This window comes from Phytobacter massiliensis JC163 (assembly GCF_000321045.1).
GTDB classification, from domain to species: Bacteria; Pseudomonadota; Gammaproteobacteria; order Enterobacterales; family Enterobacteriaceae; genus Phytobacter_A; species Phytobacter_A massiliensis.
This window is the reverse complement of the sequence record NZ_HE578945.1, coordinates 628,179-741,386: the sequence shown is the minus strand read 5'-3', so window position 1 is coordinate 741,386 and position 113,208 is coordinate 628,179. Positions and strand designations below refer to the sequence as shown.

General features: G+C 51.9%; 109 protein-coding genes, 6 tRNA genes and 7 pseudogenes (1 of these 122 cut by a window edge). 53 read left to right on the top strand and 69 right to left on the bottom strand.

Annotated elements, in window-relative coordinates:
- Window positions 1–206 carry the 5' end (the start) of a flagellar transcriptional regulator FlhC gene (gene flhC, locus ENTHG_RS03770; protein WP_044173598.1) on the bottom strand. The gene continues 373 nt to the left of window position 1, outside the view, so only the first 206 of its 579 coding nucleotides appear in the window; it begins with the start codon at window positions 204–206; its stop codon lies beyond the left edge, outside the window.
- A gap of 2 nt (window positions 207–208) precedes the next feature.
- Complete coding sequence (flhD, locus tag ENTHG_RS03765) at window positions 209–553, bottom strand: flagellar transcriptional regulator FlhD (RefSeq protein WP_044173595.1); 345 nt, start codon at window positions 551–553, stop codon at window positions 209–211.
- Window positions 554–1,329: 776 nt separating this feature from the next.
- Here flhD and uspC point away from each other — a divergent pair.
- On the top strand, window positions 1,330–1,755 hold the full coding sequence (uspC, locus tag ENTHG_RS03760; RefSeq protein WP_044173592.1) for a universal stress protein UspC: 426 nt from the start codon (window positions 1,330–1,332) through the stop codon (window positions 1,753–1,755).
- A 31-nt stretch (window positions 1,756–1,786) separates the two neighbouring features.
- Here uspC and otsA read toward each other — a convergent pair whose 3' ends face one another.
- The 8 genes from otsA to ENTHG_RS03725 form a co-directional block, all read right to left on the bottom strand.
- Window positions 1,787–3,211 (bottom strand): alpha,alpha-trehalose-phosphate synthase, encoded by a 1,425-nt coding sequence (otsA, locus tag ENTHG_RS03755; RefSeq protein ID WP_044173590.1) that lies wholly within the window; start codon window positions 3,209–3,211, stop codon window positions 1,787–1,789.
- The gene (otsB, locus tag ENTHG_RS03750; RefSeq protein ID WP_044173587.1) at window positions 3,186–3,989 is read right to left on the bottom strand and encodes a trehalose-phosphatase; all 804 of its coding nucleotides are present in this window, start codon (window positions 3,987–3,989) and stop codon (window positions 3,186–3,188) included. Before otsB ends, otsA begins: the two co-directional genes overlap by 26 nt.
- A gap of 249 nt (window positions 3,990–4,238) precedes the next feature.
- The gene (gene araH / locus ENTHG_RS03745; RefSeq protein ID WP_044173584.1) at window positions 4,239–5,225 is read right to left on the bottom strand and encodes an L-arabinose ABC transporter permease AraH; all 987 of its coding nucleotides are present in this window, start codon (window positions 5,223–5,225) and stop codon (window positions 4,239–4,241) included.
- Window positions 5,226–5,240: 15 nt separating this feature from the next.
- Window positions 5,241–6,755, bottom strand: coding sequence for an L-arabinose ABC transporter ATP-binding protein AraG (gene araG, locus ENTHG_RS03740; RefSeq protein ID WP_044173582.1), 1,515 nt, complete (start codon window positions 6,753–6,755; stop codon window positions 5,241–5,243).
- 70 nt (window positions 6,756–6,825) lie between these two features.
- Window positions 6,826–7,815, bottom strand: a complete 990-nt coding sequence (locus tag ENTHG_RS03735) for an arabinose ABC transporter substrate-binding protein (RefSeq protein WP_044173580.1) — start codon at window positions 7,813–7,815, stop codon at window positions 6,826–6,828.
- Window positions 7,816–8,131: 316 nt separating this feature from the next.
- Window positions 8,132–8,689 (bottom strand): DJ-1/PfpI family protein, encoded by a 558-nt coding sequence (locus ENTHG_RS03730; protein WP_044173577.1) that lies wholly within the window; start codon window positions 8,687–8,689, stop codon window positions 8,132–8,134.
- A gap of 186 nt (window positions 8,690–8,875) precedes the next feature.
- Entirely contained in the window at window positions 8,876–8,959 is an 84-nt protein-coding gene (azuC, locus tag ENTHG_RS24975) for a stress response protein AzuC (protein ID WP_088218881.1), read from the bottom strand.
- 271 nt (window positions 8,960–9,230) lie between these two features.
- A complete protein-coding gene (locus tag ENTHG_RS03725) occupies window positions 9,231–9,869 on the bottom strand; it encodes an RpiB/LacA/LacB family sugar-phosphate isomerase (protein WP_044173574.1) in 639 nt (212 codons plus the stop codon).
- A 253-nt stretch (window positions 9,870–10,122) separates the two neighbouring features.
- Here ENTHG_RS03725 and yecR point away from each other — a divergent pair, with 253 nt between their 5' ends.
- Both yecR and tyrP read left to right on the top strand, forming a co-directional pair.
- The gene (gene yecR, locus ENTHG_RS03720; RefSeq protein WP_044173572.1) at window positions 10,123–10,461 is read left to right on the top strand and encodes a YecR family lipoprotein; all 339 of its coding nucleotides are present in this window, start codon (window positions 10,123–10,125) and stop codon (window positions 10,459–10,461) included.
- A gap of 173 nt (window positions 10,462–10,634) precedes the next feature.
- A complete protein-coding gene (gene tyrP / locus ENTHG_RS03715; RefSeq protein ID WP_044173569.1) occupies window positions 10,635–11,846 on the top strand; it encodes a tyrosine transporter TyrP in 1,212 nt (403 codons plus the stop codon).
- A 27-nt stretch (window positions 11,847–11,873) separates the two neighbouring features.
- On the opposite strand, the gene ENTHG_RS03710 is transcribed toward tyrP, so the two are convergent.
- The 7 genes from ENTHG_RS03710 to uvrY all read right to left on the bottom strand — a co-directional run bounded on the left by ENTHG_RS03710 (window position 11,874) and on the right by uvrY (window position 16,204).
- Window positions 11,874–12,542 (bottom strand): YecA/YgfB family protein, encoded by a 669-nt coding sequence (locus tag ENTHG_RS03710; RefSeq protein ID WP_044173565.1) that lies wholly within the window; start codon window positions 12,540–12,542, stop codon window positions 11,874–11,876.
- A gap of 125 nt (window positions 12,543–12,667) precedes the next feature.
- Window positions 12,668–12,754 (bottom strand) — tRNA-Leu (locus tag ENTHG_RS03705).
- 12 nt (window positions 12,755–12,766) lie between these two features.
- Window positions 12,767–12,840, bottom strand: a tRNA-Cys gene (locus ENTHG_RS03700).
- A 47-nt stretch (window positions 12,841–12,887) separates the two neighbouring features.
- Window positions 12,888–12,963, bottom strand: a tRNA-Gly gene (locus ENTHG_RS03695).
- 149 nt (window positions 12,964–13,112) lie between these two features.
- Entirely contained in the window at window positions 13,113–13,661 is a 549-nt protein-coding gene (pgsA, locus tag ENTHG_RS03690; RefSeq protein ID WP_044173563.1) for a CDP-diacylglycerol--glycerol-3-phosphate 3-phosphatidyltransferase, read from the bottom strand.
- 57 nt (window positions 13,662–13,718) lie between these two features.
- Window positions 13,719–15,551, bottom strand: coding sequence for an excinuclease ABC subunit UvrC (gene uvrC, locus ENTHG_RS03685; RefSeq protein ID WP_044173561.1), 1,833 nt, complete (start codon window positions 15,549–15,551; stop codon window positions 13,719–13,721).
- The gene (uvrY, locus tag ENTHG_RS03680; protein WP_044173559.1) at window positions 15,548–16,204 is read right to left on the bottom strand and encodes a UvrY/SirA/GacA family response regulator transcription factor; all 657 of its coding nucleotides are present in this window, start codon (window positions 16,202–16,204) and stop codon (window positions 15,548–15,550) included. The genes uvrC and uvrY overlap by 4 nt, the downstream gene beginning before the upstream one ends.
- Window positions 16,205–16,664: 460 nt before the next feature.
- On the opposite strand from uvrY, the gene ENTHG_RS03675 reads away from it, so the two are divergent.
- The gene (locus ENTHG_RS03675; RefSeq protein WP_044173556.1) at window positions 16,665–16,889 is read left to right on the top strand and encodes a DUF2594 family protein; all 225 of its coding nucleotides are present in this window, start codon (window positions 16,665–16,667) and stop codon (window positions 16,887–16,889) included.
- A gap of 72 nt (window positions 16,890–16,961) precedes the next feature.
- Here ENTHG_RS03675 and sdiA read toward each other — a convergent pair whose 3' ends face one another.
- The 14 genes from sdiA to ENTHG_RS03605 all read right to left on the bottom strand — a co-directional run bounded on the left by sdiA (window position 16,962) and on the right by ENTHG_RS03605 (window position 32,832).
- Window positions 16,962–17,684: a quorum-sensing transcriptional regulator SdiA gene (gene sdiA / locus ENTHG_RS03670; RefSeq protein WP_044173552.1), complete on the bottom strand. Its 723-nt coding sequence runs from the start codon at window positions 17,682–17,684 to the stop codon at window positions 16,962–16,964.
- 292 nt (window positions 17,685–17,976) lie between these two features.
- Window positions 17,977–18,729, bottom strand: a complete 753-nt coding sequence (gene tcyN, locus ENTHG_RS03665) for an L-cystine ABC transporter ATP-binding protein TcyN (protein WP_044173550.1) — start codon at window positions 18,727–18,729, stop codon at window positions 17,977–17,979.
- Complete coding sequence (gene tcyL / locus ENTHG_RS03660; RefSeq protein ID WP_044173547.1) at window positions 18,726–19,394, bottom strand: cystine ABC transporter permease; 669 nt, start codon at window positions 19,392–19,394, stop codon at window positions 18,726–18,728. The genes tcyN and tcyL overlap by 4 nt, the downstream gene beginning before the upstream one ends.
- Window positions 19,395–19,411: 17 nt before the next feature.
- The gene (gene dcyD / locus ENTHG_RS03655) at window positions 19,412–20,398 is read right to left on the bottom strand and encodes a D-cysteine desulfhydrase (protein ID WP_044173545.1); all 987 of its coding nucleotides are present in this window, start codon (window positions 20,396–20,398) and stop codon (window positions 19,412–19,414) included.
- Between the two features lie 96 nt (window positions 20,399–20,494).
- Window positions 20,495–21,295: a cystine ABC transporter substrate-binding protein gene (gene tcyJ / locus ENTHG_RS03650; protein WP_044173542.1), complete on the bottom strand. Its 801-nt coding sequence runs from the start codon at window positions 21,293–21,295 to the stop codon at window positions 20,495–20,497.
- 85 nt (window positions 21,296–21,380) lie between these two features.
- Window positions 21,381–21,932, bottom strand: coding sequence for a flagella biosynthesis regulatory protein FliZ (fliZ, locus tag ENTHG_RS03645; protein ID WP_044173538.1), 552 nt, complete (start codon window positions 21,930–21,932; stop codon window positions 21,381–21,383).
- Window positions 21,933–21,990: 58 nt separating this feature from the next.
- Entirely contained in the window at window positions 21,991–22,710 is a 720-nt protein-coding gene (locus ENTHG_RS03640) for an RNA polymerase sigma factor FliA (RefSeq protein ID WP_044173536.1), read from the bottom strand.
- A gap of 349 nt (window positions 22,711–23,059) precedes the next feature.
- On the bottom strand, window positions 23,060–24,121 hold the full coding sequence (locus tag ENTHG_RS03635) for an FkbM family methyltransferase (protein WP_044173534.1): 1,062 nt from the start codon (window positions 24,119–24,121) through the stop codon (window positions 23,060–23,062).
- Window positions 24,122–24,133: 12 nt separating this feature from the next.
- Window positions 24,134–25,411: an ATP-grasp domain-containing protein gene (locus ENTHG_RS03630; protein WP_044173531.1), complete on the bottom strand. Its 1,278-nt coding sequence runs from the start codon at window positions 25,409–25,411 to the stop codon at window positions 24,134–24,136.
- Window positions 25,412–25,424: 13 nt separating this feature from the next.
- Window positions 25,425–26,402 (bottom strand): hypothetical protein, encoded by a 978-nt coding sequence (locus ENTHG_RS03625; RefSeq protein ID WP_044173528.1) that lies wholly within the window; start codon window positions 26,400–26,402, stop codon window positions 25,425–25,427.
- A gap of 7 nt (window positions 26,403–26,409) precedes the next feature.
- Window positions 26,410–27,102 (bottom strand): WbqC family protein, encoded by a 693-nt coding sequence (locus tag ENTHG_RS03620; RefSeq protein WP_044173525.1) that lies wholly within the window; start codon window positions 27,100–27,102, stop codon window positions 26,410–26,412.
- Window positions 27,103–27,125: 23 nt separating this feature from the next.
- The gene (locus tag ENTHG_RS03615; RefSeq protein WP_044173523.1) at window positions 27,126–28,265 is read right to left on the bottom strand and encodes a DegT/DnrJ/EryC1/StrS family aminotransferase; all 1,140 of its coding nucleotides are present in this window, start codon (window positions 28,263–28,265) and stop codon (window positions 27,126–27,128) included.
- Window positions 28,266–28,331: 66 nt separating this feature from the next.
- Window positions 28,332–31,685: a bifunctional class I SAM-dependent methyltransferase/glycosyltransferase gene (locus ENTHG_RS03610; RefSeq protein WP_237567470.1), complete on the bottom strand. Its 3,354-nt coding sequence runs from the start codon at window positions 31,683–31,685 to the stop codon at window positions 28,332–28,334.
- A gap of 286 nt (window positions 31,686–31,971) precedes the next feature.
- The gene (locus ENTHG_RS03605) at window positions 31,972–32,832 is read right to left on the bottom strand and encodes a flagellin N-terminal helical domain-containing protein (RefSeq protein ID WP_044173518.1); all 861 of its coding nucleotides are present in this window, start codon (window positions 32,830–32,832) and stop codon (window positions 31,972–31,974) included.
- 333 nt (window positions 32,833–33,165) lie between these two features.
- On the opposite strand from ENTHG_RS03605, the gene fliD reads away from it, so the two are divergent.
- The 4 genes from fliD (at window position 33,166) to amyA (ending at window position 36,937) form a co-directional block, all read left to right on the top strand.
- On the top strand, window positions 33,166–34,602 hold the full coding sequence (fliD, locus tag ENTHG_RS03600) for a flagellar filament capping protein FliD (RefSeq protein WP_044173515.1): 1,437 nt from the start codon (window positions 33,166–33,168) through the stop codon (window positions 34,600–34,602).
- Between the two features lie 9 nt (window positions 34,603–34,611).
- Window positions 34,612–35,022: a flagellar export chaperone FliS gene (gene fliS, locus ENTHG_RS03595; RefSeq protein ID WP_044173513.1), complete on the top strand. Its 411-nt coding sequence runs from the start codon at window positions 34,612–34,614 to the stop codon at window positions 35,020–35,022.
- Window positions 35,022–35,384 carry a flagella biosynthesis regulatory protein FliT gene (gene fliT / locus ENTHG_RS03590; RefSeq protein ID WP_044173511.1) on the top strand — a complete coding sequence of 121 codons (363 nt, stop codon included), beginning with the start codon at window positions 35,022–35,024 and terminating at the stop codon, window positions 35,382–35,384. Before fliS ends, fliT begins: the two co-directional genes overlap by 1 nt.
- A 65-nt stretch (window positions 35,385–35,449) precedes the next feature.
- Window positions 35,450–36,937, top strand: coding sequence for an alpha-amylase (gene amyA, locus ENTHG_RS03585; protein ID WP_044173501.1), 1,488 nt, complete (start codon window positions 35,450–35,452; stop codon window positions 36,935–36,937).
- Window positions 36,938–36,970: 33 nt separating this feature from the next.
- On the opposite strand, the gene yedD is transcribed toward amyA, so the two are convergent.
- Entirely contained in the window at window positions 36,971–37,384 is a 414-nt protein-coding gene (yedD, locus tag ENTHG_RS03580) for a lipoprotein YedD (protein ID WP_044173498.1), read from the bottom strand.
- A 138-nt stretch (window positions 37,385–37,522) separates the two neighbouring features.
- Entirely contained in the window at window positions 37,523–37,834 is a 312-nt protein-coding gene (gene fliE / locus ENTHG_RS03575) for a flagellar hook-basal body complex protein FliE (RefSeq protein WP_044173496.1), read from the bottom strand.
- A gap of 228 nt (window positions 37,835–38,062) precedes the next feature.
- Here fliE and fliF point away from each other — a divergent pair, with 228 nt between their 5' ends.
- The 14 genes and pseudogenes from fliF (at window position 38,063) to rcsA (ending at window position 49,585) form a co-directional block, all read left to right on the top strand.
- On the top strand, window positions 38,063–39,751 hold the full coding sequence (gene fliF, locus ENTHG_RS03570; protein WP_044173491.1) for a flagellar basal-body MS-ring/collar protein FliF: 1,689 nt from the start codon (window positions 38,063–38,065) through the stop codon (window positions 39,749–39,751).
- A complete protein-coding gene (gene fliG, locus ENTHG_RS03565; protein WP_044173488.1) occupies window positions 39,741–40,745 on the top strand; it encodes a flagellar motor switch protein FliG in 1,005 nt (334 codons plus the stop codon). Before fliF ends, fliG begins: the two co-directional genes overlap by 11 nt.
- Window positions 40,738–41,448 carry a flagellar assembly protein FliH gene (gene fliH / locus ENTHG_RS03560; RefSeq protein ID WP_044173486.1) on the top strand — a complete coding sequence of 237 codons (711 nt, stop codon included), beginning with the start codon at window positions 40,738–40,740 and terminating at the stop codon, window positions 41,446–41,448. The genes fliG and fliH overlap by 8 nt, the downstream gene beginning before the upstream one ends.
- Complete coding sequence (gene fliI, locus ENTHG_RS03555; RefSeq protein WP_044173479.1) at window positions 41,448–42,818, top strand: flagellar protein export ATPase FliI; 1,371 nt, start codon at window positions 41,448–41,450, stop codon at window positions 42,816–42,818. The genes fliH and fliI overlap by 1 nt, the downstream gene beginning before the upstream one ends.
- A 20-nt stretch (window positions 42,819–42,838) precedes the next feature.
- Window positions 42,839–43,282: a flagellar export protein FliJ gene (gene fliJ / locus ENTHG_RS03550; protein ID WP_044173476.1), complete on the top strand. Its 444-nt coding sequence runs from the start codon at window positions 42,839–42,841 to the stop codon at window positions 43,280–43,282.
- A pseudogene (gene fliK / locus ENTHG_RS03545) lies at window positions 43,279–44,488 on the top strand (flagellar hook length control protein FliK). The gene fliJ and the pseudogene fliK overlap by 4 nt, the downstream one beginning before the upstream one ends.
- Before the next feature lie 104 nt (window positions 44,489–44,592).
- Window positions 44,593–45,069, top strand: a complete 477-nt coding sequence (fliL, locus tag ENTHG_RS03540; protein ID WP_044173474.1) for a flagellar basal body-associated protein FliL — start codon at window positions 44,593–44,595, stop codon at window positions 45,067–45,069.
- A gap of 4 nt (window positions 45,070–45,073) precedes the next feature.
- Complete coding sequence (gene fliM, locus ENTHG_RS03535; RefSeq protein ID WP_044173472.1) at window positions 45,074–46,078, top strand: flagellar motor switch protein FliM; 1,005 nt, start codon at window positions 45,074–45,076, stop codon at window positions 46,076–46,078.
- A complete protein-coding gene (fliN, locus tag ENTHG_RS03530; protein WP_044173470.1) occupies window positions 46,075–46,488 on the top strand; it encodes a flagellar motor switch protein FliN in 414 nt (137 codons plus the stop codon). The genes fliM and fliN overlap by 4 nt, the downstream gene beginning before the upstream one ends.
- Before the next feature lie 8 nt (window positions 46,489–46,496).
- Complete coding sequence (gene fliO / locus ENTHG_RS03525; RefSeq protein ID WP_044173468.1) at window positions 46,497–46,871, top strand: flagellar biosynthetic protein FliO; 375 nt, start codon at window positions 46,497–46,499, stop codon at window positions 46,869–46,871.
- On the top strand, window positions 46,871–47,608 hold the full coding sequence (gene fliP / locus ENTHG_RS03520) for a flagellar type III secretion system pore protein FliP (RefSeq protein ID WP_044173465.1): 738 nt from the start codon (window positions 46,871–46,873) through the stop codon (window positions 47,606–47,608). Before fliO ends, fliP begins: the two co-directional genes overlap by 1 nt.
- 9 nt (window positions 47,609–47,617) lie before the next feature.
- A complete protein-coding gene (fliQ, locus tag ENTHG_RS03515; protein WP_044173462.1) occupies window positions 47,618–47,887 on the top strand; it encodes a flagellar biosynthesis protein FliQ in 270 nt (89 codons plus the stop codon).
- A 5-nt stretch (window positions 47,888–47,892) separates the two neighbouring features.
- A pseudogene (gene fliR / locus ENTHG_RS03510) lies at window positions 47,893–48,685 on the top strand (flagellar biosynthetic protein FliR); the annotation flags it as partial.
- A gap of 276 nt (window positions 48,686–48,961) precedes the next feature.
- Complete coding sequence (rcsA, locus tag ENTHG_RS03505) at window positions 48,962–49,585, top strand: transcriptional regulator RcsA (RefSeq protein ID WP_044173458.1); 624 nt, start codon at window positions 48,962–48,964, stop codon at window positions 49,583–49,585.
- Window positions 49,586–49,622: 37 nt separating this feature from the next.
- Here rcsA and dsrB read toward each other — a convergent pair whose 3' ends face one another.
- Window positions 49,623–49,811 carry a protein DsrB gene (gene dsrB / locus ENTHG_RS03500; protein ID WP_044173456.1) on the bottom strand — a complete coding sequence of 63 codons (189 nt, stop codon included), beginning with the start codon at window positions 49,809–49,811 and terminating at the stop codon, window positions 49,623–49,625.
- A gap of 129 nt (window positions 49,812–49,940) precedes the next feature.
- Here dsrB and yodD point away from each other — a divergent pair, with 129 nt between their 5' ends.
- Both yodD and ENTHG_RS03490 read left to right on the top strand, forming a co-directional pair.
- Window positions 49,941–50,171 carry a YodD family peroxide/acid resistance protein gene (gene yodD, locus ENTHG_RS03495; protein WP_044178959.1) on the top strand — a complete coding sequence of 77 codons (231 nt, stop codon included), beginning with the start codon at window positions 49,941–49,943 and terminating at the stop codon, window positions 50,169–50,171.
- A 293-nt stretch (window positions 50,172–50,464) separates the two neighbouring features.
- Entirely contained in the window at window positions 50,465–51,301 is an 837-nt protein-coding gene (locus ENTHG_RS03490) for a mannosyl-3-phosphoglycerate phosphatase-related protein (protein WP_044173454.1), read from the top strand.
- Here the strand turns inward: ENTHG_RS03490 and dgcQ are convergent.
- From dgcQ to ENTHG_RS03475, 3 genes are all read right to left on the bottom strand, one after another.
- On the bottom strand, window positions 51,259–52,956 hold the full coding sequence (gene dgcQ / locus ENTHG_RS03485; protein ID WP_044173452.1) for a cellulose biosynthesis regulator diguanylate cyclase DgcQ: 1,698 nt from the start codon (window positions 52,954–52,956) through the stop codon (window positions 51,259–51,261). The two genes, ENTHG_RS03490 and dgcQ, sit on opposite strands and share 43 nt — an antisense overlap.
- 94 nt (window positions 52,957–53,050) lie before the next feature.
- Window positions 53,051–53,233 carry a YodC family protein gene (locus ENTHG_RS03480; RefSeq protein WP_044173450.1) on the bottom strand — a complete coding sequence of 61 codons (183 nt, stop codon included), beginning with the start codon at window positions 53,231–53,233 and terminating at the stop codon, window positions 53,051–53,053.
- Window positions 53,234–53,311: 78 nt separating this feature from the next.
- Complete coding sequence (locus tag ENTHG_RS03475) at window positions 53,312–54,223, bottom strand: DUF808 domain-containing protein (protein ID WP_044173448.1); 912 nt, start codon at window positions 54,221–54,223, stop codon at window positions 53,312–53,314.
- 188 nt (window positions 54,224–54,411) lie between these two features.
- Here ENTHG_RS03475 and yedA point away from each other — a divergent pair, with 188 nt between their 5' ends.
- On the top strand, window positions 54,412–55,329 hold the full coding sequence (yedA, locus tag ENTHG_RS03470; RefSeq protein ID WP_044173446.1) for a drug/metabolite exporter YedA: 918 nt from the start codon (window positions 54,412–54,414) through the stop codon (window positions 55,327–55,329).
- Here the strand turns inward: yedA and ENTHG_RS03465 are convergent.
- Entirely contained in the window at window positions 55,298–55,792 is a 495-nt protein-coding gene (locus tag ENTHG_RS03465; protein WP_044173443.1) for a very short patch repair endonuclease, read from the bottom strand. The genes yedA and ENTHG_RS03465 overlap by 32 nt on opposite strands.
- Window positions 55,793–55,803: 11 nt before the next feature.
- Window positions 55,804–56,508, bottom strand: a complete 705-nt coding sequence (locus tag ENTHG_RS03460) for a phosphohydrolase (protein WP_044173441.1) — start codon at window positions 56,506–56,508, stop codon at window positions 55,804–55,806.
- A 587-nt stretch (window positions 56,509–57,095) separates the two neighbouring features.
- Between ENTHG_RS03460 and ompC the strand changes: the two genes are divergently transcribed.
- Window positions 57,096–58,313 (top strand): porin OmpC, encoded by a 1,218-nt coding sequence (gene ompC / locus ENTHG_RS03450; RefSeq protein WP_044173437.1) that lies wholly within the window; start codon window positions 57,096–57,098, stop codon window positions 58,311–58,313.
- A 58-nt stretch (window positions 58,314–58,371) separates the two neighbouring features.
- Here ompC and ENTHG_RS03445 read toward each other — a convergent pair whose 3' ends face one another.
- The 7 genes and pseudogenes from ENTHG_RS03445 to ENTHG_RS03420 form a co-directional block, all read right to left on the bottom strand.
- On the bottom strand, window positions 58,372–59,097 hold the full coding sequence (locus ENTHG_RS03445) for a fimbrial biogenesis chaperone (protein ID WP_106403184.1): 726 nt from the start codon (window positions 59,095–59,097) through the stop codon (window positions 58,372–58,374).
- Entirely contained in the window at window positions 59,094–60,434 is a 1,341-nt protein-coding gene (locus tag ENTHG_RS03440) for a fimbrial protein (RefSeq protein ID WP_044173435.1), read from the bottom strand. Before ENTHG_RS03440 ends, ENTHG_RS03445 begins: the two co-directional genes overlap by 4 nt.
- Window positions 60,435–60,471: 37 nt before the next feature.
- Window positions 60,472–60,801, bottom strand: a complete 330-nt coding sequence (locus ENTHG_RS25950; RefSeq protein WP_237567468.1) for a FimD/PapC C-terminal domain-containing protein — start codon at window positions 60,799–60,801, stop codon at window positions 60,472–60,474.
- Window positions 60,790–62,810 (bottom strand): annotated as a pseudogene (locus ENTHG_RS03435) (fimbria/pilus outer membrane usher protein); the annotation flags it as partial. The gene ENTHG_RS25950 and the pseudogene ENTHG_RS03435, both read right to left, overlap by 12 nt.
- Before the next feature lie 203 nt (window positions 62,811–63,013).
- Window positions 63,014–63,724: a fimbrial biogenesis chaperone gene (locus ENTHG_RS03430; RefSeq protein WP_044173433.1), complete on the bottom strand. Its 711-nt coding sequence runs from the start codon at window positions 63,722–63,724 to the stop codon at window positions 63,014–63,016.
- Between the two features lie 159 nt (window positions 63,725–63,883).
- Window positions 63,884–64,438 carry a fimbrial protein gene (locus tag ENTHG_RS03425; protein WP_044173431.1) on the bottom strand — a complete coding sequence of 185 codons (555 nt, stop codon included), beginning with the start codon at window positions 64,436–64,438 and terminating at the stop codon, window positions 63,884–63,886.
- A 742-nt stretch (window positions 64,439–65,180) separates the two neighbouring features.
- Window positions 65,181–65,270, bottom strand: a tRNA-Ser gene (locus ENTHG_RS03420).
- 93 nt (window positions 65,271–65,363) lie between these two features.
- Here ENTHG_RS03420 and mtfA point away from each other — a divergent pair.
- Entirely contained in the window at window positions 65,364–66,161 is a 798-nt protein-coding gene (gene mtfA / locus ENTHG_RS03415; RefSeq protein WP_044173429.1) for a DgsA anti-repressor MtfA, read from the top strand.
- Between the two features lie 100 nt (window positions 66,162–66,261).
- Window positions 66,262–66,337: transfer RNA gene (locus tag ENTHG_RS03410), tRNA-Asn, on the top strand.
- 38 nt (window positions 66,338–66,375) lie between these two features.
- Here the strand turns inward: ENTHG_RS03410 and cbl are convergent.
- Both cbl and nac read right to left on the bottom strand, forming a co-directional pair.
- On the bottom strand, window positions 66,376–67,326 hold the full coding sequence (cbl, locus tag ENTHG_RS03405) for an HTH-type transcriptional regulator Cbl (protein WP_044173427.1): 951 nt from the start codon (window positions 67,324–67,326) through the stop codon (window positions 66,376–66,378).
- Window positions 67,327–67,427: 101 nt separating this feature from the next.
- Entirely contained in the window at window positions 67,428–68,345 is a 918-nt protein-coding gene (gene nac / locus ENTHG_RS03400; protein ID WP_044173426.1) for a nitrogen assimilation transcriptional regulator NAC, read from the bottom strand.
- Between the two features lie 334 nt (window positions 68,346–68,679).
- On the opposite strand from nac, the gene ENTHG_RS03395 reads away from it, so the two are divergent.
- The 4 genes from ENTHG_RS03395 to ENTHG_RS03380 all read left to right on the top strand — a co-directional run bounded on the left by ENTHG_RS03395 (window position 68,680) and on the right by ENTHG_RS03380 (window position 75,167).
- A tRNA-Asn gene (locus ENTHG_RS03395) sits at window positions 68,680–68,755 on the top strand.
- A gap of 161 nt (window positions 68,756–68,916) precedes the next feature.
- Entirely contained in the window at window positions 68,917–70,167 is a 1,251-nt protein-coding gene (locus tag ENTHG_RS03390) for a tyrosine-type recombinase/integrase (protein ID WP_044173424.1), read from the top strand.
- A gap of 642 nt (window positions 70,168–70,809) precedes the next feature.
- Window positions 70,810–71,979 (top strand): efflux RND transporter periplasmic adaptor subunit, encoded by a 1,170-nt coding sequence (locus tag ENTHG_RS03385; protein WP_044173422.1) that lies wholly within the window; start codon window positions 70,810–70,812, stop codon window positions 71,977–71,979.
- The gene (locus ENTHG_RS03380; protein ID WP_044173420.1) at window positions 71,976–75,167 is read left to right on the top strand and encodes an efflux RND transporter permease subunit; all 3,192 of its coding nucleotides are present in this window, start codon (window positions 71,976–71,978) and stop codon (window positions 75,165–75,167) included. The genes ENTHG_RS03385 and ENTHG_RS03380 overlap by 4 nt, the downstream gene beginning before the upstream one ends.
- A gap of 54 nt (window positions 75,168–75,221) precedes the next feature.
- Here the strand turns inward: ENTHG_RS03380 and ENTHG_RS03375 are convergent, their stop codons facing one another.
- Complete coding sequence (locus tag ENTHG_RS03375) at window positions 75,222–75,641, bottom strand: Rrf2 family transcriptional regulator (RefSeq protein WP_020078429.1); 420 nt, start codon at window positions 75,639–75,641, stop codon at window positions 75,222–75,224.
- A gap of 111 nt (window positions 75,642–75,752) precedes the next feature.
- On the opposite strand from ENTHG_RS03375, the gene ENTHG_RS03370 reads away from it, so the two are divergent.
- Window positions 75,753–76,127 carry a hypothetical protein gene (locus tag ENTHG_RS03370; RefSeq protein WP_044173415.1) on the top strand — a complete coding sequence of 125 codons (375 nt, stop codon included), beginning with the start codon at window positions 75,753–75,755 and terminating at the stop codon, window positions 76,125–76,127.
- Between the two features lie 327 nt (window positions 76,128–76,454).
- On the opposite strand, the gene ENTHG_RS26390 is transcribed toward ENTHG_RS03370, so the two are convergent.
- Window positions 76,455–76,703 (bottom strand): helix-turn-helix domain-containing protein, encoded by a 249-nt coding sequence (locus tag ENTHG_RS26390; RefSeq protein WP_235611376.1) that lies wholly within the window; start codon window positions 76,701–76,703, stop codon window positions 76,455–76,457.
- A gap of 32 nt (window positions 76,704–76,735) precedes the next feature.
- Entirely contained in the window at window positions 76,736–77,221 is a 486-nt protein-coding gene (locus ENTHG_RS26385; protein WP_425325292.1) for an AraC family transcriptional regulator, read from the bottom strand.
- On the opposite strand from ENTHG_RS26385, the pseudogene ENTHG_RS25945 reads away from it, so the two are divergent.
- The 6 genes and pseudogenes from ENTHG_RS25945 to aztD form a co-directional block, all read left to right on the top strand.
- Window positions 77,134–77,343 (top strand): annotated as a pseudogene (locus ENTHG_RS25945) (integrase); the annotation flags it as partial. The gene ENTHG_RS26385 and the pseudogene ENTHG_RS25945 sit on opposite strands and share 88 nt — an antisense overlap.
- Window positions 77,344–77,527: 184 nt before the next feature.
- Window positions 77,528–79,501, top strand: coding sequence for a PhoX family protein (locus ENTHG_RS03360; protein WP_044173414.1), 1,974 nt, complete (start codon window positions 77,528–77,530; stop codon window positions 79,499–79,501).
- Window positions 79,502–79,779: 278 nt separating this feature from the next.
- A complete protein-coding gene (gene aztA / locus ENTHG_RS03355; protein WP_044173412.1) occupies window positions 79,780–80,517 on the top strand; it encodes a zinc ABC transporter ATP-binding protein AztA in 738 nt (245 codons plus the stop codon).
- Complete coding sequence (aztB, locus tag ENTHG_RS03350) at window positions 80,514–81,488, top strand: zinc ABC transporter permease AztB (RefSeq protein WP_237567447.1); 975 nt, start codon at window positions 80,514–80,516, stop codon at window positions 81,486–81,488. The genes aztA and aztB overlap by 4 nt, the downstream gene beginning before the upstream one ends.
- A gap of 31 nt (window positions 81,489–81,519) precedes the next feature.
- Window positions 81,520–82,350 (top strand): zinc ABC transporter substrate-binding protein AztC, encoded by an 831-nt coding sequence (aztC, locus tag ENTHG_RS03345; RefSeq protein WP_237567446.1) that lies wholly within the window; start codon window positions 81,520–81,522, stop codon window positions 82,348–82,350.
- 38 nt (window positions 82,351–82,388) lie between these two features.
- Window positions 82,389–83,642 carry a zinc metallochaperone AztD gene (gene aztD / locus ENTHG_RS03340; RefSeq protein WP_044173408.1) on the top strand — a complete coding sequence of 418 codons (1,254 nt, stop codon included), beginning with the start codon at window positions 82,389–82,391 and terminating at the stop codon, window positions 83,640–83,642.
- Between the two features lie 223 nt (window positions 83,643–83,865).
- Here the strand turns inward: aztD and ENTHG_RS23975 are convergent, their stop codons facing one another.
- The 5 genes and pseudogenes from ENTHG_RS23975 to ENTHG_RS03320 all read right to left on the bottom strand — a co-directional run bounded on the left by ENTHG_RS23975 (window position 83,866) and on the right by ENTHG_RS03320 (window position 88,164).
- Complete coding sequence (locus ENTHG_RS23975; protein WP_071825797.1) at window positions 83,866–84,120, bottom strand: hypothetical protein; 255 nt, start codon at window positions 84,118–84,120, stop codon at window positions 83,866–83,868.
- A gap of 364 nt (window positions 84,121–84,484) precedes the next feature.
- A pseudogene (locus ENTHG_RS03335) lies at window positions 84,485–85,668 on the bottom strand (NAD(P)/FAD-dependent oxidoreductase).
- Window positions 85,669–85,709: 41 nt separating this feature from the next.
- Complete coding sequence (locus ENTHG_RS03330) at window positions 85,710–86,045, bottom strand: hypothetical protein (RefSeq protein ID WP_044173406.1); 336 nt, start codon at window positions 86,043–86,045, stop codon at window positions 85,710–85,712.
- A gap of 152 nt (window positions 86,046–86,197) precedes the next feature.
- Window positions 86,198–87,220, bottom strand: a complete 1,023-nt coding sequence (gene hemB, locus ENTHG_RS03325) for a porphobilinogen synthase (RefSeq protein WP_044173404.1) — start codon at window positions 87,218–87,220, stop codon at window positions 86,198–86,200.
- Between the two features lie 59 nt (window positions 87,221–87,279).
- On the bottom strand, window positions 87,280–88,164 hold the full coding sequence (locus tag ENTHG_RS03320) for an amidohydrolase family protein (protein WP_237567445.1): 885 nt from the start codon (window positions 88,162–88,164) through the stop codon (window positions 87,280–87,282).
- A gap of 86 nt (window positions 88,165–88,250) precedes the next feature.
- On the opposite strand from ENTHG_RS03320, the gene ENTHG_RS03315 reads away from it, so the two are divergent.
- Entirely contained in the window at window positions 88,251–89,447 is a 1,197-nt protein-coding gene (locus ENTHG_RS03315; RefSeq protein WP_237567444.1) for a nucleoside recognition domain-containing protein, read from the top strand.
- Between the two features lie 266 nt (window positions 89,448–89,713).
- On the opposite strand, the pseudogene zigA reads toward ENTHG_RS03315, so the two are convergent.
- Both zigA and hisI read right to left on the bottom strand, forming a co-directional pair.
- Window positions 89,714–90,936: pseudogene (zigA, locus tag ENTHG_RS03305) on the bottom strand (zinc metallochaperone GTPase ZigA).
- Between the two features lie 36 nt (window positions 90,937–90,972).
- Window positions 90,973–91,374 carry a phosphoribosyl-AMP cyclohydrolase gene (gene hisI, locus ENTHG_RS03300; RefSeq protein WP_044178946.1) on the bottom strand — a complete coding sequence of 134 codons (402 nt, stop codon included), beginning with the start codon at window positions 91,372–91,374 and terminating at the stop codon, window positions 90,973–90,975.
- A 150-nt stretch (window positions 91,375–91,524) separates the two neighbouring features.
- Between hisI and ENTHG_RS23970 the strand changes: the two genes are divergently transcribed.
- Complete coding sequence (locus tag ENTHG_RS23970; protein WP_071825796.1) at window positions 91,525–92,007, top strand: Fur family transcriptional regulator; 483 nt, start codon at window positions 91,525–91,527, stop codon at window positions 92,005–92,007.
- A gap of 205 nt (window positions 92,008–92,212) precedes the next feature.
- On the opposite strand, the gene ENTHG_RS03295 is transcribed toward ENTHG_RS23970, so the two are convergent.
- The 11 genes from ENTHG_RS03295 to ENTHG_RS03245 all read right to left on the bottom strand — a co-directional run bounded on the left by ENTHG_RS03295 (window position 92,213) and on the right by ENTHG_RS03245 (window position 103,584).
- Window positions 92,213–93,232, bottom strand: coding sequence for a FecCD family ABC transporter permease (locus ENTHG_RS03295; protein ID WP_187371629.1), 1,020 nt, complete (start codon window positions 93,230–93,232; stop codon window positions 92,213–92,215).
- On the bottom strand, window positions 93,232–94,188 hold the full coding sequence (locus ENTHG_RS03290) for an ABC transporter substrate-binding protein (protein ID WP_044173402.1): 957 nt from the start codon (window positions 94,186–94,188) through the stop codon (window positions 93,232–93,234). The genes ENTHG_RS03295 and ENTHG_RS03290 overlap by 1 nt, the downstream gene beginning before the upstream one ends.
- Window positions 94,189–94,209: 21 nt before the next feature.
- The gene (locus ENTHG_RS03285; protein ID WP_081653581.1) at window positions 94,210–95,037 is read right to left on the bottom strand and encodes an ABC transporter ATP-binding protein; all 828 of its coding nucleotides are present in this window, start codon (window positions 95,035–95,037) and stop codon (window positions 94,210–94,212) included.
- Window positions 95,038–95,228: 191 nt separating this feature from the next.
- Window positions 95,229–96,266, bottom strand: coding sequence for a WD40 repeat domain-containing protein (locus ENTHG_RS03280; protein WP_044173400.1), 1,038 nt, complete (start codon window positions 96,264–96,266; stop codon window positions 95,229–95,231).
- Window positions 96,254–97,603 (bottom strand): CobW family GTP-binding protein, encoded by a 1,350-nt coding sequence (locus ENTHG_RS03275; protein WP_044173398.1) that lies wholly within the window; start codon window positions 97,601–97,603, stop codon window positions 96,254–96,256. The genes ENTHG_RS03280 and ENTHG_RS03275 overlap by 13 nt, the downstream gene beginning before the upstream one ends.
- 256 nt (window positions 97,604–97,859) lie before the next feature.
- Entirely contained in the window at window positions 97,860–98,495 is a 636-nt protein-coding gene (locus ENTHG_RS03270; RefSeq protein WP_081653580.1) for an ABC transporter ATP-binding protein, read from the bottom strand.
- Window positions 98,483–99,328 carry an ATP-binding cassette domain-containing protein gene (locus ENTHG_RS03265; protein ID WP_202595293.1) on the bottom strand — a complete coding sequence of 282 codons (846 nt, stop codon included), beginning with the start codon at window positions 99,326–99,328 and terminating at the stop codon, window positions 98,483–98,485. Before ENTHG_RS03265 ends, ENTHG_RS03270 begins: the two co-directional genes overlap by 13 nt.
- Before the next feature lie 5 nt (window positions 99,329–99,333).
- Window positions 99,334–100,179 (bottom strand): ABC transporter permease, encoded by an 846-nt coding sequence (locus ENTHG_RS03260; RefSeq protein ID WP_081653579.1) that lies wholly within the window; start codon window positions 100,177–100,179, stop codon window positions 99,334–99,336.
- Window positions 100,172–101,176, bottom strand: a complete 1,005-nt coding sequence (locus tag ENTHG_RS03255) for an ABC transporter permease (protein ID WP_044173394.1) — start codon at window positions 101,174–101,176, stop codon at window positions 100,172–100,174. Before ENTHG_RS03255 ends, ENTHG_RS03260 begins: the two co-directional genes overlap by 8 nt.
- A 3-nt stretch (window positions 101,177–101,179) precedes the next feature.
- Window positions 101,180–102,808 (bottom strand): ABC transporter substrate-binding protein, encoded by a 1,629-nt coding sequence (locus tag ENTHG_RS03250; protein ID WP_202595292.1) that lies wholly within the window; start codon window positions 102,806–102,808, stop codon window positions 101,180–101,182.
- A gap of 59 nt (window positions 102,809–102,867) precedes the next feature.
- Window positions 102,868–103,584, bottom strand: coding sequence for an oligogalacturonate-specific porin KdgM family protein (locus tag ENTHG_RS03245; RefSeq protein WP_044173392.1), 717 nt, complete (start codon window positions 103,582–103,584; stop codon window positions 102,868–102,870).
- Window positions 103,585–104,360: 776 nt separating this feature from the next.
- Between ENTHG_RS03245 and ENTHG_RS03240 the strand changes: the two are divergent.
- The 12 genes and pseudogenes from ENTHG_RS03240 to ENTHG_RS25755 all read left to right on the top strand — a co-directional run bounded on the left by ENTHG_RS03240 (window position 104,361) and on the right by ENTHG_RS25755 (window position 113,168).
- Window positions 104,361–105,286: pseudogene (locus ENTHG_RS03240) on the top strand (hypothetical protein).
- Between the two features lie 146 nt (window positions 105,287–105,432).
- Window positions 105,433–105,618, top strand: coding sequence for an AlpA family transcriptional regulator (locus tag ENTHG_RS03235; protein ID WP_044173390.1), 186 nt, complete (start codon window positions 105,433–105,435; stop codon window positions 105,616–105,618).
- Between the two features lie 25 nt (window positions 105,619–105,643).
- A complete protein-coding gene (locus ENTHG_RS03230; protein ID WP_044173388.1) occupies window positions 105,644–106,231 on the top strand; it encodes a DUF2857 domain-containing protein in 588 nt (195 codons plus the stop codon).
- Window positions 106,221–106,430: a TraR/DksA family transcriptional regulator gene (locus ENTHG_RS23960; RefSeq protein ID WP_044173386.1), complete on the top strand. Its 210-nt coding sequence runs from the start codon at window positions 106,221–106,223 to the stop codon at window positions 106,428–106,430. Before ENTHG_RS03230 ends, ENTHG_RS23960 begins: the two co-directional genes overlap by 11 nt.
- A 394-nt stretch (window positions 106,431–106,824) precedes the next feature.
- Complete coding sequence (locus ENTHG_RS03220; protein ID WP_044173385.1) at window positions 106,825–107,046, top strand: hypothetical protein; 222 nt, start codon at window positions 106,825–106,827, stop codon at window positions 107,044–107,046.
- 72 nt (window positions 107,047–107,118) lie between these two features.
- On the top strand, window positions 107,119–107,760 hold the full coding sequence (locus ENTHG_RS03215; RefSeq protein ID WP_044173382.1) for a lytic transglycosylase domain-containing protein: 642 nt from the start codon (window positions 107,119–107,121) through the stop codon (window positions 107,758–107,760).
- The gene (locus ENTHG_RS03210) at window positions 107,760–108,038 is read left to right on the top strand and encodes a TrbC/VirB2 family protein (protein WP_044173380.1); all 279 of its coding nucleotides are present in this window, start codon (window positions 107,760–107,762) and stop codon (window positions 108,036–108,038) included. Before ENTHG_RS03215 ends, ENTHG_RS03210 begins: the two co-directional genes overlap by 1 nt.
- Window positions 108,039–108,049: 11 nt before the next feature.
- Entirely contained in the window at window positions 108,050–110,797 is a 2,748-nt protein-coding gene (locus tag ENTHG_RS03205) for a VirB4 family type IV secretion/conjugal transfer ATPase (RefSeq protein ID WP_044173378.1), read from the top strand.
- Between the two features lie 22 nt (window positions 110,798–110,819).
- On the top strand, window positions 110,820–111,548 hold the full coding sequence (locus ENTHG_RS03200; protein ID WP_044173377.1) for a TrbJ/VirB5 family protein: 729 nt from the start codon (window positions 110,820–110,822) through the stop codon (window positions 111,546–111,548).
- Window positions 111,549–111,559: 11 nt separating this feature from the next.
- On the top strand, window positions 111,560–111,835 hold the full coding sequence (locus ENTHG_RS03195; RefSeq protein WP_044173375.1) for an EexN family lipoprotein: 276 nt from the start codon (window positions 111,560–111,562) through the stop codon (window positions 111,833–111,835).
- A gap of 71 nt (window positions 111,836–111,906) precedes the next feature.
- Window positions 111,907–112,938 (top strand): TrbL/VirB6 family protein, encoded by a 1,032-nt coding sequence (locus ENTHG_RS03190; RefSeq protein ID WP_044173373.1) that lies wholly within the window; start codon window positions 111,907–111,909, stop codon window positions 112,936–112,938.
- A gap of 89 nt (window positions 112,939–113,027) precedes the next feature.
- Window positions 113,028–113,168 (top strand): hypothetical protein, encoded by a 141-nt coding sequence (locus tag ENTHG_RS25755; RefSeq protein WP_044173371.1) that lies wholly within the window; start codon window positions 113,028–113,030, stop codon window positions 113,166–113,168.
- Window positions 113,169–113,208 lie beyond the last annotated feature (40 nt).

Sequence of the window (113,208 nt, the reverse complement as noted above, 5' to 3'; positions counted from 1 at the left end):
TGCTCCCATGTCATAAACCAGTCGGTAGAGAACGGCAGCATGCCTTTCGGCGGCGGGCTACCGCGCAGTTCTTTATAGAGTTTAATGAGACGGCCACGGCTCAGCTGCGTCTCACTTTCCAACATCTGCAAACGCGCGCCCAGCGTAATCAACTCCATAGCGAGCTGAATGTCGCGGGCTTCCTGAACGATACTTTTCTCGCTCATGATTAAGCCCTTTTCTTACGGGTTGCATCGCCGGTGGATTCATTCAGCAAACGCGTTGAAAGCAGAATGCCGGTGTGAATCTGTTGCAGATCGTCCACGCGGGATTCCTGAGTCAGACGCGTAATCGTCTGCGTGCTGTCAAAGCGGAACTGGCAGATCACCTGATTCGTTTCAGCCAGTTTAACCATCTGCGGAAGGGTCAGCTCTCCCAGGGTGGTCGCCATTTCTTCATTTATGCCTAAGCGGAACATAGCTGATGCTTTGTCCTGGCTAATCAAACGCTGAGCGAGGAGTAAATATGACAGGTTGATGTCATAAATGTGTTTCAGCAACTCGGAAGTATGCATTTTTCCCTTCCCGAATAACCAACTTGTATCTTATGCGGACAAGCCGCACCCCGTGATGTCGCCGGAAAAAACCGGTATAAAAAAGAAATGGCAAAATGCATAACGCGCTTAGGATCGTGCGTGAAAGAATGTCGCTTAAGCGTACTATTCTGACCGCACTCTTAATCATTTCTTACAAAGAACTAAGATTTTTCCTAATTCGACGCAACTGTACTCGCTGGTGCGCATACATACAATGTGACTAACGAAAATTTTTGAAAATTTTGTGATCCACATCACATAATTTAAGCCATTTCTGACAAGAAATCTATCAGTACAACTTCTGTTTTGAGCGTTTTTTGTGCTACCAGCGGCTTTTTCTATTCTTTTTCGGCGAATACCCATTCATAAAAATGATATGTGAAGCCAAACTGGTCCGCTCTGTAACAATATGAAATATCCAGAAAAGGTCATCCATTTCTAATAAAGAGACGAAAATAAATTTGCCTTAAAAACAATAAATTATCTTTTAATGCTTTTTAACTAATAACCTTGAGAAATCATTGTATTTTTGTTAATCAGGTCTATGAATAATTTTTCTGCCAGCATAACGGTTCCTTATACCTCTCTTTAAGTCGTTCATATTCATAAAATTGATAAAAAATCGCCGCTTTGATCGTTTAGCATAATTAATGAATATTTATGATTTACTTCACACTATTGCCATACTTCCCCGTTGCCACATTGGCGCAAAGCGAGTAAAGGTGGTATGTCTTCCCGCTTATAAGGAGCCAGTTATGGGCTACGCTCATCTGTTGGTCGCGGTTTCACCCACCCCTGAAAGCCACGAGCTTGTGGCGCGCGCCGTGTCAATAGCACGTCCGTTTGAGGCCCGGCTAAGTCTGATCACCCTTACTTCCGATCCGGAGATGTATAACCAGTTCGCGGCACCGATGATGGAAAACGTGCGCGAAATTCTCGGTGAAGAGACGAAACAGTTTATGGACGAATTGATTCAGCGCGCGGCCTATCCGGTGGAGCAGGCGATTATCACTTCCGGTGAACTGAGCGAGCATGTGCTGCATATTTGTGAGACGCAGGGCGTCGATCTGGTGGTGTGTGGCAATCATAACCAGAGCTTTTTTGCCCGGGCGGCCTGTTCAGCGAAAGGGATTGTGGCGTCGAGTAAAACAGATGTGCTACTGGTCGCGCTGGGGAAATAGCGCCTTCCCGCCGCAGCGGGAAGGCAGAGCATCAGGCAAGTTTCTGGAAGGTCGCCACTTTATTTTGTAGTTCGCTGTGCGCGCTACGTGGCGTTATGAACTTTAAATCGCTGATAAACCTCTGCTGCCAGTGGTCAATATCGTTACGTTTAATCACGTCCAGCATTTCAGCGTGGCGCGCGATACGTTCGGCCAGCGGCATTGTTAACGCACGGTCCAGCGCAGCGGCGACATCATCCCGATCGTACGGGTTGACGATAAGCGCGGCAGTCAGTTCATTGGCCGCGCCGGCAAACTGCGACAGTACCAGCACGCCCGGGTTTGCCGGATCCTGTGCGGCGACATACTCTTTCGCCACCAGGTTCATACCGTCACGCAGCGGCGTGACCAGCCCCACTTCCGCATAGCGGAAGACTTTCATCAGCACCTTGCGGTCAAAATGCTGGTTCAGATAGTAAAGCGGCGTCCAGCCCAGCTGACCATATTTACCGTTAATCCGCCCCGCTTCTGTCTCCAGCTGATGGCGAATATCCTGATAGGCCTGCACTTCGCCGCGCGAGGTCGGCGCAATCTGGGTATAACGAATCTTACCGTGATGCTGCGGATACTTCTCCAGCAGCGTCTCGTAAGCGAGAAAACGCTCCGGCAGACCTTTCGAGTAGTCCAGACGCTCAACCGAGAAAATGTTTTTCACATTTTTCAGTTCATTTTTCAACTGCGCCAGTTTCGGCGGCAGCGGGCCTGAGGCCTGCTGGGCAATCTCATCCGGCTCAATACCGATGGGATAAACTTCGGTCTGGAAATTTTTGCCCCAGGCGGTGTGCGACTTATCGCTACGGGTCGTCAGGCGGGTCTGGACGGAAATACAGTCAAGGAACGCCAGACGGTCGCTGTCGGTCTGGAAGCCAAGCAGATCGTAATCGCACAGCGCTTCAAGCAGCTCCGCGTTCGGCGGCAGCGCGTTGAAAATTTCCGGCGTCGGGAAAGGAATATGTAAGAAGAAGCCGATGCGATTATTTACGCCGCGTTTGCGCAGTTCTTGTGCGAAAGGCAGCAGGTGGTAGTCATGGATCCAGAGGATATCATCCTCTTCCAGCAGCGGCAGCAGCTTGTCCGCCAGCAGGGAGTTAACGCGCTGATAGCCCTCCCAGGCCTCACGCTGAAACTTCACCAGATCCAGACGGTAGTGGAACGCAGGCCAGAGCACGGCATTAGAGAACTGCGAATAGTACTGGTCGTAATTCTCTTCGCTCAGGTTAAACGAGGCCCAGGTGATATTACCGCGGGACACTTTCTGCAACGGCGCATCTTCATCGCCAATCTCACCGCTCCAGCCGAACCACAGCCCGCCGGTGGATTTGAGCGCCCCAAGGATGCCTACAGCCAGCCCACCCGCGCTGGACTTTTTATCATCGGGTGGAGCAATACGATTAGATACTACGACTAAGCGACTCATAGCCATCTCTCCTGTTTGTTAGCGCATTTTGTTCTTGTTGTTGATGGTCGGTGATACGTTTTAGCCACTGGTGCACATCGTTGACGCTGCCCAGGCGCCATTTCGCCCTGGTGTCACCCGCGCCAACTTTGATGGAAACGCCCGACAGCGCATTAGCCACTTCAAAGCCATGCTCGTCTGTCAGGTCATCCCCTACAAAAACCGGTTTTCTGCCAGCAAAAGGCGACTCCTGTAAAAACGCCTCGATAGCAGCTCCCTTGTTAATGCCTGCCGGTTTAAGTTCTACAACACATTTACCCGGCTGCAGCGAAAGCTGAGGCCAGGTTTTTGCCATCTCGCGCGCCAGCGCGAAGATAGCCGCTTCCTGATGAGGCGCCTGCCGGTAGTGCAGCGCAAAGGCCATGCCTTTCGCCTCCAGTTCGGTTCCGGTCAACGGGGCCATTCCTGCGCGCAGCGCGCGTTCGAGCGGTTCGACAATTTCAGAAGGCAGGGAAACAGCATGCGTTTCACCATTGATGTCGCGGCGCTCCGCTCCGTGTACCCCGGCAAGGGGAAAACGGTAGGGGCTGGCGAGCTTATCGAGCTCGTCCATCGAACGCCCTGAAATCAACGCCAACGCGCCGTTGTTCATCTCAGCAAGCTGCGCAAGCCGCTCAAGGATCTCCGACGGAACGAAGACCTGGTCCGGGTGCGGTTTAATTTCTGCGAGGGTTCCGTCAAGATCGAAGAAAAAAGCAAAATTACCGGAAAATAGAGGCGGTACTGAATGATCATCCACCCTGGTTTCCTCCTTATGGTCTTAGAGAGAGGTCTTTTTCAATAACCTCTCATTATCATTAGCCATGTAAGTATAGACAGTGTGACGCTGCTCGCCATGCCAGGTGCCTTTCAGGCTACCTTGCAGGCCCGACAGCCCGCTGAGATAAGGGCTGTGGATTAGTCCGAATTTTTACGCAGGGAGGAATTTGCAGGCTGAAAGAGGAAAATAAGCTAAGGCGGCGCAGGCTGCTGCCCCGCCGCCAGAGAGTTATACCGTGCGTTTGGCTTTTTGTTTGTAGCGGTCAAAGATGACGGCGGCCAGCAGAATCAGGCCACGCACCACATACTGGGCGAAAGGCGAAATGTTAAGCAGGTTCATGGCGTTTTCCACGGTCCCAAGAATCAATATCCCGGCAATAACATAGGAAATTTTACCAATCCCGCCTTTCAGCGATACCCCGCCCAGCACGCAGGCTGAGATAACAATCAGCTCATAACCGATAGAGGTCATCGGCTGGCCGCTGGTCATACGCGATGCCAGAATAATCCCCGCCGCGGCGGAGACCAGCCCGGAGAGGACAAAGATAATAATTTTGGTGCGCACCACCGGCACGCCTGCCAGACGCGCGGCCTCTTCGTTACCGCCAATCGCCAGCGTATTCCGCCCGAAAGTGGTCTTGTTGAGCAGGAAGCCAAAGATAATCAGGCAAACCACCGTTAACCAGATTGGCGCGGGCAGCCCGAACCAGTTAGCGTAGCCCAGGGTAAAGAAGCTCTCGTCTTCAATCCCGACGGCTTTGCCGTCAGAGATGATATAGGCCAGGCCGCGGACAATCTGCATGGTGGCAAGCGTGGTGATCAGGGCGTTGATTTTGAGCTTCGCAATGACAAAGCCGTTCACAAAACCGCTGACCGCGCCGAGCATCAGCCCGGCGAAGACGCCGATCCACAGGCTTTCCGTCATGTTGATGACCACCGCCGTGGTCACCCCTGCGCAGGCGATAACCGAGGCGACAGAGAGGTCGAAGTCACCCGAGGCCAGGCAAAACAGCATCCCGCAGGCCACCATACCGGACATAGAGATAGCCAGCCCCAGCCCTTTCATGTTCACAAACGAGGCGAAGTTTGGCACAAACACCGCGCAGCCGATAAACAGTACGGCAAAGACCACCAGCATGCCGAACTGGTCCCAGATGCGTCCGGGGCTAAAAGAGGATGGCGACTTAGGCGCGCCGGAAGAGGTTACAGAAGACATCTTTATTCTCCTTACTCAGGCGACAGCCTGGCTAACTTTTGGCATTGCGAGGCTCAGCGCCCGCTGTTCATCTGCCTGACCATGAAGCAGTTCCCCGGCGATTTCGCCTTCGCGCATAACGATGATGCGGTCGGCTACGCCTAACACTTCCGGCAGGTCGCTTGAGGCAAACAGCACCGCCACGCCACGGGCCGCCAGCGCATAGATAACGTTATAAATCTCATGCTTCGCCCCCACGTCGATCCCGCGGGTAGGCTCATCAAGCAGGATGACTTTCATCTCTTCGGATAACCAGCGCCCGAGGATGGCTTTCTGCTGGTTGCCGCCGGAGAGGTTCATAATGAGCTGCTCTGCGCTGGGGGTTTTAATATTCAGACTGCGGATGTGATGGTCGGCGTTTTTCGCCTCCCAGCCGTTATTAATCAGGCAGCCAGCGCGGATAAATTTCCGTCGGGCGCTGATGTTGATATTTTCCTGTACCGAGTGGACGGGAATAATCCCCTCCGCTTTACGATCCTCCGGGCAGAGCATCATTCCTGCGCGGATAGCGTGGGCAGGCTTCTGAATGTTGATAGCCTCACCGTCGATAAATACCTGCCCTTCGGTAATGCGGGTGCCGCCAAAGAGACCTTTCATCAGCTCACTGCGCCCTGCCCCGACCAGACCAAACAGGCCAACAATTTCGCCGCTGCGTACCGTGAGGCTGATTGGCGTGCGCACGCCCGGCGCTTTTACCTGCTCCAGACGCAGCCGTTCTGCGCCATAGTCGCGCGGTTGCCAGCCGTAAATGTCTCCCAGGTCTCTGCCCACCATCGCCTGGACCAGCTTGTCGTGGTTAACCTGCTCCATATCGGTAAAGGTGCGCACGTAGCGCCCATCCTTGAACACGGTAATCGCGTCGCTGAGGGCGAAGATCTCTTCCATGCGGTGTGAAACGTAGAGGATGACGCGGCCTTCTTTACGCAGCTCACGAATGACGCGGAACAGGTTGTCAATTTCGCGGGCGGAGAGCGAACTGGTCGGCTCATCGAAGGCGATAACTTTGGCATTGCGCGCCAGCGCTTTGGCAATCTCCACCATTTGCCACTGGCCGATTGAAAGGTATTTGAGCGGCGTCTGAGGGTCGATATCCAGGCCGAGATGTTTGAGCTGCAGGCCCGCTTCATAATTCAGCAGCGAGCGGTTCACAAAACCACCCTTGTGCGGTAGCTGGCCGAGGTAGATATTCTCCGCCACCGTCATTTCCGGCACCAGGTGTAGCTCCTGATAAATGATAGCCACCCCGGCGTTAAGGGCAGCGGTGGTGTCGCTAAAGCTGACCTCGCGCCCCTGCAGCGCCAGCGTACCGGTGGTGGGGGCATAGTTGCCGCTGAGGATTTTTAACAGCGTTGACTTACCCGCGCCGTTCTCCCCCATCAATGCGTGCACCTGTCCGGCATAGCAGTCAAAGCTGATATCGCTCAGAGCCTTCACCCCAGGGAAGGTTTTGCCGATGCCGCGAAAAGAGAGATAAGGAGTAGAGTCTTGCATAACGTCTCCGTGAATCAGTTCGGTGTACTTCTGGCCCTCCCGCCAGCGGGAGGGCGCAAACAGCAAAGATTTACTTAACGCCTAACCCTTTTTTCGCCAGCTCTTCTTTAAAGTTGTCACGGGTAATCAGCACCACATCGGTAACCGCGGTGAATTTCGGCGGCTCAACGCCTTTTGTGACCCAGTTGTAGAGCATTTCGCTGGTTTTGTAGCCGTGCACGTCCGGGCTCGGCAGCAGGGAGCCGTAGAAGCCGGTAGGCTGCGCTTTGGAAAGTTCGCTCACGGCGTCAACGCCGTTGATGCCGATACCGATAACGTCTGCGGCTTTAAAGCCCTGCCCTTCGGTCGCACGAACGCCGCCAAGAACGGTGTTATCGTTCATGCCGACCACCAGCCAGTGTTTCACTTCCGGGTGCTGAACCAGCAGGGAGTTACCGGCATCGAAAGCGCCGGGGATATCGTTCGCTTTTGTCGGCACCTGGTAGATCTGTTTTTCAGGGAAGCCGGCTTTTTTCAGGGCGTCCATTGAGCCGGTAGTACGGCGGCGGGCGGTGTCCAGTTCGTTAGCGGTGATGGCCATAACCGCCGTCTCTTTCACGTCCCAGCCGCGTTTTTGCATTTCGTTATACAGCTCCTGCCCCTGGCGCGCGCCGATTTCGCTGGCAGCCATCATCACCAGCGGCACGGTGTCCATCGGCTTGCCTTTCGCATTCACGAACTGATCGTCGACGGTAATTACTTTCATATCGTAACCACGCGCTTTGGCGACAATCGCCGAGCCTAGTTTCGGGTCCGGCGTACAGATAACAAAGCCCTTCGCCCCGCTCGCTGCCAGGCTGTCGATGGCGTTCAGCGTTTTTTCGCCGTCCGGCACGGCAATTTTAATTACCTCAAAACCTAAATCTTTACCGGCCTTATCGGCGAATTTCCACTCCGTCTGGAACCAGGGCTCTTCCGGCTGTTTTACCAAAAAACCCAGTTTCATCGATTCAGCAATAGCGGATTGTGACATAACGGCAGCCAGACCGATGGCTGCGAGCGCTTTAGTGAATTTGTGCATGGTTAACTCCAGCTTTAGCTTTCTTTTATGTAGGGAAAATTAACTACCGGTTAATTTAAAAGTTCATAAAACAATGCATTAGGCTCCGCTGTTCCCTGGACACCTTTGCTGGCTGTAGTTTTAGCGAGAAATTGATTCTCCATAGGAGAGCAATATCACATCGCAGAATTACAGTGATTAACTGCATAAATTTAGCGATTTAAGACATAATTTTTAGCGGGTTTGTCCGACAAATGGCGGGGGTGTTAGCAAGATCGTCCATAACATCAGCTCGGTTATCCTTGTCCCCGAATGCGGGCGCATTCGGGGTTAACGTTTACCAGCGGTAATAGATGTGTTCGGCGTGATCGCGAACCGGTGTTTCATCTTCCAGCAGACGCGCCGACAGGGCAAAAGCAAAATCAAAAGCATGGCCGAGCCCTTTACCGCTGAGCAGGTTGCCATCCTCTACGACGGGCGCATCAACATATTCGCCGTTTTTAACCGATTGCCATAAATCCCCGGAACAGACATAGCGCCGGCCGTTCAGCAGATCGTTGCCGCCAAGAACGCGCGCGGCGGCGGAGCAGATGGGGCAAATCAGGCGCTTTTGCGCGTCATGGCGCTTCACGAATTCAATGACTTCTGCGCTGGCCGCCAGATTGGTGCTGCCCTGAGGGCCGCCGGGCAGCACCACCGCGTCATACAGCGTCTCGCGCTTTTCGCTCAGGGTGCTGTCCGCCACCATAGGAATATTGTGGTAGCTCACGACCGCACGGGTCTCGGCGCAGGCCAGCGTGTCGACCTCAATGTGTAACCGACGCAATATGTCGATAGTAATTATCGCTTCCGCTTCTTCAAACCCCGGGGCTAGCAACACCGCCACCTTTTTCATCTGAAACTCCTTTATTTGACTGTAAAGCAGCCACTTTAAATCAAAACGGTGTTTCAAAAACGTAGGCAGTTCACACTCTGACTCTCTGAGGCGCATGTGAAGGGGAAAGAAAATGCGGCGGGAAAGGAGGAAGAAGGTGCTGGCGGCGGGCATAAAAAAACCTGCGCGCGGCAGGTTTTTTTATTATCAGAACATAGCACCAGGCGGTACGTCTTTGAACGTTTTGCAATACGTTTCAAAAATGCTTTTCAGGATCTTACGCAGTTTCATTTGTTACTCCAGCGATTTATTTTGTTATGCAGGTGTTATCACTTGATGGGCATATAATATGAACTTCATCACAAAACACAAGTCCTTTGTGATAGAAATCACGTTTCAAAAAGCAAAAAAGCCGCTGGTAATGTTAAAATATCATTAAAAATCCGATAGTTATTAGTGTAAAAAATTTTTGATATTTACAAAAATAAATTGATGAAGTGAATGAGTCTAAGATGAAGTGCTAACAGGCGAGAGAAGGCCAGCTTGCGCTGGCCCTGAGGTATCAGGCAAGGATTTCACGCACGAAGGCTTCAATCTCTTTATCCTGGCAGTTTTCAAAGAAGCATTGCTGGAAACGCTGGCCGGAGACAGCCGTTTTCACCAGCTCGCGGTCGATGGCGCGCAGGGTGTCCAGGTAGTTGTCTTTCACTACGGCGGCTTTCACCTGGTTGAGGATACCGGCGTTACGTACCTGAGGCTCTTTACGCTCCGGCGGATAACCTTCGCCATTGCGGCCGGTGAACGCTTTTTCAAAGATAAAGCGCACGTTCAGTTCCGCGCCCCAGCCGAAGCCCTTGGCGAAGGGCAGAGAGAGCGCGTTGCCGTTGTTGATCTGCGCAAACAGGAAGGCGTCAGCCGGATCGATGCAATAACCGCATACCACACCCGGGTGGATGTTCAGGGACATCAGCGCGCCCTGGCCGGTACCGCAGCCGGTGACCACGAAATCGACCGCTTTGGCATTCAGCAGAATACTGGCCATAATACCAAGGTGGATATACGTGAGGTGATGGTCATTTTCATCACTCATGCCCACGTTGAAAACCGGAAAGCCCTTCTCATCGGCTACCGCTTTCAGTTCTTTCAGGATGACGGCATTTTTCCCTGCCTGGCTGTTTTCCATCATCAAAGCAATTTTCATCTTCATCTCCCGGTTAATGCAGTAGGTAACAAAAGTCTGTAAACCTTACTACCTGGCAAACATACTTTCAAATTTAATGAAAAAATGTTTTAAAAAAGCAATGTACCTTCACAATTTTGCCTGCATCCGCAGGCGCGGGCCCGATAATCGCCTCGTCAGCGTTAAACAGCCCTCTTCCGCTGGCTATTCCAGCGATTGCCGCCGACGCAAGGCGTTAAGATGCGACAATGCCCAAAAGAACAAGAGCGTACTCATGAAGAAATTAGCTGCTGCCGCCACACTGCTGATGCTTGCCGGATGCACTATTACCAAAGAGCCTCAGGTAAGCCAGGTTGATACTACCAGCGGAATAGTCCGTCTGAGCTTTAATGAAGCGATGATGCAAAACGCCCGCTACGACAGTTACACCACCCAGGCGACAGCCAATAAGCAGTGCCAGCAGATGGGCTATGCGACGGCGGTTGCCTACGGGCAACCGATTTCAACCTGCAGCGTTATCAGCGGCTCTGTTTGTATGAGCACCACGGTAACCATTCAGTACCAGTGCCGGGGAATGGCAATCACCCCGACGCCCGTCGCCAGCGGCTGGTAACGTCAGGCCAGCGTCCCGCTGGCCTTGTACCTGCGCCTTTACCTGTTTCCCCCACCCGGCCACTGTAAATACTACATTACACCCTTTGTAACCCCTGTTTGACGAAGCATGGCTTTTCCCTTACTCTGCGCGGCACATTTATAAATACAATGGGCTTTATTCCAGAGGAAAGTGTGAAGAATCGTACACTTGGCAGTATTTTTATTGTGGCAGGCACCACGATTGGCGCAGGGATGCTGGCAATGCCTCTGGCGGCGGCAGGGGTAGGTTTTGGTGTAACGCTGGTTTTACTGCTCAGCCTGTGGGGCCTGATGTGCTACACCGCGTTACTGCTGCTGGAGGTCTATCAGCATGTGCCCGCCGATACCGGCCTTGGCACTATCGCCCGCCGCTACCTTGGCCGCTACGGGCAGTGGGTGACCGGCTTTAGCATGCTGTTTTTAATGTATGCGCTTACCGCCGCCTACATGACAGGCGCAGGCGAACTGCTGGCCTCAAGCCTGAGCGCCTGGACTGGGATGACCGTGGCCCCTGCCGCCGGGGTACTGCTTTTTACCGCTATCGCGGGCGGCGTCGTCTGCATCGGCACTTCGCTGGTCGATCTCTTTAACCGCTTTCTGTTCAGCGCCAAGATCGTTTTTCTGGTAGTGATGCTGATGCTCTTACTGCCGCATATCCAGCACGTTAATTTACTGACGCTGCCACTGGAGAAGGGACTGGCGCTTTCCGCCATACCGGTCATTTTTACCTCTTTTGGCTTTCACGGCAGCGTGCCGAGCATCGTCAGCTATATGGAAGGCGACGTCGGCAGGCTGCGCCGGGTGTTTATCATTGGCAGCGCCATTCCGCTGGTCGCCTACATCCTCTGGCAGCTGGCGACCCTTGGCAGCATTGATTCAACAACATTTGTTGGCATGCTTGCAGAACAGGCGGGGCTGAACGGTCTGCTGCAGGCGCTGCGTGACGTTGTCGCGTCGCCCCATGTTGAACTGGCCGTTCACCTGTTTGCCGACCTTGCGCTGGCAACCTCGTTCCTGGGCGTCTCGCTGGGGCTGTTTGACTATATTGCCGACCTGTTTGCGCGACGCAACACGCCTGGCGGGCGGCTACAGACCGGCGCTATCACCTTTCTGCCGCCGCTGGCTTTCGCCCTGTTCTACCCGCGGGGTTTTGTCATGGCGCTGGGTTATGCGGGCGTGGCACTGGCGGTGCTGGCGCTGTTAGTGCCCTCTCTGCTGGCCTGGCGCAGCCGTAAGCTGCATCCGCACGGGCAATACCGGGTTGCTGGCGGAGCGCTGGCGCTGTGGCTGGTGATGGGGTGCGGCCTTTTGATCGTGGGGATTCAGTTCGCTATCTCTGCCGGGATTCTGCCGGAAGTGGGATAAGGCGCGGGCTCAAGGAGCCCACGCAGATTAGTGCAGGCAGCAGCTCTTGAATTTTTTGCCGCTGCCGCACGGGCACGGATCGTTTCGCCCTGGTTTTGCCCCGTTAACCTGCGGCTGCTGAACCACGGGCTGTTGCGGATTAGCCGACCAGTACGCATAAAGACGCAGCGCAGCGGGCCTGATGGCCTCAATGCTGGCATCAAACTCTTCTTTGGTGAGTGTATCCAGCCGGTCGAAATTTTCTTCTTTCCCGTGCAGGGTAATGGCGTCAAGGTCGGGCTTATACGCCTGCGGCAGCGACGACCAGTCCGTTAGCGACATGCCGCGCACGTAGCCAAAACACCACTCCTCGACCACCGTATAACTTTCGCCATCGACCTCATTAAAGCCAAACATCGGCTCGAACTGATCGGGGTAATCGCTCAGGCGCTCGGCAATGTCATTCATATGGCGAAAGCAGAGATCGATGAAACGGTTCATCTCACGATCGTTTTTCCAGCGCGGAATATTTTTTTCACCGCCCCAGATGGCCACCAGCCAGCGGTCAGGCTCGACGACGATAGGGCCGGAGAGCACGGCGGTAAGCATGCCATCCAGCTCAGCCACATCCAGAATCGACCCATCATCCTTGCCATAGGTGATGAGTGTCTCTTCCAGCCACTGCAGTTCAGTTTCGTTTAACGGGCCTTCGCTCATGGGCGTCTCCTGAGGAGTAAAATTGAGAAAAAAGGAGGGTAACATAAAAATAGCAGGCACAAAAAAACCACCCGGAGGTGGTTTCACGACACTGCTTATTGCTTTGATTATTCTGCTTTTTCCCATGGTACCCGGAGCGGGACTTGAACCCGCACAGCGCGAACGCCGAGGGATTTTAAATCCCTTGTGTCTACCGATTCCACCATCCGGGCTCGGGAAGAAAGTGGAGGCGCGTTCCGGAGTCGAACCGGACTAGACGGATTTGCAATCCGCTACATAACCGCTTTGCTAACGCGCCTTAAATTTTCTTACTGTCAGCACCCGCTATTGCCGATGCCTGTAATTTGGAGCGGGAAACGAGACTCGAACTCGCGACCCCGACCTTGGCAAGGTCGTGCTCTACCAACTGAGCTATTCCCGCATCATCAAGTAACATGCTAATCACTTGATTTTATTATCTTCTGGCGAGCTACGCCGCCGTCTGATGCGATGCATTCTACTTACCTGACGCACTGAGTCAACGATATTTTTCAAAACCCGGATCGTTTGCTGAAAATTAAGACGAAACGATCACTGTTCAAGCAAATCGCCGCGCGCAGCGTTCAGGTATTGCAGCATCGACCACAGCGTCAGCACCGCCGCGACCAGAAACAGGCCGATTCCGGCCCATTCAACCCACTCGTTCGGACGCCACAGCATCCATACCAGCGCGGTCATCTGGGCGGTGGTTTTGACTTTACCGATCCATGATACCGCCACGCTGCTGCGTTTACCCAGCTCCGCCATCCATTCGCGCAGCGCGGAGATGATAATTTCGCGGGCGATCATCGTGGCGGCAGGCAGCGTAACCCACCAGGTGTGGTAGTGCTCCGCCACCAGCACCATGGCAATCGCGACCATCACCTTATCCGCCACCGGATCGAGGAAGGCGCCAAAGCGGGTGCTCTGGTTCCAGCGGCGCGCCAGATAACCATCAAACCAGTCGGTTACGGCAGCCACCAGAAAGATGAGCGCGCAGGCAAACGGCGCCCAGTGGAACGGCAAATAAAACGCCAGCACGAAAAACGGGATTAAAATCACCCGAAACAGGGTAAGCAACGTAGGGATATTTAAGCGCATATATGACGGTAACTGTTTGTTGTCAGTAAAAATTGACCCTATGTTGCTACAGAGCCCTCAATGTTTCAACGAGTAGTAGATCTTTTCTGCCAGACCCTGCGAGATCCCCGGCACTTTTGCAATTTCTTCGATGCTGGCGTTAAGTAAACCTTGCAGGCCGCCCATGTATTTTAGCAGCATCTGGCGACGCTTCGGTCCAACGCCTTCGATCGTCTCCAGCGTACTGGTATTCTTGACCTTCGCCCGCTTTTTCCGGTGCCCGCTGATAGCATGATCGTGAGATTCATCGCGAATATGCTGGATAACATGAAGCGCGGGTGAATCCGGCGGCAGGCTGAACCCTTCCCCTTCCGGTTCAAAGAAGAGCGTCTCCAGCCCGGCCTTACGGTCGGTCCCTTTCGCCACGCCCAGCAGCAAGGGATGGTTTTTATCCCAGCTCACGTCCAGTTCAGCGAAAACCGTCTTCGCCTGCCCTAACTGCCCTTTCCCGCCGTCAATTAAGATCACGTCCGGGATTTTACTCTCTTCGATGGCTTTACCGTAACGGCGACGCAGCACCTGGTTCATGGCCGCATAATCATCCCCCGGCGTAATGCCGGTAATGTTATAGCGGCGATACTCAGCGCGTAGCGGGCCGTTGGCGTCAAATACCACGCAGGAGGCTACCGTCTGCTCACCCATCGTATGGCTGATATCGAAGCACTCCATCCGCCTGACTTCGGGCAGCTTTAAGAACGTTGCCAGCGCGGTGAGGCGCTGGCTGACGGTCGACTGCTGCGAGAGTTTGGTGCTGAGCGCCGTGGCCGCATTAGTGCGGGCCAGCTTGAGATAACGAGCGCGGTCGCCGCGCGGTTTCGTCTGCACGTTGACCTTGCGCCCCGCCAACTCCGAGAGCGACTCCGCCAGCAGCGTTTTATCATTAAGCTCAAAATCAAGCAGTATTTCACCGGGGAGGGTACGCATCTGGCTCCCCTGCAAATAGAACTGGCCGACAAAGGTTTCCACCACTTCGCCCAGTTCGGTGCCGCCCGGCACTTTCGGGAAATAGCTGCGGCTACCGAGCACTTTACCCTGACGGATAAACAGCACGTGCACGCAGGCCATTCCGGCGTCAAACGCCACGCCGATCACATCCAGATCGTCGCCGTTATTCGACACGAACTGTTTTTCCGTTACGCGGCGCACGGCCTGAATCTGATCGCGGATGCGCCCCGCTTCTTCAAACTCCAGCTGCTGGCTGGCTTTCTCCATGCGCGCGATAAGCTGCGTGAGCACCTGATCGTCTTTACCGGCGAGGAACAGCCGCACGTACTCCACCTGCTGCGCATACTCTTCTTCACTCACCAGCCCTTCCACGCAGGGGCCCAGACAGCGGCCAATCTGATACTGCAAACAGGGGCGGGAGCGGTTGCGATAAACGCTGTTTTCGCACTGGCGAATGGGAAAGATTTTTTGCAGCAGCGCCAGGGTTTCCCTCACCGCGTAGCCATTTGGGAACGGGCCGAAATACTCCCCTTTCGCATGTTTCGCGCCGCGATGGGTCGCCAGCCGCGGATGCGTGTCGCCGCTGAGAAAGATAAAGGGGTAAGATTTGTCGTCACGCAGCAGCACGTTGTAACGCGGCTGATAGAGTTTAATGTAGTTATGTTCCAGCAGCAGCGCTTCGGTTTCCGTATGGGTCACCGTGACGTCGATTTGCTGGATCTGCGCAACCAGCGCCTCCGTTTTCCGCGAGGCAAGATTGCTGCGAAAGTAGCTGGAAAGGCGCTTTTTAAGATCTTTGGCTTTGCCTACGTAGATAACCGTACCACCGGCGTCATACATTCGATAGACACCGGGTTTGCTGGTTACTGTTTTGAGAAAGGCTTTTGAATCGAAAACTTCACTCACTGACTTGCTAACGTCTCCGCATTGCACAGACCGTGGCGTATCGCCAGGTGCGTCAGCTCCACATCGCCATGAATGTTCAATTTACTGAACATACGGTAGCGGTAGCTGTTCACCGTTTTAGGGCTGAGATTTAACTGCTCAGAGATCTCATTGACCTTCTGACCTTTGGTAATCATCAGCATAATCTGCAATTCGCGTTCAGACAAACTCTCAAACGGCGACTCGGTCTTTTCCGGCGCAATCTGGCTGAGCGCCATCTGCTGTGCAATATCGGACGCGATGTAGCGCTGCCCGGCGTGAACGGAGCGAATGGCGTTCACCACCTCTTTCGGCGCGGCCCCTTTACTCAGGTAACCGGATGCGCCAGCCTGCATCACTTTCGCCGGAAGCGGGTTTTCAGTATGGATGGTGAGCATGATGACTTTGGTATCAACATTTGCCCGCGCAATTTTGCGCGTGGCCTCAAGCCCGCCAATGCCAGGCATATTCATATCCATCAGCACCACATCCACCGGGTGGGTACGGCACCATTTCACGGCATCCTCGCCGCAACAGGCTTCACCTGAGATTTTTATGCCCTTAATATCTTCAAGAATGCGTCGTATCCCTGCGCGCACCAGTTCGTGGTCATCAACAAGAAGTACGTTGATCAAAGGAATATCTCCAGAAAAGGGATGACGCTGCTGCTAGCAAATTTGACATATATTAACGGTATTCCCGGCGGTAATGAAAGTTAAAAAATGCCAGCCTTTCGATAGCGCTCTCGTTTCTGTAAATTACGCCGTGTGGCCCATTGCAACATGCCAGCCCTTTCTGACGGCAGGCTTCGCTTATAAAGGGTGATGATTTCTGCCCTGCCCGCTATTCTTTTTTAGCGGCGTGAAAAAATAAATACTAAAAATGTTACAACAATTAACCATCAATATACTTATGTTAAACATATATCCCGAAGGCATTATTTAAATTTTAAACGGCAGTGGCTGTTTATTTTAATAAACTGTTACCGGTGCAGGAGGCGAACAAGGCGTGCTATTTTTCCCGCGGCTTGTGGTATACTCCGCCGCTTTGACATCCACCGTCACACGAAACACGGTAACGTAACGAGGTAAATAAATGAGCACACCTGATTTTTCCACCGCCGAAAATTCCCAGCAGCTGGCGCAGGAAGTCTCGTGCCTGAAGGCTATGATCACGCTGATGTTACAGGCGATGGGCCAGGCGGATGCGGGTCGCGTCATCCTTAAAATGGAAAAACAGATCGCAGCCCTGGAAGATGAAGCTCAGGCCACGGTGTTCGCTAATACGGTGAAGCAGATCAAACAAGCCTATCGGCAGTAGAAGCTTTTTTAGCTGGCAGCAGACAGAGGCTGCCAGCCTTGTGGCGTCTGGCACGCAGAACGGTTCAGAATGTCAGATAATACCCGTCGCCGCCGCATAGCAGGCAATCTGCGTTTTATTGGGCGCGTTGAACTTCTTCTGCATATTCTTCTGGTGAAAATTCACCGTGTTCTCGGAAATAGAGAGAATCATGGCAATTTCCGCCGATGTTTTCCCTTCCGCCGTCCATTGCAAAATTTCCCTCTCACGCTTGCTGAACTTCATTTCCGGCGCGCTAACCATGTCATCACCCAGGCGGATAAGCGTGGCAAGACCCAGTTCAACCAGAATACGCAGCCGCAGTTCGATTTCATCATCCCGTCGCCCCTGCCCGTGAAGCATGCTCCGTGAGACAGACAAAAAGCCCAGCGCGTGATTTGGCAACATTAAACATTGCGTGATGCCTTTACGCAGGCCGTGGTCGCGTGCCGCCTGCCAGAACTCCGGCGCGTCGCGAAATAAATAGTCGCTCCAGGGCAGATGGCCCTGCAGGAAATTCTCCGCTTTGAGTACCGGGTCGATGGCGAAATAGTTTTCAGCCAGATACTGAGCGGTCCATTCTTGCGGATAGGAACTCTGCATACTGATTTTCGGGCGCGTAAACGGCACCGGATGGCGGACGCAAAGTGAGAAATAATCAAATTCCAGCAGCTGAGTTTGCTGCTGCAACATTGAATATACGGCATCCGTGTTAGTCATCTCCTGAAAACGTAGCTGCATCTCCCTGCGCCACGTGAAAAAGTCATTCTCCCACATACTGACTGGTAACACCCCTGGCAATAATAATCATTCTTATGAATACAATAAGCTAACACATAAAACTTATTTATATGTATAAAATATCCGCCTGCAAGAAAATTAACGGGTCGCCAGCCGCTTCGCCAGGAGATAACCGTGTGTTACATCACCGTTTTTATAGAAGGCAGCGGCAATTTTTATGGTACAGAAAGGGGGAAGAAAATAAGCCGATAAATAGTGAGCTAATAAATTTCACTTAAGTAAAGCCTAATAGCGCTTCGGGAAAATGGCCTTTCCCGAAGCAGAGAGATTATTGGGTGAGGAATTTTTCCAAAAACTGCTGGGTTCGCGGCTGCTGCGGATGGGCAAACAGCGACTTCGCCGCCCCCTGCTCAACGATACGCCCCTGGTCCATAAAGATAGCGCGATCGGCCACGTCACGGGCGAAACTCATCTCGTGCGTGACGATAACCATCGTCCGTTTCTCCAGCGCCAGCTGGCGAATAGTACTGAGTACCTCCCCCACCAGCTCCGGGTCCAGCGCTGAGGTTGGCTCGTCAAACAGGATCACATCCGGCCGCATTGCCAGCGCGCGGGCAATCGCCACCCGCTGCTGCTGCCCGCCGGACAGCCTGCGCGGATAGCTGTTCTCTTTACCGCTCAGCCCGACTTTTGCCAGCAGCTCCCGCGCACGGCCTGCGGCCTCCTCTTTCGGCTCGCCTTTTACAATCACCGGCCCTTCAATAATGTTTTCCAGCACCGTGCGGTGTGGAAAAAGATTAAAGTTCTGGAAAACAAAGCCCACATGCTGGCGCAGTTCGCGGATTAACGCCTTTTGCTGGTTGAATGATTTACCGGTGTCGATAGTAATATCACCCACGCGAATGGTGCCGCTCTCCGGCTGCTCGAGCAGGTTGATGCTGCGCAGCAAGGTGGTTTTACCGGAGCCGCTGGGGCCGATAATCGCCACCACCTCCCCCTGCGCCACCTCAAGATCGATACCGTGCAGCACCGTCTGACCGTGAAACTGTTTCACCAGGTTTTTGACTTCGATGGCACTCATTTAGGATCGCGCTCCTGACGGTTAAGCTGATTTTCGAAATAGTTTTGCAGGGCTGACAGCACCGTCGCCATCACCCAGTAAATCAGCGAGGCGGCAAGGTACATGGTGAAAACCTCCAGCGTGCGGGAGGTGATCAGCTGCGCCTGACGAAACAGTTCCGGCACCTGAATCGTGGCGGCAAGGGAGGTATCTTTCACCAGGCTGATGAAACTGTTGCTCAGCGGCGGCAACGCCACCCGCGCCGCCTGGGGCAATACCGCCCGTCGCAGCGTCTGCCAGGGCGTCATACCAATACTGGCCGCCGCTTCCCACTGCCCCTTATCGATAGAAGAGATGGCCGCACGCAGCGTTTCAGCCGCATAGGCCGCCGTATTAAGGGACAAGCCAATCATCGCCGCCGGAATGGGGTCGAGTTCAATGCCAAACTGCGGCAGGCCGTAGTAGATCATAAACAGCTGGGCGATGAGCGGGGTGCCGCGAAATACTGAGATATAAAACCGCGCCAGCCAGCGAACAGGCAGCAGTGGCGACAGGCGCATAAGCGCCAGTACAAAGCCCAGCAGCAGGCCGAAAAACATTCCGCCTATGCTGAGCTGCAGGGTAAACACCGCGCCTTTTAAAAGGTACGGCGCGGAATCAAGCACCAGTTGTATGCTTTCTTGCATTATGATTTGTCTGCCCGTTAAACGTGTGGATGATAGGCGAAAAGCGCCGGCGCGCCGCCCGTATGTACAAACAGTATTGGGCCATCATCCTTAAAGCGCCGCCGTGTAATGCCGTCAATTAAACCCGCCATCGCTTTGCCCGTGTAGACAGGATCGAGCAGAATGCCTTCCAACCGCGCCAGCAGTTTGACCGCCTCCATGCCCTCTTCATTCGGCATCCCGTAGCCGGGGGCAAAATAGTCGTCCCACAGCAGGATCTCCGCCTTCGCCTCAACCTCCAGCGACTGCGCGACCGCCTGCTGCAACGCCAGCACTTTGGGCTGCTGTTCAGCGACGCTGCGGGAAACGGTCACGCCGATAAGCTCAGCCTCCGGCAGGAGCTGTTCAAGCCCGACAGCCAGCCCCGCATGCGTACCGGCACTCCCGGAAGCCACCACGACCGAGGAAATCGCAACCGCCCCTTCGCACTGCTGGGCAATTTCCAGCGCGCTTTCAACATAGCCCAGCGACCCAAGCGCATTCGAGCCCCCCACCGGGATAACATATGGCCGGAATCCCTGCGCTTCGACGCGCGTCGCCAGCTCATCAAGCTGCTGCTGCGGGTCGTTCAGGGCGTCGCACATTTCTATTTGCGCGTTGAACAGATCCAGCAGCAGGCGGTTGCCGTTAGTAAGGTAGTTTTCTGCGGTCGTTCCAATGGGGTTTTCTAACAGCGCCACGCAGTGCAGCCCCAGCTTCGCCGCCACCGCCGCCGTCTGGCGCACATGGTTAGACTGAATCGCCCCGGCGGTGATCAGCGTGTCGGCCCCTTCCCGCAGCGCGTCGGCGGCAAGGAACTCCAGCTTGCGCAGTTTGTTGCCGCCCATCGCGATGGGCGTGACATCATCACGCTTGATAAAAATATCGCGCCCCAGATAGTCCGAGAAACGCGGCAGATACTCAAGGGGGGTAGGCGCGCCAATCAGTTCCAGCCGTGGAAAACGCGTAAGGTTGTGCAGTGACATAAGATCTCCGTAATCACAGTTTTTTTAATTATGCACACACCGGCGAACAAAATAAAAAAGGCGCTGATATGAGCGCCTTTTTTGCTGCCGCGACAGTTACTTCGTTACGTCCGCGCCAAACCATTTTTCCGACAGCGCCTTCATGGTGCCGTCTTTCTGCATCTGGTCAATGGCCTCGTTGATCGCTTTCAGCAAATCATTGTTGCCTTTACGCAGCGCCACGCCAGACTCCTGACGGGAGAACGCATCGCCAGCCACGGCCAGCGTATCGTTCGTTTTCTTCACCAGATCCAGCGCCGCCAGGCGGTCCACCAGAATGGCGTCGATACGGCCTACGCGCAGATCCTGATATTTGGTCGGGTCATCATCGTAGGTACGGATATCTACGCCCTGCACGTTCTTGCGCAGCCACTCTTCATAGTTGGTGCCCAGGCCTACGCCCACTTTTTTGTCTTTCAGATCCGCTGCGGATTTGATGCCGCTTTCATTGCCTTTTTTCACCAGCGCCTGGATACCGGAGACAGTATACGGCGTAGAGAAGTCATATTTTTTCTTACGCTCATCGGAGATGGTGACCTGGTTGATGACCACGTCGATCCGTTTTGAATCCAGCGACGCCAGCATGCCGTCCCATTTGGTCGGTTTCAGGTTCGCCTTAACGCCGAGATGCTTCGCCAGCGCTTCGGCGAACTCCACCTCAAAGCCGGTCAGCTTGCCGTCATCGCCCTGAAAGCTGAACGGCGGGTAAGTGCCTTCCAGGCCGACCAGCAGCGTGCCGCGCTCTTTAACTTTATTGAGCAGGTTTTCAGCGGCGAAGGTTTTTACGCTCATGCCTGCCACCAGCGCAACGGCCATAACACCCATCAGCGCCTGACGTCCTAAAAGTGCGAGTTTCATAGTTACCCCGAATAGTAAATTATGAATGTAGTGTAAGGTGCCGGAAACGAAGTTCAAGCACCTGTTAGCTACATGTTATTCATTTTTAATATATATCAGATCTGGCGCCAACCGCGATTTTTTGCACGACGTTAAAACGGGTTTGCGCCTGGAACTGGGCATATTTACGCAGGGCGATACGGTAGTTATTGGTACTGGTGGTCGGCAGCCAGGGCTCAAGGTTTTCGTCCATAAAGCCTTCGTCCAGCAGGTGACGGGAAATATTCAGCTCGCTCAGATGATTGCCCAGACGGCGCAGTCGCACGACATATTCGCGCACCGTGCCGTGGCTCATTTCGGTCTGGTCGAATAAAAATTGTTTAAAGCCGATAATATCGAAAAAGTCGCTCTGCTCTTTGCAGTGCAGATCGCCGCAGAACCGGCACAGCGCGACCCACTCTTTTTGCTCTTGCTGCCAGGCGGCTTCGTCAAGCAGCATATCGAGGCGTGAAATCGCAATTTTGTTCACTATCTCGCCGCGGCGCACCAGGGTGATGCGATCGAGCAATTTGTGACAATGGGCGCAATGGGTTTGGCTGTGTTTAAAGTCTTTTAAATAGCGGCTTAATGGCCGTCTTTTTGGTTGCTGCACCGTCATGATAACTCCTGGTTGTCAATGCATTGTGCGGCACTCTTCAGGGGCGTTAAACGCCAACCTATAACTTACCCAGCCTGGTGCGTAGGCGCTTAATGGCCTGGCTGTGCAACTGACTGACCCGTGATTCGCCAACGTCCAGGACCGCGCCAATCTCTTTGAGATTAAGCTCCTCCTGATAATAAAGCGTCAGCACCAGCTGTTCGCGCTCCGGTAAGGATTCAATCGCTTCCATTACCCGGTGGCGCAAATTACTTTCCATTAACTGGAATAACGGGTTTTCCTGTTGATTCTCGTCAGTAACTACTTCGATACTGTCGCCGTGCTCTTCCCGCCATTCGTCATAGGAGAAAAGCTGGCTATTATTGGTATCAAGCAGCATTTGACGATACTCTTCAACCGGAACGCCAAGACGCTGCGCGACTTCAGTTTCCGTCGCGTTTCGTCCCAGCTCTTGTTCAAGTTGCCCCAGCACATGCGCCACTTCGCGGGCGTTACGCCGGACGCTGCGCGGCACCCAGTCGCGGCTGCGCAGTTCATCCAGCATGGCCCCACGAATACGTTGCACTGCGTAAGTGGTAAATGCCGTTCCTTGCAGAGCGTCGTATCGGTCAACTGCATTCAGTAACCCGATTCCGCCCGCCTGTAGCAGATCGTCCAGTTCCACACTCGCCGGCAAACGCACCTGCAGGCGCAATGCTTCGTGACGCACTAGCGGTACATAACGCTGCCACAGCGAGTGTTTATCCATTACACCTTCAGCGGTATACAGTGAATTCACGATAAACAGCCCTGCGTTAATTGAGTTATCGGCATGATTATCCGATTCTGTAGCACTTTTAATCGGGTGAATAGTGGGTGAAATGGGGGGTTATTGCAGTAATAAAACCATCACGGGCGACAGCCAACGAAAAATGGCTCATTTTTATCAGGTCTTACGCGTGTTCAGAGCGACGCCTGAACATTCAGACCCATGCAATAAATGCCAGGGCATAACAATTTCTGTGTACTAGCGCGCGTTTTTAACGTAGCGCTAGTGAAAGCGGCGACGGTACAGTGGTATCTGACGAAGCGGTATAATCCACTCGTCAGATCATCAGACCAGATTAATGCGTCACGTCCTGCTTCAATTATTGCGGAATGAAGTAAAAGACTGTCTCCAGAACGCCTTCGGTATAATGTCTCATATAGAGTTTATAATCCGCACGCATTGAAAAAACGAGCTCCGGAAGTTTCCAGAAATCATCTACCCGATGATAGGCGCAAATAGCAAGCGCAGGATGATGGGTCGTAATGGTTTTTCTGGCCCCTTCCAGCGCAGCATATTCATGCCCTTCGATATCCATTTTTATGAAAGTCACCGGCTCATCAACGACACCATCAATTGTGTCGACGTAAATTTGTATGTCGCCGTTTTCATCCAGGTGAGACCAACTGCCAGAAGAGGTAAATGTTAAGGTCTCTTTTTTATTCGATACGCCACAGGCGTGGATTGTCACCCCGACAGTATCCTTAAAGGCGTGACGGATAGCCTCTATTTGCCCGGGTTCAGGCTCAAAAATATGAATGCTGCGATAATCCGGGCAGCAGCGAATGAACTGCCGTGATGTTTCGCCGTCGAAACTGCCTGCGTCAATAAATGTGCTTCCGGGTCTTAATTCGACAAAAGGCTCAAAATAGCTTTCCTGCGGACGGAAGCTGAAATACTCCATCACCGCCAGGTTTTCATTGAGCCTGAAATCGACCAGACGCTTAAATGTCTCGCGGGAAGTCTCATCCGCCAGACGAGCGAAGACCTGATGATACTTATCACTATGAGAGGCGTATTCCTCCCGGAAAGCAGGCGAAGGAACGAAGGCGCACTCCTGCAACGGGAAAGGGACGTTGTTCTTGAACGAGAAAAAATCGATAGTTTGCAGGCCCTTGCCTTGCAGTAAACGGTTGATGGTAACCGGACGACCATCGACAATTGCTGAGACAACAATGGCATTGTCAGGCACCGACGACAGCTTAACGACAGGCACGCCTGAGAATTCTGTAAGCCCGGTAAAATCATCAATCACGCCATCTACTTTAATATTTTCTAAGATGCTGGCAGCGTAAGGCGTGGTGCCAAAGACAAAACGCGGCGAATTTCCGCTCAGAAACGCCTCACAAAGTTGTTGAACTGGCCCGGTGTGCTCACTCGTCATAATCACCTCTGCTTACTTAATATAAAAGTCGACAGCGTCGACATCCAGAACCAGCACATCATCATACTGCGCAACATCGAGCCGCTCTGGAAAGAAATTATCAATAAAAATTGCCGGCCCCGTAACCGACAGGGATTTTTTCTCCCCCGCTTGCAGATGGATGATTTCATCAAATAACCGGCTTGAAATAGCAGCGTTTTCAAGCGAAGCCAGCGGCTCATATTCATGACGTGTCAACAGGAAAATACGTTTCCCCTCACTGCGGCTTTGATAAATAAACGCCATGACGACCGGGTTTGCCTGGCCGTTAATAATCAACGTGTCATCCAGATCGATATAAACGGACCGGTATGGCAACGTAGTATGGGCGCGGGTACGAATCGCCCGGTCAATATAATCCACATGCGGCGTTACCAGCGGCACAATATCTCTGTTCATGAAGTCATGCAGTGCCATAAGCGGTAAATTAACGCCGCGGGCCCGCTGCGCAACCATTGTCCCGGCAATGCGGCAGGATATTTCAAGCAGTTTCCATTCCTGCAAACTGTTCTGCTTTAGCTGGAAAAACCACGGGCCGCGCATTTTTAACCGCTTGTTGATCTGCTCAGCAATCGCCGTAATCTTCTCATCTGCCGTAACGCTTTCTGAGCGCATAGCAATACCCGCTCTGACACGTTCCCGTGTTCGCGGCCCAACCCAAATCAGTTTTCCATGGCGATCGGTAAAACAGTCGACGGTAATTTCTTTGCCGGGTAAGTATTCAACAATAAGCGGCATAGGGGTATTTTTGACCCGCTCTGCCAGCTCTGCCTGATTATGGGCTAACGCGACACCGTTTCCCCCCTGGCCGCAGTCAGGTTTTACAATCACTGGCCACTGTGCAGGCTGTTCGTCTTGCCCGTAACAGCGGGGAGCCCAGCTCTGGTCTTTGAAGAGTTCCCAGGTGAGACTTTTACGACGAGCAATGCGCGTCGTCTGCGCATCGCCATTGACCAGATAACAACCGAAACGCGCGACCAGCGGGGCCAGTTTTTCACACACCGTGTCATGGGTTGCAAAAATAACGTCTATTTGCTGGGTTGCCAGAAAATCGGTAAACCATGCGGCGAAATCGGCAGCGTCGATGTAAGGGGCATCGCCGACGTAATCATTAAAATGAAACCGGCCGTGATCTTCGCAGCTGGACAGGCCAATCAGCCGATTGACATGAACCGAATAGCGCAGCGCCTGAGCGATTTCACCGGCATTTTCAGCGCCACAAGGAAATACAAGTACATTAAGCTTTTTCATTTATTTACCTTGATTATTTATCGGCAATCACGTCCAGCACGCGTTGACACATCACCTTGAGATCGGCGATCTCATAGCGCTGATCGCAGGGCAAGGGGACCATATAGTTCACATAATCAGCTTCCACGCTTTTTTCTGAAACATGACTCAAGACTTCCTGCCAGTAACTGGCGACGAAGATCCCTTGTTCGATAAGACGCGGGCGTAACTTTTTACCCGTGAAATATAATGGGTAGCAAAATGGGCCGGCGATATCATCAGCACAGAAAGGTGATGCATTAATGGATGCCAGTTGTTGGCGTAAAAACATATAGTTCCGCTGCCGTACTGCTTTTATTTTTTGATAATTTACGGACAGCAGGAGCTTTTCAGTAAGCGCTGACATACCACTGGCTTCTATATCCTCTAATGCCGTTTCCGCATGCTGAAAATCCTCGTACCCAGCGCGAGTGCCATATTCATGCTGGAGCAAAAGATGGGTCATACGCGTAAAAGAGTCCCTGTCCTGAGAGGCAGGAAGCGGCATAGCGTCCTGAGTAACAAGCAGTCCACCATCCGCAACGCCAAAAAACTTTCGCGGGGAGTAGACGGTGGCAAAGACCGGCTCGGGAGCGTTATAAAAGGACTGCGAGTGATCGAAAATAATCCTCCCGGCCGGATATAAACGCATAAGCTTTTCTTTTTGCGGCTGGCAATGCCCCATATAGTCGACAAACAGCACGAAATCAGACTCGGCCAGCACCGCAGGCAACTGCGGGAAAAGGGCTTCATCAAGGGTGTACCAGGCAATCTCAACCCTGGCCGCTTTAACCGCCTCGATAACGCTTTGGCAAATTAACCGGGGGAGCCACAGGCGCTGCGGTTTTTTCTCCGTGAGCAGATGGTACAGGGCGCTGCGTGCCGAGCGATAGCCGCGGGCGGTCGGGTAATAATGCTGCTCTGACAGATTCAGCTCAAGGGGAAAGTAACCGCCAAAAGTTCCGGAATGCATGAGGCTCTCAATTAATGTAGGTAAAATGATTTAATGCCTGCTTCACCTGTTCCGGTTCACAAAACATTAAAACGTCAATAATTGATAACCACGGCACAAACTCCTGCTGCCCCTGGTAATACGTCATGTTTTCCGCCTGCAAAAAACGCAGCGTAATGCCCTGTTCAGCAAAGTTAGCGGTACTGTACAGATGCATTCCGCCGCTGGAGTTGACATAAACATCCGCGCCTGTGGCTTTGCAGATACCGATAACTTTGTTTTCCGCATTTTCATCACGGCAATAATCAAGTTGAGATGACCTGACAATTTTCTTTTCACTGTGCAGATAGGTAAAAATGCGGCTAATAGCATACTCACAACACGCGGTTATGCTGCGATCGTCGTGCTCCAGCACATCAGCGATCATCGGCATCACCTGCGCAAAGTAAGGCGCTTTGTTATAACTTTGCGTGAGCGTCTTAAGCAGCTTTTTAACATCGCGGCTGAAGGTAAGCTCGCCAATCCGCTTATGTACAGAAGCACCGGGAACAGGGAGAGTGAAACGTTGCGCAGCCCCGGCGGAAAGGATACTGTTGCGATTAATGTAGCCCTGTTTAATAAAGCAGGCATCGTCGTACAGTACAAAAATATCCGACTGATTTATCAGCTGGAAATAACCGATCCACGGAAAAAGATACGGCTGCATAATTGCAACGTTCATAACCTGTCTCCCCTGTGCATGGCTCAGGAAGCCTCATCCAGACTTACAGCAGAAAATTCCACAGGAGCCTTAATAATGGCGACAATTTTCTCCTGGGTAATAAAATCCAAATCAGGATAGATTGGCAAACAGAGTATCTCTTCGGCTACCTGGTTGGCCTGTGGCAGTGAGGTCAGCGATGAGCTCGGCAACCCCCGGTACATTGGGAAGTTGCTGATTAAAGGGTAGAAATAACGCCGGGTCATAATCCCGTGTTTTTTAAGCGTGTTATAGAGTTCATCGCGGCTTACCGGATAGGTGTTATCCACCCTAATCGGGAAATAAGCGCGGTTCCATTCAGTATCCTCCGGCACGGTAAGGACATGCACCCCAGGGATCTCCGCTAATAACGCCCGATAATGGTTGTCGAGCGCCGCTCTTTTTTCGAAAGCGCTATCAATGTACTGCAGCTGCAATAAGCCGAAAGCGGCCTGAACTTCATTCATCTTGCCGTTAATGCCTGCCGCAACCACGGTCGTCTCGCCAGCGAAGCCGAAGTTTTTCAGGTAATCGATGCGTTGTTTGGTCCGCTCGTTGTGGCATATGATCGCCCCGCCTTCGAACGTGTTGAAGACTTTCGTCGCGTGAAAACTTAATACCGAAAGATCGCCGTGGTTGAGGATACTGCTGCCCTGATGCTTAACACCGAACGCGTGTGCGGCATCATAAATTACCTTCAGGCCATAAATATCGGCGATCTTTTGAATTCGCTCGACATCGCAAGGGATCCCGTAGCAGTGAACCGGCATAATCGCGGTGGTATTGGGGGTAATTAACTCTTCAACGCGATCCGGATTGATGTTGTATGTCAGAGGATCAATATCTGCAAATACCGGTGTCAGACCATTCCACAGCAACGTATGCGAGGTGGCGACAAATGAATACGGTGTGGTAATCACCTCTCCTGTTACCCGCAATGCCTGTAGCGCGGTGAGCAGAGCCAGCGTCCCGTTGGCAAAAAGGCAAACGTGTTTTACGCCAAGGTAGCGCGCCAGTTCAGCCTCCAGCTGCTGGTGAAAACTGCCGCCGTTCGTCAGGTTTTTATTTTGCCAGATTTGCTCAAGGTAAGGGACGAACTCCTCCAGGGGCGGCAGCAATGGGCTGGTAACATAGATATTTTTCATGACGCACTCCTCTGTACACCATTATGAGTCTGGCCCTGCTAACGTATTGAACAGGGCTGACAAACGCTATTTTTCGACAGCAAATGGACGCGGAGCTTCACCGCGACAATAGATTTCCCAGGCCATTCGTAAGCCAGTTTCAAACGTTTCTGCAACGTTAAATCCGGCAGCGTGTTGGGTAGGAATTTTGCTGCGCATGCTGGCGCGAATTTGACTTAATTCCTCAGCGTGCTCAGCCCAGTACACAGCCTTAGCAAAATATTCAGACTCATCAAAAGCGACAAATTGCTCCAGCCCATAGGTATACATAATATCGAGGCCCTGACAGCCAGCGATTGTTTTACCCAGCAGTGATAAAGTCGGCACCCCCATCCACGCAGCATGGTTAGTTGTCGTGCCGCCGGTATAGGGGAATGCGTCGAGCATAATATCCACATGATGATGTTCGGCGAGGTAGTCGGCCATGGGCATTCTGGCACGCAGAATAAGCTGCGAGTCATTAACGCCGTGGCTTGCCATTTCCTCTTTCACCCATGCCATAATATCCGGGTCATCCATAAAACCAATCAGTAGTTTTGCCGAGGGTAAACGGACCAGAATAGAGGCCCAGAGCCTCAGCACCTGATTATTGAGTTTCTTGGGTCGGTTAAAACTGCCGAAGGTTATATAGCCATTTTTAAGCGCAGGCAGTGCGCTAACGTCCGGACTCTCTGCCCACGGCTCAAAGGTTTTCTCCATCGGCACATAAAGAATATTTTCGCTGAACTGCGCCTGAATATTGGGGACATGTTTTATCGTGTCCGGCAGGATACGATAATCTATCGTTTTCATACCGGTTGTGCCCGGATAGCCGATCCAGGTCATTTGTATGGGCGCAGGACGTAAGCCGAACATCGGCAACCGACAGTGGGTGGTATGCCCTGACAAATCGATAAGAATATCAATTTCATCGTCATAGATTTGCTGGGCCAGCTCAGGGTCGCTGATGCTGACAATATCGCGCCACAGGAAAGAAGATTTTTCCAGATAATCGGTGACATCGTCTCGGGTAGGACAAGCATGGTATCCCACGAGGTCAAAACGATCGCGGTTCATCGCATCCCAGAAAGGAATAAAGAAATTGCTAACCGGGTGGCGCACAAAGTCTCCGGAAATAAAGCCAACACGGAGTTTTCGGTTTGCTTCACGACTGCCCTTCCAGGTTTTCCTGACGCCGACTTTTTTCGCCCAGAGATCCACGTTATCGCCATAGATAAGATGTTCGTGATATAACTTTTCCGGTGAGGTCGCAGGGTCGTGCGTCAGTACAAAGAGATAATTACTGAAATAACCAAAATGGTTGTTAGAGAGATCGACCGCTTTTTTCAAATATCTTAACGCTTCGCCCATTTGCTGCTTTTCACTGAGCAGAGTGCCGAGGTTAGTCAGAAAATGACTATTATTGGGCTGCAGGCCAGCCGCTTTTTTTGCGCAGATCAGGCTGAAATCCGTGGTTCCGTAATCGCGATAGAGGCAGGCTAACAGATCCCATGATATTGCATGCGCAGGATCGTTACGGAGAATAGTGCGCACAACACGTCCGGCATAGAATGGGGTATCCGTCTTACTAAATAAATTAGCAACGTAATAATAAAAATCCCAGCTTGCGGCATGACTCGCCAGCAAACGACAAATACTTTGCTGTGCCTCTTTATAGGAGGCGGTGAGCAGATAGGTTTCAGTAATATTCACAAGAATCTGCACGTCATCCGGGCTGGCAGCCAACGCCTCTTCCAGTAAATGACGCACATCATTATTTTTACCATCACGCAATAACTGGTTTGCTTTTTGGGTAAGGGTGGCGATTTTCTCGCGCTGTGCTTTTGAAGGCGTTACCGGTTTCGTATCAACACCATCGTCTGTCAGCAAACCGCCAATTTCGGTGCTGCTTGAAAACAGTAAAAGTGACATGATGAGCTGTTTTAAGAGCGCGACATCACCGTATTTAAGGCACTGCTGAAACGCTTTTTTCCACGCACGCGAGCTACCGCAAAGCGCCCCTTTGTCGCGCAGCGTCAGCACCAGGCCTGCACTCGCGGCATCCGTGACAGTGACTCCGCCTTCAAGAAAAGCGATTTCCTCTGCGGTAAGCGCAATGGCCTCTCCCCAAAGGTTAAAACCGCGCTTTTTCTCATCACGGGCAACCGCAGCAAGCAGCCCGGGCACCGGCATAAGGGTGGCCGAGTTTTGTAGGTTATACGCGCAAGGGCCATAGCTGAACAGCAGCCCCTCCCGACGTCCGGCGAAAAGCGTTTCCAGCGCCGCCTGCACTTTTTCACGATGCGAATCGGGGTCTTCCGGCAGCAGGGTATTTTGAACGATTTGCTCAAAAGAGAGGCTGAACGGCCAGGCATCGCCAATCACATCCATTATGCTTAGGATCAGCGGGTCTTCCGAAGGGTAACACTGCCCTGCCCTGTTGACGTGGGCGTTGGCAATATCGCCACTCTCCGAAATAAAGCGTTTAAAGCAGCCTGCCCACTGCAACGCTTTAACCGCTCCAGCCGTGGGAAGCTCGCTTAGGGTCACCTCGCTGTCCGCGGGAATGAGCAGGCTAAAACGCTCGGCGCGATTAACGGCAAAATCAAGGTACTGTTGAGAAAGCAGTTTCCCCTTACCTGGAATAATCGCACCGTGCGCTTCGGCGACTTTTTCCCCATGCCACGCCGCCAGTTCACTTTGCGCATTCACATCGCCAACGTACTGAAAACCGAGTTCAGTGAGCTGCTGGTTGAAATCCACCAGGTAGACGGCATCGTTAAAGTTATGCACATAACGCAGCATAAATTCATTGTCCGCCGCCCCGGTCGCGGCATTGAGAACCGCGTTCTCTCTCCCTTTCTGGCCGGTAAGCTCCAGGTAAACCAGCATTGCCCGCGCCGAGCTCAGGGTTGCCTCTTCATCCGTCGCTTCTGCGCTATGGAGCGCGATCGCATCCTGCAGCGTTTTCGCGTCGCGGCTGCCGGGTAAACAGTTCCAGCGCAAGGCCACCACGCCCCTGGTCGCAAGGCAGCGTTTCGCAAACGAGAGCAGCGCCGCGCGTTCTGACTCAGGCAGCAGGCTGAAAATCCCGTTGATGATAATGTAATCGAACTCTCCGGGCTCGCTCTCAACGAGAACATCCAGCCCAAGGGCATACAGCGCCACGTTTTCCACGCCCAGCTGCTGGCGGCGCTGTTCGGCGTGCTCAATAGCCTGCGGTTCTAAATCGATCCCTATGCACTCGCTTTCAGGCCAGCTCAACGCATGAGTCAGCAATGTTTCGGCTTGTCCACATCCCAGTTCCAGAATGCGTGCACGGGCTGGCGCCGCGCCAGAAACGCCGTAAGTCGCCGACATAGCGCCGAGATGAGATACCATCCGGCGTGAAGAAATGTACATATCTTTCACAATAGAGATCCATTATCAGGAGATCAGGACACCTCTGGAACCGGGCAAATTGACTGACGCGCTGACCTGCACAGAAGGAGGACGCGTCACTTCACAAGCAAGGCGGAGAGGGATCCGCAACTGTGAGCATCGTAGCAGCGCAAAGGTCAATCGATGGCGGGAAAACCCTGTGGAATGGTGCTTTGTTTAGGTGATTGGCGAAGCAAAAATGGCAGGCTTTTTAAACAAAAAAACTATCGCCCGCGGGCGATAGTTCAGGTAATGGTCTGGCTTAAGATTAACGCAGCAGAGACAGAACGGTCTGCGGAACCTGGTTAGCCTGAGACAGTACAGAAGTACCAGCCTGCTGCAGAATCTGCGCGCGGCTCATGTTGGAAACTTCGGTCGCGTAGTCTGCATCCTGAATACGAGACTGCGCTGCGGACAGGTTAGTCACGGTGTTGTTCAGGTTAGAGATGGTGGATTCGAAACGGTTCTGAATCGCACCCAGGTCGGAACGCTGAGTATCAACAGCTTTCAGTGCAGCATCAACAGATGCCAGAACGCTGCTGGACAGAACGTCGAAACCAGCCTGCTGTACGCTACGAGTAGTCACAACGCTGTTGGTCGCGCCGTTAGAAGCAGTAGTCAGTTTGTTCCAGCCGGTGTTGCCGCTGATGGAGATACCGATGGTCTGGCCATCGTTAGCGCCAACCTGGATAGAGATAGTGGTTGCCGCAGTGCTGCCCAGGATGTTGATGCCGTTGAACTGAGTCTGGCTGGCAACACGGTTGATTTCCTGCAGACGCTGGTTAACTTCAGACTGGATGGAGTCGATGTCAGAACCAGAGTTGGTACCGTTCTGCGCCTGTACGGCCAGTTCACGGATACGCTGCAGGTTGTTGTTGATTTCGTTCAGAGAACCTTCAGCGGTCTGCGCGATGGAGATACCGTCGTTAGCGTTACGCGCAGCCTGAGTCAGGCCTTTGATGTTTGCGGTGAAACGGTTGGAGATTGCCTGACCAGCCGCATCATCTTTTGCGCTGTTGATACGCAGACCGGAGGACAGACGCTCGATAGCAGTGCCCAGGGCAGACTGAGATTTGTTCAGGTTGTTCTGAGTAGTCAGGGACAACAGGTTAGTATTGATAACTGCCATAATAGCTTTCCTTCAAAAATTGATTTAGGTTCGGTGCCTACCACTTACGGCGTCTCTCACCGTCAACAAGGGTATCGGCGCATCTTCAAAGGACTTTAGAAATAATCGTGAAAAAGTTTTAACTTACTGAAATTTAAGATATTAAAATAGTAAACCCCTCGCTACCTTCTATTTTCACCTTTATTTACCGGCAATAAAGCGGTGCGCAATCCGCCTATTTACCGCTAACTGCCTGCGCTTTTCTGTCGATTATTTTTTCGCTCAATGTGTAAACTTTTCTCAACTGGTGCCGATAGAGAGTCAAGTTCTATCCAAGACGCAAGGAATTCAGACATGGCTACTGTTGATACGAGTAATTTAGGGGTCGGCTCTGGCCTGCCATTGGCTTCGCTGTACGCTAACCTCGAAACGGCGGAAAATACCAAGCTGACGGCGATTTCGAACCAGAAAACCACCTATACCGCTCAGTTGAGCGCCTACGGTAAGTTACAAAGCGCGCTGACCAATCTGCAAACCGCGACCGCTGCCCTTGGTAAGACAGCGACATGGAACGCGACATCTGTTAGCAGCACCAATACCGCCTTTTCGGCGACAACATCCAGCGACGCGACCGTCGGCTCTTACACAGTGAATGTTGATCAGGTGGCGAAAGCCCAGGTGCTGATGTCCTCTAGCCTTAGCAGCAGCACAACGCAGCTTGGCGGAACGACGGCAGACGGCACCCGGAAACTGACCATTACCCAGCCCGGCACCAAAGATCCGTTGACCATTACCCTGTCGGATTCAGACACGACGTTAAACGGCATCGCCAGCGCGATTAATAAAGCGGGCGGTAACGTCGCGGCTACGGTTATCAAAGCAGATGATGGCGACTTCCGCCTGCTGTTAACCTCTAAATCCACCGGCACCAGCGGCGATATGACCGTAACGGTTACTGGCGACGACACGCTGCAGCAGAAAATCGGCCACGACAGCACCAGCAGCGCGTTAAGCATACAAACACCGTCACAGAATGCCCGCGTCTCAGTCAATGGCATTATGATTGAGCGCTCAAGCAACACGATTTCGGATGCCCTGACCGGCGTCACGTTGACGCTGAAATCAAAAAGCACCGCCGACGAAGCGTTAGATGTGACCCGCTCTACCGATTCGACGACGCAGGCCGTTAAAAACTGGGTTACCGCCTACAACTCGCTGCAATCCACCATTGCCAGCGTGACCAAATACGTGGCCGTCGACGCGGGCGCAGACAGTCAGTCAAACAGCAACGGCGCGCTGATTGGCGACAGCACCGTGCGCTCCGTGCAGGCGCAGCTTCGCGGGCAGCTGACAGAAGTTCAGTCGGGCGCCTACGCCATCATGGCCCAGTTTGGCATTACGCAAGATCCCGATGTGGGTGCTGATGGCTCCACGGGGAACCTGAAAATAGATGAGACCAAGCTGTCTGACGCGCTGACCAAAAACCCGGAGGCGGTGCAGGCCTATTTCATTGGTGACGGCAAAACCACCGGTCTTGCCACCTCAATGAATAATACGCTGACCAAGATGCTGAGCACCTCCACGGGTAGCGAAGGGGTTATCCAGAATGCGCAGGATGGCATCAACGCGACGATCAAAACGCTGGATAAACGTTATACCGCCATGCAGGCGACCATCGAAGCGACAATGGCGCGTTATAAGGCGCAGTTTACCGCGCTTGATAGTCTGGTGACCAAAATGAACAGTACCTCAACCTATTTAGCGCAACAGTTTAGTTCTTCGAGCAGTTAAGGATTTGATATGTATAGCCAAAGTGGTGCTCTTTCTTACCAAAAAGTTGGGCTGGAAAGCGCAGTGATGAGTGCAAGCCCACATCAGCTTATTGTCATGCTTTTTGACGGGGCACACAGTGCCCTTGTCCGTGCGCGCCTGTTCCTCGAACAAGGGGATCTTGTTGCAAAAGGCGAAGCGCTTTCCCGCGCGATTAGCATTATTGATAACGGACTTAAAGCAGGACTGGATATGGATGTTGAAGGGGATCTTTCCCAAAATCTGGCATCGCTTTATGACTATATGGTGCGCCGTTTGTTACTGGCAAATTTGCATAACGACGTAGAAGGCATCATCGAAGTCGAGGGATTGCTGAATAATATCGCCGACGCGTGGAAACAAATCGGCTCATCGGCTTCTACTCATCAGGACATGCGTTGATGACTAATTTCATCCCATCTCTTACCGACTGGCATGCGCTGCATGCTCTCAGCACTACCATGCTAAATCTCGCCCATTCAGGTAAATGGGATGAACTGATCGAACAGGAGGTGAATTATGTGCAGCTTGTCGAAAGCATCGCCCATAATCCCATCTCCCCTGGTAATAAACAGCAGACTCAGCAGGCGAAAGAACTGTTGAGCCTGGTGCTCTCCAACGAAGCCGAATTAAAGGTGCTGCTACAGCAGCGGATGGAAGAGCTGCGCGGCCTGATTGATCAAACGGGCAAGCAGCACTCGGTCACCGCCGCTTACGGCAATCTCTCCGGCAAGGTATTAATGCCAAATAATTTAAACCGGTAACCTCCATTTTTATGTTTCTCATCCATACTCCAGAAGTCAACGAAACGGCTTCTGGAGCAAGGACGATGAAAAACCCCACCTTATTGCAAGCATTTCACTGGTATTACCCTGACGGCGGAAAACTGTGGCCGGAACTCAGCGAGCGCGCCGCCAGCTTCAACGAGATGGGCATCAATATGGTCTGGCTGCCGCCAGCCAGTAAAGGCGCGTCGGGCGGATACTCGGTCGGCTACGACAGCTACGATCTGTTTGATCTTGGCGAGTTCGATCAAAAAGGATCGGTCGCGACAAAATATGGCGATAAAAGTCAGCTCCTGAGCGCCATCGACGCGCTGCAGAAGGCGGAGATCGCCGTCCTGCTTGACGTGGTGGTTAACCACAAAATGGGTGCCGACGAGAAAGAGGCGATACGCGTCAATCGGGTCGTGGAACATGACCGCACGCAGATTGATGAGGCGGTTATCGACTGCGAGGCCTGGACGCGCTACACCTTCCCTGCCCGTAACGGCCAGTACTCTAAGTTCATCTGGGATTTCAAATGCTTTAGCGGTATCGACCATATTGAAAACCCGGAAGAGGACGGCGTTTTCAAGATCGTTAATGATTACACCGGCGACGGCTGGAACGATCAGGTTGATGACGAGATGGGGAATTTCGATTACCTGATGGGCGCGAATATCGATTTTCGTAACCGGGCGGTGACCGAGGAGATCAAATATTGGGCGCGGTGGGTGATGGAACAAACCCACTGCGACGGCTTCCGGCTTGATGCGGTGAAACATATTCCCGCGTGGTTCTATAAAGCCTGGATTGACCATGTGCAGGAAGTCGCCCCGAAGCCGCTGTTCATCGTTGCGGAATACTGGTCTCACGATGTTGAAAAACTGCAGCAGTATCTGGCGCAGGTAGATGGCAAATCGATGCTGTTCGACGCCCCGCTGCATATGAAATTTCACGAGGCGTCCCAGCAGGGGCGCGACTACGATATGCGGGAAATCTTTACCGGCACGCTGGTAGAAGCCGACCCGTTCCATGCGGTAACGCTGGTGGCCAACCATGATACCCAGCCGCTGCAGGCGCTGGAAGCGCCGGTAGAGCCGTGGTTCAAGCCGCTGGCCTATGCGCTGATTCTGCTGCGGGAGAATGGCGTACCGTCGGTCTTTTACCCGGACCTGTTCGGCGCGAGCTATGAGGATACCGGCGGCGATGGTGAAACGTACCGTATTGATATGCCGGTTATCGATAAGCTGGACCTGCTGTTAATCGCCCGTCAACGCTTCGCCCACGGCGTGCAGACGCTGTGGTTCGATCATCCCAACTGCATTGCCTTTAGCCGCAGCGGCACGGAAGAAAACCCCGGATGCGTGGTGGTGATGTCCAACGGCGATGAGGGTGAAAAGCGGCTGACGCTCGGCGAGAATTACGCCAACAAACGCTGGCGCGATTTTCTGGGCAACCGCGACGAACAGGTGGTGACCGATGAAAACGGCGACGGCACATTCTCTTGCCACGGCGGCAGCGTCAGCGTTTGGGTAATCGAAGAGGCGCTCTGACAGCGCGCCGAGGGGCAGCCCTCAGCGCCTGGGTTAAAGTTTAGTACCGACCTGCTTCTTTTTCGCCAGCGCGTCGGCGCATTCCGCGGTCGGTTTATCCACCCGGCGAAGGGTCATGCCGTCATATTCCAGCGTCTGCCCTTCGCGCTCCAGTTGATAGCTGTCGCGCTGTTCGGTCACATTATAGTAATCATCGCCGCGCAGCGTCAGTTTGCCGGGTACGGCAATAACCCGCTGCCACTGGCGGCAGTCCAGCGTATCTCCTTCCGGCGTCACGATCAGGCTGGCAATAGCCTCCGGGCTGACCAGTTCGCTCTGCGGCCCCACCGACTGCCAGTTGCCCGCCAGAGAGGCCGGCGCCGGATGGCGGACCACTGACGCGTAATTATCAATCTGCGCGCAGCCGCTTAACAGCAGCGCCGCGCCGAAAATCAGTTGTTTTTTCATCATCTTTCCTGCTTAACATGACTCACTGAGTGTGGCACTAATCCCGCGCTGTCTCCAGAAAATCATGTTGTTGCAGAAATAAAAAAGCGCGGCGCGGCATAAAGTCCGCAACCGCGCCAGCGCGTAGTGATCAAATCCCTACACCTGCATATTCATCACGTCCTGATAGGCCGCCACCAGCTTGTTGCGCACCTGAATCCCCATCTGCAACGAGATGGAGGATTTCTGCAGGTCGGTCATCACATCATTTAATGCAACGCCCGGCTCGCCGAGGGTGAATTTTTCCGCCTGCGTGCGTGCCGCGTTTTGCGTATCGCTGATACGATCCAGCGCCGCGTGTAGCTGACCGGCGAAACTTACGCTCTGAGTAGTGTCAACGCTTTGATTTTTCGCCAGTCCTGCCGTTGCCTGCAGCTGGCTGACAACGCTTTCGATGCCCTGAATTGCCATGGATCTGTTCCCGGATGGTTTGATACCCGGAGAAGGTTACCAGTTCGTCAATAAGATAATGGCGGTAAATAACGATAAAAAACCAGGTTATTTGAGGCATAGAAAATTCCGAATCGTCAAATAATGGCAGGGCCATGTTAATGGACAAATGTCGAGTTTGCCGATCCGGGAGTCTGTTTTGCTTCACTACTCATATAACAACATTCACACTGAGTTACGAGGTGCGCAATGAGTGCGACTGCAACTGCTGCACCACAAAACAAATCTCAGGAGTGGATTAACCGCTTACGCGCGAACCCACGGATTCCGTTAATCGTTGCTGCCGCTGCGGCAGTTGCGGTCATCGTTGCCATGGTGCTGTGGGCGAAAAGCCCGGACTACCGCACCCTTTATAGCAACCTTTCCGATCAGGACGGCGGTGCGATTGTCACGCAGCTGACCCAGATGAATATCCCCTACCGCGTCACTGATACCGGCGGCGCGATTGAAGTGCCCGCAGAGAAAGTGCAGGAATTGCGCCTGCGCCTGGCGCAGCTTGGGCTGCCAAAAGGCGGCGCCGTCGGCTTTGAATTACTCGATCAGGAAAAGTTCGGCATCAGCCAGTTCAGCGAGCAGGTTAACTACCAGCGCGCGCTGGAAGGCGAACTGGCGCGCACCATTGAGACGCTCGGTCCGGTAAAAAGCGCCCGCGTGCATCTCGCCATGCCAAAACCGTCCCTGTTCGTGCGTGAACAAAAATCCCCGACCGCGTCGGTAACCGTAAACCTGCAGGCCGGACGGGCAATGGATGACGGCCAGATTGCCGCGGTCGTGCACCTGGTTTCCAGCGCGGTGGCGGGTCTGCCGCCGGGCAACGTCACCATTGTCGATCAGACCGGTCGCCTGCTTACCCAGTCCGGCACCGCCGGGCGCGATCTCAATGATGCGCAGCTGAAATACGCCGCCGACGTCGAAGGCCGCGTGCAGCGCCGTATCGAAGCCATTCTGGCGCCTATCGTCGGCAACGGCAACGTCCATGCCCAGGTCACCGCGCAGATCGATTTTGCCAGCAAAGAACAGACGGATGAGCAGTATCAGCCCAACGGCGACGCCTCCAGGGCGGTGCTGCGTTCGCGCCAGACGAATGAAAGCGAGCAGATTGGCGGCGCTTATCCCGGCGGCGTGCCCGGCGCGCTCTCTAATCAGCCTGCTCCGGCCAACGCGGCGCCGATTACCAACCCGCCTGCCAACCAGCAGAATCAGAATCAAAACCAGAACGCACAGCAGACTACGTCCACGGCGACTACGTCCGGGCCGCGGAATACCACGCGTAACGAAACGGCCAACTACGAAGTAGACCGTACCATCCGCCATACCAAAATGAACGTTGGCGACGTGGAGCGCCTCTCCGTTGCGGTGGTGGTCAATTACCGCACCCTGGCGGATGGCAAAACCGAAGCGCTGTCCGCAGAGCAGATCAAGCAGATTGAGGATCTGACCCGCGAAGCGATGGGCTATTCCGACAAGCGCGGCGACACCCTGAACGTGGTCAACTCCCCGTTCAACATGACCGACGATGTGGGCGGCCAGCTCCCGTTCTGGCAGCAGCAGGCCTTTATCGACCAGCTCATCTCTGCCGGCCGCTGGCTGCTGGTGCTGATTGTCGCCTGGCTCCTGTGGCGTAAAGCGGTGCGTCCGCAGCTGGTACGCCGCCAGGAAGAGGCGAAAGCCGTCAAAGAGGCGCAGGCCGCGCGCGCCGAAATTGAAGAGTCAGTGGAAGTTCGCCTGAGTAAAGACGAGCAGATCCAGCAGCGTCGTAGCAACCAGCGCCTTGGCGCGGAAGTGATGAGCCAGCGTATTCGTGAAATGTCAGACAACGATCCGCGCGTAGTGGCGCTGGTCATTCGCCAGTGGATGAGCAACGAACATGAGCAATAATTCAACCCTTACCGGCACCGATAAAAGCGTCATCCTGCTGATGACCATTGGCGAAGACCGCGCGGCAGAGGTATTTAAACACCTTTCCGCCCGTGAAGTTCAGCACCTGAGTACGGCGATGGCCAGCGTGCGGCAGATCTCCAATAAACAGCTGATGGAAGTGCTGCAGGAGTTCGAATCCGAGGCGGAACAGTTCGCGGCGCTCAATATCAACGCCAACGACTACCTGCGCACGGTGCTGGTCAAAGCGCTGGGCGAAGAGCGCGCCGCCAGCCTGCTGGAAGATATTCTGGAAACCCGCGATACCACCAGCGGCATCGAAACGCTCAACTTTATGGAGCCGCAAAGCGCCGCCGACCTTATCCGCGACGAGCACCCGCAGATCATCGCCACCATTCTTGTGCACCTCAAGCGCTCGCAGGCGGCCGATATTCTCGCCCTGTTCGACGAGCGTATGCGTCACGATGTGATGCTGCGTATCGCCACCTTCGGCGGCGTTCAGCCTGCCGCGCTGGCGGAACTGACCGAAGTGCTCAACAACCTGCTCGACGGCCAGAACCTCAAACGCAGCAAAATGGGCGGCGTAAGAACCGCGGCGGAAATTATCAACCTGATGAAAACGCAGCAGGAAGAGGCGGTCATTACCGCAGTGCGCGAATTCGACGGCGAGCTGGCGCAGAAAATTATCGACGAGATGTTCCTGTTCGAAAACCTGGTCGAAGTGGACGACCGCAGCATCCAGCGCCTGCTGCAGGAAGTGGACTCCGAATCCCTGCTTATCGCCCTCAAAGGGGCCGAAGCGCCGCTGCGCGACAAGTTCCTGCGCAACATGTCCCAGCGTGCGGCGGATATCCTGCGCGACGACCTTGCCAACCGTGGCCCGGTACGTCTGTCTCAGGTGGAGAACGAACAGAAAGCCATCCTGCTTATTGTTCGTCGTCTGGCGGAAACCGGCGAGATGGTAATTGGCAGCGGCGAGGATACCTATGTCTAACGAGCTGCCGTGGAAGGTCTGGAAACCCGATGACCTGGCCGTGCCGGTACCGGAGTTCGCCCCTGCTTTTAGCGCAAGCGCAGGCGAAGAGGACGACGAACAGCCGGAAGAGACCGTTTCCGCCGAGCAGCTGCGCCAGCAGCAGCTCGCGCAGCTACAAATGCAGGCTCACGAGGCTGGCTATAACGCGGGCCTTGCCGAAGGTCGACAGAAAGGCCAGGAGCAGGGTTACCAGGAAGGGCTGGCGCAGGGGCTGGAAAACGGCCTCAACCAGGCCCGTCAGCAGCAGGCGCCGCTGCATGCCCGCATGCAGCAGCTGGTCAGCGAATTTCAATATACCCTTGACGCCCTCGACAGCGTGATCGCCTCCCGCCTGATGCAGATGGCGCTGGAAGCCGCGCGCCAGGTGATCGGCCAGACGCCGTGCGTCGACAACACCGCCCTGATTAAACAGATTCAATTGCTGTTGCAGCAGGAGCCGCTGTTCAGCGGGAAACCGCAGTTGCGCGTTCACCCGGACGACCTGCAGCGGGTGGAAGAGATGCTGGGCGCGACCCTGAGCCTGCACGGCTGGCGGCTGCGCGGCGACCCGACCCTGCATCCGGGAGGCTGTAAAGTCTCCGCCGACGAAGGCGATCTCGACGCCAGCGTGGCGACGCGCTGGCAGGAACTGTGCCGCCTGGCGGCTCCGGGAGTCGTCTGATGACCGCCCGTCTCACCCGCTGGCTTACCTCGCTGGATAATTTTGAAACCCGTATGGCGCAGCTGCCGTCGGTGCGCCGCTATGGCCGCCTGACCCGCGCCACCGGCCTGGTGCTGGAAGCGACGGGCCTGCAACTGCCGCTGGGGGCCACCTGCGTGATTGAGCGTCAGGACGGTCACGAAACCCGCGAAGTAGAGAGCGAAGTGGTGGGCTTTAACGGCCAGCGCCTGTTCCTGATGCCTCTCGAAGAGGTGGAAGGCATTCTCCCCGGCGCGCGGGTGTACGCCAAAAATCTGACGGGAGACGGTTTGCAAAGCGGCAAACAGCTTCCCCTCGGCCCTGCCCTGCTGGGCCGCGTTCTGGACGGGGGCGGCAAACCGCTCGACGGCCTGCCCGCCCCGGATACCGGGGAAACCGGCGCGCTGATAACCCAGCCCTTCAACCCGCTGCAGCGCACGCCGATTGAGCATGTGCTGGACACCGGCGTGCGCGCCATTAACGCTCTGCTTACCGTCGGGCGCGGCCAGCGTATGGGGCTGTTCGCCGGCTCCGGCGTGGGTAAAAGCGTCCTGCTGGGCATGATGGCCCGATACACCCAGGCGGATGTTATCGTCGTCGGGCTTATCGGCGAGCGTGGCCGCGAAGTTAAAGATTTTATCGAGAATATTCTCGGCGCCGACGGACGCGCGCGCTCGGTGGTGATCGCCGCCCCGGCGGACGTCTCGCCGCTGTTGCGTATGCAGGGAGCGGCTTACGCCACGCGCATCGCCGAAGATTTCCGCGATCGCGGCCAGCATGTGCTGCTGATCATGGACTCCCTGACCCGCTACGCCATGGCGCAGCGTGAAATCGCGCTGGCTATCGGCGAGCCGCCCGCCACCAAAGGCTACCCGCCTTCTGTGTTCGCCAAGCTGCCTGCGCTGGTCGAGCGCGCCGGTAATGGCATCAGCGGCGGCGGATCTATCACCGCCTTTTATACGGTGCTTACCGAAGGGGACGACCAGCAGGATCCGATAGCCGACTCGGCGCGAGCGATCCTCGACGGCCATATCGTGCTGTCGCGGCGGCTGGCGGAGGCCGGGCACTATCCGGCTATTGATATTGAAGCCTCTATCAGCCGCGCCATGACGGCGCTGATCACAGAACACCATTACGCCAGAGTCAGAAACTTCAAGCAATTGCTGTCGAGCTTCCAGCGCAACCGCGACCTGGTAAGCGTTGGGGCCTATGCCCGTGGGAGCGACCCGATGCTGGATAAAGCCATCGCGTTGTGGCCGCAGCTTGAAGCCTTTTTACAGCAGGGCATTTTTGAACGCGCCGGATGGGAAGATTCCATGCAGGCGCTCGAACTTATCTTCCCTAACGTCTGAGAAGTGGGAGGGCAACTGCCATGACGCAAAACAGCGCATTAACCACGCTAAAGGATTTGGCAGCGAAAGAGGTAGACGACGCCGCTCTGAAATTAGGCGAGATGCGTCGCGGCTGCCAGCAGGCCGAAGAGCAGTTAAAAATGCTGATGGACTACCAGCATGAATATCGCAATAACCTGAACAGCGATATGAGCCAGGGTATCGGCGCACAACGCTGGCAGAACTACCAGCAGTTTATTCAGACGCTGGAAAAGGCAATCGAACAGCACCGCCAGCAGCTAATGCAGTGGAACCAGAAAGTGGACACCGCGCTTAACTGCTGGCGTGAGAAAAAGCAGCGTCTGCAGGCATGGCAGACCTTGCAGGAGAGACAAAACGCCGCGGCGTTACTGGCGGAAAACCGTCTCGATCAAAAGAAAATGGATGAGTTCGCCCAGCGCGCGTCCCTGAGGAAAACAGAATGATCACCTTGCAAAAATTGCTTACGACGGATGTGGATGCCAGCGCCCCGGCGCAAACGGGCAAAAACCGCCGATTCGGCGCAGGATTTTCTTGCCCTGCTGGCGGGCGCGCTGGGTGAGAATGCCGTCACGGCGAACGGCGAAGCGCCGCTCTCGCTGGCGGATCTGCAGGACGCCAGCGGCAAAGCGCTGAAAAACCTGCGCGCCCTCGCCCCAGACGACGCACAGACGCCAGCGCAAAAGCTGGCTGACCTGCTGGCGCGCCAGTCGGGGGAAAGCGATACTGCCCCAGGCCTGAACAGTACGCCTCTGCAAACCCTGTTATCGGGCCTGACGCCCCTCACCCCGGAAATAAAAAACGGGATGCTGGCGGCGCTGGATAAGCAGGATACCTACGACGAAACCAGCACCGAGAGCGAAGCGCTGGCAGGGCTGAGCGCATTAATGGCCATGCTGCCTCATCAGCAGGCGGCGCAGCTTGCGCCGGGCAACGCCGCGCCCGCCGCCTCTTCTGTTGCCGGTGTGGCAGGGGCTGCCACCCGTGCGCAGACCCCGCACGATATCGCCAGCCTGACGCCCGCGGCCGCGCAAAAAACAGACGCCATGACGCCCGCGTTGAATGACGCCCAGAGCGCGCCGTTCATCAGTCAGCTTGCCGCGCGTCAGGACAGCGACAATGCGGCGCAAACGGTAAACACTACCCTGAGCGCCGCGCCGGTTATCAGCAACGCTTCGGCTGCTCAGGCCAGCGCGCCGGTTGCCGCCGCCGCGATCAGCGCGCCTCTCGGCAGCCAGGAGTGGCAGCAGTCGTTAAGCCAGCACGTCACGCTCTTTACCCGTCAGGGACAGCAGAGCGCGGAGTTGCATCTCCACCCGGAAGATCTGGGCCAGGTGCAAATCTCCCTCAAGATTGACGACAACATGGCGCAGCTGCAGATGGTTTCGCCGCACAGCCACGTTCGTCAGGCGCTGGAAGCGGCGCTGCCGGTACTGCGCAACTCTCTTGCCGAAAGCGGCATTCAGCTTGGCCAGAGCAACATCAGTAGCGAAAGCTTCGCCGGGCAGCAAAACGCCTCCTCCCAGCAGCAGCACGCCTCCCGCTCGGGCGGCAACGGCCAAAACAGCCATGATGACGACGAGCCGCTGCTGGCCCCTGCAAGCCTGCAATCCCTGAGCCGGGGCGATGGCGCGGTCGACATCTTTGCCTAAACGCCAGAGGTAGCATGATTATTCCCGTCTTTTCCGCCCTTTGACGGGCGCAGGACACGGGATAATCAGCCTATAAGTCGTACCTAACAGGAAGACCGTATCAGATGACTGACACCGCCATTACAAAAAAACGCAAGCGCTCTATCTGGATCCCGCTACTGGTGTTAATCACCCTCGCCGCCTGCGCTACCGCGGGTTACAGCTACTGGCGCATGCAGCAGCACCCGGCTGGCGATGCGAAAGCCGAAGCCGAAGCGCCGCCTCCGCCGCCCGCGCCGGTCTTCTTTGCGCTCGATACCTTTACCGTCAACCTGGGCGATGCCGATCGCGTGCTTTATATCGGCATTACGCTGCGCCTGAAAGATGACGCCACGCGTGCCAGACTGAGTGAATACCTGCCGGAAGTGCGCAGCCGTTTACTGCTGCTGTTCTCACGCCAGGATGCCTCTGCGCTCGCAACTGACGAAGGTAAGCAGAAGCTTGCTGCGGCGATCAAAGAGGTTATCGCGACACCGTTAGTGGTCGGCCAGCCGAAGCAGGAAGTCACTGACGTTCTTTATACAGCTTTCATTCTGCGGTAAAGACATGGGCGATAGCATTCTTTCACAAGCCGAAATCGATGCGCTGCTTAACGGCGACAGCGAAACCAGCGACGATCCGAAGCCTGGAACGGGCGGCGACAGCGACATTCGTCCTTATGACCCCAATACCCAGCGCCGCGTGGTTCGCGAGCGTCTGCAGGCGCTGGAGATCATCAATGAGCGTTTTGCCCGCCAGTTTCGTATGGGGCTGTTTAACCTGCTGCGTCGCAGCCCGGACATTACCGTCGGGGCGATTCGCATTCAGCCTTACCATGAATTTGCGCGCAACCTGCCGGTGCCGACTAACTTAAACCTGATCCATCTGAAACCGCTGCGCGGTACAGGGCTGTTCGTCTTCTCGCCAAGCCTGGTATTTATCGCGGTAGACAACCTGTTCGGCGGCGACGGTCGTTTCCCGACCAAAGTGGAAGGCCGCGAGTTCACCCATACCGAACAGCGGGTTATCAACCGGATGCTGAAACTGGCGCTGGAAGGCTACAGCGACGCGTGGAAGGCGATTCATCCGTTGGACGTCGAATATGTGCGTTCGGAGATGCAGGTTAAATTTACCAATATCACCACTTCGCCTAACGACATTGTGGTGAATACGCCGTTTCACGTTGAGATTGGCAACCTGACGGGCGAATTTAATATCTGCCTGCCCTTCAGCATGATTGAGCCGCTGCGCGAAGTGCTGGTTAACCCGCCGCTGGAGAACTCCCGCAGCGAGGACCAGAACTGGCGCGATAACCTGGTACGCCAGGTGCAGCACTCGGAGCTGGAGCTGATTGCTAACTTTGCCGATATTTCCCTGCGCCTGTCGCAGATTCTTAAGCTTAAGCCCGGCGATGTGCTGCCGATCGAAAAACCCGATCGCATCATCGCCCATGTGGACGGAGTGCCTGTACTCACCAGCCAGTATGGCACGCTAAATGGTCAGTACGCCCTGCGTGTCGAGCATTTGATAAACCCGATTTTGAATTCGCTGAATGAGGAACAGCCCAAATGAGTGATATGAACAATCCGTCCGATGAAAACAGTAGCGCAATGGACGATCTGTGGGCTGACGCGTTAAACGAACAGAAAAACACCTCCGGCAAGAGCGCGGCCGACGCCGTGTTCCAGCAGTTAGGCGGTGGTGATGTCAGCGGCAGCCTGCAGGATATCGATCTGATTATGGATATTCCGGTCAAGCTGACGGTTGAGCTGGGGCGTACCCGGATGACCATCAAAGAGCTGCTGCGCCTGACGCAAGGCTCGGTGGTGGCCCTTGACGGCCTGGCGGGCGAACCGCTGGATATCCTGATCAACGGTTATCTTATCGCGCAGGGGGAAGTGGTGGTGGTTGCCGACAAATACGGCGTGCGTATTACCGACATCATCACGCCGTCTGAACGTATGCGTCGCCTGAGCCGCTGAGCCTGATAATGAAAACCCAGGCTACCGTCAGTCAGCCCTCCGCTGTACCAGGTTCGCCGCTGTTACAGGTCAGCGGCGCGCTGGCGCTGATTATCGCGGTGATTTTCATCGCCGCCTGGCTGGCAAAACGAATGGGCTTTGCCGGGAAAAATGCGCAGGCACGGGGCCTGAAAGTCAGCGCCAGCGTCAGCGTTGGCCCGCGCGAGCGGGTGGTGATTGTCGATGTTGACGATGCGCGGCTGGTGGTTGGCGTGACGCCCTCCCAGATTAACCTGCTGCACACGCTTCCTCCGGCGCCTGTCGCCAGTGAAGAAGCGAATGAGAAGACCCCGGACTTCCAGTCCGTGATGAAGACTTTGCTTAAGCGTTCCGGGAGATCCTGATGCGCCGTTTGTTCCCTTTCGCGCTGGCCGCATTATGGCTGGTTGCCCCCGCCGCATTCGCGCAGCTTCCGGGGCTGGTCAGCCAGCCGCTGCCCGGCGGCGGTCAAAACTGGTCGCTGCCGGTACAGACGCTGGTTTTTATCACTTCGCTGACCTTCCTGCCGGCGATTTTGCTGATGATGACCAGCTTTACCCGCATCATCATCGTCTTCGGCCTGTTGCGTAACGCGCTGGGCACGCCCTCCGCGCCGCCAAACCAGGTGCTGCTGGGGCTGGCGCTGTTTCTGACCTTTTTTATTATGTCGCCCACCCTCGATAAAATTTATACCGACGCGTATCAGCCGTTCAGCGAAAACAAAATTTCAATAGACGTGGCGCTGGAGCGCGGCGCGCAGCCGCTGCGGGAATTTATGCTGCGTCAGACCCGTGAAGCCGACCTGGCGCTGTTCGCCCGGCTGGCCAACAGCCCGCCGTTGCAGGGGCCGGAAGCGGTGCCGATGCGCATTTTGCTGCCCGCGTATGTTACCAGCGAGCTGAAAACCGCTTTTCAGATTGGCTTTTCGATTTTCATTCCGTTCTTAATAATCGACCTCGTGATCGCCAGCGTCCTGATGGCGCTCGGGATGATGATGGTGCCCCCGGCGACCATCGCCCTGCCCTTTAAGCTGATGCTGTTTGTGCTGGTAGACGGCTGGCAGCTGCTGGTCGGTTCGCTGGCCCAGAGCTTTTACAGTTAGGAGTGAAAGATGTCACCTGAATCGGTCATGATGATGGGGACAGAGGCGATGAAAGTCGCTCTTGCCCTCGCCGCTCCGCTGCTGCTGGTTGCGCTGATCACCGGTTTAATTATCAGTGTCCTGCAGGCGGCGACCCAGATAAACGAAATGACCCTGTCGTTTATTCCCAAAATTATCGCTGTGTTTGTGACCATTATTATCGCCGGCCCGTGGATGCTCAATCTGCTGCTGGACTATATGCGCACGTTATTTAATAACCTGCCGTATATCATCGGGTAAGTTTGATGCTGCAGGTCACCAGCGATCAATGGCTGCACTGGCTTAGCCTCTATTTCTGGCCGCTTCTGCGGATTATGGCGCTGATTATGACCGCGCCGATCCTCAGCGAGCGGAGCGTGCCGCGTCGGGTACGCGTCGGTCTGGGGGTCCTCATCACTTTCGTGGTCGCCCCTTCTCTACCGGTTACGGAAGCGACCCTGTTTTCCGCAAGCGGCCTGTGGCTGGCACTGCAGCAGATGCTTATTGGCGTGGCCATCGGCTTTACCATGCAGTTTGCGTTTGCCACTATCCGTTACGCGGGCGAATTGATAGGCCTGCAAATGGGCCTCTCTTTCGCCACCTTTGTCGATCCGGGCAGCCACTTAAACATGCCGGTTGTCGCCCGGTTTATGGATATGCTGGCGATGCTGCTGTTCCTCTCATTTAACGGCCATCTGTGGCTTATTTCGCTGCTGGTGGACTCTTTTCATACCTTACCCATCGGCGGCGATCCGGTTAACAGCAATGCGTTTATGGCGCTAACCCGCGCGGCGGGAACAATCTTCCTGAACGGCGTCATGCTGGCGTTACCCATTATGACGCTGCTGCTTACCATCAACCTGGCCATGGGCTTACTGAACCGTATGTCGCCGCAGTTTTCCCTGTTCGTCATAGGTTTTCCGATTACTTTGACAGTAGGTATTTTGTTGATGGTGGCGATGATGCCGTTAATCGCGCCATTTACTGAGCATTTATTTGGTGAAATTTTCAATCTGTTAGCCGAAATTCTTAGCGAAATACCGCAGAAATAATAACCCCTTCGCTTGCTGTGGTTTATGTAAGGATATTCCTAAAAGCTATTTGACGAAACATCTCTCAGCATATAGCCGACGCGGGCTAATTGTTTTTAACCCCCTCACATCTCATAACATTTACTTTACTTTAAGATGATTCCTGGCAAATTATATCTTACTTTACGGGATAGTGGTTTCGCCTGAGGTCGTCATTATGCTCATTGTTTATTACTTTTTGCCTGGTGGTTCGCTGACCTCTGGCGAGGGTGAATTATCGTTATGCATTGAGTGAGGGTATGCCATGTCAACGATTATTATGGATTTATGCAGTTATACCCGCCTGGGATTAACAGGATATCTGGCAAGCAGGGGAGTAAAAAAGCGCGATATCAACGATGTGGAGACTACTGTACAACTTGAGTCAGCCTGCGAAGCATTGCAGCCCACGGTGGTGTTTATTAATGAGGACTGCTTCATCCACGATGCCAGTAGCAGCGAGCATATCAAGCAAATCATTAATCAGCATCCTCAAACGCTTTTCCTGGTATTTATGGCGATAGCAAATATCCATTTTGATGAGTATTTGCTGGTGAGAAAGAATTTACTGATCAGTTCGAAATCGATTACACCAGAGTCTCTCGACGTTATATTAGCAGATTATCTCAGCAAGCAGAAAAAGAGCATTGGACAGATTAACCTCCCAACACTTTCATTAAGCCGTACTGAATCCAGCATGCTTAAAATGTGGATGTCCGGGCAGGATACGATCCAGATTTCCGATCGGATGAAAATTAAAGCCAAAACCGTATCGTCACATAAGGGTAATATTAAAAGGAAAATCAAAACGCATAATAAACAGGTTATTTACCATGTTGTCCGGCTGACCGATAACGTCACCAGCGGCATTTTTGTCAATATGCGCTAAATGGTGTGTATCACCCTCCTTCCCGGAGGGCGACCCATTATTCTACCCGTTCAACAAAAACGCCGTCCGGGTGATCTTTTTCATTAAAGAACCAGATGCCGAGCGGGTAATCATCCAGCGAAACAAGGTACATTGTCCCTTCACTGAACTCCTCTATCGCCAGTACCACACCCGGGCGGCGCGGGCCACCGTCCGTCTTAACTGTCACCCGATCGTTAACATTCATAACCATCCTCCTGTTTCATTTGTGCCAGTGTAGAACAATTCTCAACAACTGGCAGCGTCCTGCCGTTTAGCTGGCTATTTTTTCTACCGACTATACTTACAGGGCGGAACTGGCAATGAGGTAATGGCCATGACAACGGTGAAACAGCACGGCAATGCCGCCCATGATGCGCTCAGCGTTGATGTTGACGCGCTACTGGCGGCCATTAATGAGATTTGTGAAAGCGAGGTCCATCGTCTGCCTGACGGCGACGGCCAGCGCGTCAGCGTAGACGGACGGGATTACCACACCTGGCGGGAGCTGGCGCAGGCGTTCGAACTGGATATTCATGATTTCAGCGCGACGGAAGCGAACCGCTAAAGAAAAATCCCGGCCAGGGAAGGCCGGGATAAACTTGCTAGCGCAAGAAGCACTTGAAAATTCGTTACACCAGGAAATCTGATGCAGGACGGCACTCTATCTGCAAACAAATTGCATGACAAGAAGATATTACTCAACTGAATAATTCAAACTTATAACATTTACAGCATGGATAATTACGTAAGCCTGATGCCATGCGCCCTGAGAGAGAACGTTCCCGAAAACGTCCACACGAAACGGGAAACTATTTGGGAATTGTCTTATCAGTCAATAGCCTGCTAAAAGGAATCGCTATGCCCAATCTTGATGATCCGCTACTGGTTTTTTCCGATGTTGACGGCACCATTCAGGACAGCCACACCGGCGAATGGCAGCCGGTAGAACAGTGGCTCGCCCGGTTGAGACAGCATCATGTCCCGCTGATCCTCTGCAGCAGCAAAACCGCCGCTGAGATGCAGGCGGTACAGAAAGCGCTCGGGCTGGAAGGGCAGCCTTTTATTGCCGAAAACGGCGCGGTCATTCAACTTGATACCCAGTGGCATGACCATCCGAACTTCCCACGCCTCTTTTCCGGCTCACCGCACGCTGAGATCGCCCAGGTCCTCTCGCAGCTGCGCAAGCGGGACGGCTATAAATTCACGACCTTTAGCGAGCTGGATGAGCAGGCGCTTGCCGATATCACCGGCCTTCCCCCGGCTCAGGCGGCGCTGGCACGCCTGCAGGAAGCCTCGGAAACGCTTATCTGGCGCGACAGCGATGAGCAGATGGCCGCTTTCGACGCCACCCTGGCCGGGCTTGGCCTGCGCTTTGTGCAGGGCGCCCGCTTCTGGCATGTGCTGGACGAGCGCGGCGGTAAAGATCAGGCGGTCACCTGGCTTGTTCGTCAGTATCAGCAGTACAGCGGTCATGCGCCGTTTACCGTTGGGCTGGGAGATGGCCCCAACGATGCGCCGCTGCTGGATGCGGTGGATTATGCCATCGTGGTCAAAGGGCTTAATCGTGACGGTATCCGGCTGCGCCAGGACACGCCGGATCGCGTTTATCACAGCACGCAGGAAGGGGCCGCAGGCTGGCGTGAAGGCATGAATCAGCTGTTCGGCATTGATGACGTATCATCCGAACAAACTTGATTACGGCCACGACGCTTAGCGGTATACAGGCGGCCATCGGCAACGGATTGCAGATAGTCGAACGCGTAACTGCCGCTCTCGTCAGAGCAGCTCACCCCCAGCGAGGCGCTGATACGCAGGCTTTTGCCTTTGCGTACCAGAATCTCCTTACCGGCAATGCGCTGGCGCATTTTTTCCGCCACCTGCTCTGCTTCGGCCAGCGTCGCCCCCGGCAGCAGGATGCAAAACTCCTCCCCGCCTACCCGTCCGGCGACATCCTGCGCGCGAATCGATTTGCTAATAAGCCCCGCCGCATGGCCAAGGACGCGATCCCCGGCCTGATGGCCAAAGCGATCGTTAATGCTCTTGAAGTGGTCAAGATCGAGCTGAATCACCGAAAACGGTTCTTTCCGCGCCCCATACTCCGCGGTGAGCAGGCTCGCCCTTTCAAAGAGCGCGCCGCGATTCAACAGCCGGGTTAAAGGGTCGAACCAGGCCTGCCACTGTAATGTCTTTTGCAGGCTGAGCATATTGCTCACCATCCGTCGAATAACGGCCCACGAGACCAGCAGCATCGTGGTAAAGAGCAGCCACAGTATTCCCAGCGCGATACTGATGCTGCCAAAATCGCCGCGTATCCCTTCCCGCAGGGTCTGGATGCGCACCAGCGCCCCGTCAAAGTGGCGCAGCTTTTCCCAGTTGATGTAGCGGGTGCCCATCCGCAGGCCGCCCGCGGCGCTATTGCGGATTGCGCGCTGTAGCGAAGCCTTCTGCTCCGGGGTAAAGGTCTGGCTTTCCACGCCTGGCGGCGTGGAGCGGGTCAGGAGCGCAAAATGCGCGTCATAGAGCTGATATTCGCCGCTGTCGTCCTGTTGGCGCGTCTCGACCAGCCGTTCATACAGCGTATCGACAGCGAAGCTCATGGTCAGTACACCGTACCAGTAGCGTTGATAATCCAGCGGCACGCTTGCCGTGACCAGCGCGTCGCCATTAACGCTTTCACTAAACCAGCGTACGCCCCTGGCACGATTCTGCCGCTCGCTCTGGCTGGTAAACCACGGCCGGGCCAGCATACGGTTATAACGATGAATAATCTCTTCGCTCTCTTGCGCCGCGACCGTGGACATATAAAAGCCAGCGCGTGAGACATAAGCAGCGCGACGGGGTACTACCGCCGAGCTTTCGGAAAGGCGAAACAGATAGCCCAGCTCAAGCGCGGCGGCGAGCTCATTATGCAGAAGGGGGATATCGCGATTGAGGCCGGGCGTGGCGCTGACAAGGGCGTCTGAAACACCATAGAGCGGCAGCGTTCGCCGGGTATCGCGGATAATGCGCCAGTACGGCTGGGCGCGATCGTCTTCAAACTCACCCTGCACGCTATGCAGTACCGCGAGGCCCAGCGGCGTGCGCAGCGCCTCCTGCATGCCGTTACGAAAAAAGAGCAGGCGATCAACGCTGACCTGCAACTGGCGGTCAACCACGTTGGCGACATTGTTCAGCGCGTTGCGCTGGCTGGCGACCCACGCCCCTTCCATCACGCGCACTTCGCGCCATGTAAGCACCGTAGAGCAGATCAACACTACAATAAAACAGAGGTTAACAATCCTGGCCGGATTGAACCTGGTTTTGAAAAATGCACGCCGCAGCGGACTTTTAACGACTTCGTCCTCTCGCACATTTACTCCCTGACGTCATGCAATGCTTTACGCAAAAGAAATCCAATGGCCGCTGGCCTGTAAAAGAAAACGCCCGGCCATGCCGGGCGTTTCGCTATGCTTCGTCGTGAACCCTGCGCCCTTCACCGGGCATCAGTTCATCTTCACGAAAAGCCTCGCGCTTGACGCCGTAGCCGTCGTACCACCGACACTCTATCATGCCACTGGCATAACCGGTCACGATCATACGCGGGCCGCCGCATTTTGGCTTAACTTCATCGCTGACCAAAAAGACCATCGTTGCCTCCGGTATCAGGGTGAAACGTTTTCAACTTAGTCGAAAATTTGACCTTTTGCATAATGGCAGCGCGCTATTTTAGTGGTCAGCGCCCCGCAGACGGGAAATGCCTTTCACGACGGCCAGCACCACCGCGCCAATAATAAAGCCCAGCACCAGATTTGAAAGCATCGGGATTATCGCCTGCAGCAGCGCATTCTGTTCACCGGCGAAATGCTCAATGGCGTGATGGACCGGCGCAATGCCGTGCACAACGATGCCGCCGCCAACCAGAAACATCGCCAGCGTTCCCACCACCGACAGGATTTTCATCAGCCACGGGGCGATAAACAGCAGCCCTTTACCGGCACCCTGCGCCACCGCGCCCTGCTTTTCCGCCAGCCAGTAACCGATGTCGTCAAGCTTGACGATAAGCCCCACCAGACCATAGACGCCGATAGTGACCAGCACCGCGATCCCCGCCAGCACGGCCACCTGGTTAAGCAGCGGCGCTTCGGCGACGATGCCAAGCGTAATGGCGACGATTTCCGCAGACAAAATAAAATCGGTGCGGATAGCGCCTTTAACTTTATCCCGCTCAAGCTGTTTCGGATCTTGGCTGGCGAGCGCCTCCAGACGCTGCTGGCGCGCTTCCGGCGTCTCTTTGTGTTTACGCGCCTGCAGGCTGTGCAGCACCTTCTCAACGCCTTCAAAACACAAAAATGCCCCGCCGACCATCAACAGCGGCGTTACTGCCCAGGGGATAAAGGCGCTAATCAGCAACGCCAGCGGCACCAGGATAACTTTATTGAGCAGCGATCCTTTTGCCACGCTCCAGACTACCGGCAACTCTCTGTTTGCCCTGACGCCGGTCACCTGCTGGGCGTTTAACGAGAGATCGTCTCCCAGCACGCCCGCGGTCTTTTTCGCCGCCAGTTTGCCCATCACAGAGATATCGTCAAGCAGCGTGGCGATATCGTCCAGTAAGGTTAATAAGCTACTTCCTGCCAAAGTCTTCTTCCTTTTATTGTCAAGTTTTTGTTAATGCAGCCGTCTAAGTATGATGTAAAAAATCGCTGGCGAAAATATTCACCTCATAGTCAACAAAAATTTAACATATAAAACAAAATTAACCGCTCGCCAGCCAGAAAGTTTTCCCGTTAACTATGAGCGACCTTTTTATTTCGCAGTGAGGGAGTATGCGTTTCAGGCAAGTTTTACCGCTTATCGGCGCGCTTTTCGCGCTCTATATTATTTGGGGTTCCACCTATTTCGTTATCCGCATCGGAGTTGAGAGCTGGCCGCCACTGCTGATGGCTGGCGTGCGTTTTCTCTCTGCTGGCGTGCTATTGCTGGCTTTTTTACTACTGACGGGACACAAACTCCCCTCGCTTCGCCCGTTGCTTAACGCAGCGCTGATTGGCGTGCTGCTGCTGGCGATAGGCAATGGTTTTGTCACCGTTGCAGAGCATCAGGATGTTCCCTCCGGGATCGCGGCGGTAGTCGTGGCTACCGTGCCGCTGTTTACGCTCTGCTTTAGTCGTCTCTTCGGCATTAAAACGCGCAAGCTGGAGTGGATGGGGATCGCAATTGGCCTTGCGGGCATCGTTTTACTCAACAGCGGCGGCAACCTGAGCGGCAATCCGTGGGGGGCGCTGATCATTATGGTGGGATCGATGAGCTGGGCTTTCGGTTCGGTGTACGGTTCCCGTATTGAGCTGCCCAGCGGGATGATGGCGGGCGCAATCGAGATGCTGGCGGCCGGCATCGTGCTGCTGGTGGCCTCGCTGCTTACCGGTGAACGCCTGACCACCCTGCCAACCCGGGAGGGGTTCATGGCGGTGGCCTATCTGGCGCTGTTTGGCTCCATCATTGCAATTAACGCCTATATGTACCTGATACGCAACGTGAGCCCGGCCGTCGCCACCAGCTACGCCTACGTGAACCCGGTGGTGGCGGTGCTGCTTGGCACCGGCTTCGGTGGGGAACATTTGTCAGGCGTTGAGTGGCTGGCGCTGGGGGTGATTATCCTGGCGGTGGTACTGGTGACGCTGGGCAAGTATCTCTTCCCCGCCCCACCGGTGGTTACCCCTTGTGAGACGAAGAAGCCGCGTTAAGCCGCTTGATGCCTTTTGTGTCGATCTGCGCGGCGGCGTCGCCGTCGCAGATCCACTCTTCCAGCCGCTCGCTCAGCGCTTCGTCAGTGAGTTTCAGACGGCCGCGCAGGGCGCACTCCCAGACAATCAGCACGCGCCACCCTCGCTCGCGCAGCAGGGCGAAATCTCTGGCGTCCCGCTCCACGTTCTTGCCAATTTTCTCCATCCAGAAGTCAGTGCGCGTCGCCGGAACTTTAAACAGGTGGCAATCGTGGTGGTGCCAGAAACACCCGTGGGCGAAGATGACGCAGCGGTATTCGTCAACGACGAAATCCGGGCGGCCCGGTAGCGCGGCATCCTGAGCGCGCCAGGCCAGCCCAAGCGATTCCAGCAGCCCGGCGAGGCGTTTTTCAATTGCCGTGTCCCGGGTTGCGATAGCGCGCATATTTTTGCTGCGCGTCGCCTTATCATGTACATCCGCCATAGCGCCCCTTATTAGCAGACCGTGTCGCGCAGGGTGAACCGTTCGAGCACATCGGCATCCACCCCGTTGAAATCGCCCTGTAGCTCGGCTGCCAGCTTGCCCATAAACTGTACCAGGTAATTGGCATTAGACTGTGCGAGCGCCCGGCCTTTTGCCGTCTGCATGGTGGCAGGCAGCCGCAGCAGTTTACTGCGAAAGTGGTCAAGGGCGTAACGCCTGTCGTCCAGCGCCCGGCGTTGTGCAAAAGGATCGTCGCTATCAAAGAGCGCAATATCCAGCGAGCCTGCAACCGCAAACACCCGCGCAAGGCCGATAGCGCCAAGCGCTTCCAGCCGGTCAGCATCCTGCACTATTTTCGCTTCCAGAGTTTGCGGCGCGATGCCGGCGCTAAAGCTATGGGCCTCGATGGCATGGCGCAGCGGCGCATAGCGGTATTCAGGAAAGTCGGCAAAACAGGTTTTAAGGATCGTTTCGGTTTTGTCTGCCGCCATCTTTGATGCAAGGTGGCGCTGGGGATGGTTTTTCGCCAGCGAGACAATATCGTGGAAATAGCAGGCGGTAAGGATTACCACTTCGTCTACCTGCTCCCCCGCCATCAAATAGCGGGCCGTGCGCCACACCCGGCGGACGTGGGCGGCATCGTGCGCAGCATCAGCCTGACCGCTGTGCTCCGCAAGCCAGAGATCGAAGCGCTGTTGCCACCGGGATACTGTCATACTTCCTCCTTTACAGAAAAAGGTAACCATAGCATTTTTCGCCCGCATGGGCGCAGAATGGCGCTTTAGGTAGCAGTGTCGCAACAATTTATTTTTAATATGAATATATCGTTTAACTACATTGCATAAATGAATAATAAAAACAGCGCGGCCAGTATATAATCAAATACAATTCTGTGGCATTATTACCCCTGCTCTACCAGAGCTGCTTCGAGTATCATCATCACTCTTCTTTCCTTTATTAGGGATCTCCGGCAAACGCGCCGGATTTTTTTACCTTTCGCCAACCTTATTTTTCTCAACTCATTTTGAAAAATCATACTTATTCTTAATTCTATTATTTTGGTGAATACACACCAAAAAACCATAAATCACGAAAATCACTTTAAAATCATCCTCATGAATATCACAAATAAAACCATTCACTCTATTTATACCAACCTATTCTGAAACATTTTGCAATCTTTTAAAGAATTTAGTTACATTTTAACCGTAAAAATAAATGAACTTAATAGAATAGTATTCCACTTGTAATTTCGGATGAATTTACATTATTCATATAAATTATGATCTCAAGGGAATAGATTATGAAAAGAAAAGTTCTGGCAATTCTGGTACCCGCTTTATTAGTCGCAGGCGCGGCCAACGCGGCGGAAATCTACAACAAAAACGGCAATAAAGTAGACTTTTACGGTAAAGTTGATGCGCGTCATACTTTCTCTGACAACCCGGGTGACGACGGCGATGAAACCTATGTACAGATTGGTTTCAAAGGCGAAACCCAGATCAACGATATGCTGATCGGCTACGGTCGCTGGGAATACAAAACCTATGCTAACGATACCGAAGGCGCAGGTGATAAATCCTTCAACCGTCTGGCATTCGCCGGCCTGAAATTCGCAAACGTCGGCTCCTTTGATTACGGCCGTAACTACGGCGTCGTTTACGACGTTGAAGCATGGACCGATATGCTGCCGGTCTTCGGTGGCGACTCCTACACCTACACCGATAACTACATGACCGGCCGTACCAATAACGTGGCCACCTTCCGTACCTCTGACTTCTTCGGTCAGGTTGACGGCTGGGCGCTGGCGCTGCAGTACCAGGGCAACAACGAAGGTGAGAACACGACAGAAGATCAGGAAGGGACCAAAAACGGTCATAAAAATGTCCGCAATCAGAACGGCGACGGTTTTGGTATCTCCACCACCTACGACTTTGGCAGCGCGGTTGCTGAACTGCAGGGCCTGAGCGTGGGTGCCGCTTACTCCTCCTCTGACCGTACCAACTCCCAGGAAGGTGTTGGTGGAACGGTATTCAATCATTATGGTAACCGCTCCCACAATGCTGCCGTCGCTGCTGGCGGTGACAAGGCTGATGCATGGACCGTTGGTGTAAAATATGATGCTAACAACGTCTACCTGGCGATGATGTATGCGGAAACCCGTAACATGACGCCGTTTGGTGGCAGTGATCAAAGCACATCATATGGTATCGCCAACAAAACGCAGAACTTTGAAGTTACCGCGCAGTACCAGTTCGACTTCGGCCTGCGTCCGTCTCTGGCGTGGGTTTACTCTAACGGTATCGACGTTGGCGTACACTACAACGAACATGGCGCTCACCTGACCGACCAGGAGCTGGTGAACTACATTGATGTTGGCGCGACCTACTACTTCAACAAAAACTTCTCCACCTATATTGATTACAAAATCAACCTGCTGGATGAAGACGCTAAATTCTACAAAGCTAACGGCATCGCAACTGACGATGTAGTTGGTATCGGTATGGTTTACCAGTTCTAATCTGGCTAATCGTGACAAGCCCGCCTCGAGCGGGCTTTTTTATGCGCCTGAAAAGGCGCTAGCGGCGAAGAGGCGTTGTCCGCGCCAGCATTCCGCCTTCATCATTAAGGTAATGAAAACGAACCTGCTGTGCTGCCGGGGAAACGCTGTGTAAATCGATGGGGTAACGGCGCTTGCTAAACGCGGGGGTCATCATATCGGTTTGCGCCGTGACATTGCGTTCAGCTTTCCCGTTCAGAAGGGTGATTGAGCTAAAAGAGATATTCAGCGGCGTCGGGTTATCACATTCAACCTCCCAGCGTGTTCCATCAGCAACCAGACGAAACGCCAGTTTTTCAACGGCCTCCTCAGGGGTTAAGGTGATTGCCTTTGGCCGCCAGAAGAGTTTCAACTGGGTGTTCATCGCCACGGTTAAATGTGCAGGCGCAGCGCTATTTTTTGTTACGGGTGGGATCTCGTAGAGGTTGATCCAGAAGACGGATTCACGATCCTGAGGGAGCGGATCGCCGTTATAAATAATACGCAGTCCCTGCCGCGCTCCAGGTAACAGACGAAACACCGCCGGTAATACGACAAAGGGTGCATCGGCTGCATCCGGGTTTCCTTCACCTTTGTCTATCCAGCTCTGCACTATCACAGGGTAGGTATTGGTGTTGGCCAGCATTAAGCTGCGTTCACGATTTTCCGCATGATAAATGACCCGCGTCCCGGCGGGCATAATCCCGGCGTGGAGCGGCGGCGCCATTAAAAAGCTCAACAGCCAGATTAAGTGCTTTTTCTTCATTGCATTTTCACCAGCACGTAGGCCGTGGCATGCACTTTACCCGGTGTGACCGTCTGGCCATTCAGCTTCTTGAGTGTCGCTATGAATGAATAGGTGTAATAGGTGTACCCACTTTTCACACTCCCCGCTTTGGTCGCCCCCAGCAGAACAGGATACCAGCCGGCGTTATTTCCCCCCGGCGTCATGGTCGCTATTCCCGGCTGACCTACCAGAGTGAGCGCCTGGCCGGGATTATCGCTATGCGCCAGCGTAATCCCGACGCCTTTGGCCATATCAGGAGAGTAATAATTGTCCGAGACCAGCGCGCTTACCCCGCCGCTACTGTTAACCAGACCAAGCGATTTCGCCGCGCTGTAGGCCCCCTCGGAAACCTGAATCCCTATGGCAGTTTGCGTATCGCCTACGCCGGATTTAGCCGAGTCGCTACACTCCACCTGAACCGAGAACGTGGAGCTGGCTCCCCCGCCATTTTCCAGTTCAGGTACGGAGATGGTGGGTAACATCACGACCGGGTCCGCGCTACGGGCTACGCAGGTCGGCACGCTATAGATAGCGTTCTGGCTGCGCATCCCATAGCCAAAGCCATTATCCACTCCCCAGAAATCAAAATATCTGGCGCTGTCTTCTCCGGGAAGATCGTGGGCAAAAGCAAAACTGACCGTGGAGTCTCCGGAAAGCTGAATATAGCTATTTGGCTGCGTACAGGTATACGTTTTGCCGGTACTGCTTCCATAGGCAATCCCTGAACCATCATAATTATTGTTACCGCAGTAGTAGGATGCTGCCGCCGTCCCCGGCAGATCGGTTACGCGAAATATCTCAGCCTGTAGCGGCGGAATATCCTGCAAACGAATCTGTATCTTGCCGTCAGACGTTTTATTCCAGCTGGTAACCGGGACTTTTTGCCAGTATCGGGTTAAGGTCACGCCGGCCATGGTCTGGCGGATCCCCACATGAGCAAACCACGTCGCGTAAACGTCTGTTAACCCGTCACTGCCGCCAATATCGTAATACCCGCCTACCCGATCGTCGCCATTGGTGGCAACCAGAAAATAGATGTTACTCAGATCGGCTTCATCACACTCCCAAAGTACGGTAGAACCATTCGCCCCGCCATAGGTGTAGTTAGTGGGCGGAACGACCACACTTCCTAATAGAGAGCCGTAGGGTACGAAATATTCATCCGTTAAGTTAATTTTACCAAAAGGGATAATGGCCGTTCGGCTGTCTTCTGTCTGGGTTGCGCCGGTTCGTTTACAGCTCCCCCAGCCGGGCATAGCGGCAAAAATTAACAGTAGCGCTCCACATATTTTGACAATTAGCGCTTTATTTTTCATTGTTCGCTCCGGTTCATTCTGACTGAACAGACCGCTGCTAATCTGACCATAGGCTGTTCAGATTCAACATCGGTAATATTGAAAGGTAAATAGCAGCGCTCATCCGGGCTCTCGCCCCAGCGAACAATAAAATCGCCTTTATTTTTTCGCTGCGGACGTAGATCTGCCCGTTCTGACCCGTCATTCCGATAACGTTACCGTCGTCGTCGAGCACATCCGCACCCAGTGGCAGCGGTTCGCCGCCAGGGAAGTGCGCCTTGATCAACAGCGCAGTGCCGCTACGGGTTCGAAAAATCACTTTGCTCGCTGAACCTGACAGCGGCGCCACCCGTTTTTCACTTTCGATGAGCTCGGCATTGCCATCCATATTTTGCGGGTCAAGCGTAATGCGGTTATAACGGTAAGGCGTTAAGGAAGGCACAAGCGCGTATCCGTGGCTATCGATCGTCACCTGCTGAGCATTGAGCACATTCGCCCCCTCAGCCCCTTTTGCTTCGACCAGTGCAAAGGTATCGCTTAAATAAGGCCCCAGCGTAATGCCGCCGGAATGAATCGCCAGCGCGCCCTGAGCATTCGCCGACGCCTGCCAGTAATCTTCTCCTTTAGAGGCGTTCATCCCTAAGGTCGTCACAGGAAGTCGCTTCTGCAGGTTTCCACTGAATACCGTATTGTTATATTGCTCGTCGCGGCTAACGTTGATGCCGTAGCTTGCAGTGCCCCGCTCATCGAGGGTACCCGATAAAGCACTCTGGTACTGGTCGCCGCCATCCTTCGTGCGTGTCCATGAGGTACTTAACGTTGGAGCCCGTGCGCCAAAGCGACTAAGCGGTATCGAAAATGAAAGTGCCGTTACCGTCTGCATTTTACTGTCGTCGTCATAGCCGCCATTTCGCTGACGGGCGATAGAGAGGTTGGTGCTCACACCGAAAATACATTGCTGTAACCAAACTGCAGTTGCGTATCTCTTGTGCGACCGTCACGATAATTTTGCGTTGACCCTGATAAAAACAGATTGCCATAGTCCCCCATACTCTGGCTCAGAGAGATATCAAAGCGAGACTGCTGCTGATAAGTGGTGGATTGCCAGTCGCTGCCCGATCTGGCAGCCTCACGGACCCCGAGTACATCGCTCAGATCGCGATAACCGCTGGTAGAGTATCGATAGCCTGCAAGCGAAACAGTGGTGTTGGTAGCCTGGAAAGTTTTACTCCATGACAGATGCGTCATCCACCCTTCGGTATAGCCCGTGTCGGGAAGACTGGCGCGTGACCAGGTGACATCCATTCCCCAGGCGCCGAGCCAGCTTCCATAGACGCCTCCCAACATCGCGGCCTGGTAAGCGTCCGCAATGCGTAACCCGCTATTAACCGTAACCGTATTGCTGAGGCCATGCTGCCAGGTGATATCGCCAAACAGCGACTCATCGCCGCTGTCACGTGTTTTCCCGACCTCCATATTAAAATGGGAGATACCGGGCCTCATCGACTCGGGAACAGCGGAAAAGGGCACGCTAAACTGACTAATCGAACCATCAGCTTCGGTTATGGTGACATCCAGATCGCCGCTAAAGCTTGTCGGGTAAAGATCGGTGATTTCAAAAGCGCCGGGTGAGACGGTAGTTTGATAGATTTCCTGATTATTCTGGCGAACGGATACTTTCGCGTTCGTTGCCGCTACCCCCCTGATAACAGGCGCATATCCGCGCATAGAATCAGGAAGCATCCTGTCATCTGTCTCGAGCGAGACGCCGTTATAATTTAGCCCTGAAAAAAAGCGCCCTGATGTAATCAGTTCGCCCATGCTCATCTGGCTGCCCAGTTTTGGTAACGGTCGCTGGATATAGCTTCGGATGTTCTTCCATTCACTGCCGCTCTCACGCGTCCAGTTCAGGTTAGATAATTGTCGATATTGCCATTTGCCTAAATTGATACCGCCACTAAACGATGCCCAGGACGAGTCCTGGTTCCGTACATTCTCCTCGGAATAAGAGACATGATAATAGTTGGCAATATAGTTTATAAAACCGATGGATGCGCCTGCGTCGAGGTCATCAGGATTGACATATCCCCTCGGAAGATTATTCATGGCAAGCTGCGGTACGCTGAGGTCAAGCCTTAGCTGCGGAAGATTCATATTAACGCTGCCGCCTTTCACCATTTGCGTAAAAAGGAGGCACTCCGCTAACGGTTTCAGGCGGGAATGTAGCTCAGGCGCTAATTTTATACCCGCGCTCTTGTAGATCTCGGGTCGCAGGCAGAGAGAGGTAGTGTCGCCATCTGCCTTCACAAATTCAACATTAACGTCATCAATAAATTTACCGTTAACATATACAGCAACTTTATATTTCCCGGGCGCGACATTATTTTTTTCGCTAATGCTGCGAGTGCGGTCTGGCTAAATCTTCCGCCACGAAAAAGCTCAGGCTCAAAAGTATATTCATCTGTCAATGAAGAGCCGGGAGGTAATCCGCCTTGATCCTCACTCGCATAGGCTACGGATATTGACGCTAAGACTGAACATATAATTATTGTGCTCCTCACCTTTATCCTCCTCAGGCTATATGATGTCTTTTTTTTGCCTTACAGAGTGCGTTCGGTTACGGTATCTATTCCGTAGTCATTGACCAGGATCAGACGCAGGCGCGCGCCTTTTAAGCTGCTCACCGGCGCAGAGGGCGTCCAGTTTACTGATGATTCAGGCGGCACCATGGTAGAGCTGGCAAGGGTAATTTCGCGCCCTTTCGTTAACAGGGTGGCATGCCGTACTACCGCGTAATATCCGCCGCTATTGACCACTTTTACCTGTTTATCACTCAGGCTAAAACTCAGTTTTTGCGGTGTATCAGCAGAGACGCCAGTGAGACCTTTCGGTCGATAAAATATTTTTACCCGGTTGGTAATAGCCAGAACAAGTTGGTTGCCCCCCAAATTCTCCTTGTTCAAAGCAGGTAACTGGGTGAAGCTCAAATAAAAAACTGATTCACGATCTTCAGGAAGCGGCTTGCCAATATACATCAGGCGGATTGATTGCGCGCTACCTGGTTCCATACGGAATATTTGCGGCGTAACAACGAAGTCGTCATTTCCCGACGCAGCCTGATTTGCTTGTGTACCATTATCGGTTTGAATTTGTACAATATAGGGCTGCTTATCCGGATTTTTCAGTTGAACAGTTTTACTATTCATTTTTCCGTCATAGATAACGCGCGTCCCGGTCATAACGACGCTGGCATCAGCGTACTTACACATAATGAGCAATAGCGTTAGTACAGTAGCAAGATATTTGCGCATCCTTCGCCTCTTTCTATTAATGCTCTTTCACAACCGCTTTAATGGATTCGCAACGACAAAAGGCAAGCTGGCCTGAACTTCGTGTCGGTCGGCCTGACGAGATCCTGGGCTAACGTGCTGTAAAGAGACTGGCTGCGCAGTAGCGCAGCCAGAGAATTATTACAAATAGCTAACGGTGTACTCCGCAACGGCAGTAATTTTACCGGCAGTGGCAGTCGCACTCAGAACATAATACTGGGCGCCAAAATCATAGCTGGCCGAGGTTTTACCCTGCTTCAACACCAGCCCGGGTACCGGCGTTATGCCATTAAGAGCAACAGCCGTGCCGCCAGTACCTGACGTGGTCAGCTGAATACCAAAACCGGTTGCTGCATCCGTTGTTGCACGATTGCCTAATACGCCACTGGAAGGATCGACATCGTAACCCAAAAATTGCGTCGTAATGTTAAGATCGCTTGCCGGAGCCGTACAGTCACTTACCGTGATGGTAAAAGGCGTAATGCCTGCTTTCTGGCCGGGCGCTAACGACGAGCCAAATTCGCTCACGGCGACCGTCGGCAACATCACTACGGAGTTAGTTTGACCATTAATGTTTACTGAACAGGTCTGATCGGTCACCTCTCCTTCAAAAGTAACGGTCGGTGCAGCAAAAGCGGCACAGGGTAAGATACTCAAAGCCACTACAGCAGCGATTTTTTTCAATTGCTTACTCATTTTAATATCCTTATAAAATATTAATAAAAACCCTCATTATTATGAGGCGGCCGACGGGAAAGTGATGGCCAGGAGAAAATCCATCCCTCCGCTTCATTTACTAGCTTTATGATTAAAAATAAACTTTTGCCGCTAATATATTATTTTCATGAATAGATTGAAAATAGTTGATAGCTAGCCTTTCTCTGGCCCGAATAATACAATATCCGTGCACAGGTAATACAATCGCATTAGGAATAAACCCCAGGAATAAGCCTGGTAATTTGCATTATTTTTTAATTTTCAGACAAAACCATAGGATAAAGTTAGAAATTTACGTCAAAGAAAAATTAATCCAGAGAAAAAATACCAATAGAATCCAGTTAGGTAGAATCCTAAAGAAATAATATATTTCTTGCTGACCTTATGTTTAAAAAAAGACAGCAAGGGAAATCCTTTTCCCGGACTGATATGGTTGTTGCTGATCAAATATTCACCACCACGATGCGGAATAATGAATAAATTATTCCTGACGCAGCATTTATGACCCAATGGCTTGCGTAATCCGGCGATCCAGCGGATCGGCCGCGCATTTTTTCGCCTTTCCGGCGAGCGCGCCAAAAGTACAGACTCATTACCAACAGGTTACGTTTTATGAGATATAGGCACATGACATATGTGTTGGCGATGTGTAACATCAGGGCGTATAGATATGAGGCGTTCTGACGATGAAGCTTACTTAAAAACAGTAAGTTAGGTGAAGTGGCGGAGAGAGGGGGATTTGAACCCCCGGTAGAGTTGCCCCTACTCCGGTTTTCGAGACCGGTCCGTTCAGCCGCTCCGGCATCTCTCCGTTTCAATGGTTGCAATGATGCCAGGTAATTTGGCATTTTAACAGCCCCTGTTCCGTTAATTTGTTTCAAGTGGCGAGTTTACGAGCAAAGCGATGATTAAATGGCCCTGGAAAGCAAAGGATACAACGCCTGATGCCGATTTCCCGTGGGAAGAAGCGTTGGCGATCCCTGTATTAGCGAATCTTTCATCTGATGAACAGTTAAAACTGATGCAGCTTGCCGATCGTTTTTTGCAGCAAAAAAGGCTGGTCGCCCTGCAGGGGTTTGAACTGGATGCGCTTAAAAATGCGCGCATCGGCTTACTGTTTTGCCTGCCGGTGCTGGAGCTTGGCCTTGAATGGCTCGACGGTTTTCATGAAGTGCTCATCTACCCTGCCCCTTTTGTTGTGGATGATGAGTGGGAAGATGATATCGGGCTGGTGCACAATCAGCGCATGGTACAGTCTGGACAAAGCTGGCAGCAGGGGCCGATCGTCCTGAACTGGCTGGATATTCAGGATTCATTTGATGCTTCCGGCTTCAACCTGATCGTTCATGAAGTGGCGCACAAGCTGGATGCGCGCAATGGCGATCGCGCCAGCGGCATTCCTTTTATTCCGCTGCGTGAAGTTGCAGGCTGGGAGCACGATCTTCACGCCGCCATGGACAACATTCAGGATGAGATTGACCTGGTAGGCGAAAGCGCCGCCAGCATTGACGCCTACGCCGCTACCGACCCCGCAGAGTGCTTTGCGGTATTATCCGAGTACTTTTTCAGCGCGCCTGAGCTGTTCGCGCCACGTTTTCCGGCATTATGGCAGCGGTTTTGCCAGTTCTACCGTCAGGATCCTTTAAACCGCTTGCGTTCGCAGCCTTTTATTGCCGATTCGCAGGCAAAACGCGTACATTAATGCGTCAATCTGAACTTTAATTCGCCATTTGAATCAGCGGCTTAAATTAGGTATTGACACCAAAGAGCGTGGCCAGTAGTATGCGCCCCGTTCACACGATTCCTCTGTAGTTCAGTCGGTAGAACGGCGGACTGTTAATCCGTATGTCACTGGTTCGAGTCCAGTCAGAGGAGCCAGATTTAAAGAAGCCCGCTTTTAGCGGGCTTTTTGCTTTTCAGATTTGGTAATCGATCGCCTCTTCGCCTGCCTCCATAACCTGACGCTTAATTTCATCAACTGAAAGCCCGGCATTGCACAATTCAATAAAGCGCCAGACATAATTGCGCTGCAGCTGGCCACGCTTTAGCCCCAGCCAGACCGTGTTTGCATCAAAGAGATGACGGGTATCCAGCCGCACCAGTTTCCCCTCTTCGTTCTCGCCGCCCGACTGCTCCGCCACCAGCCCGACCCCCAGCCCCAGCGCAACATAGGTTTTGATAACGTCAGAGTCCTGCGCGCTGAGTACAATATCCGGCACCAGTCCCTTACGGCTAAAGGCCTCATCAATGCGCGATCGCCCGGTAATCCCCTGTCGATAGGTGATAAGCGGCCAGCGGCTTATCTCTTCGAGCGTGAGCGTTGAGGCATCCAGCAGCGGATGATCTTTGGGCACCAGTAAACTGTGATGCCAGCGGAACCATGGAAAGGCCACCAGCGCGCTGTCGTTACTTAGCCGTTCGCTGGCGATGCCAATATCTGCGCCGCCATTGTGCAATAGGGATTCAATCTCCTGCGGCGTTCCCTGAATTAACTCCAGGCGAACCTCCGGAAACAGTGCGCGAAATGATTTAATGACCGTCGGCAGGCTATAGCGTGCCTGCGTATGCGTAGTGGCAATGGTCAGCACGCCGGATGTGTCATTAGTGAAAAGGTCGGCGAGGCGGCGGACATTACTCGCCTCATTGAGAATACGCTCGGCAATGACCAGCAGCGCTTTTCCCGGCTCGGTCATCCCTAACAGCCGTTTACCGCGCCGGATAAAAATCTCAATCCCCAGTTCCTCTTCAAGCTCGCGGATATGGCGGCTCACCCCAGACTGGGAGGTATAAAGCATATTGGCGACGTCGGTAAGATTGAAATCCCGTCGCGCCGCTTCCCGGATAATTTTAAGTTGCTGGAAATTCACCCTACCCTCCAGGGCCATCAGACATAACGGTATTGTTAAAGTCTGTGGCCGGGCAGAACAAATAATAAAAACCCGCAACTTATTCCTGGAAGGAATATGGCCTAGCTGACCAGCTGCAATTCCTGGTTCTCCAGCGACGGACGGCTGACCAGAGACATAAGAATCTCTTTTACCGCCTGCGCCTGTGGAGAGAGCGCGCCGCGGGCAGAGACATTCAGCGACAGCGGCAGACTCATTGACGGCGTGGTGATCCTTGCCATCCAGCCATTTGCCGCGCTGCACAGGGATCGCGCGGCGGATTCCGGCAGCACGGTGACACCCATCCCGCTGGCAATAGCCGCGGTCAACGTGGCGAACGATTCAATTTCGCCAATAATTTTCGCCGTCAGACGGCGCAGTGAGAACGCTTCGTCAACGCGCAGGCGCACGGCGCTGTAATCACGAGGCAAAAACAGATTCATTTCCGCTACTGCGGTCAGGTCAATGCTCTGACCCGGGCAATCCCGCGTGCCGACAAGATAAAGATCTTCTTTCAGCAGCGGCACGCTGGTGATCCCGCTGGTTGGCGAGCGCTCGTAAAGCACCGCCATATCAAGCTGGCCGCTCAACAGCTTATCATTGAGTACTGTACCGCTGTTTTCATGCAGATAGACGGTCACCTCAGGCAGTTCATTGCGTACCGCCTGGAGAAGCGGCATGGTTACAGACGATGCCGCCGTCCCCGGCGCCAGCCCGATTGAGACCTGGCCGCGCAGGCACTGGCCAACATTATTCACCGCCAGCTGCGCCTGCTCGCACTGACGCAGGATTGTGCGGGCATGAGCATAGAGGATTTTTCCCGCTTCGGTAGGCGTCACGCCGCGTTTGGTGCGAATCAACAGCTGCTGATCCATCTCGCCTTCCAGGGTTGCAACCTGCTGGCTCAGCGCGGGCTGTGCGATATGCAACACTTCTGCTGCCTGGGTCAGGCTGCCGATATCAACGATTTTTACGAAGTATTTCAGGCGTCTTAAGTTCATTTTTTGCCTCCTGTCAGGAATCGCGGCACCAGTGCTGGCAACCATCATGTCGGAGGAGTTGCAATATGCTTGCCAGATTCGCAAGATTTTTAACATCGCCGCTAACAGGCTGGAATAATAAGAGTTTCTGATAACGAGGCGGTGAACGATTAATGAAATGACGGTTTAGCCTCTGCCCCATAAGAGACTCTTCTGCCTCATTTCGGTGCAGATTGTCTCTGGCTGACTACGGCGCAGGCAGTTTGCTGAAATAGTCAGCAAACAGTATGCGATGCCTTTTACAGGCTTTGACAAGGCCCTGCCAGCCCGATAATATGCGCCCCGTTCACACGATTCCTCTGTAGTTCAGTCGGTAGAACGGCGGACTGTTAATCCGTATGTCACTGGTTCGAGTCCAGTCAGAGGAGCCAATTTGCTGTTTTCATGCATCCTTGCGAATCATTATATGATGTTGGTTCAACAGGTTAGCGTGAAAACTCTTCCCGGTGCATTTTGATTTTACCCTCCGCATCGGGAAAAATTGGTGGTCAAATCTGGGGTCAGGTTAGTTCGATAATGGAGCGACCCCCATATGTCCCTTACCGACGCGAAAATCCGCACTCTCAAGCCTTCTGATAAACCCTTTAAAGTCTCCGATTCCCACGGTCTGTATCTGCTGGTCAAGCCGGGTGGCTCACGTCACTGGTATCTCAAGTACCGTATTAACGGTAAAGAATCGCGCATTGCGCTGGGTGCCTATCCTGCCGTCTCCCTCTCTGATGCGCGACAGCAGCGTGAAGGTGTCCGTAAAATGCTGGCGCTGAATATCAACCCGGTACAGCAGCGGGCTGCTGAACGTGGCTCACGAACACCGGATAAAGTTTTTAAAAACGTGGCGCTGGCGTGGCATAAAAGTAACCGGAAATGGTCGCAGAACACCGCTGACCGTCTGCTTGCCAGCCTGAACAATCACATCTTTCCGGTTATCGGGAACCTGCCTGTATCAGAACTTAAACCCCGTCATTTCATTGACCTGCTGAAAGGGATCGAGGAAAAAGGTCTGCTGGAAGTTGCGTCCCGCACGCGGCAGCACCTGAGTAACATAATGCGCCATGCGGTCCATCAGGGGTTAATCGATACTAACCCGGCAGCAAACCTTGGCGGCGTGACCACACCTCCTGTCAGACGGCACTATCCTGCCCTGCCACTGGAGCGGCTGCCTGAACTGCTTGAACGTATTGAGGCATATCATCAGGGCCGCGAACTTACCCGGCTTGCCGTCCTGCTGATGCTGCATGTGTTCATTCGCTCCAGTGAACTGCGTTTCGCCCGCTGGTCAGAGATTGATTTCACAAACCGGGTCTGGACGATACCCGCGACGCGAGAACCCATTATTGGCGTGCGTTATTCCGGGCGCGGGGCCAAAATGCGAATGCCGCATATCGTCCCCCTCTCAGAACATGTCATCGCCATTCTGAAACAGATTAAAGATATCACCGGTAATAATGAACTGGTCTTCCCCGGCGACCATAACCCGTATAAGCCAATGTGTGAAAACACGGTCAACAAGGCATTGCGGGTGATGGGATACGACACAAAAAAGGATATCTGTGGCCATGGCTTTCGGGCGATGGCATGCAGTGCGCTGATGGAATCGGGTTTATGGTCAAAGGACGCAGTAGAACGCCAGATGAGTCATCAGGAGCGCAATACCGTGCGCATGGCTTATATTCACAAGGCAGAACATCTGGAAGCCCGCAAGGCGATGATGCAGTGGTGGTCCGATTATCTGGATATATGCCGTGAAGCCTACGTTCCACCATATTTCCTTATCAGAAAATAAAGCATTACGCCAGATAGTTCATGAACTATCTGGCGTAATAAATCAACCCCATATCGGCGTCAATTGATATGGTTTTTTTAGTTTAAATCCCATGACTGCGAAGGAGTAATAGCTCCTGTAAGGTATTTGCTTTTGAAAAAGGCTATAGCCTCTTTGCGGATGTTCTCTACAGAACATTCCATAGTCTTAAAACGGCCGACAAAGGAAAACTCTAAGAGATGCAGATCAAGCTCCTGACGTATCGAACACGCTGCTGGTTTAGGGCGAGAAGGTACTCGGCTATTAACTTGACGTGAACATTACTGTGTTTGCTTCCCAGCCCCACTCATTCTCCCGGTAAAACCGGATTGTTATCAAGACTGATTAAATAGCAAATAAAAACAACTTTCTCGTGAAAGATTGCATTCACTTTAACGGAATTGAAAACATCACACGCAAAACATCATGTAACTTTCATGGTTTCATGTGATAAACTGACTCATGTCCCTTGTAAAGTTACATGAGTTTATCTTTCCGATGCCAGTTTGCAACGTCTTATGGTGCGCGCACATCACAAAGTAACTCAGGTAAACGCTGTGACATGTAGGGGCCAACAAACAACTTAACTTTACCTTTATAACCACATGATTTCTGGAATGATTTATGACTGTATCGTTCAAACGTCGCATGTTGTGCTTAACCGTTACACTGGCTGTCATCGGGCTGTTCCTTTCAAAACAGAGCGTCATACCCGGCGCGTATGCACTTGAGACATCAAACTTTAAAACGGTGCGAACTACGTCCGCAGTTGTTCATACGGTAAACGACTGGGTCGAATTCTCGGGAAAACTGGAAGCCACCGATGAGGTCGCTGTACGTTCAAAAGTTACAGGCTCGATTGTGGATGTTAAGTTCAGGGATGGTCAGTTGGTCAGGAAAGGCGATATTTTATTTATTATCGATCCAGCCCCTTATAAGACTGAACTGGCCCGGGCTCGTGCAGCATACGCGCAGGCAAAAGCGAAGCAGGACCTGGCATTGCTGGATCTGTCCCGGGGTAAAAAACTTATCGGGACCCATGCTATCTCACAGCGCGATTATGACGTTATGAACAATGCCGCCCGGGAATCGAAAGCAGCCAGGGAGATTGCCGAAGCTGAGGTCGAGAGCGCCAGGCTCAGCGAAAGCTATACCCGGATCACCGCACCGGTAACTGGCCGTATTTCCAGAGCAGAACTGACAGTCGGTAATCTGGTCGCAGCCGGTATTGACAGTCCAGTTCTTGCATCCATTGTTGCTCTTGATCCCTTGTATGTTGCTTTTAATGCGGATGAACGAACCTATCTTAATTATATCGACAAGCTTTCAAATAAAGACAAACCTGAAGTGCTGGTAGGACTGGCCGATGAAAAAGATTATCCACATAAAGCCATTCTTCATTCTGTGGATAATCATCTTAGTACTGAAACCGGCACTATCAGGATGCGCGCACTTCTTGATAATCCATCATCAAGGTTGCTTCCCGGTTTACAGGCCCGCGTCAGACTCCAGGCAAGCAAATCTTATACAGCTGTAATGATTGACCAGACACTGATCCGCACCGACCAGGACAGACGCTATGTTCTGGTAGTCGGAAGCAATGACAAAGTTGAATATCGCCCCCTCGAACTGGGAAACAGACAGGGGGAACTGATTGTTGTGAAAAAAGGCCTCAATAAGGGTGACAGAGTTATTTCCGGTGGGGCGCAGTTGGTCAGTCCCGGAGAAACAGTCATTGTCAGCAAAGACGAATCCCCTTCTTCAAAATCCCGGGAAGGAAATAAGTCATCATGAAAGTATCAAAATTCTTTATCGACAGGCCGGTTTTTGCTGGAGTACTGTCTGCGTTGTTCATTCTTGCAGGAATTATCGCCATATTTCGTCTGCCGGTATCGGAATACCCACCGGTTGTCCCCCCATCCGTTATCGTTCATGCCCAGTATCCTGGAGCCAATGCCACCACGATTGCACAGACGGTTGCAGCTCCAATAGAGGAAACTGTGAACGGCGTAGAGAATATGCTGTATATGCAGTCACTTTCAAATGAGGATGGCAACCTCTATCTGACAGTGACCTTCAAACTGGGCACAGATCCCGATCAAGCTCAGCAATGGGTGCAGAACCGGGTGTCGCAGGCTCTGCCCCGGTTACCTGAAGATGTCCAGCGACTGGGTGTCACAACGAATAAAAGTTCGCCGAATATCACACTTGCCGTTCATATGATATCGCCTGATGGCAGATATAACGATAATTACATCAGTAATTACGCCATACGTAATATCAAAGACCAGCTCTCGCGTATTGAGGGAGTTGGCCAGGTATCAGTATGGGGCCCGGGTGGTTACGCGATGCGAATCTGGCTTAATCCTGATGCTATGGCTGCTCGCGGATTGACTACATCAGATGTCGCCTCTGCTATCCGTGAACAAAACGCCCAGTCCCCCGTGGGAAGCGTTGGCGCAGCCCCTATAGCAGAAGAAACACCGTTGCAGTTGTCAGTTAATGCCAGCGGTCGGCTTAAAACGGCTGAAGAATTTGGCAACATTGTGCTCCATGCCCGACAGGATACCAGAACGACATTATTGAAAGATGTCGCCCGCATTGAACTGGCCGCTGAAAATTATGCCATGCGTACTTACCTGGATAAAAAGCCTGCGGTAGCGCTGGCCATACAGGAGTCTCCGGGCGCAAATGCTCTGGAAATTGCCTCACAGGTAAGTCGCACAATGAAAGATCTGAAAAAACAGTTCCCTGAAGGACTGGATTACCAAATAGTTTACAATCCAACCAAATCAGTCAGGGCGGGTATAGAAGCTGTGCTTCATACTCTTTTTGAGGCCATACTCCTTGTGGTACTGGTTGTTTTTCTTTTCCTCCAGACCTGGCGCGCCTCAATCATTCCTCTGCTGGCTGTTCCCGTTTCGATAACCGGCACAATGGCATTTCTGTACCTCTTTGGGTTTTCAATCAATGCTCTGAGCCTTTTTGGCCTCGTCCTGGCTATTGGCATTGTCGTTGATGATGCTATTGTTGTTGTTGAAAACGTAGAAAGAAACATTGAAAGAGGCATGACGCCATATCATGCCGCCTGCAAAGCTATGCAGGAAGTCAGTAGTCCCATTATTGCGATCGCGCTGACGCTGAGTGCTGTATTTGTTCCGCTGGCTTTTATGAGTGGCCTGACCGGAAGATTTTATCAGCAGTTTGCAGTGACGATAGCAGTTTCAACGATTATCTCCGCTATTAACTCCCTTACGCTCTCACCGGCTCTCTCTGCCATGCTGCTGAAGCCACGTGATTCAGGCAGCGACTGGCTTACACGCTTTATGCATCGTAGTTGTGGGCGATTCTTCACGGTTTTCAACCGCCTGTTTAACAGTAGTGCAAGGCGATATGAAAAAGGTGTTGGTGCGCTTGGTCAGCGCAAACTCCTCATTATGGTGATTTATGGCATTCTGCTGGCAATTACGCTGTTCTTGGGCAGGTCTGTACCTGGAGGGTTTATTCCTGCTCAGGATAAAGAATACCTTATCAGTTTTGTGCAGCTTCCTGCTGGCGCATCATTGTCCAGAACAGACCGGGTACTGGAAAAAATGAATGAAATAGCACGAAGTGAGCCAGGGGTATCTTCCACATCTTCTTATGCTGGATTGTCTGTAAACGGCACCACCACAAGTCCTGGTTCCGGCCTGACATTTGTCCTGCTCAAGCCTTTTGAGCAACGGCCTGGCATCAGCGCAGATGATGTTGCCGCCTCACTGAATGCCAGATATCAGTCACTACCTGGCGCGGATTTTGCGGCTGTTTTCCCTGCACCACCCGTTATGGGTCTGGGTTCCCTGGGGGGATTCAAATTGCAGCTTGAAGACAGAGGAAATATCGGTTATGACGGAATGGCCGAAGTACTTCGACGCTTTCAGGCAGAAGCAGCTAAATCACCTGTGCTGACGCCACTTTTTTCAACATACCAGAATAATTTTCCACAAATTAATGTCGATATTGACCGTAATCGCGCCAAACAACTTGGGGTGAACATCAGTGATATCACTGAGGCATTACAATCCTATCTTGGCTCATATTATGTAAATGATTTCAATATAATAGGTCGTGTATATCAGGTAAGAATGCAGGCTGACGCAGAGTTCAGGGCGACCCCGGAGGATATACTGAAACTACAGACCCGAAATGCCGATGGCAATATGGTTCCGCTGTCTGCCATAGCCCGTATTGAGCCGACACACGGTCCTGAGCTGGTTACCCGTTATAACGGTTTTACAGCGGTCGATCTCAGTGGCGCTCCTGCTCCAGGCTATTCTTCAAGTCAGGCGATGGAAGAGATTGAACGTATAGCGATGAAAACACTTCCACCCGGCGTAGAATATGAGTGGACAGACCTGACCTACCAGCAAATTCTTGCAGGCAACAGTGCCGTCTGGATTTTTCCACTCTGTGTATTCCTGGTATTCCTGGTACTGGCTGCCCAGTATGAAAGCCTTACGCTCCCTTTGGCTGTCATTATGATCGTCCCAATGAGTATCCTTTCTGCACTTACCGGGGTGTGGCTGACTCATGGGGACAATAATATCTTTACGCAAATTGGATTTATCGTCCTGGTCGGGCTGGCATCTAAAAATGCCATTCTTATCGTTGAATTTGCCCGTGAACTTGAGCTTTCAGGTAAGTCTGCCTGTAACGCAGTGAAGGAAGCATGCCGTCTCAGGCTGCGTCCTATTCTGATGACCTCACTGGCTTTCATCATGGGTGTAATCCCCCTGATGGTATCGCATGGAGCAGGCGCTGAGATGCGTCAGGCTATCGGGATATCGGTATTCTCTGGAATGCTTGGCGTCACCCTTTTTGGCTTGTTTATGACCCCCGTGTTCTACCTGTTAGCCCGACAAATATCAGGGAAACCACTGCACTCGGCCACTTTACCGGACGCGCCTGAGGAACGGCCGGTAACAGAACAGGCTTCAGACTAAAATTTATGATGACCTTTCAACAACCGGACATTATATGATGCCCGGCTGTTGAATTTATTTATGTTTAAGGACTTCCGGCACAAGCTTATCAAGGGTAAGTTCAGCAAAGCGGTTTGTAATCAGACGTCTCGCCTCTTCAAGCGTATCACTTATTTCATTGTTAACTGCATCCTCTATCTGGCATTTGTCATGCTCAGTCGCCCAGCCTATTGAAAAAAGTTCAGTGCTGCCAATAGCGTGGAAAACCTGAAGGAGAGTGATGTCTCCGAGAGGTTTCTGGAGTGTCCAGCCACCTCCATGCCCTTTTTCAGAATGAATGATACCCGCCTGTTTGAGCCCCTGGAAAAGGCGTCTGACCACAACCGGATTCGTATTAATCATCGAGGCTATATCTTCGGAGGTAACGGGATCGCGGATTTTATCCATATGTATCAGCACGTGTAATGCACGGGACAGTCGGTGGTCTTTTCTCATTTTTTATCCTGTTTGCTGCGAAGTTGCTTATGAAACTTTCGTTGTTGCATAAGTGGCGCGATTTCATGTATCTTATACTATTACATGAAATCCATACAGAGAGTATTTTTTATGTCATTCGATAATGTGTCAGAACAGTTATGGGTCTGCCTCGTCATTGCACTGATGTCCAGTTGCATTTCAATCACCGTCACACAGCAGGAAATGTTTCGCCCGTTGCGTGAATGGATGGTCAAAAAAAATGCCATGGCAGGCTACCTGTTCAGTTGTTTTTATTGTTTCAGTCACTGGGTGGTTTTTGCCGGTGTTGCAATTTACAGGCCCGTTCTTGTTCATTCAGGATTCTGGTTAATTGACCTTGCGGTTACGGCATTCTTTACCATTGGTTTAACGGCCATGTTCAGCGGGATCATCCTGAAAGTGATGAGAAACGCTATCGCCAAAGCAATTGAAGAAAAAGAAATGAAAGACAAGCTGGGTTTGTAAATCGAACGGAGCCTGAAAACCTGGTGATGAAAGCAGGACGGTTAGCCCGGTAATCTGCGCATATAAATGGCACGACTGCTTTACGCTTTCGCACCAGGTTTTGCGATGTTTTTACGTTCGTCTTCCACGCAGTTCACAGAGGTACAGGTACATACTGGTTCTGGCTGCCGGTGTTGATGTGCCGGCAGGTGTTGCTGACATTTTTGTTACGAACAAAAATCCCACAGGTTATTCAGATAACCTTCATATCAGCATGAACTGTTAGCGTCCTGGCATCTCAGTCCGGTTTGCAGTGAACGTTTGCGCATGAATACCGACAGTTGCAGATTAGTGTGTCGACGTCGCTGCTTCGAGTTGCGCAGGTTCCATCAGTGCGAATGCTGTGCGCATTTTGCGCGTCTCCTCTCCGGGGCTACGACCAAACAGTCTTTTGAACTCCCGATTGAACTGCGACGCACTTTCGTAGCCGACCCGCGCTGCTGCCCCTGCTGCAGTAACGTTGTCCCGTATCATCATCAGTCGCGCCTGATGAAGACGCACTGACTTGATGTACTGGATGGGAGAAGTCGCCGCCACGGCTTTGAAATGCGCATGAAAAGCCGGAACGCTCAGGCCAGCGCAGCACGTATGGCTCCGCCCTGTTCACCCAGCAGAACACGAAAAATCAGCTTTCGCATAATTCCCGGCCCCAGAACCCGGGCTTCAAGTGGTGAAAATAATACCTTCAAAAAACGAGCTGTCGTATCTGCCAGCGTCTCGTCAAGTGGTGTGGAGACAATGCCAACGGGTGAATCTGATGCAGTTCTAGCATGGTGATCGACGGCCATAACCAGGTCTGCCACAGCTGTCATATCCAAACCAATGGACACAGCAAGCAAAGGCTCTGCCGGACTGGCATCTGTCTCGCTTGAAAATGGCAGAGGTACTGACAGCATCAGGTAGTGCAATGGGTCGTAGTGGTAAACCCTGTCGGCCAGGTAACCTCGTTTGTGCCCCCTGACAGACCAGTACTCTGATGGAATCCGGCTTATGGACGCAGGATGTGGTAGAATGCCAAATGAGTCTCCAGGAACGTAACAATGTGCGTCAAGCATACATTCATAAGGCAGAGCATCTTGATGCCCGCAAGGCGATGATGCAGAGGTGGTCGGACTATCTGGATATATGCAGAAAAGCATATGTGTCGCCTTATATGATGGTTCAGGAGAACCGTTGAATGGTTAATATAATGAAGCCATATCCACTTATGTGGGGACGGCTTTATTTATCAGTAATACAAAAATGCCAGTGAACTTTTTCTCCTGAACCTCCGCTGTTTCTGACGTTATAAATTTGTAACAAATATTTTTTAAACTGTCCTGTATTGCCACGCAAATCTATGGAAATTACAGGAAAAAGATATGAGCAGACCCCTTAAATCGGTGTTTAAAAAGGAACACAGCGATGAAATCAGTAACCATAGCGTGAACCCCGTTTTTTCTGAGGTAGTCAGCGCTTTTATGTCCCGTCGCCGCTTTCTGCAAATGGGAATGGTGGCGGGCGCTGCCGTCTCCTTTCCCTATCTAGTCAAGCCAGAAAACGCCTTCGCGGCGGAGACAAATCCCTCAGCATTATCTAAAGCGGTGTCGCTGGGTTTCACCAGCATTCCCGTTTCGACCGCAGACACTGTCACCGTGCCGGAAGGCTATATAGCCCGTCCGTTTTATCGATGGGGCGATGCTGTGGGCATAAAGGGCAATCTGCCCGAATTTAAATTCGACGCCAGCAACACCACCGACGAACAGGCGGCGCAGGCCGGTATGCACCATGACGGCATGGCCTGGTTTAGCCTGCCGCAGGGCAAAGAGAACCCGGCACACGGTCTGCTGGCGCTCAACCATGAGTACATTGATAACGGCATGCTGTTTAAAGACGGTACCGCCAACTGGGATCTTGATAAGGCCCGTAAGGGCCAGAATGCGATGGGTATATCAGTTATCGAGGTGAAAAAAAATAACGTGAGCTGGCAGGTGGTCCGTCCCTCCAGCTTTGCTCGTCGCATAACCGTTAATACACCCATGCAACTGAGCGGTCCGGCGCGTCATCAGGTGTTGATGAAAACCGCCTCCGATCCGCAAGGCGAAGTGGTACTGGGCACCATGCAAAACTGCGCCAATGGTCAAACCCCGTGGGGAACGTACCTGACCTGTGAAGAGAACTGGTCGGATATTTTTGTTAAAAAAGCGCCGCTTAACGTGCTGGAGAAGCGCTACGGCATTAGCGATAGCGATAAATCCTACCGTTGGAACGAGGTTGACGAACGTTTCAGCGTCGATAAAACGCCCAACGAGCCGAACCGCTTTGGCTGGGTGGTGGAGATTGACCCCTACGATCCGACTTCCACGCCGCGCAAACATACCGCATTAGGTCGCTTTAAGCATGAAGGTGCTGCCGTGACGCTGGCGGAGGATAATCGCGTTGTGGTCTATATGGGTGACGATCAAAAATTTGAATACATCTATAAATTCATCTCCGAGAACAAATATGACCCTGGCGATCGCAAGGCAAATATGCAGTTGCTGGAGTCAGGCACGCTCTATGTCGCCAGATTCAATGACGACGGTTCCGGCGACTGGCTGCCGCTAATCTTCGGTGAAAATGGCCTTGATCAAAGCAGTGGTTTCGACAATCAGGGCGATCTTCTGATCAAAACGCGCCTTGCTGCCGATACGGTGGGCGCAACAAAAATGGACCGCCCGGAATGGATAGCCGTTGATACCCATGCGAAAGGCAGCGTGTATTGCACGCTCACCAACAATTCCGATCGCGGTAAAGAGGGCAAGGCCACGGTAGACGCAGCCAACCCGCGCGCCAACAACCAGTTCGGCCACATCATGCACTGGCGCGAAGAGAGCGCAGACCCCGCCTCAGCGAAATTTACGTGGGATATTCTGGTGCTCGCCGGGCGTACTGACAGTGACGATCCTAAAGCGAAAGGCTCCATGCAGGGGGCAGAATTCGGTAGCCCTGATGGGCTCTCCTTCGATCACCGCGGCGTGCTGTGGATCCAGACCGATGTCTCCTCCAGTACGATTAATAAAAAAGCGTATGAAGGGATGGGAAATAACCAGATGGTGGCGACCCTGCCCGGCACCAATGAGTATCGACGCTTTTTGACAGGGCCACGCGGGTGTGAAATTACCGGTATCGCCTTTACGCCGGACAACCGTACGCTGTTTATTAATATCCAGCATCCCGGCGAAGGCGGCGACGACATTACCGATCCGAGCAACCCTCGGGCTATCTCCAACTGGCCAGATTCAAGATCAGACGGACGACCACGTTCTTCAACAGTCGTTATCACTAAATCGAATGGCGGGATAATCGGTACCTGATACATCTGGTGCCCTTTTGGGCACCATTTTTTATGGCAACAGCTTGATCCTCCCAACATTCCCCAGGTATCAAATATTTAATCTCGCTGTTATCTGAAGGAATTAACCTTAGCCTTTTATGTTTTCTCTTACTCGCTGAAACGATTATCAATTTTAGCGCTACCTTAAGCCTAGCTTCGTACATGCACGTTCCATATCAAAAAATCGATTAAACGTTTACATTGCAATTGTTATGTTATAACGTTCCAAAAAGTAACTAATTATGTGGAATGGATGTCATGCACGACTACTCTTTGCGTTTTGCAAATCTGGCGCTGGGTTATGAGGGTTTACCTGCGATACAAAATATTACCGGGACGTTACAAAAAGGCTCCCTTACAGCCATTATTGGCCCTAACGGTTCTGGTAAGTCAACACTGCTTAAAGGTATCGCAGGGATTCTGGCTCCGTTAAGTGGCTCCTGTACCGTAGAACCAAAGGCGCGCATTGCCTATCTGCCACAAATATCGGAATTGGATCGCACTTTCCCAGCAACTGTTTCAGATTTAGTTGCCCTGGGTTTATGGCCTAAAAGAGGGTTATTCCGTCATCACAGAATTGAGGATCGTAAACGGCTTACTGATGCACTGGAGTCAGTAGGATTAGCAGGGTTTGAAAAAAGACAGCTTAGTGCATTATCCGGCGGGCAGCTTCAACGCGCGCTCTTCGCACGGGTCATTCTTCAACAGGCAAACATCATCTTGCTTGATGAGCCTTTTAATGCCATTGACGCCACTACTATTGATGACTTGCTTGTGCTGATAAACCGCTGGCATGCTCAGAAACGTACTGTCTTAGCTGTCATGCATGATATCGGTCTGGTTAGAAATCATTTTCCACAGGCCATTTTGTTAAACGGTGAATTAGTGGCATGGGACGAAACAGAACAAGTTCTGCGCCATACCTCACTTCTACCGACACAGAATATGGGCACAGCAGGTGCTTTACCTGGGCAACATGAGGCTACACATTCATGAGCTGGCTTCATGAATGGGTTCTAGCACCTTTTGTCGGCTTCGGTTTTATGCGCCGGGCGCTTTATGGTTCATTTCTGCTTTGTTTAAGCGCTTGCCCAGTTGGCGTTTTTTTAACATTACGCCGTATGAGTCTGGTTGGTGATGCCATGTCACATGCTATCTTGCCCGGTGCTGCATTTGGCTTCTTACTCTACGGATTAGATATATTACCGATGACTATTGGTGGGCTTGTCGCAGGGCTGATAGTCGCTATTTTTGCAGGGGCGGTTTCCCGCTTAACAGTGCAAAAAGAAGACGCTTCAATGGCGGCTTTTTATTTAATCTCACTCGCCGTCGGCGTGCTCATTGTATCGCTTCGAGGCTCAAGCGTGGATCTTATGCATGTCCTGTTTGGAACTGTGCTTGCACTCAATCACGAAGCGCTGTTGTTAATTTTCTCTGTCGCGCTGCTCACACTTCTGCTGGTTTCTATATTCTGGCGCGCACTTATTGCTGAGTGCCTTGACCCTTTATTTCTTCGCTCAGTTTCACGATTGGGATCGCCAGTCCATTTTATTTTCCTGGCCCTAGTGGTACTGAATCTTGTCGCTGGTTTTCAGGCGCTCGGCACTTTACTCTCTGTCGGGGTAATGGTCTTGCCAGCTGTGACGGCTCGTTTCTGGACGAGACGTGTAGCAACAATGTGCGTAGCCTCTGTCCTGACAGGAATGCTTGCATGTATAAGCGGTTTGTTATTTTCATTTCATTTTTCACTCCCTTCAGGACCGTCAATCATATTATCTGTGGGAATTATGTATCTTGTCTCTGCTGCGGCCATGATGGTGAAAAACATCCGCTTAAAAAACTTCGTTAATCTTTTCACTACAAATCGAGGAAATTATTTAATGAGAAAACCCGGTTTTATATCTTTATGCATCCTGACGACATCTATGCTTTTTTATTTTTACTTTCCCGGCGAAAGCGAAAATTAATGTCATAGCAAGCTTTTCTGTTATTGGCGATATGGCAAAAAACATCGGTCAGGATCGCATCGAACTGCGTACTATTGTCGGCCCTAATGGCGATGCCCATGTTTATGAGCCCTCTCCTGCTGACGCGATCGCTATGTCTAAAGCGGATGTCATACTTGTAAATGGTTTACAACTTGAAGGCTTTATTTCACGGTTGATCGAGGCAAGTGAAACTTCCGCACCGGTAATTGAAACAACAAAAGGAGCAAATATTCTCCAGGACCCGGCCGGCGGACACTATCACTTTTATGACGGTAAAGCGGTCTTTCATGCTGCACCGTTTGATCCACATGCCTGGCAATCAGTAGGGAATGCCAGAATATATGTGAAAAATATTGCAGGAGCCTTTTGTGCACAAGATAAAAGTAATTGTGATTTTTATCAGGCTAATGCCCGTATTTATGATGAAAAACTTGCGGCTCTGGAAAATAAAATTATTAAGACTGTCGCTACGATCCCACAGGAAAAGCGTACTGTCGTCGTAGGCCATAATGCATTCAAATATTTTGAACAGGCATATGGTATACATTTCCTTTCCCCTCAGGGTATATCCACCGAATCAGAGGCCTCTGCCGCTGACGTTGCCGGCATCCTTAAGAAAATTAAAGAAAATAACGCATCCGCGGTTTTTTCTGAAAATATTTCCAATCCACGTCTGGTTGAACAAATTGCCAGAGAAGCTGGCCTTAACGTGGCTGGCGTGCTTTATACAGATGCCTTGTCAGAGCCAGGAGGACCGGCTTCTACCTACCTGGAAATGATGGAACATAACGTAACGGCGATTGCGACAGCGGCAAGCAATAGCCGTAATACCCAGCCATAAATACCCGCCGATCAGTTTTATATATGATGGAGAACATTATGAAGAAACGCTTATTATCTACTTCAATCTCAACGCTGCTTTTGGGCCTTTCTGTGATGCCTGCTTTCGCAGATGAAGACGTAACCGCATGGCGTCTGTTCGTCGCCGATCATGATAAACCCGTTGTGAATGTTATTGATGCACTGGATGGAGATAAGCTCGCAACATTTAATGTTAAAGGCCCTGCAAATTTATCTCGCAGCGAAAGTGGTGCCACAATTTTCGCTATCCAGGGTAGTGCTGGCGTAGTATCCACAATCGCTTCAGGCATTGCTTTCCATGATCACGGAGATCATGCAGACATTGATATTGACGCTCCAAGACTATTACCGCTGGAACTAACGGGTAAAAAACCTGGTCATTTTGTTGAACGTCAGGGCAAAATTGCCCAGTGGTTTGACGGGGAAGATAGCGCGCAAATCCTGGGTGAAAGCGCCGTTCTTAAAGGTCAGAAGAATATAACTAAAGTAAATGTTGTTGCGCCACATCACGGCGTTGCTGTTCCTTACGATAATTATGCTGTCGTATCCATTCCCAACCCTGATGATGCTTCAAAACGACCTGTCGGCGCTCGCGTGGTGGACCTGCAAGGTAAAAAAGTGGGTGATGATGCCTTATGCCCCGGACTTCACGGCTCAGCCGGCTCGGGTGATACTTTTGCCCTATCATGTGAGACTGGCCTCCTGCTGATTACGCAAAAAAATGCGGCACCGGTTATCAGGCACCTTCCCTACGCGAAAACGTTGCCAGAGGGAAGCACATCCACCTTGATCGGTGGTAAGGGAATGCAATATTTTATCGGTAATTATGGGCCAGACCGGATTATTCTGGTCGACCCTACCGAATCGGATAGCTTCCGTTTGATTCAGTTGCCTACCCGTCGAGTCCATTTCGTTGTAGACCCGGTACGCGCGAAATTCGCCTATGTGTTTACAGAAGACGGAAAGCTTAATCGAATAGATGTCCTGAAAGGAGAAATTTCGCAGTCAGTGCGTGTCACTGATCCCTATTCAATGGATGGCCACTGGAATGATCCGCGGCCGAGAATCGCAGTCGCTGACAATAAAATTTACGTTACCGATCCGTTGAAAAGTAAAATTATTGTGTTAGACGCTACTTCTTTTAAAAAGACCAGTGAAATTAGTGTCGAAGGGCAGCCATTTAATATTGTTGCAGTCGGCGGTTCAGGAAAAGTACATGGTGAACATCACGATCATGAAGCTCATCATCATGATGATGACCACGCTCATTAATACTTGTAAAACCTAACAACGCCTTTCACAGTAGATCTGCTGATAGCAGATCTACTTTCTGGCTTTAATAATCTTTTTGAATTTATCCTGAGAATCACATCCATGAATATCAAATTCCCTTTCATTTTTTTAACCTCGCTTTACAGCATTTACTGCTCTTACTAATTACATCAGAAACTTTTCAGATTTCGGCCCATACAAGTAATATATTTATTTAACTCTCTCAAAGCTTTTGACTACGCAACATTGAACAGAAAGGGCAATTGCATCCAGCTACTGCCACAGCAGCACAGGTTCCTAAGGTCGTCGTCTGGAACTGACTACTATGCTGGCTGTAAAAGTTACTAATGATGTTGTCTTCTGTTGTGCGCAACTGCTTTCCTGAAAGATCTAAACCAGTCGTATCTTTCGCCTGAAATGCCAGAGCCGGAGTCGAAGCCATTGTCAGGGAGAATGCAACTATCTTACTGATTTTCATGTTAACCTCTTGTTAAATCTTCCTCTGAAACTACAGTGTGAGAAAACGCATAACAACCAGTTATCTTTCGGTATGCGGAATATGAGTCTGGATGTTATAAAATAACATAACACACCCATAAAAAAATGATACTATTGGGTAGTGATGTTCCTCTACAGAAGGCGTTCTGGCTGACTGTAACCAATGCGTACGCAGGCTATAATGGCCAGATATAGCCTGACATCACACACCTTGTCGTATTTTTGCAAGCTTAAACGCTTCAGGCCTGCCCATGTTGGACAGGCTTTTTGTTAATGCCGCTGAACAGGATCTGGTTTATTAGCTTTCTGATCCTCATTTCAGTGGTGAACATCGACTGAAAAAATTACTGTGCGGCCGGGAAATGTAACGTAGCAAAAGCAGGAAAATCCTTTGCCGTTTTCCCAAGTAATCTTTCAGGAGAGAAATCACTCAAAAGTGAAGAACGCCTGTCGTGGAGAATCTCTTCCGCGCAAAGCCGTCCGATCAACGGCCCCAGTGTCATGCCACTGTGCGTCACCATGAGGTAGATCCGTCGCTTAGCAGAGATATAACCAAGTCCTGGAAGTCCATCTGCCGGTCGGGAACGCTGCCCAACAGCTATACGTTCCAGCTGTGCCATTTCCATATTATTAAATAGCTTCCGTAGCCTTTTGTGCATTTCTTCACCGATGTAGCTATCTACCGGTGCCGGGTTTGCAGGATTGGCAAAGCCGTCGAGGTCAGGACACTGAAGCAGTAATCGCCCCCCTCCTTCTGGCCGGACATTTAACCCTGGCGTGATTAAATTCGCCTGTAACTGGGTTAACACCGGGCGCGTATAGCCCAGAAAACCACATGCGATTTTATTTGGCTGGTTCGGATCGATCATTGCCAGTTGCAGCCCAAGTAGCGAAGCAAGTTCGGCAGACCATCTTCCCGCCGCAATGACTATACTGTCTCCCTGCCAACGTTCGCCATTGGCAAGGCTTATCTCTGCCCTATTTTTTCTTCAGTTAACTCTGTCACTTCGCTTTGTGTTTTCAATTCGGAGTTATAGACATGAAGCTCGGACACCAGCCATGCCATAAAAATGGAAGGTACCAGTAAGCATTCACCTGGAAAATACCAGATATCTCCCGCATGAGATCCCACGCGGATTTCAGGAACTTTGCGCCTAAGTTCATCTGCGGAAAGGTTCTGAACAGGATAGTTCAGTTCCAAAAGACGGCTAACCCGGTCTTCTAACCGTTTTTGCTCTGGCGCACCAGCCGCCCATTCATAAGTCCCAGTCGCTTTTAGCCAATGACCTTCTGTGGTCCGTTCCTGTTGTAGCCGGATATGCTCGTCAATCGCCAGCGCATTGAGATGATGATAACTTTCTGGTGTTTTGCCATTTGAATTAATCCAGGCAAAAGTCGTGCTGCTTGTCCCCGCCCCCACATGGCTACGCTCAAAAACAGTGACTTTTGCTCCCTGTTGCGCCAGGGAGCGGGCCACGGACAGGCCGAGTACGCCAGCACCAATGACTGCTATTTTTTTGACCGACATGCCTTTCCTCCTTTTTATCAACTTCCTGACGTTGGGCTTTCTTATGGTTTATCGCCAGGTTCATTCAATACGATCTCCATTGAAGGAGCTGATGTAAGCTTATCTTTATATTCAGCCGATATATCAGGAAGGCTGGTAAACTGACCATCAAGAAAAAGAAAATCTATCTTATTGGCAATATCCTCCAGCGCTTCGATTTCTGTTTTGAGATTTTCCCTCTTTTCCTTATTGCCATCCAGAAGCCAGTTAATGGTGCCATTTTGTTTGGTTAATCCACCAAGATCAATGACATGACCATCGATATTCTGTGCAAGAATGCGGTTTTCACACAGGAAAAGTAGATAAGGCATACGGTCCTGTTTACTGGTTTCGACCATAACTGCTTCCTCCAGATTATTGGGCTGATACAAACGATTCGTCAGAATTCGCAATAAAGATAAGAATTAAAGTATAGAAATACTCGCTGATTATGACGTTTGCTCTCAGCGGTGCTCCTGCTTAGCGACTAAAGAATTTTGTAAACAGGAAATCAATATTCCCGTTTATGTTGATTTAGCCACTGGGCTACCGAGCTCGCAAAGTAAGTCAATATGCCGTCCGCCCCGGCGCGTTTGAAGCATATAAGTGATTCAAGCACCGTTTTCTCTTCGTCGAGCCAACCATTTCGGAAAGCGGCCATATGCATCGTATATTCCCCTGAAACCTGATAGGCAAAGACTGGTACTGCAAAAGTTTTCCTGGCTTCCCTGATAATATCCAGGTAAGGCATGCCCGGCTTAACCATCACCATATCAGCTCCCTCCTGCAAATCCTGGGCAATTTCATGCAACGCTTCCATCGCATTCGCCGGGTCCATCTGATAATTCTTTTTGTCCCGCTTGCCCAGCGCCATGGCAGATTGAGTGGCTTCGCGAAAAGGACCGTAATAGTTTGACGCGTATTTCGCTGAATATGCCATGATCTGGATATTAAGCAGTCCATTCGTTTCAAATGCCTGTCTGATATGCCCGATGCGGCCGTCCATCATGTCGCTTGGCGCGACAATATCCGCACCCGCTTCGGCGTGCGTAAGCGCCTGTCTGGTCAGAATTTCTTTTGTCGGCTCATTAAGTACATATCCATGTTCGTCAATGATGCCGTCCTGACCATGTGACGTATAGGCGTCAAGAGCAACGTCAGTTATCACCCCAAGTTCAGGAAAATCATTTTTAAGCGCCCTTATAGCTCGCGGAACTAAGCCAGATGGATCCCATGAAGCGTCTGCCATCAGCGACTTATCAGAACTTTCGATACACGGAAATAGTGCAATAGCAGGTATACCTGCCTGGACAAATTGAGCGGCATCATGAACCAGCATATCAACCGACAGACGAAATACACCCGGCATCGACGGCACTTCCTGTCGCACGTTTTGCCCCTCAATAATGAATACAGGTAAAATCAGGTCGTTTACGGTCAGCTGATGTTCAGCGACCAGACGGCGACTGAAAGAATGGGTGCGGGAACGGCGCAGTCGTCGCGCCGGGAAAGAACCAGGAATGATAATACTCACAAAATGTACCTTTTCTGCTTCTCAGGGAGAAGTTAAGCCTGAGCAAAATAAATACGTGACTAGCGAGAGAATTCCAGTGGCAGGCCGTACTTCTGCTGTATGGTGTGCCCATTCCAGATAACGTGGCCATTTACCAGCGTCATATCAACCGCACCACCGCCTGACAAAATCCGGCCTTCAAAGGGGGACCACCCGCATTTGTATGCCACATCTTCCCGGATTATCTGTTGATGACTGAACGGATCGATAACCACCAGGTCCGCCCAATAGCCTTCTCTGATATTGCCACGATCTTTAAGCTGGAAGCGCTCGGCTACAGCATGGCTGGTCTTTCTTACCACCATTTCCGGGGTAAAAATCCCCCTGCTACTCATATCCAGCAGTGCAGGAAGAGCATGCTGCACCAGCGGTAAGCCGGAAGGCGCAGCAAAATAGTCATTCTGCTTTTCCTCCAGTAAATGCGGCGCATGGTCAGTTGCGATAACGTCGATAATGCCTTCATTAACGCCTTTCCAAAGAGCTTCCTGATGAAACGAGGACTTTACAGATGGATTACATTTGAGCTTATGCCCCAGCGTTTCATAATCGTCATGATTAAAAAACAGGTGATGAACGCAGGCTTCAGCCGTGATGGTTTTCTGGCGCAGCGCCTCCAGCGTGGGGGCTGCATCAAAAAGAACAAGTTCGTCTGCGGTGGTAATGTGCAGAACATGTAATCGGGTACGATGTTTTTTCGCCAAAGAGACGGCCTGGCGGGAGGATGTCAGGCAGGCGTCCACAGAACGAATAGCGGCATGTTCGCCAGGAGGAATATCGCCCCCAAAACGAGCCCGCCATATCGCCTCATTTTGCTTTATTGTCGGGGTATGCTCGCAATGTGTTGCCACAAGACAAGGGGCATTAGCGAAAATACTTTCCAGCACCTGTTCATCGTCCACCAGCATATTCCCGGTACCTGAGTGAAACATCAGGTGCGCCGGTACTGGCAGTCAATGCCCGGGAAGCTGGCAGCAATGTTCGCCAGGGAATAGTGCAGTTGCTGTTGCAGGATAAACCTGCACCCTCCGCTGTCTCTTTACCTCGTCAAAAGATACCGGTAATTAATCTGCTGGCTGAATCTCCTCAACAAACGATATTTGAACATCGTTGGTGTGGAAAAGTTGCTGCAATAGTATGCCTTTTCCTGCTGTTTGCCGTTCCGGTATGGGGGGCATGGCTGCTGTCAGATTTTATTCAGCCTGTCATTGACAGTGCGGTTATTCAGCCGCTTAAGAATATAACGACGAGCTGGCCCGACGTTCTGAAGACACTATTTGTCGGCAATTACGGTCTTTTTAGTCTGGGACTTTATTCGTTTGTATGGGCATTTCCTGTGGTGGTACTGATAGGGTTGTCTCTTTCGCTGACTGACGACAGTGGACTTAAGGAAAGAATTACAGCGACGCTGGATCCCTGGTTGAGAAAACTCGGCCTCAGCGGTCAGGACCTTATTCCTGTATTAAGCGGTTTCGGCTGTAATGTCGTGGCGGTTTTTCAGAGCCGTTCGTGTTCGCGATGCACCCGGCATGCTTGTATAAGTATGATTAGCTTTGGGTCCGCTTGCAGCTATCAGACGGGGGCGACGCTTTCTCTTTTTAATGCCGCCCATCAACCATGGCTCTTTATCCCCTATCTCAGTCTGCTGTTTTTCACAGGCGCAATACATACGCGACTCTGGAACGGGTCGTTGAAGCCTGGCCAAAACCAGCGTCTGACAGAGCTCACCTGGCTACAATGGCCACGCTGGCGAAATGTGACATGGATGCTGAAAAATATCCTCCGTCAGTTCATTACGCAAGCCATGCCGTTATTCCTGATTATCTGCATTGTTGCGGGGATGCTTGATTACGCAGGGATCACTCGCTGGCTGAGTGAAACGACGGCACCTTTACTTCATCTTTTTAAACTGCCAGCAGAACTGATGCCCGGGATCATTTTTTCACTGCTAAGGAAAGATGGTTTGATGGTGCTCAATCAGGATGGCGGCAGCTTAATACAGTCTCTCAGCACATCTCAGTTACTGCTACTTGTCTGGCTCGCCTCTACGTTGATGGCCTGCCTTGTCACGGTATTTACCATCGCCCGGGAAATAAACTGGCGGTTTGCAGCAGCAGTGGCGGGAAAACAGGTATTAAGTTCTCTGGTGGTGGCTCTGGTGATATCCCAGTTATTTATTCATGAGGCATAAGTATGATCCCCAAGACTTACCAGCAATGGTACCGGTGCATCACAGAAGAATGTGGAATTCCCTTGACGCAGGCATTTATTGCATCCCGTCTGGCAGTCCTTGAGTCCCAAGACCATCAGGAAACCAGACGTTTTGTCTCGCTATATGGGCAACAACATCTGAATAGTGTTGTACAGTGGTTCAAAAAAGCTGGGGAAGAATTGTTGTAAATCTGCCCCCTTTTCGCTTTCATACGAAGGCACCCGACAAATGCGGGTGCCTTCGATTCATTCTTCGAACCAGGGCTCAACAGGATCGGAATAATGCCGCCACTTTTGAGGCCCTTCTGCCATTTCTGCATCCGTTAACAGGGCGGAATCCAGTCTGTTGCGCAGTTCTGATTCATTCATATCCATTCCAATAAAAACGAGTTCCTGACGGGCATCACCAATGCCATCTATCCAGTTAGACATGATGAACTTCAGTGACTCAGCATCCTCTGGCCAACGTTCTTTCGGCACACTAGCCCACCACATGCCCCCCAGCCCCTGGCGCGCAATGCCACCTGCCTGCGACCATGAACCTGCGAATTCCGGACGGCTGGCCAGCCAGAAGTAACCTTTTGATCTGACGACTCCATCCAGCTCATTTTCCATCACCTGCCAGAAACGGGTCGGATGAAAAGGCCGGCGGGCGCGAAAGACAAAGCTGGTGATCCCATATTCTTCTGTCTCCGGCGTATGTTCGCCCCGGAGTTCTTTAAGCCAGCCGGGTGCCTGAGCGGCCTGCTCGAAATCAAACAGCCCGGTATTAAGTATGTTGCCCAGCGGAACCTGTCCAAACTGTGAAACAACGATTCTGGCCCGTGGATTAAGCGAACGTAAAATCGCCATTAGTTTTCTTTTTGCGCTTCACTGATAAGGTCAACTTTATTAAGGACCAGCACATCACAGAATTCAATCTGATCGATCAGCAAGTCAACAACGCTCCTTTCATCACCTTCACCTAACGATTCTCCGCGTGACTGAATGCTGTCTTCCGAACCGTAGTCTTTCAGAAAATTGTACGCATCCACCACAGTGACCATGGTGTCAAGGCGGGCCACCGTCGAAAGGCTTTCACCGTCATCGCCCGCAAAGGTAAATGTTTCAGCAACAGGCAGAGGCTCAGATATACCGGTGGACTCAATGACAAGCTGATCAAAACGCCCTTCTTTTGCCAGACGATTAACTTCGAGAAGAAGATCTTCGCGCAATGTGCAGCAAATGCAACCGTTGCTCATTTCTACCAGTTTTTCATCAGTCCGGGAGAGTTCTGCACCACCTTCCCTCACAAGGGCAGCATCAATATTCACCTCAGACATATCATTAACAATGACAGCAACACGACGGCCTTCCCGGTTGTTCAGAATATGGTTAAGCAGTGTCGTTTTCCCTGCTCCCAAAAATCCCGAAAGTACGGTAACCGGCAGGCGTTTATCGCCATGAAAATTTGCACTGACTTCGGACATTACCTTACATCTCCTCAGATATTCGTTGTGTTCGGATTAACCAGGATCGTTGAGCACGGTTAGCTCATCGCCTTTAATGGCGTTGTAAAAACAACTCCGCCGACCTGTGTGGCAGGCTCCACCTATTTGATCCACAAGCAGTAGTACCGCATCTCCGTCACAATCCAGACGGATATCATGTACTTGCTGAACGCAGCCGGAGGTCTCACCTTTTCGCCAAAGGCATGATCGGGATCGCGACCAGTAACAGGCTCTGCCAGTCAATAAGGTTTCATCAAGAGCCTGTTGATTCATCCAGGCAAGCATCAACACCTCACCAGTGTCATATTGCTGTGCAATCGCAGCGATCAATCCATGAGAATCCCAGGGTATTGATGCCAGGATATCTTCAAGTTTAAAAACTGCACCTGCATGGGCTTTTTCCAGTAAGAGAAACATTGGCACCTCACTTATCATGTGTTATGTTATAACGTAACAATAAAATTTGCCAGTTCTTCTTTACTTACATGGCACGATCAAAACATCAGTAGATTTCCATCGTTTCAGGACAAGAAAAGATAACATCGCTTGAAAATTACAGGAGGCCCGGTGAGTAATAGCCCATATTCTCTAAGTACAAGGGACACTGCATTATCGTCTACGGATTGTTCCGGGCTGAGAGAGCTGATTGAGAGTAAGAAAATACGAATCACACCGCTCCGGGAGAGAGTTTATAATTTCGTCAGTCATGCTAAAGAAAAAGGCATTAGCGCATACCAGATACTGGAATTAATGAAGAAATATAATCCGAATGCAAAACCGGCTACGGTTTATCGTTCTCTGGATTATTTGCAACAGGCAGGGATTATCGTAAAAATAGAATGCTGTAGCAAATTTATCAAAAAAAATAATTTATCCTCTGATGTTGTGACTATTTTTTTGATTTGCTCAAACTGCGGAACAATAATCCAACATACTGACCACCTCATTCATACTTACATTGAGAAAAAAGCAATAGATTATGGTTGTGCTGTACAAAAAAAAGATATTGAAGTTAAAGTAATTTGCCCTGATTGTCGAGGAAAGGGTTAAATCACCAATACGAATAATCATTGAAATCGAGCCAGGCGATAAATAAATTTTAAAATATTTAAAAGCCATCACACTATTACCTGAGTCTATAATAAATATAACCGTCAACAAGGATTGTCGGTTGCTTTCATAATTGGCGTCAACAACCTCAACCTTCAGAATGAATAAAAGACATCAGAGCCTTATTTTTCTGTCTTATATGTGCTTAACAGGCCGTATTTCTGGACGAATTTCGTGCGAGTAACATGATAATAAACAACCCTCCAATGTCCGCCGTAATAATGCCAATTGGTAGTTCCTGCGGTGCCAGTATCGTCCGGCTGACTATATCGCCGCCACACAGTAATATTGCACCCCAGACGCCACACAAAGGTAACAACAACAGATGCTTAACTCCTGCAAAATGCCGACACAAATGAGGCACCATTAAGCCAACAAATCCAATCACGCCAGTCAATGCCACCAACAACGATGTTGCCAACGCGCAACAAAGAAAAATCTCGATGCGCAGACGACTCACGTTTATCCCCAGAGACAACGCTGTCTGTTCTCCTGCCAGCACACCATCCAGAGAGCGCCACCGCAACAGGACAAAGGCAAACAGCAACACCAGGCTGAACACTGCGAAAGGCAAATTATTCCAGGTGGCTAATCCCAGACCACCCAGTGACCAGAAAAGCACAGAACTGGCGGCTCGCTGATCGCCCGAAAAAATGAAATAACTGGTCAGCGCCCCGAACAAAAAAGAGATGGCAAGACCGCAGAGAATTAGATGCTCAGCTCCGCGTTGCTTTTTAAAATGAAACAACAGCATTACTGCTATGGCGGAACACACACCACCAACAAACGCCGATACGGGGAGCGTTAATACACCGAGTCGATCACCAAAACGGGTGATCACCAGCACCGCTCCCGCTGACGCGCCGGAGGATAGCCCGAACAAAAAAGGATCGGCCAGATCGTTACGGGTGGTAGTTTGTAACAACGCCCCCACCATTGCCAGTCCCGCTCCTGTCAGCACAGAGAGCAACATCCTTGGTACGCGTAAATCCGTCACAATTCTGCTGACCATGGCAGATACCGGCTCATCCACCAGCTTCAGTGCTCCCAGCACCTGCATCAGCGACAGTGAGACTGTCCCTCTGGTAATACTGAATAACATCAACCCAATCAGCACTACCATCGCTCCCCACATCGCCCAGTGATAACGGTACGACATGAGCATCACTTCGCCACTGTCGGGTACATTGCCCGCGCGAGTTTTTCCACTGCATGAACATTGGCTGGCCCCGGTGTCAGTTCAGCATATTGTAATTTCAGGTATCGATGATGCTGAACAGCCGGAGTCAGTTTCATTAGCGGATGATTCTCAAGAAAATGACGCAGTGCATCCGCACCGCTGCCCGTCTGGTAATCCAACAAAATAATGAAGTCCGGCTCAGTAGCGGCCACGCTTTCCCAGGAAGTCGTTCCCCAACTGGTATCCAGCGTCTCCATTACATTTTTACCGCCAGCCGCCTCAATGATTGCCGTAGGCATCGCATACTTACCACTGGTAAATGGTTTATCCTCGCCTGAGTCGTAGACGAACACCTTTAAAGGACGGGTGCCTGCCGCTGGCTTCGGCAGTTCGTTCAACCTCTTTTTCCAGCCGCTGACCAGGGTCTGTGCTTCATTGCGTTTGCCAAAAATCTTACCCAGCGTAAGGACATCGTTATACAGCAGATCCATGGTGGCTTTATTTTTGTGCGCAGTGGTGAACACACAGCTTTCACTCAGAACAAAAGTCTTGATGCCATATTTGCTTAGCGTATCCGGCGTCACTTCGCCACCCACCTTCATCCCATAGTTCCAGCCAGCGAAAAAGAAATCAGGTTCGGCTGCCAGCAATGTTTCCAGGGTGGGATATTTGGGTGCCAGTTCAGGGAGCGAGCCCATCGCCTTTTTAAATTCCGGCGTCATTTTGTACCAGCCACTAATACCGGTCAGCCCAACAATACGATCCTGCAAATGCAGTGCAAACGCCATTTCTGACATATTAAGGTCGTTGATAACAGCCCTTTTCGGCGGACCGGCGAATGTGACAGGAGTCCCACAACTTTCAATAGTAACAGGAAAATCAGCAGCACTGGCTACTGAGGCAGACAGTACCGCCAGCAGGAATATAAACAATTTTTTCATCACTGACTCTCAGAAAGTAATTTATGCACAATGCGGAACTTCAAAAATACGCAACGCCTTTCCTGTATGGGGATGCGGTACGGTAAAACTGGTCAAGCCAAAGACGGGATAAAGGTATTCTGATACCAATACCCTCTCCGGTGTGTCACAGATCACTGATTGCCCCTGCGACAAGAGGAGAACACGGTCAGCAAATGATTCTGTCAGTGTCAGATCGTGCAATACCGCCACGACGGTAATTCCCTTAGTTTTTACAAGGGAAAGTAGTTCCTCGCGCCCGGGAGGATCGAGATGATTGGTGGGTTCATCAAGCAATACCAGGTCGGGCGTCTGTGCCAGTACCCGTGCCAGCGCTGCCCGTTGTCTTTCGCCGCCGGAAAGCGATAAAAGTGACCGCCTGCGTAGCCGTTGTAATCCGGTTTCTTTAATGGCATTTGCTACAATCGCATCATGTACATTACGCGGTACATCCCCGGCATGAGGGATACGCCCCAGCGCTACATAATCCTCAAGGGATAATCTCGTATCAGGTGTATCATTCTGGGCCAGAACAGCAACCAGCCTGGCCCGCTGTTGACGGGATAAAGCAGACATAGAGCGGCCCCGCAGAAGAATGTCACCGTTTAGATGGGTCAGTTCCTGACTAATTGCTCTCACGAGGGAAGTTTTACCGCTGCCGTTAGGCCCGATAACGGCCAGACATTCTCCGGCTTTGACCGCAAAATGGACGTCTGAAAGCAACGTCCCGCCGCCCGGCCGCGACAGAGAATGGATATTAACGCTGAGAATACTTTCCAGCGTATCACAATCATCTTTTTCTATCAGATTACTTACGGTATTGCGCTTCACGGTGTTCCTTCTTGATTTCTGTACGGGCAATCAGGACGCCGCCGACATCCTGTTCGCTCAAATCGTTCACGATGACGCACATCGAAGCTGCGGCTGGGGTGTCTGCATTAACAAATTTTTAACCGCGTGGTTTTACCTGGACTAAGAAAACCGTTCAGAATCGTTAGCGGTTCTCTCTTCATTTGCTTCTCTCAGTCGTGACCGGTCAGCCGCAGCAATTTGACTGTTCCATCCGCATAACCTGAGGTCAGATATTCCCCCTCCGGATGCCAGCACAGCGCGCTAACTGCTTCGTCATCAGCCAGAATCGCCAGTTCCTGCCGTGTTCCAGCATCATAAAGGAACAGGATGCCGTCCTCCGCACCGCTGGCAAGCCATTGACTAACGGGACTGAACGACAGCGCCGTAATTGTTCCCAGATGTACCGGCAGGTAATCAGGCTCAGTGCCTTCCGGGCCCTCGCCACTGCAATCCCAGATCAGGATTTCCTCCCCAGCACCAGTAGCAAACAACTGCCCATCATGGCTCCAACAGAGATGACGAACCTTTGAGTTATAACCACTCATCTGGCACGATTTTTCTACAGATTTCGCCCAAAGCAGCACGATACCTTCCTGGCTGCCTGCTGTTATCCACGCACCATCCGGACTGGCGGCCAGACTGAGTAATGATCCTTTCCAGGAATAATTTCGTATTGGCTCTGCTTTGCCGGGTTGCCAGTGGCTGACCTGACCGTAACACGACGTCACAATACTGCCGTCAGCCATCCATTCCAGCCCTGTCAGCGTGCTGTCCACAGGCTCAAAAGCCTGCTTAAGTAACCCCCGGTCATCCCACAGTTTGAGTTGCTTACCGGCAATGCTGGCAAGCATACCACCAGATGACCAGGCCAGTTTTTCCACCCAGCCCCGCCCCGCTTTCCAGCATGCGGAGGGTTCGCCGGTTACCGGCTCCCATATCACAATAGAATCATCCTGGCCCCCGCTGGCGAGTTTCTGCCCGTCCGGCGACCAGGCCAGCGCCGTCGTACCTAATTCATGTGCTGAATGCCGCCATAGCAGACGACCGTCATCCCCCGAGTAAAGCGCAACCTCGCCATCTGCGCTAGCGCAAGCCAGTAATCCCCCAGACGGCGACCAGGCTAACAGGTTGATATAGTCATTAGCATTCGTCGCCCACAATGGAACCAGCTGCTGTTGAAATTCAGTACTATCTGTCACGCCAGACATGCCTGTACTCCCCGGATCAACATCTGACGATCCAGATTGCGACCAATAAAGACGATCTCACTGCGTCTTGGCTCTCCGACTTTCCATTCACGATCAACATTGACATCCATCAGCATATGAACCCCCTGAAAAACCACCCGCTGGTCTTTTCCTGCCAGGTTCAGGATGCCCTTGGAGCGGAAGATATCCTGTCCCCGCGATGACAATAGCAATCGTAACCAGTTGTTCAATTTATATTCCGATAACGCACCTTCCACGGTAATACCTACGGACGTCACTTCCTCGTCATGGCTGTGTGCTGCGCTGAAGGCGCGGGATATGACAGGCTTTTGCGCCACATTATTGCAGTACAGCGCCAGCTCAAACTCTTCGGGCAGATGCTCGGTTACCAGTGCATAGTTTCCCTCTTCGGGGATCGCCATTCTGAGCGTCTGTGCTCCGGTTTCAGGGACCAGGAGCGATACAACCCGAGGTGAAGGAACCAGTTCAACATCCACTTCCCCCCGCAAACTGTCACGGGAAAATGCGTTATCAGCCTGCGCGATAAGCTGCATAAAGGCGTGTTCGTTGCTTTCAGGTATGGCAGTAAACAAAACATCGATGGACGGATCAGGCCCGGTGGTGTAATGCAGTTCGGTTACGCCCGCCGGTAAATGCCAAATGCCTGCCCACTCAAACGGATATTCAGGTTCCAGAAACTGTGGACGTTCCTGTAAGACGCGCTGTAAATCAAACCCACCGACATCCAGCACCGTAGGGATATCAACTTCTGCATTCACGGTGCGTTGGATCCGCGCCAGGGCGTTCATGCTGCGCAGGCGAACCTCCAGTTCGTCCAGTTCAGCGGGCGAGACAAGATCGGCCTTATTCACCAGGAGAACATCGGCAAATGCGATTTGTTCGCAAAGTTCACTGCTGTCGTCCAGATGCAAACCGGCATGTTTGGCATCCACCACTGTGATGATACCGTCAAGACGAAGTGCAGAACTAACTTCATCATCAACGAAGAAAGTCTGTGAAACCGGCCCGGGATTGGCCATCCCGGTGGTTTCGATCAGGATACGGTCAAACTTATCGCGGCGGCGCATCAGACGACTCAGGATACGAATCAAATCGCCCCGCACCGTGCAGCAGATGCAGCCATTATTCATCTCAAAGACTTCTTCATCTGCATTGATGACCAATGCATCATCTATACCGATTTCACCGAATTCGTTCTCAATAACCGCCACCCGCAGGCCGTGCTGCTGGCTGAGAATATTGTTCAGTAGTGTGGTTTTGCCTGATCCCAGAAACCCGGTCAGAACGGTAACGGGAATACGATTATCTGTATTCATGCTAAGCCTTCTTTTCATTCCGCTCATGGTCAGTATGTTATAACATAACAATAAGTGGTTAAGCTAATCTGTATTTTGATTCGGGGAAAATCATGGCAACAAATCTATTCTTTCAGCTTTATCTGCCAGTCCCGGATGGTTCATCACTTTGGGTTAATTAGCCCGCTTAACCGGGAATAAACCATCAGCATGACCAGCAACAGTTTTTGTAAACAGGTTAACTATCGGACTACTGGGTAGACAATAAGTGTGCATGTCAAAGCTGTCTGAGCTCATCGGAAACCGCATCAACAAGTTCATGATCGTGACTTATCATCAGCACGCCACCGCCTTGATTAACAAATTGTGTTACCGCATCCATCAGTGTTGCCGTTGTCGCAGGATCCAGCATGGACGACATTTCATCCAGAATCATAAAGTCAGGCTTCGTTGCCAGTGCCCTTGCCATTGCTGCTCTCTGGAGCTGTCCGTCAGACACCTGACCAGGATATCGGTTAAGCAGGTCTGGCGTCAGGACCACTCTTGCCAGAATGGCTTCAATATCAGCATCAGGCCTGGCTGTCTGCATGATCGTTTTCTTTAACGTCAGCCGGGGATCGCATGAACGCCGGGGAGACTGGAATACCATACCGATTTTGCCACGGGTCGCTGCACCGGAACGGGTCCGGACATTTTTGACCTCAATACCATTACAGATAACACGGCCGGCCGTGGGGATAACAAGGCCAGCCATGACCCGCCCGAGCGTTGTTTTTCCCCGTCCTGACGGTCCAGTTAATCCCACTATTTTCCCAGGAGGTATAATAAGGTCAACCCGATCAAGGATACGCATTTGTTGCCCGCCAGGGCGTCTGAACTCAACAACAACATCACTGGCTACTAAACCCTGCATTGCGCCTCCTCCGATAAAGCGAGCCGTGTTTCATAAGTGTAATCATCGGCAAGGTTTGTCAGTTCCGGCGGTCTTCCAGGCATCCGGTGTAACCCATTTCGGGGCAAGGCAGCCAGTAAGTCTTGTGTATATCGGCTTTGTGCACCGCCCTTTAACACTATTTTTGCCTCGCCACTTTCAACAATTCGTGAGGCATAACAGACGCTCACCCTGTCTGCCACGCCGGTATCAACAAGCGCGCTGATGTCATGTGTAATCAACATAACGGCAGTCCCGTGATTGGCAATCTGACGTAGCAGACGAAACATTCCCGCTTTACGCTCCGGATCCAGAGACGCTGTGGGTTCATCTGCAATGACAATGTCAGGTGCACCCGCCAGGGCAAATGCCACTGCCGCGCGTTGAGCCATCCCTCCCGAAATTTCATGTGGATAAAGTTCCAGTACATCAGGGTCAAGATCAACCTGAACCATTAACTGTTCCGGCGACAAGGAACCTTTTAGTATGGCGATGGTTTCCGCCAGTTGTGCGCCTACGGTCCGGACAGGTGTCAGAAAAGTGGCAGCAGACTGAGGGATAAGCGCAATGTGTCTTCCAGAGAAATGATTTTGTTTTCCAAGGATATTCTGTCCAGAATAAACCACTTTTCCTGTTACCCGTGCGGTTGCAGGTAACAGACCTGTGATAGCCTGCGCAATGGTGGACTTTCCGCATCCGGATTCGCCAATAAGGGCATGAATTTTACCCCGTTCAAGGGTCAACGAAATATTCGTTGCAGAATGCACCATTCCCCCCTGCCTTAGCGGTATCCGTACAGTTAATTTATCAATCATTAGGATCATCTGAATGCCTCCTGTTTACCGGTGATCCGCTTTCTCAAATCATTGCCGATGATCGATACGGATAATGTTGCGCCAATCAGAAACAGGCAGGGAAAAAGTAACATCCACCAGTGCCCCAGAAGCATCGCGCCCTGCGCATCGGATAATAGTGTTCCCAGCGATGGCATGTGGGGAGGAAGTCCAAGCCCGAGGAAAGATAGTGTCGATTCATGCCAGATAGTATGAGGAATAAGCAGTACTAACCCGATCAGTGCCTGCCCCAGAGCCGCAGGTGTCAGGTGGTGCCATATTATCTGCCACCGGTTCATGCCCGAGAGCCACGCGGCTTCAATAAATTCCGCATGCCTTATGCCAATGATCTGGGCCCGTACCACCCGGGCGATATAAGTCCAGTGGGTCAGAACCAGAGAAGCAATAATGGCGATAACAGAGCCCTTAAAAAGCGAGACGATCAGTATCCCAATCAGGAGATGAGGAAGCGCATTTACGCCATCGGTTGTACGCATAATGGCGCGGTCAACCCACCCTCCGCTCATTCCGGCAAGCGTGCCGAGAATAATGCCGAAGACACAGGAAAAAGCAGCCGTTATCGTTGAAATAACCAACGAGATACGCAGCCCCTGTGCGATACGTACAAAAAGATCGTGCCCGTCAGAATCCGTTCCAAACACAGCCTGCTCGCCAGGAGGTAACCCTGACATAGTGAAATCCGTCATCACTGGATCGACATCGCTCGCCCAGGGAACAAGAACGGCATAACCAATGATGAAGAAAAATGCTGCCCATGTCACACACAGGGGAATGTTCAGGTAGCGCGGAAAAAGCGATAAGATTTTAAGCATCAGCGTCAACCCGCGGATCAAGAATAACAAACAGAACGTCGGATAGAAGATTGCCGGCAAGGACAAGTACCGTTATGGCGACGGTCAGGAATGTCAGTAACGGGAAATCCAGAGACTGTGCACTCCGGACAAGCGCACTCCCCAACCCCGGCCAGGCAAAGATGGCTTCCACCAGAACAGAGCCCGCAACCAACTCCGGTAGCCTTGACCCCACTAGAGCGATGAACGGTGGCAGAGCTGTCGGTATGACATGATGGCTAATAATCCGGCTATAAGGGATCCCGCGGACACGGGCCCCGCGTATGGCATCAGAAGCCAGCACATCCAGTATTGACTCCCGCAGGCTAAGGATCAGCCAAGGAAGTTGCGTGATTCCCAGTACACTACCCGGCAGGATCAGATGCACGATGGTTGATGTCAGGGTGGTTTCCTGACCAGGCCAGGTAAGCCCCCCGGTCGGAAGCCAGTTGAGGTACAACGCGAAAATACTCAAGGCTGCGAGTGCCAGCACGAAAGGCGGTATGGTCTGTAAAATGGTCGCCAGGACTGAAATGGCGCGATCCACCCAGCCGTTCGGATGAAGTCCGGCACGAACGCCGAGCACAAACGCGAGAAATACGCTGATGAACAGGCCGGTGAGTCCCAGCAGAAGTGTCCAGGGCAGACGCTGATGCATGACCTGCATCACAGGTTGCTGATACGCTCTGGAAGTTCCTGGATCGCCAGAAAATATGCCTTTGATCCATTCCCACCATGCCGCATACCAGGGCATATCCAGATGCAACGTTGCGGCCAGACTAGCCTGCTGGGCATGGGTCATCCCCCCCGCCAATCCCCCCAGATACGCATCAAGCGGATCGTAAGGGCTGACCGTGGCGAGGGCAAAGATGCCCAGCGTCACCAGCAGTAGCAAAGGTACCAGGAAAGCCACGCGCCTGCTGACCATCAATAGAATTTCATGGCGGCGGCGATGCCACCGCCCGGCAGATACTTTCATTGATTACTTTCCCCATTCCTCAATCGCGAACCAGGGGCCAAAACCTACACCGTGGGAATGCGGCTCCAGGATTTCTTTAACATTCTTGAAGCCCTGTTCCCGCTGGACGTAAACATGGTTCAGATAAACCAGTTGCAGTACGGCAGGTTTTTTGTGGTATTCCTCCTGAACTTCCCGGTAGAGTTCTGCCTGTTTATGGCTGTCGGTCTGGGCACGGGCTTCATCGAGTAAACGGTCTATTACCGGACTACGGTAATCAGAGGCATTATCCCAGTTTGCGCCAACACCGGGTTCAGCATATTTTGAGTGCAGGATATGGTAAATCTGTCCGTCAACAGAATACGGCACCACGCCGCCGCCCAACATGACAGGGGTGTTTGCGTAAACTTCACGCGTAACAGACTTGGAGTCCCTTGCTGAAGGGGTCACCTGAATGCCGATTTTCTTTAAGTCGTTCACTGCAGCAAGCGTAAGATCCCGACGGGAGCGATCGCGATTAGGGTAATAAATGACCTCAAACGCGGCTCGCTGACCGTTTTTAACCCGAATACCATCCGGTCCGGGTTTCCAGCCAGCTTCATCCAGAATTTTTTTAGCCCGTTCAGGGTTGTAGGTAAATTCCTGCGCCGGATCGTATGCTTCACCATAAAAGGGGGCCAGGAATGTAGAATTAGCGACACCGTATCCTTTCAGTACATACTTAACCATATTTTCACGATTAACCGCATAGTTTACAGCCAGTCGGATAGCATCATCCCCTGTGACAGGGTTTCCGGCCGGAAGGCTGATTGCACGCCAGTCTCCGGATTTAACCGAAATGACATTAAATTCAGGGGATTTAAATGTAGAAGCCAGCTCTGCGGGCAGAACGGTTCCGTCACCTTCTCCGGCTCTGAGCTGCTGGGCACGTGCATTATCATCGGCGGTATAACGGAAAATAATTTTGTTAACTTTGGGCTTCGGTCCCCAGTAATCAGGCCGTGCTGTCAGGATTGCCTGATCCGGTCGTAACTCGGTGAGCGCATACGGGCCGGTACCCACGGGTTTATTATTAAGGGGAGAGGTTTCTGCGCGGCCCAGATGAGCGAAGTCAAAAGCTTCTGATGGCGCAATACCATTAATCAGCCGACGGTCGAAATTAGCCAACGGCTCTTTAAGAGTAAATTTAACAGCATCCTTTTCTGATTCAACGTTTTCGATATTATCCCAGGTGGAAATTTCAGTGGAAGCTGAACGGGGATCAATCAGTGCCTTGTAGGTTGCGACAACATCTTCCGGACCAAAAGCCGTTCCGTCAGAAAATTTCACATTTGTGCGTAAGGGAACTGTCCAAACCTTATTATTTTCACTGGCAACTGCCGGACCGGATGCCAGTTTTGGATTCAACTGAGGCTGGCGGTCAAAAACCCCCGTTTCTACCCGGTAGAGTCCCTGATAGATATGCGACTCGCCACTTCGTCCGTGGCCCAGCACCGGATTGTAGCGGCCAAGCTCGTAGCTCTCCAGGATGACAACCGTATCAGTGCCAGCCTGAGCAGAAGTCTCAGCTGAAAATACGAAAGGAGTAAAAATCAGTGTACTGGCAATCACACTGGATGAGTACAGCGGTGCAAAGTAATCAGATACTTTCATTAATATTTCCCTGCTAAAATTTTTCGCTATTGCAGTTTTTGAAGGACTGGAAGTCATTATCAGAAACTGTAGGTTACCCCGACGCGATAACGCGTCTGACGCTCGTCCGTATATTTACTGCCCGGGACGTTAGCAACGGCCACATAGGGTTTCCAGTTTTTATCTATCGCGTAAGAAACTTTAATATCGTGGGTCCACTGATAATCTTTATTGTCTGCAACCGGCGAATAATATTCAGAGTTGGTTTTATGGTATTCCAGTTCATATTCCATTCCCCAGTTCCCCGGCAGACGATAACCGACAACGGAGGTTACTGTAACCCCCTTTTCCTGTGTATCCTTCTCTGTATTGATATTGCCACTATAACGCTTGTAGAACGGACGCAAGCGTAACGACCAGTTAAGATCATCGGTAAAATATACGTAGCTTTTTACGTACGGTCTGTAATTTGTATAACTGCTGTCAACCGCCAGATTGATACCGCCCTCTAGAGCAAATAATTTGTTCAGGCGATATAAATAACTGGGGACCACTTCATAGCCATCACTGACATTTTCATGGTAAACTTTATTGCTCTCAGCGTCAGAATCTCCCGTTTTCCATTTTACTTCCGAAGACAATCCGAAACCATTACTGAATCTGTGCGAAATAAGCAAACGATCCTTTTGCGAATTTTCAGCTGTATCCTTGACTTCATGTCTATAATCTATACTGACTGCTAAAGCATTGGCACTTAATAACGATGCGATTGTAAAGGCAACTACTTTTATATCCATAACAAACCCCAGTTTTCAGTATTGGAAAAATCCAGTAATAGTAAAAAGAAAAATCAGTAACTAGCTTGGGGTTTTGCTTGTATCCAACACAATGTCATCCAGTGTTAAAATTTCTGGCTCATTGCTAAAAATCAGTTTCAATGACTTTGTGCAGGCACAACAAAGTGATAACAAGGTGATACACAGTAAACAAGCACACGGACATATGTAATCCCTTCTCAGATCAAACCAATCTTTCTTGATGAACCGCATACGCCAGACAAGCACTTGAAATCCCCCAAACAGCTGCTATAAATGATATGTTATAACATAACATTTGCTAATGTAAACACAAAATTTCTTACATAACTTACATATTCAAGATAGGGCTTTCAGGGTAGACATAACGCTCTGCAGGAAGGTGACAATTTATTTTCACTATAAATTTCAACAAATTAAATCATAAACTGACATCCCAGCGCGCTTTCAGGTGTTTTGTTATACAGAGTAAAGAACCATTCTCATTTTATAGTGATGTCAGGCTAAGGCAGCGAGTGGAGAAACTGTTAACTATTGAAATTTTATTCAAGTATCGATCTTCGGTTCTAAACAGAAAGATTTGTCGCATTATCGTTTTTAAAATTTCGTTATCTACATAAAAATATATAAATAAACCACACACTCACATTAACAATAAATATCGCAACGAAAAAAATACATATTAACGCTGACATTGCACCAGACATTATATCTGACAACACCATCAAAATATGGTGCTTCGTGAAAGGAGATGTATCATGTCAAAAAACGAAAAAATCGTTACTATTCGAGAAAGCTCACAGGAATGGTTTACTGTAAGGGAGGCTGTATTGGTAGCCAAGCGGAAAGCAAACGTTCATATAACAGAGAGTGATATTTATCGATATGCATTAAACAGCAGAATTTATCTCTCCATTTATTTTCAGTCGTTAATAGTATTACGTTGCGCAAAAAAAATGATCGGAAATTAAGATTAAGGCCAATTGAAAATTCACTCATAAAACAACTTTGCATGCTTGAAAGCAATAGTTTTACAAACGGAAGAAATTTAATTTTAAGCACTAAAGGAAAATATTTCTATCCATCTCAAAGGGTTATTGACACTGATTTATCCAGTTATGAGTATGTTTTAGTGCAACGATTACTCGCTTTATCATTGGGTATTCCATTGCCTGTTAAAGGTGCGAATGATGATAACTATGGGATAACTCTTATCTTCGGAGGAGAAACATTTCAACTCTTTGAAAAGACAAATTGGGCATCAAGGATACAACATCAACTTAAACGATTACCTCAAGCAAATGCTATTGATATTACTGGAAAAATAAAAAATAGTAAAATACAGATCAATAATCGCACTGGGTATTTCCCTTTACATAGTTTACCTGCAGATGCTTGCTTTGTTATCCGGCATTCTGAACTGGAAAAACTCATCGAGATATATTGCGGAAATAAGGAAAAATCTTTAACGTCCCCCCGAATTTCGACACCATTATCTCGTCTTTTCTGGCTGGCCTGCAAACATAATCAGGCGATCAGCCCACTAATCCGGCAACCCTACAAACTTCTGTCCATTTTTGAACAATGGGCCTCGGATGACGGTATCACTGATCGTCTAAGTGGCGATACGTTGAAAAATGCACTGGAGAGGGGTTCTCCTCCTTCTGCATCCTTGCCTCACTAACTGAGTATTTATCCGTCCCAATATATAACCCGTATTAAGGGGTTACCCTCCCTTAATACGGGTTCATTAGCTTTTCCTCCACCTTCCGCCGTGTTTTTTTGTTATCTACGGGCATACCCCGTTTATTTCCATTACAGGAGGAAACGATGAAAGCACATCAGTTATTGCGTCTGAAACAGGTTGAAGAAAAAACGGGTCTTAAACGTTCTCAGATTTACCTGTATATGAAAAATGGCGATTTTCCTCGCTCCATTAAAATTGGTCCTGCCAGCGTGGCGTGGCTGGAATCTGAAATTGATGAATGGATCAACCTTAAATTAACCAACCGCTGAAAATATTTAAGGGAGGTACAGAACTATGATCCCGTCATTGAATTATGACGTATTAACCGACGTCCTTCATGCTCTGAAAGAAGGCAATATTCGTTACTGTGAATCCCTCGGATTCACTTTCGACGAAATGAACGCTCTTAATCAGTTATCACTCGATGAACTGTTTGCTGTCAGTCGGGCGGCGGCTCCCTTTGTTTCGGTCAGTGTCCGCCATGATGTTCTGCATCATTTACTGGCGCAGGCCAGACAGGAATACCGACAACAGCAACAGATTAACCGGGCTATCCGGCTGGGCGGTTCTATTGCGTTGCTCAACCACTACTTTGGCCTGACGTCTAATGACGTCTGCCTTCGCCGACGGTTGCTGGGTGTCAGCGTGCCATATGGACGTACACCTGAGCCGGATGAAGAGACGGATGCCAGGATCTGGCGGCAATGGCAGCAATGCCGGGTGGGCAACCTCGAATCGCCTGACGCACTGATTGCCATGATGCAGGTAACGGAAGCCCTGAAGCCTAAGGTCGAAGGGCTATCACTCACCATGGTCTGGAAACGTATCGCACTGTTCGAACAGGACGCTGCCACTGACAGGAGGACGCCACATGCCGGATGAGATTGACCGCGATCAGGAATTTAATGAACAGCGACTGGATGAGATGATTGAGCAGAATCGATTTAAACCAGGGCCTGCGCCATCATTATTCCACTGTCGTTTATGTGGTAAACCCATTCCAGAAAAGCGACGGCAAGCACTGCCGGGTGTAACCACCTGTACGGAATGTCAGGAAAAACTTGAACGTAGTAGCCGCTGACAGAATAAAAAGGACGTGTAGAGATGTTATATCTCTGCACGTCCTTTTTATTCACGGTGAATGTTAATACCACTCTCTCGTGTTTTTTAAATCCTCATTACTCTCACTGCATCTTAAATACTCCGCTATTTTTCTCTCTTCTTTTTGTTTTGAGTTTCTCATTTATATCCCTCGCCAGATATTCGATTATGAAAATGCCATTACAACATGGTTGCCCTGATGGACGTTAATTCGTCCGGGTCGGGTATTGCTCTTTAACAACATGGATCGGGCTGTCACGTAACCACAATTCAGGGTGCCGCTGAATGTTCTCGCTGACCCGTTAAAACCGGAATGCAGAACCGGAATGTGATTCGTTTATTTCATCCATTGCTGTTTTATTAAAGGAAATTCCATGAGAAAACCCGTTTATCACGTATTTGTTACCCAGGAAAGCCAGCCCGATACACAGGGCGAAAAAAACACGTACTGGACAAAAGTTGGTGTGGCCTTCGCGCATAACGGCAAGCCCGGCCTGAATATCGTTTTGATACCCGGTATTGCCGTCTCCGGCAGACTGGTGCTACTTGAACCGAGAGAAGAAAGTGACATTTCACAGGCTGTCTCTGCCGCTTAATCCATTTTCTCTTCCTCTCCTCCGGCGGCGTATTTTTCTATAAGCCGCCGGTCTCTCTGTTACGAGGCCAGCATGCTTTCCACCACTGCCTTTCTGGCACTGGCGGTGCAGTGCGCCGCCAGTATTCACCCGTCCACGTCGCTTGATGTCGCACGGGTCGAATCCGGTTTCCACCCTTACGCCATTGCTGAAATTCTGCCAGACAGCCGGGGCGTGATTTCACATTTCCCCATGAGCCTGCCGGAGGCGATCCGCCTCACCGGACGGCTGGCTGCACAGGGCAGACGCTATTCGGTCGGCCTGATGCAAATCACCAGCACCAATTTCCGCCATTACGGCGTGACTGCCAGCGACCTGCTTAACCCTTGCATCAATCTGTCGGTATTTGAGCGCATTCTCGCCGACTGTTACCGGCGCGGTGGCACCCTGAAACGAGCACTCAGTTGTTACTACTCCGGCAACTTTGAAACCGGCCAGCGACCGGAATCCGCCTTTAACCAGACCAGCTACGCGCAGCGCATTGGCTATGTCGTCCCGTCCATGCGGGAAGACCGACAGCGTGACCCTGACCGGAACGCGCAACCGTCTGTCCGTTATCCCGCCGTTGTGCTGCGCGGCGAGCCTGCTGGTGCCACTGCGCCGGTCCTGACTTCCCTGCATTATCCCGATGCCGTCATTCGCGGCGCTATCCCTGTTATCCCTGATGAGGAGTAATGATCATGCGTAAACGCCGCTACTCTGGTGTCGCTCCCGTCCTGCTGTCCGCCCCGGTGCTGGCGGCGGACAGTGGTTTTAACAAGGCCAATGAGACACTGAGCAATACCTCGACCGGCCTGCTGGGACTGGCCGCTGTCACTATCACACTGGCGACCATGTGGGTGGGCTACAAGGTACTGTTCGATGGTAAGAGCCTGCACGACATGCGTAACGTCATCATCGGCGCGATCCTGATTGTCGGTGCATCCGGCTTCGGTGCCTACTGGGCGTCATAAGGGAGGCAACGATGGCTACGCTGAATAAAGCACTTACGCGGCCTGCCGCCATTATGGGTATTCCTCTGGTGCCGTTCGTTCTCGTCAGCGGGGCCATCGTCCTGCTGGCGGTCTATGTCAGCTATTACCTGGCACTGTTGCTGATCCCGGCCTGGGCGGAAATGAAAAATAAAGCCCGAAAGGACATTCATTATTTCAGTCTGCTCTGGCTGGCGTTTAAAACCCGTGGACGACTTTTCACCAATACCCATTTTGGCGCGAATGCCCTTCTGGCAAACCAGTACGATAACGTTGATGTCTCGGAGTTTATTCAGAAAATGAAATTAAACGAACGTATTACGCTGGATAAATATATTCCGTATTCCTCCCATATTCACCCTTACGTCATCAGAAACCGTCACCGTGATTTTGTTGCCACCTGGGAACTGGGCGGCACAGTCTTTGAATGTGAAGACGAACATCACCTGACCCTGATGGCCACGCACCTGAATAACGTTATTCGTTCGTATGAGGGTCTGCCGGTAACATTCTATATTCACCGGCTCCGTGAAAAATACCATGATGCTTTTGATGCCTGTTCGGGTATTCCCTTTTCCGATGACGTGACCCGGCGGTATTACCAGCCGGTAAAAGAAAAACCGTTCTGGCGGCACCGGCTGTTTTTCACCGTCTGCTACGCGCCGTTCTCTCAGATTGAGAAGAAAACCATGAAAGCGCAACCGCACGGTAAACGGCAGGTAGCACTGGATGACGCGCTCAAAATCATGCTGGAATACCGTGAAGCACTGGGATCTTCATTATCCCGCTATATGGCAACGCCGCTGGGGATATATGAAGAAAACGGTCGAGTGTATTCCTCACAACTGGCGTTCTTCCATCGTCTGCTCACCGGTCAGTGGCAGAAGGTGGCCGTAACGCGCTCACCATTTTATGAAACGCTCAGCACGCCAGACGTCTTTTTCACCACCGACACCGGTGAATGCCAGACGGTGAGCGGTTCCCGCTTCTTTCGCAGTCTGGAGATTAAGGATTATTCCCCGGAAACCCATACCGGTATGCTGGACGCGCTGCTGTACGCCGAAAGCGAGTACGTCCTGACGCAGTCCTTTACCTGCATGGCGCGGGATGAAGCGCAGAATCATATCCGGCTGGCGGAAAAACGACTGAATTCGGCAGACGATGACGCGCTGTCGCAACGTGAAGAGCTGACAGTGCTGCGCGACCTGCTCCAGTCCGGGCATGTGTCCTGCGGGAAATTCCACTTTTCCCTGCTTGTGTCGTCAGACAACGCCACCCAGGTGGTGAAAGATACCAACATGCTGGCACAGCCTTTCGCCGATCTCGGCATTATGACGACGCTTTCCACTTTGTCACTGCCCGCTGCGTATCTGGCGCAACTACCGGGCGTCTATACGATGCGGCCCCGACTGGTGACCGTCAGCAGCCAGAATTTTGCCGATATGGCCTGCCTGCATAACTTCCATCCCCACAAACGCAGCGGCAATCCGTGGGGGGAAGCCATCGCCATTCTCACATCTCCCGGCGGTGGCGGGTATTACCTGAACCTGCATGACAGCCAGGCCGGGCGGGATGACACTGGTGAGAAAACGCCGGGGAATACGGCGATTATCGGGAAAACCGGCTCCGGCAAAACTCTGCTGATGACCATCATGCAGCAACTGATGCAGAAGTACCGTAACCCGGCGTCGTTTGCGCCTTCTGCCACCATCAAACGGCTGACCACGGTGTATTTCGATAAGGACCGGGCGGCGGAGATGGCGATCCGCCAGGTGGATGGACGATACTTCCGCATCCGTACCGGCGAGCCCACCGGCTTCAACCCGTTTGCGCTGGAGCCAACCCGCCGGAACATCAGTTTCATCAAACGGCTGGTGCGCATGCTGTGCCGCCGCAACGGTAAGCCGCTCGATCCGCGCGATGAGGAGCGGATCAGTGCCGCCGTGGACACCATCATGCTGGACTATCCGCCGGAGTACCGCCGGTTTGGGATCACCCGGCTGCTGGAAGTGCTGCCGGAGCCGCCGACCACAGACGCCCGCACCAACGGGCTGCGTATTCGCCTGAAACAGTGGGCGCAGGGGGGCGAGTTCGGCTGGGTGTTTGATAACGAGGCTGATACTTTCACCATCAGCGATGTCGATAACTTTGGTATCGACGGCACCGAATTTCTGGATGATGACGATATTCGCGGCCCCGTGACCTTTTACCTGCTGTACCGTGTGACCAGCCTGCTGGACGGTCGCCGCCTGGTGATGTTTATGGATGAGTTCTGGCGCTGGCTGGCCGATGTCGAATTTTCCCGATTCTCGCTCAATATGCTGAAAGTCATCCGCAAGCTGAACGGTATCTTCATCCCGGCAACACAGTCACCGGATGAAATCGTCAAACACCCCATCGCCCCGGCGATTATTGAGCAGTGCGGTACCCAGATTTTCCTCGCCAATCCGAAAGCCAGCTATGCAGATTACGTGGAGAAAATGAAAGTGCCGGACAGCGTTTATGAGACGGTCAGAAACCTGGATCCGGGCGAGCATTATATGGTCATCCTGAAAACACCGCTGCGGGCCGGAGAAACCCGCCCGTTTGTGGCAATGGCGAAAATGGATCTGTCCGGACTGGGTAAACTCACCCGGCTTCTCAGCGGCAGTGAGGACAACCTGAAAATATTCGATGCCATTTATCAGGACGGTATGCGGCCTGATAAATGGAAAGACGCTTTCCTTGAGCGGGCAATCTGAAAGCCAACCGGAGGTAATATCAATGCGTACCCGGGATCATCTTCTGGCATTATCGTTATTTTTCTTGACGCAGGCGTGCAGCGCCGGAATACCGGTTTTCGACGCCGTGCAGAATACCGAATCCATTAACCAGTGGATGCAGAAACTACAGCAATGGGAGAATACAGTTACCCATTATAAAAGTGAACTTGATGCATATAAGAAGCAACTGGCTACCGCAACCGGCGTGCGGGATATTCAGGGTTTTCTCAGTGATGCCAGAAGCCTGAAAACCGATATTGATAATCTCCGTAAGAACGGTATTTCACTGGATGATCTGCTGACCACGCAGAACAGTTCATATTCTTCTGAACTGCAAAACCTTTACAATAAATACAAATCGTTCAGCGTATGCAGCGAGGAACAGGAAGGAATAAAATCTCAGGCCCTGGCCGACAGTTGTAAACAGATGATCCTCAATCAGGCAATGGCGATTGAGAATACCACTGACGTTGAAAACAGGATTAACAGCACACTCAGCGACATATCAGACTTATCTGACCGTATATCGAATGCGCAGGACTCGAAAGAGTCTCAGGATCTGGCTAACGCCATCGCGGCGAAAAGCGTACAGTTAAATGCGCTGACGAATCAGTGGGAGATGTCTGTCAGACAGGCTGAACAGCGAACGACATTGCTGGAACAGCAAAGACAGAAAGCCTTTGAACAGCAGCAGCTAACGGCACCTGTTGCTGACCTTAATAATTTATAAGGAGGTTATCCATGCTCAGATCCTTATTCACCTTATGCACACTCTCAGGCGTGATATTACTGTCCGGCTGCAAGGAAACCAAATCCGAAGCCTGGTATAAGCAGCATCCTGACGAAACTTATGCGGTTTATACGCAATGCCTGAAGGATGGTGAGGCAAGCGATAACTGCGAATTTGCCCACCGGGCAGCACTTATGTTTGCACAGGAAGGCCAGCCCGGGGTTAAGGAGAAATTCGAGGCGATATTTCAGCAGGAAGCTGAAAAACGAAATGCAGTGACACAGTAATTTCTCCTCCAGCAAAACAGGGAATCCTCCCTGTTTTCTATTTCCTTTCTTTATATATCAGGTGAGGCACCATGTCCGGTGGTATTTTTGTTGGTATGGACAAAAACATCATGGATGGACTGAATGCCGTACTGGAAGGTCAGTCTTCCACTTACGGCACGATGATCAGCGTCATCATCGTCAGCTCTTTTACCCTGTTTATACTGTTTCGCGGTTATCAGACGCTGGCTGGCAAACTCCGGACCCCGGTTGAAGATGTCGCCTGGGATGTGGGCCGCATGTTGCTGATCACCACCTTTGCGTTAAACCTTGATGGCTGGCTGGATATGGCGGTAGCGGCTATCCAGGGACTCAAAGACGGTATCAGCGGCGATGATAACGTCTGGGCGCTGCTCGATACCGTCTGGGAAAAGGCACAGGCGCTGGGGCAAAAGTTATTTAATATGGACACCTCAACTTACGTCAAACTGAATGGTGGCCTTGCCGAAGTCCTGGTATGGGGCGGCTCTATTGTCCTGCTGATGGCAGCCACCTTTGTCAATCTGCTCGCCGAAATCACCATCCTGTTAATGACGACCACCGCGCCGCTCTTTATTTTCTGCCTGCTGTACGGTTTTCTTAAGCCGATGTTTGATAACTGGCTGAAAACAATTTTCGCGGCAATATTAACGATCATGTTTTCTGCCTTATCCATCCGTATCGCCATTAATTACCTAAATAAGATACTGGATGCTGCAACAAAAACATCCGCTGAAACCAATATGGTAACACTGGCGGCGCAGTGCCTGCTGGCCGGGATTGCGGCGGGTGTGGTGGTCTGGTTCTCCGCGAAGCTCGCCAGCGCACTCAGCGGGGCCGCCGTACAGGCGGTGCTGCAGGGGGCAGCCATGAGTGGCCTGAGCGGACTGGCGAACAAATCGGCAAGCCTTGCCGGGCCTGGCGTCAGAGGCGGTGCCCGCCTGGCTGCGAAAGGCGGCATGGCCGCCACCGCGGCGACCGGCAGGCTCACCGGCGCAGGCACGGGTAAAAGCGTGAGCGCCTGGCAGAAACGCGCCGCCGCCATCGAAAGCATGAAACGCCTGAGCCGGCAGCGTCACCGTTAATCCTCCCGATCCTTAATTTCCTTTCCCCGTCACGCCGTGGCCTGCGCCACCGGTGCGGCATTCCTGCATCCCTGCAATAAGGAGCTTCCATGAAATTCAGCATCTTCCTTCTGATGCTGTGCGCGCTCACGGGCTGCGCACAGCATCAGGGCGACCTTCCACCAGTATCCGGCGAACCCGAGCCGGTGAATTCCCCCGTCATCATTCAGGAACTGACTCACCATGTCTGATATTCAGAACGTTATTAATGTCTCCCGCTCTTTTGAATCC

What these genes read in the sequence shown, in the direction of transcription:
- ENTHG_RS03465 (WP_044173443.1), bottom strand. Translation starts at nt 55,792, where the DNA reads ATGGCGGATGTACATGATAAGGCGACGCGCAGCAAAAATATGCGCGCT.
- mtfA (WP_044173429.1), top strand. Translation starts at nt 65,364, where the DNA reads ATGATTAAATGGCCCTGGAAAGCAAAGGATACAACGCCTGATGCCGAT.
- fliP (WP_044173465.1), top strand. Translation starts at nt 46,871, where the DNA reads ATGCGCCGTTTGTTCCCTTTCGCGCTGGCCGCATTATGGCTGGTTGCC.
- fliO (WP_044173468.1), top strand. Translation starts at nt 46,497, where the DNA reads ATGAAAACCCAGGCTACCGTCAGTCAGCCCTCCGCTGTACCAGGTTCG.
- pgsA (WP_044173563.1), bottom strand. Translation starts at nt 13,661, where the DNA reads ATGCGCTTAAATATCCCTACGTTGCTTACCCTGTTTCGGGTGATTTTA.
- ENTHG_RS26385 (WP_425325292.1), bottom strand. Translation starts at nt 77,221, where the DNA reads ATGCTTGACGCACATTGTTACGTTCCTGGAGACTCATTTGGCATTCTA.
- nac (WP_044173426.1), bottom strand. Translation starts at nt 68,345, where the DNA reads ATGAACTTAAGACGCCTGAAATACTTCGTAAAAATCGTTGATATCGGC.
- ENTHG_RS03220 (WP_044173385.1), top strand. Translation starts at nt 106,825, where the DNA reads ATGAGAAAACCCGTTTATCACGTATTTGTTACCCAGGAAAGCCAGCCC.
- ENTHG_RS03250 (WP_202595292.1), bottom strand. Translation starts at nt 102,808, where the DNA reads ATGAAAGTATCTGATTACTTTGCACCGCTGTACTCATCCAGTGTGATT.
- sdiA (WP_044173552.1), bottom strand. Translation starts at nt 17,684, where the DNA reads ATGTGGGAGAATGACTTTTTCACGTGGCGCAGGGAGATGCAGCTACGT.
- amyA (WP_044173501.1), top strand. Translation starts at nt 35,450, where the DNA reads ATGAAAAACCCCACCTTATTGCAAGCATTTCACTGGTATTACCCTGAC.
- ENTHG_RS03440 (WP_044173435.1), bottom strand. Translation starts at nt 60,434, where the DNA reads ATGAAAAATAAAGCGCTAATTGTCAAAATATGTGGAGCGCTACTGTTA.
- yedA (WP_044173446.1), top strand. Translation starts at nt 54,412, where the DNA reads ATGCGTTTCAGGCAAGTTTTACCGCTTATCGGCGCGCTTTTCGCGCTC.
- ENTHG_RS03280 (WP_044173400.1), bottom strand. Translation starts at nt 96,266, where the DNA reads ATGTCTGGCGTGACAGATAGTACTGAATTTCAACAGCAGCTGGTTCCA.
- araH (WP_044173584.1), bottom strand. Translation starts at nt 5,225, where the DNA reads ATGTCTTCTGTAACCTCTTCCGGCGCGCCTAAGTCGCCATCCTCTTTT.
- ENTHG_RS03235 (WP_044173390.1), top strand. Translation starts at nt 105,433, where the DNA reads ATGAAAGCACATCAGTTATTGCGTCTGAAACAGGTTGAAGAAAAAACG.
- ENTHG_RS03255 (WP_044173394.1), bottom strand. Translation starts at nt 101,176, where the DNA reads ATGAAAGTATCTGCCGGGCGGTGGCATCGCCGCCGCCATGAAATTCTA.
- ENTHG_RS03610 (WP_237567470.1), bottom strand. Translation starts at nt 31,685, where the DNA reads ATGTACATTTCTTCACGCCGGATGGTATCTCATCTCGGCGCTATGTCG.
- fliN (WP_044173470.1), top strand. Translation starts at nt 46,075, where the DNA reads ATGAGTGATATGAACAATCCGTCCGATGAAAACAGTAGCGCAATGGAC.
- ENTHG_RS03330 (WP_044173406.1), bottom strand. Translation starts at nt 86,045, where the DNA reads ATGGTCGAAACCAGTAAACAGGACCGTATGCCTTATCTACTTTTCCTG.
- ENTHG_RS03210 (WP_044173380.1), top strand. Translation starts at nt 107,760, where the DNA reads ATGATCATGCGTAAACGCCGCTACTCTGGTGTCGCTCCCGTCCTGCTG.
- dcyD (WP_044173545.1), bottom strand. Translation starts at nt 20,398, where the DNA reads ATGTCACTGCACAACCTTACGCGTTTTCCACGGCTGGAACTGATTGGC.
- ENTHG_RS03430 (WP_044173433.1), bottom strand. Translation starts at nt 63,724, where the DNA reads ATGCGCAAATATCTTGCTACTGTACTAACGCTATTGCTCATTATGTGT.
- aztC (WP_237567446.1), top strand. Translation starts at nt 81,520, where the DNA reads ATGGCAAAAAACATCGGTCAGGATCGCATCGAACTGCGTACTATTGTC.
- fliQ (WP_044173462.1), top strand. Translation starts at nt 47,618, where the DNA reads ATGTCACCTGAATCGGTCATGATGATGGGGACAGAGGCGATGAAAGTC.
- ENTHG_RS03625 (WP_044173528.1), bottom strand. Translation starts at nt 26,402, where the DNA reads ATGCATTCCGGAACTTTTGGCGGTTACTTTCCCCTTGAGCTGAATCTG.
- ENTHG_RS03385 (WP_044173422.1), top strand. Translation starts at nt 70,810, where the DNA reads ATGACTGTATCGTTCAAACGTCGCATGTTGTGCTTAACCGTTACACTG.
- aztB (WP_237567447.1), top strand. Translation starts at nt 80,514, where the DNA reads ATGAGCTGGCTTCATGAATGGGTTCTAGCACCTTTTGTCGGCTTCGGT.
- ENTHG_RS03730 (WP_044173577.1), bottom strand. Translation starts at nt 8,689, where the DNA reads ATGAAAAAGGTGGCGGTGTTGCTAGCCCCGGGGTTTGAAGAAGCGGAA.
- fliT (WP_044173511.1), top strand. Translation starts at nt 35,022, where the DNA reads ATGACTAATTTCATCCCATCTCTTACCGACTGGCATGCGCTGCATGCT.
- ENTHG_RS03200 (WP_044173377.1), top strand. Translation starts at nt 110,820, where the DNA reads ATGCGTACCCGGGATCATCTTCTGGCATTATCGTTATTTTTCTTGACG.
- fliG (WP_044173488.1), top strand. Translation starts at nt 39,741, where the DNA reads ATGAGCAATAATTCAACCCTTACCGGCACCGATAAAAGCGTCATCCTG.
- ENTHG_RS03265 (WP_202595293.1), bottom strand. Translation starts at nt 99,328, where the DNA reads ATGATTGATAAATTAACTGTACGGATACCGCTAAGGCAGGGGGGAATG.
- aztA (WP_044173412.1), top strand. Translation starts at nt 79,780, where the DNA reads ATGCACGACTACTCTTTGCGTTTTGCAAATCTGGCGCTGGGTTATGAG.
- fliH (WP_044173486.1), top strand. Translation starts at nt 40,738, where the DNA reads ATGTCTAACGAGCTGCCGTGGAAGGTCTGGAAACCCGATGACCTGGCC.
- ENTHG_RS03480 (WP_044173450.1), bottom strand. Translation starts at nt 53,233, where the DNA reads ATGGTCTTTTTGGTCAGCGATGAAGTTAAGCCAAAATGCGGCGGCCCG.
- ENTHG_RS03460 (WP_044173441.1), bottom strand. Translation starts at nt 56,508, where the DNA reads ATGACAGTATCCCGGTGGCAACAGCGCTTCGATCTCTGGCTTGCGGAG.
- ENTHG_RS03445 (WP_106403184.1), bottom strand. Translation starts at nt 59,097, where the DNA reads ATGAAGAAAAAGCACTTAATCTGGCTGTTGAGCTTTTTAATGGCGCCG.
- ENTHG_RS03370 (WP_044173415.1), top strand. Translation starts at nt 75,753, where the DNA reads ATGTCATTCGATAATGTGTCAGAACAGTTATGGGTCTGCCTCGTCATT.
- fliL (WP_044173474.1), top strand. Translation starts at nt 44,593, where the DNA reads ATGACTGACACCGCCATTACAAAAAAACGCAAGCGCTCTATCTGGATC.
- ENTHG_RS03230 (WP_044173388.1), top strand. Translation starts at nt 105,644, where the DNA reads ATGATCCCGTCATTGAATTATGACGTATTAACCGACGTCCTTCATGCT.
- fliI (WP_044173479.1), top strand. Translation starts at nt 41,448, where the DNA reads ATGACCGCCCGTCTCACCCGCTGGCTTACCTCGCTGGATAATTTTGAA.
- ENTHG_RS03295 (WP_187371629.1), bottom strand. Translation starts at nt 93,232, where the DNA reads ATGCTCATGTCGTACCGTTATCACTGGGCGATGTGGGGAGCGATGGTA.
- aztD (WP_044173408.1), top strand. Translation starts at nt 82,389, where the DNA reads ATGAAGAAACGCTTATTATCTACTTCAATCTCAACGCTGCTTTTGGGC.
- fliM (WP_044173472.1), top strand. Translation starts at nt 45,074, where the DNA reads ATGGGCGATAGCATTCTTTCACAAGCCGAAATCGATGCGCTGCTTAAC.
- flhD (WP_044173595.1), bottom strand. Translation starts at nt 553, where the DNA reads ATGCATACTTCCGAGTTGCTGAAACACATTTATGACATCAACCTGTCA.
- tcyJ (WP_044173542.1), bottom strand. Translation starts at nt 21,295, where the DNA reads ATGAAACTCGCACTTTTAGGACGTCAGGCGCTGATGGGTGTTATGGCC.
- yecR (WP_044173572.1), top strand. Translation starts at nt 10,123, where the DNA reads ATGAAGAAATTAGCTGCTGCCGCCACACTGCTGATGCTTGCCGGATGC.
- ENTHG_RS03735 (WP_044173580.1), bottom strand. Translation starts at nt 7,815, where the DNA reads ATGCACAAATTCACTAAAGCGCTCGCAGCCATCGGTCTGGCTGCCGTT.
- ENTHG_RS23960 (WP_044173386.1), top strand. Translation starts at nt 106,221, where the DNA reads ATGCCGGATGAGATTGACCGCGATCAGGAATTTAATGAACAGCGACTG.
- ENTHG_RS03215 (WP_044173382.1), top strand. Translation starts at nt 107,119, where the DNA reads ATGCTTTCCACCACTGCCTTTCTGGCACTGGCGGTGCAGTGCGCCGCC.
- fliJ (WP_044173476.1), top strand. Translation starts at nt 42,839, where the DNA reads ATGACGCAAAACAGCGCATTAACCACGCTAAAGGATTTGGCAGCGAAA.
- ENTHG_RS03320 (WP_237567445.1), bottom strand. Translation starts at nt 88,164, where the DNA reads ATGCTGGTGGACGATGAACAGGTGCTGGAAAGTATTTTCGCTAATGCC.
- tcyN (WP_044173550.1), bottom strand. Translation starts at nt 18,729, where the DNA reads ATGAGTGCCATCGAAGTCAAAAACCTGGTGAAACAGTTTCACGGTCAG.
- ENTHG_RS03380 (WP_044173420.1), top strand. Translation starts at nt 71,976, where the DNA reads ATGAAAGTATCAAAATTCTTTATCGACAGGCCGGTTTTTGCTGGAGTA.
- ENTHG_RS03260 (WP_081653579.1), bottom strand. Translation starts at nt 100,179, where the DNA reads ATGCTTAAAATCTTATCGCTTTTTCCGCGCTACCTGAACATTCCCCTG.
- ENTHG_RS03245 (WP_044173392.1), bottom strand. Translation starts at nt 103,584, where the DNA reads ATGGATATAAAAGTAGTTGCCTTTACAATCGCATCGTTATTAAGTGCC.
- ENTHG_RS03205 (WP_044173378.1), top strand. Translation starts at nt 108,050, where the DNA reads ATGGCTACGCTGAATAAAGCACTTACGCGGCCTGCCGCCATTATGGGT.
- ENTHG_RS03390 (WP_044173424.1), top strand. Translation starts at nt 68,917, where the DNA reads ATGTCCCTTACCGACGCGAAAATCCGCACTCTCAAGCCTTCTGATAAA.
- otsA (WP_044173590.1), bottom strand. Translation starts at nt 3,211, where the DNA reads ATGAGTCGCTTAGTCGTAGTATCTAATCGTATTGCTCCACCCGATGAT.
- ENTHG_RS03190 (WP_044173373.1), top strand. Translation starts at nt 111,907, where the DNA reads ATGTCCGGTGGTATTTTTGTTGGTATGGACAAAAACATCATGGATGGA.
- yedD (WP_044173498.1), bottom strand. Translation starts at nt 37,384, where the DNA reads ATGAAAAAACAACTGATTTTCGGCGCGGCGCTGCTGTTAAGCGGCTGC.
- ENTHG_RS03630 (WP_044173531.1), bottom strand. Translation starts at nt 25,411, where the DNA reads ATGAAAAAGCTTAATGTACTTGTATTTCCTTGTGGCGCTGAAAATGCC.
- ENTHG_RS23975 (WP_071825797.1), bottom strand. Translation starts at nt 84,120, where the DNA reads ATGAAAATCAGTAAGATAGTTGCATTCTCCCTGACAATGGCTTCGACT.
- azuC (WP_088218881.1), bottom strand. Translation starts at nt 8,959, where the DNA reads ATGAAACTGCGTAAGATCCTGAAAAGCATTTTTGAAACGTATTGCAAA.
- ENTHG_RS03195 (WP_044173375.1), top strand. Translation starts at nt 111,560, where the DNA reads ATGCTCAGATCCTTATTCACCTTATGCACACTCTCAGGCGTGATATTA.
- ENTHG_RS03490 (WP_044173454.1), top strand. Translation starts at nt 50,465, where the DNA reads ATGCCCAATCTTGATGATCCGCTACTGGTTTTTTCCGATGTTGACGGC.
- ENTHG_RS25755 (WP_044173371.1), top strand. Translation starts at nt 113,028, where the DNA reads ATGAAATTCAGCATCTTCCTTCTGATGCTGTGCGCGCTCACGGGCTGC.
- fliF (WP_044173491.1), top strand. Translation starts at nt 38,063, where the DNA reads ATGAGTGCGACTGCAACTGCTGCACCACAAAACAAATCTCAGGAGTGG.
- araG (WP_044173582.1), bottom strand. Translation starts at nt 6,755, where the DNA reads ATGCAAGACTCTACTCCTTATCTCTCTTTTCGCGGCATCGGCAAAACC.
- tcyL (WP_044173547.1), bottom strand. Translation starts at nt 19,394, where the DNA reads ATGCAAGAAAGCATACAACTGGTGCTTGATTCCGCGCCGTACCTTTTA.
- fliS (WP_044173513.1), top strand. Translation starts at nt 34,612, where the DNA reads ATGTATAGCCAAAGTGGTGCTCTTTCTTACCAAAAAGTTGGGCTGGAA.
- ENTHG_RS03360 (WP_044173414.1), top strand. Translation starts at nt 77,528, where the DNA reads ATGAGCAGACCCCTTAAATCGGTGTTTAAAAAGGAACACAGCGATGAA.
- ENTHG_RS03605 (WP_044173518.1), bottom strand. Translation starts at nt 32,832, where the DNA reads ATGGCAGTTATCAATACTAACCTGTTGTCCCTGACTACTCAGAACAAC.
- ENTHG_RS03620 (WP_044173525.1), bottom strand. Translation starts at nt 27,102, where the DNA reads ATGAACGTTGCAATTATGCAGCCGTATCTTTTTCCGTGGATCGGTTAT.
- ENTHG_RS03270 (WP_081653580.1), bottom strand. Translation starts at nt 98,495, where the DNA reads ATGCAGGGTTTAGTAGCCAGTGATGTTGTTGTTGAGTTCAGACGCCCT.
- rcsA (WP_044173458.1), top strand. Translation starts at nt 48,962, where the DNA reads ATGTCAACGATTATTATGGATTTATGCAGTTATACCCGCCTGGGATTA.
- yodD (WP_044178959.1), top strand. Translation starts at nt 49,941, where the DNA reads ATGACAACGGTGAAACAGCACGGCAATGCCGCCCATGATGCGCTCAGC.
- ENTHG_RS03290 (WP_044173402.1), bottom strand. Translation starts at nt 94,188, where the DNA reads ATGAAAAAATTGTTTATATTCCTGCTGGCGGTACTGTCTGCCTCAGTA.
- dsrB (WP_044173456.1), bottom strand. Translation starts at nt 49,811, where the DNA reads ATGAATGTTAACGATCGGGTGACAGTTAAGACGGACGGTGGCCCGCGC.
- hisI (WP_044178946.1), bottom strand. Translation starts at nt 91,374, where the DNA reads ATGTTTCTCTTACTGGAAAAAGCCCATGCAGGTGCAGTTTTTAAACTT.
- fliZ (WP_044173538.1), bottom strand. Translation starts at nt 21,932, where the DNA reads ATGACGGTGCAGCAACCAAAAAGACGGCCATTAAGCCGCTATTTAAAA.
- ENTHG_RS03615 (WP_044173523.1), bottom strand. Translation starts at nt 28,265, where the DNA reads ATGAAAAATATCTATGTTACCAGCCCATTGCTGCCGCCCCTGGAGGAG.
- ENTHG_RS25950 (WP_237567468.1), bottom strand. Translation starts at nt 60,801, where the DNA reads ATGGATGGCAATGCCGAGCTCATCGAAAGTGAAAAACGGGTGGCGCCG.
- uspC (WP_044173592.1), top strand. Translation starts at nt 1,330, where the DNA reads ATGGGCTACGCTCATCTGTTGGTCGCGGTTTCACCCACCCCTGAAAGC.
- ENTHG_RS03635 (WP_044173534.1), bottom strand. Translation starts at nt 24,121, where the DNA reads ATGACGAGTGAGCACACCGGGCCAGTTCAACAACTTTGTGAGGCGTTT.
- ENTHG_RS03375 (WP_020078429.1), bottom strand. Translation starts at nt 75,641, where the DNA reads ATGAGAAAAGACCACCGACTGTCCCGTGCATTACACGTGCTGATACAT.
- ENTHG_RS03275 (WP_044173398.1), bottom strand. Translation starts at nt 97,603, where the DNA reads ATGAATACAGATAATCGTATTCCCGTTACCGTTCTGACCGGGTTTCTG.
- ENTHG_RS03710 (WP_044173565.1), bottom strand. Translation starts at nt 12,542, where the DNA reads ATGAGCGAAGGCCCGTTAAACGAAACTGAACTGCAGTGGCTGGAAGAG.
- ENTHG_RS03725 (WP_044173574.1), bottom strand. Translation starts at nt 9,869, where the DNA reads ATGAAAATTGCTTTGATGATGGAAAACAGCCAGGCAGGGAAAAATGCC.
- ompC (WP_044173437.1), top strand. Translation starts at nt 57,096, where the DNA reads ATGAAAAGAAAAGTTCTGGCAATTCTGGTACCCGCTTTATTAGTCGCA.
- fliE (WP_044173496.1), bottom strand. Translation starts at nt 37,834, where the DNA reads ATGGCAATTCAGGGCATCGAAAGCGTTGTCAGCCAGCTGCAGGCAACG.
- ENTHG_RS03425 (WP_044173431.1), bottom strand. Translation starts at nt 64,438, where the DNA reads ATGAGTAAGCAATTGAAAAAAATCGCTGCTGTAGTGGCTTTGAGTATC.
- ENTHG_RS03675 (WP_044173556.1), top strand. Translation starts at nt 16,665, where the DNA reads ATGAGCACACCTGATTTTTCCACCGCCGAAAATTCCCAGCAGCTGGCG.
- fliD (WP_044173515.1), top strand. Translation starts at nt 33,166, where the DNA reads ATGGCTACTGTTGATACGAGTAATTTAGGGGTCGGCTCTGGCCTGCCA.